The 115343-nt window shown below is 36.7% G+C and carries 112 protein-coding genes, 1 pseudogene and 2 riboswitches (2 of these 115 running past the window's edge); of the genes and pseudogenes, 33 read left to right on the top strand and 80 right to left on the bottom strand.

Going from position 1 to position 115343, the window contains the following annotated elements:
* Positions 1-48 carry the 5' portion of a helix-turn-helix domain-containing protein gene (locus ACFQ32_RS03820; protein WP_046325611.1) on the bottom strand. It extends 375 nt beyond the left edge of the window, so 48 of the gene's 423 nt are visible here — the first part of the coding sequence; the start codon lies at positions 46-48; its stop codon lies beyond the left edge, outside the window.
* 364 nt (positions 49-412) lie between these two features.
* Between ACFQ32_RS03820 and ACFQ32_RS03815 the strand changes: the two genes are divergently transcribed.
* On the top strand, positions 413-1666 hold the full coding sequence (locus ACFQ32_RS03815) for a Fic family protein (RefSeq protein WP_046325613.1): 1254 nt from the start codon (positions 413-415) through the stop codon (positions 1664-1666).
* A gap of 257 nt (positions 1667-1923) precedes the next feature.
* Positions 1924-2313: a type II toxin-antitoxin system HicB family antitoxin gene (locus ACFQ32_RS03810; protein ID WP_046325614.1), complete on the top strand. Its 390-nt coding sequence runs from the start codon at positions 1924-1926 to the stop codon at positions 2311-2313.
* An 85-nt stretch (positions 2314-2398) separates the two neighbouring features.
* Here ACFQ32_RS03810 and ACFQ32_RS03805 read toward each other — a convergent pair whose 3' ends face one another.
* From ACFQ32_RS03805 to ACFQ32_RS03775, 7 genes are all read right to left on the bottom strand, one after another.
* A complete protein-coding gene (locus ACFQ32_RS03805) occupies positions 2399-2575 on the bottom strand; it encodes a hypothetical protein (RefSeq protein ID WP_167334250.1) in 177 nt (58 codons plus the stop codon).
* Between the two features lie 322 nt (positions 2576-2897).
* Positions 2898-3380 (bottom strand): PTS sugar transporter subunit IIA, encoded by a 483-nt coding sequence (locus ACFQ32_RS03800; RefSeq protein WP_046325615.1) that lies wholly within the window; start codon positions 3378-3380, stop codon positions 2898-2900.
* 9 nt (positions 3381-3389) lie between these two features.
* Positions 3390-3881: a hypothetical protein gene (locus tag ACFQ32_RS03795; RefSeq protein WP_052724672.1), complete on the bottom strand. Its 492-nt coding sequence runs from the start codon at positions 3879-3881 to the stop codon at positions 3390-3392.
* Positions 3871-4662 carry a MurR/RpiR family transcriptional regulator gene (locus ACFQ32_RS03790; RefSeq protein ID WP_046325616.1) on the bottom strand — a complete coding sequence of 264 codons (792 nt, stop codon included), beginning with the start codon at positions 4660-4662 and terminating at the stop codon, positions 3871-3873. Before ACFQ32_RS03790 ends, ACFQ32_RS03795 begins: the two co-directional genes overlap by 11 nt.
* A gap of 73 nt (positions 4663-4735) precedes the next feature.
* The gene (locus ACFQ32_RS03785) at positions 4736-6376 is read right to left on the bottom strand and encodes an alpha-glucoside-specific PTS transporter subunit IIBC (protein ID WP_046325617.1); all 1641 of its coding nucleotides are present in this window, start codon (positions 6374-6376) and stop codon (positions 4736-4738) included.
* A gap of 19 nt (positions 6377-6395) precedes the next feature.
* Entirely contained in the window at positions 6396-7739 is a 1344-nt protein-coding gene (locus tag ACFQ32_RS03780) for a family 4 glycosyl hydrolase (protein WP_046325618.1), read from the bottom strand.
* Between the two features lie 236 nt (positions 7740-7975).
* Positions 7976-8905, bottom strand: a complete 930-nt coding sequence (locus ACFQ32_RS03775; RefSeq protein ID WP_046325619.1) for a hypothetical protein — start codon at positions 8903-8905, stop codon at positions 7976-7978.
* Positions 8906-9055: 150 nt separating this feature from the next.
* Here ACFQ32_RS03775 and ACFQ32_RS03770 point away from each other — a divergent pair, with 150 nt between their 5' ends.
* From ACFQ32_RS03770 to ACFQ32_RS03760, 3 genes are all read left to right on the top strand, one after another.
* Entirely contained in the window at positions 9056-10294 is a 1239-nt protein-coding gene (locus tag ACFQ32_RS03770) for an MFS transporter (protein ID WP_046325620.1), read from the top strand.
* A gap of 149 nt (positions 10295-10443) precedes the next feature.
* Complete coding sequence (locus ACFQ32_RS03765) at positions 10444-10695, top strand: AbrB/MazE/SpoVT family DNA-binding domain-containing protein (protein WP_052059690.1); 252 nt, start codon at positions 10444-10446, stop codon at positions 10693-10695.
* Positions 10689-11021 (top strand): type II toxin-antitoxin system PemK/MazF family toxin, encoded by a 333-nt coding sequence (locus ACFQ32_RS03760; protein WP_046325621.1) that lies wholly within the window; start codon positions 10689-10691, stop codon positions 11019-11021. Before ACFQ32_RS03765 ends, ACFQ32_RS03760 begins: the two co-directional genes overlap by 7 nt.
* Positions 11022-11591: 570 nt before the next feature.
* On the opposite strand, the gene ACFQ32_RS03755 is transcribed toward ACFQ32_RS03760, so the two are convergent.
* On the bottom strand, positions 11592-12836 hold the full coding sequence (locus ACFQ32_RS03755) for an MFS transporter (protein WP_046325622.1): 1245 nt from the start codon (positions 12834-12836) through the stop codon (positions 11592-11594).
* A 106-nt stretch (positions 12837-12942) separates the two neighbouring features.
* Between ACFQ32_RS03755 and ACFQ32_RS03750 the strand changes: the two genes are divergently transcribed.
* Together ACFQ32_RS03750 and ACFQ32_RS03745 are read left to right on the top strand one after the other, a co-directional pair.
* The gene (locus ACFQ32_RS03750) at positions 12943-13800 is read left to right on the top strand and encodes a helix-turn-helix domain-containing protein (RefSeq protein WP_046325623.1); all 858 of its coding nucleotides are present in this window, start codon (positions 12943-12945) and stop codon (positions 13798-13800) included.
* 201 nt (positions 13801-14001) lie between these two features.
* Positions 14002-14637, top strand: coding sequence for a hypothetical protein (locus tag ACFQ32_RS03745; protein WP_052724673.1), 636 nt, complete (start codon positions 14002-14004; stop codon positions 14635-14637).
* Positions 14638-14964: 327 nt separating this feature from the next.
* Here the strand turns inward: ACFQ32_RS03745 and ACFQ32_RS03740 are convergent, their stop codons facing one another.
* Both ACFQ32_RS03740 and ACFQ32_RS03735 read right to left on the bottom strand, forming a co-directional pair.
* On the bottom strand, positions 14965-15618 hold the full coding sequence (locus ACFQ32_RS03740) for a PTS sugar transporter subunit IIA (protein ID WP_379907014.1): 654 nt from the start codon (positions 15616-15618) through the stop codon (positions 14965-14967).
* A pseudogene (locus ACFQ32_RS03735) lies at positions 15592-17064 on the bottom strand (PTS transporter subunit EIIC); the annotation flags it as partial. The pseudogene ACFQ32_RS03735 and the gene ACFQ32_RS03740, both read right to left, overlap by 27 nt.
* Before the next feature lie 415 nt (positions 17065-17479).
* Here ACFQ32_RS03735 and ACFQ32_RS03730 point away from each other — a divergent pair.
* Positions 17480-19201, top strand: coding sequence for an ABC transporter ATP-binding protein (locus ACFQ32_RS03730; RefSeq protein WP_052724674.1), 1722 nt, complete (start codon positions 17480-17482; stop codon positions 19199-19201).
* A gap of 124 nt (positions 19202-19325) precedes the next feature.
* On the opposite strand, the gene ACFQ32_RS03725 is transcribed toward ACFQ32_RS03730, so the two are convergent.
* From ACFQ32_RS03725 to ACFQ32_RS03715, 3 genes are all read right to left on the bottom strand, one after another.
* Positions 19326-20774: a glycoside hydrolase family 1 protein gene (locus tag ACFQ32_RS03725; RefSeq protein WP_280513159.1), complete on the bottom strand. Its 1449-nt coding sequence runs from the start codon at positions 20772-20774 to the stop codon at positions 19326-19328.
* Positions 20775-20786: 12 nt separating this feature from the next.
* Positions 20787-22733: a beta-glucoside-specific PTS transporter subunit IIABC gene (locus ACFQ32_RS03720; protein ID WP_046325626.1), complete on the bottom strand. Its 1947-nt coding sequence runs from the start codon at positions 22731-22733 to the stop codon at positions 20787-20789.
* A 144-nt stretch (positions 22734-22877) separates the two neighbouring features.
* Positions 22878-23747: a PRD domain-containing protein gene (locus ACFQ32_RS03715; RefSeq protein ID WP_046325627.1), complete on the bottom strand. Its 870-nt coding sequence runs from the start codon at positions 23745-23747 to the stop codon at positions 22878-22880.
* Between the two features lie 254 nt (positions 23748-24001).
* Between ACFQ32_RS03715 and ACFQ32_RS03710 the strand changes: the two genes are divergently transcribed.
* From ACFQ32_RS03710 to ACFQ32_RS03695, 4 genes are all read left to right on the top strand, one after another.
* Positions 24002-24955 (top strand): class A sortase, encoded by a 954-nt coding sequence (locus ACFQ32_RS03710; RefSeq protein ID WP_046325628.1) that lies wholly within the window; start codon positions 24002-24004, stop codon positions 24953-24955.
* 319 nt (positions 24956-25274) lie between these two features.
* Positions 25275-27278 carry a BspA family leucine-rich repeat surface protein gene (locus ACFQ32_RS03705; RefSeq protein ID WP_052724675.1) on the top strand — a complete coding sequence of 668 codons (2004 nt, stop codon included), beginning with the start codon at positions 25275-25277 and terminating at the stop codon, positions 27276-27278.
* Between the two features lie 306 nt (positions 27279-27584).
* Complete coding sequence (locus tag ACFQ32_RS03700) at positions 27585-28658, top strand: P1 family peptidase (protein ID WP_046325629.1); 1074 nt, start codon at positions 27585-27587, stop codon at positions 28656-28658.
* Between the two features lie 83 nt (positions 28659-28741).
* Entirely contained in the window at positions 28742-30358 is a 1617-nt protein-coding gene (locus ACFQ32_RS03695; protein WP_046325630.1) for a glycoside hydrolase family 13 protein, read from the top strand.
* 159 nt (positions 30359-30517) lie between these two features.
* Here ACFQ32_RS03695 and ACFQ32_RS03690 read toward each other — a convergent pair whose 3' ends face one another.
* From ACFQ32_RS03690 to ACFQ32_RS03645, 10 genes are all read right to left on the bottom strand, one after another.
* The gene (locus ACFQ32_RS03690) at positions 30518-31030 is read right to left on the bottom strand and encodes an O-acetyl-ADP-ribose deacetylase (protein ID WP_046325631.1); all 513 of its coding nucleotides are present in this window, start codon (positions 31028-31030) and stop codon (positions 30518-30520) included.
* A 130-nt stretch (positions 31031-31160) separates the two neighbouring features.
* Positions 31161-32384 carry a phosphopentomutase gene (locus tag ACFQ32_RS03685; protein WP_046325632.1) on the bottom strand — a complete coding sequence of 408 codons (1224 nt, stop codon included), beginning with the start codon at positions 32382-32384 and terminating at the stop codon, positions 31161-31163.
* Positions 32384-33550 carry an alanine racemase gene (locus tag ACFQ32_RS03680; protein ID WP_046325633.1) on the bottom strand — a complete coding sequence of 389 codons (1167 nt, stop codon included), beginning with the start codon at positions 33548-33550 and terminating at the stop codon, positions 32384-32386. Before ACFQ32_RS03680 ends, ACFQ32_RS03685 begins: the two co-directional genes overlap by 1 nt.
* Positions 33550-34647 carry an aminotransferase class V-fold PLP-dependent enzyme gene (locus tag ACFQ32_RS03675; protein WP_046325634.1) on the bottom strand — a complete coding sequence of 366 codons (1098 nt, stop codon included), beginning with the start codon at positions 34645-34647 and terminating at the stop codon, positions 33550-33552. The genes ACFQ32_RS03680 and ACFQ32_RS03675 overlap by 1 nt, the downstream gene beginning before the upstream one ends.
* Positions 34640-35533 (bottom strand): phosphotriesterase family protein, encoded by an 894-nt coding sequence (locus ACFQ32_RS03670; RefSeq protein ID WP_046325635.1) that lies wholly within the window; start codon positions 35531-35533, stop codon positions 34640-34642. The genes ACFQ32_RS03675 and ACFQ32_RS03670 overlap by 8 nt, the downstream gene beginning before the upstream one ends.
* Before the next feature lie 9 nt (positions 35534-35542).
* A complete protein-coding gene (locus ACFQ32_RS03665; protein ID WP_046325636.1) occupies positions 35543-36838 on the bottom strand; it encodes a YhfT family protein in 1296 nt (431 codons plus the stop codon).
* Positions 36839-36894: 56 nt separating this feature from the next.
* Positions 36895-37257 carry a DUF2620 family protein gene (locus ACFQ32_RS03660; protein ID WP_046325637.1) on the bottom strand — a complete coding sequence of 121 codons (363 nt, stop codon included), beginning with the start codon at positions 37255-37257 and terminating at the stop codon, positions 36895-36897.
* Between the two features lies 1 nt (position 37258).
* Entirely contained in the window at positions 37259-37615 is a 357-nt protein-coding gene (locus tag ACFQ32_RS03655) for a PRD domain-containing protein (protein ID WP_158596028.1), read from the bottom strand.
* Positions 37616-37632: 17 nt separating this feature from the next.
* Positions 37633-38550 (bottom strand): GntR family transcriptional regulator YhfZ, encoded by a 918-nt coding sequence (gene yhfZ, locus ACFQ32_RS03650; protein WP_046325639.1) that lies wholly within the window; start codon positions 38548-38550, stop codon positions 37633-37635.
* Positions 38551-38717: 167 nt separating this feature from the next.
* Positions 38718-39023, bottom strand: a complete 306-nt coding sequence (locus tag ACFQ32_RS03645) for a hypothetical protein (protein ID WP_046325640.1) — start codon at positions 39021-39023, stop codon at positions 38718-38720.
* 92 nt (positions 39024-39115) lie between these two features.
* Between ACFQ32_RS03645 and ACFQ32_RS03640 the strand changes: the two genes are divergently transcribed.
* The gene (locus tag ACFQ32_RS03640) at positions 39116-39337 is read left to right on the top strand and encodes a glycerol kinase (RefSeq protein WP_122038129.1); all 222 of its coding nucleotides are present in this window, start codon (positions 39116-39118) and stop codon (positions 39335-39337) included.
* A gap of 104 nt (positions 39338-39441) precedes the next feature.
* Here ACFQ32_RS03640 and ACFQ32_RS03635 read toward each other — a convergent pair whose 3' ends face one another.
* The 8 genes from ACFQ32_RS03635 to ACFQ32_RS03600 all read right to left on the bottom strand — a co-directional run bounded on the left by ACFQ32_RS03635 (position 39442) and on the right by ACFQ32_RS03600 (position 50618).
* Positions 39442-40299 (bottom strand): sugar ABC transporter permease, encoded by an 858-nt coding sequence (locus ACFQ32_RS03635; RefSeq protein WP_046325641.1) that lies wholly within the window; start codon positions 40297-40299, stop codon positions 39442-39444.
* A 2-nt stretch (positions 40300-40301) separates the two neighbouring features.
* On the bottom strand, positions 40302-41660 hold the full coding sequence (locus ACFQ32_RS03630) for a carbohydrate ABC transporter permease (RefSeq protein WP_046325642.1): 1359 nt from the start codon (positions 41658-41660) through the stop codon (positions 40302-40304).
* A 66-nt stretch (positions 41661-41726) separates the two neighbouring features.
* Positions 41727-42950 (bottom strand): extracellular solute-binding protein, encoded by a 1224-nt coding sequence (locus ACFQ32_RS03625; protein ID WP_046325643.1) that lies wholly within the window; start codon positions 42948-42950, stop codon positions 41727-41729.
* Between the two features lie 71 nt (positions 42951-43021).
* Complete coding sequence (locus ACFQ32_RS03620) at positions 43022-44128, bottom strand: ABC transporter ATP-binding protein (RefSeq protein ID WP_046325644.1); 1107 nt, start codon at positions 44126-44128, stop codon at positions 43022-43024.
* A 4-nt stretch (positions 44129-44132) separates the two neighbouring features.
* Entirely contained in the window at positions 44133-44810 is a 678-nt protein-coding gene (gene pgmB / locus ACFQ32_RS03615; protein WP_046325645.1) for a beta-phosphoglucomutase, read from the bottom strand.
* Positions 44795-47068 (bottom strand): glycoside hydrolase family 65 protein, encoded by a 2274-nt coding sequence (locus ACFQ32_RS03610; protein ID WP_046325646.1) that lies wholly within the window; start codon positions 47066-47068, stop codon positions 44795-44797. Before ACFQ32_RS03610 ends, pgmB begins: the two co-directional genes overlap by 16 nt.
* Positions 47069-47214: 146 nt before the next feature.
* On the bottom strand, positions 47215-48939 hold the full coding sequence (locus tag ACFQ32_RS03605; protein WP_046325647.1) for a glycoside hydrolase family 13 protein: 1725 nt from the start codon (positions 48937-48939) through the stop codon (positions 47215-47217).
* Positions 48940-48950: 11 nt separating this feature from the next.
* Positions 48951-50618, bottom strand: coding sequence for an alpha-glucosidase (locus ACFQ32_RS03600; protein ID WP_046325648.1), 1668 nt, complete (start codon positions 50616-50618; stop codon positions 48951-48953).
* A gap of 215 nt (positions 50619-50833) precedes the next feature.
* Between ACFQ32_RS03600 and ACFQ32_RS03595 the strand changes: the two genes are divergently transcribed.
* The gene (locus ACFQ32_RS03595; protein WP_046325649.1) at positions 50834-51952 is read left to right on the top strand and encodes an NAD(P)-dependent alcohol dehydrogenase; all 1119 of its coding nucleotides are present in this window, start codon (positions 50834-50836) and stop codon (positions 51950-51952) included.
* Positions 51953-52534: 582 nt separating this feature from the next.
* On the opposite strand, the gene ACFQ32_RS03590 is transcribed toward ACFQ32_RS03595, so the two are convergent.
* Genes ACFQ32_RS03590 through glpK form a run of 3 tightly spaced genes read right to left on the bottom strand, consistent with a single transcriptional unit; the run spans position 52535 to position 55800 of the window.
* Positions 52535-53485, bottom strand: coding sequence for a LacI family DNA-binding transcriptional regulator (locus tag ACFQ32_RS03590; protein ID WP_046325650.1), 951 nt, complete (start codon positions 53483-53485; stop codon positions 52535-52537).
* Between the two features lie 12 nt (positions 53486-53497).
* Positions 53498-54271, bottom strand: a complete 774-nt coding sequence (locus tag ACFQ32_RS03585) for a tyrosine-protein phosphatase (RefSeq protein ID WP_046325651.1) — start codon at positions 54269-54271, stop codon at positions 53498-53500.
* A gap of 26 nt (positions 54272-54297) precedes the next feature.
* Positions 54298-55800, bottom strand: coding sequence for a glycerol kinase GlpK (gene glpK / locus ACFQ32_RS03580; protein WP_046325652.1), 1503 nt, complete (start codon positions 55798-55800; stop codon positions 54298-54300).
* Between the two features lie 142 nt (positions 55801-55942).
* Between glpK and thiD (ACFQ32_RS03575) the strand changes: the two genes are divergently transcribed.
* Together thiD (ACFQ32_RS03575) and ACFQ32_RS03570 are read left to right on the top strand one after the other, a co-directional pair.
* Positions 55943-56755, top strand: coding sequence for a bifunctional hydroxymethylpyrimidine kinase/phosphomethylpyrimidine kinase (thiD, locus tag ACFQ32_RS03575; protein WP_046325653.1), 813 nt, complete (start codon positions 55943-55945; stop codon positions 56753-56755).
* A 65-nt stretch (positions 56756-56820) separates the two neighbouring features.
* Positions 56821-57489, top strand: coding sequence for a type 1 glutamine amidotransferase (locus ACFQ32_RS03570; RefSeq protein WP_046325654.1), 669 nt, complete (start codon positions 56821-56823; stop codon positions 57487-57489).
* A gap of 168 nt (positions 57490-57657) precedes the next feature.
* On the opposite strand, the gene ACFQ32_RS03565 is transcribed toward ACFQ32_RS03570, so the two are convergent.
* The 5 genes from ACFQ32_RS03565 to tenA form a co-directional block, all read right to left on the bottom strand.
* Positions 57658-57798: a hypothetical protein gene (locus tag ACFQ32_RS03565; RefSeq protein ID WP_379906972.1), complete on the bottom strand. Its 141-nt coding sequence runs from the start codon at positions 57796-57798 to the stop codon at positions 57658-57660.
* A 266-nt stretch (positions 57799-58064) separates the two neighbouring features.
* Positions 58065-58193 carry a hypothetical protein gene (locus ACFQ32_RS03560; protein ID WP_258328331.1) on the bottom strand — a complete coding sequence of 43 codons (129 nt, stop codon included), beginning with the start codon at positions 58191-58193 and terminating at the stop codon, positions 58065-58067.
* 17 nt (positions 58194-58210) lie between these two features.
* Positions 58211-58906, bottom strand: a complete 696-nt coding sequence (locus ACFQ32_RS03555; RefSeq protein WP_071290286.1) for a Fic/DOC family protein — start codon at positions 58904-58906, stop codon at positions 58211-58213.
* Positions 58899-59321 carry a helix-turn-helix domain-containing protein gene (locus ACFQ32_RS03550; protein ID WP_052724676.1) on the bottom strand — a complete coding sequence of 141 codons (423 nt, stop codon included), beginning with the start codon at positions 59319-59321 and terminating at the stop codon, positions 58899-58901. The genes ACFQ32_RS03555 and ACFQ32_RS03550 overlap by 8 nt, the downstream gene beginning before the upstream one ends.
* A 352-nt stretch (positions 59322-59673) precedes the next feature.
* Positions 59674-60333, bottom strand: a complete 660-nt coding sequence (gene tenA / locus ACFQ32_RS03545) for a thiaminase II (RefSeq protein WP_046325655.1) — start codon at positions 60331-60333, stop codon at positions 59674-59676.
* Between the two features lie 199 nt (positions 60334-60532).
* Positions 60533-60631: riboswitch (TPP riboswitch) on the top strand.
* A gap of 76 nt (positions 60632-60707) precedes the next feature.
* Between tenA and thiM the strand changes: the two genes are divergently transcribed.
* Genes thiM through thiE form a run of 3 tightly spaced genes read left to right on the top strand, consistent with a single transcriptional unit; the run spans position 60708 to position 62987 of the window.
* Complete coding sequence (gene thiM / locus ACFQ32_RS03540) at positions 60708-61496, top strand: hydroxyethylthiazole kinase (protein ID WP_046325656.1); 789 nt, start codon at positions 60708-60710, stop codon at positions 61494-61496.
* A gap of 11 nt (positions 61497-61507) precedes the next feature.
* Complete coding sequence (gene thiD, locus ACFQ32_RS03535) at positions 61508-62311, top strand: bifunctional hydroxymethylpyrimidine kinase/phosphomethylpyrimidine kinase (RefSeq protein ID WP_046325780.1); 804 nt, start codon at positions 61508-61510, stop codon at positions 62309-62311.
* A gap of 10 nt (positions 62312-62321) precedes the next feature.
* Positions 62322-62987: a thiamine phosphate synthase gene (gene thiE, locus ACFQ32_RS03530; protein WP_379907012.1), complete on the top strand. Its 666-nt coding sequence runs from the start codon at positions 62322-62324 to the stop codon at positions 62985-62987.
* Between the two features lie 101 nt (positions 62988-63088).
* On the opposite strand, the gene gap is transcribed toward thiE, so the two are convergent.
* Positions 63089-64108 carry a type I glyceraldehyde-3-phosphate dehydrogenase gene (gene gap, locus ACFQ32_RS03525; protein ID WP_046325658.1) on the bottom strand — a complete coding sequence of 340 codons (1020 nt, stop codon included), beginning with the start codon at positions 64106-64108 and terminating at the stop codon, positions 63089-63091.
* A 105-nt stretch (positions 64109-64213) separates the two neighbouring features.
* Between gap and ACFQ32_RS03520 the strand changes: the two genes are divergently transcribed.
* On the top strand, positions 64214-64945 hold the full coding sequence (locus tag ACFQ32_RS03520) for a LysR family transcriptional regulator (protein WP_052724677.1): 732 nt from the start codon (positions 64214-64216) through the stop codon (positions 64943-64945).
* A gap of 89 nt (positions 64946-65034) precedes the next feature.
* On the opposite strand, the gene ACFQ32_RS03515 is transcribed toward ACFQ32_RS03520, so the two are convergent.
* The 3 genes from ACFQ32_RS03515 to ACFQ32_RS03505 all read right to left on the bottom strand — a co-directional run bounded on the left by ACFQ32_RS03515 (position 65035) and on the right by ACFQ32_RS03505 (position 66741).
* The gene (locus tag ACFQ32_RS03515; RefSeq protein ID WP_046325659.1) at positions 65035-65370 is read right to left on the bottom strand and encodes a hypothetical protein; all 336 of its coding nucleotides are present in this window, start codon (positions 65368-65370) and stop codon (positions 65035-65037) included.
* Positions 65371-65554: 184 nt separating this feature from the next.
* Entirely contained in the window at positions 65555-66448 is an 894-nt protein-coding gene (locus tag ACFQ32_RS03510; protein WP_244885266.1) for an MFS transporter, read from the bottom strand.
* The gene (locus ACFQ32_RS03505; RefSeq protein ID WP_244885267.1) at positions 66445-66741 is read right to left on the bottom strand and encodes a hypothetical protein; all 297 of its coding nucleotides are present in this window, start codon (positions 66739-66741) and stop codon (positions 66445-66447) included. Before ACFQ32_RS03505 ends, ACFQ32_RS03510 begins: the two co-directional genes overlap by 4 nt.
* 222 nt (positions 66742-66963) lie before the next feature.
* Between ACFQ32_RS03505 and ACFQ32_RS03500 the strand changes: the two genes are divergently transcribed.
* Positions 66964-67038, top strand: coding sequence for an IS3 family transposase (locus ACFQ32_RS03500; RefSeq protein WP_379907010.1), 75 nt, complete (start codon positions 66964-66966; stop codon positions 67036-67038).
* Between the two features lie 130 nt (positions 67039-67168).
* On the opposite strand, the gene ACFQ32_RS03495 is transcribed toward ACFQ32_RS03500, so the two are convergent.
* Together ACFQ32_RS03495 and ACFQ32_RS03490 are read right to left on the bottom strand one after the other, a co-directional pair.
* Positions 67169-67984 carry a LiaF transmembrane domain-containing protein gene (locus ACFQ32_RS03495; protein ID WP_046325660.1) on the bottom strand — a complete coding sequence of 272 codons (816 nt, stop codon included), beginning with the start codon at positions 67982-67984 and terminating at the stop codon, positions 67169-67171.
* Positions 67984-68445, bottom strand: coding sequence for a LytTR family DNA-binding domain-containing protein (locus tag ACFQ32_RS03490; RefSeq protein ID WP_046325661.1), 462 nt, complete (start codon positions 68443-68445; stop codon positions 67984-67986). The genes ACFQ32_RS03495 and ACFQ32_RS03490 overlap by 1 nt, the downstream gene beginning before the upstream one ends.
* Positions 68446-68715: 270 nt before the next feature.
* Here ACFQ32_RS03490 and ACFQ32_RS03485 point away from each other — a divergent pair, with 270 nt between their 5' ends.
* Together ACFQ32_RS03485 and ACFQ32_RS03480 are read left to right on the top strand one after the other, a co-directional pair.
* Entirely contained in the window at positions 68716-68988 is a 273-nt protein-coding gene (locus tag ACFQ32_RS03485) for a type II toxin-antitoxin system RelB/DinJ family antitoxin (protein WP_046325662.1), read from the top strand.
* 12 nt (positions 68989-69000) lie between these two features.
* Positions 69001-69318 (top strand): hypothetical protein, encoded by a 318-nt coding sequence (locus ACFQ32_RS03480; RefSeq protein WP_046325663.1) that lies wholly within the window; start codon positions 69001-69003, stop codon positions 69316-69318.
* Positions 69319-69476: 158 nt separating this feature from the next.
* On the opposite strand, the gene ACFQ32_RS03475 is transcribed toward ACFQ32_RS03480, so the two are convergent.
* The 4 genes from ACFQ32_RS03475 to ACFQ32_RS03460 all read right to left on the bottom strand — a co-directional run bounded on the left by ACFQ32_RS03475 (position 69477) and on the right by ACFQ32_RS03460 (position 74309).
* On the bottom strand, positions 69477-71288 hold the full coding sequence (locus ACFQ32_RS03475) for an FAD-binding protein (RefSeq protein WP_046325664.1): 1812 nt from the start codon (positions 71286-71288) through the stop codon (positions 69477-69479).
* A 36-nt stretch (positions 71289-71324) separates the two neighbouring features.
* Positions 71325-71552 carry an aryl-alcohol dehydrogenase gene (locus ACFQ32_RS03470; protein WP_046325665.1) on the bottom strand — a complete coding sequence of 76 codons (228 nt, stop codon included), beginning with the start codon at positions 71550-71552 and terminating at the stop codon, positions 71325-71327.
* A 168-nt stretch (positions 71553-71720) separates the two neighbouring features.
* Positions 71721-73016, bottom strand: coding sequence for an adenylosuccinate lyase (gene purB / locus ACFQ32_RS03465; RefSeq protein ID WP_046325666.1), 1296 nt, complete (start codon positions 73014-73016; stop codon positions 71721-71723).
* Between the two features lie 3 nt (positions 73017-73019).
* Positions 73020-74309 (bottom strand): adenylosuccinate synthase, encoded by a 1290-nt coding sequence (locus tag ACFQ32_RS03460; RefSeq protein ID WP_046325667.1) that lies wholly within the window; start codon positions 74307-74309, stop codon positions 73020-73022.
* 196 nt (positions 74310-74505) lie between these two features.
* Here ACFQ32_RS03460 and ACFQ32_RS03455 point away from each other — a divergent pair, with 196 nt between their 5' ends.
* Complete coding sequence (locus tag ACFQ32_RS03455) at positions 74506-75498, top strand: GMP reductase (RefSeq protein WP_046325668.1); 993 nt, start codon at positions 74506-74508, stop codon at positions 75496-75498.
* Positions 75499-75776: 278 nt separating this feature from the next.
* On the opposite strand, the gene ACFQ32_RS03450 is transcribed toward ACFQ32_RS03455, so the two are convergent.
* The 13 genes from ACFQ32_RS03450 to lysA form a co-directional block, all read right to left on the bottom strand.
* The gene (locus ACFQ32_RS03450) at positions 75777-77678 is read right to left on the bottom strand and encodes a helix-turn-helix domain-containing protein (RefSeq protein WP_046325669.1); all 1902 of its coding nucleotides are present in this window, start codon (positions 77676-77678) and stop codon (positions 75777-75779) included.
* Positions 77679-77732: 54 nt separating this feature from the next.
* Positions 77733-78791: a tyrosine-protein phosphatase gene (locus tag ACFQ32_RS03445; protein WP_046325670.1), complete on the bottom strand. Its 1059-nt coding sequence runs from the start codon at positions 78789-78791 to the stop codon at positions 77733-77735.
* Positions 78791-79282: a PTS system mannose/fructose/N-acetylgalactosamine-transporter subunit IIB gene (locus tag ACFQ32_RS03440; protein ID WP_046325671.1), complete on the bottom strand. Its 492-nt coding sequence runs from the start codon at positions 79280-79282 to the stop codon at positions 78791-78793. Before ACFQ32_RS03440 ends, ACFQ32_RS03445 begins: the two co-directional genes overlap by 1 nt.
* Positions 79257-79700: a PTS sugar transporter subunit IIA gene (locus ACFQ32_RS03435; RefSeq protein WP_046325672.1), complete on the bottom strand. Its 444-nt coding sequence runs from the start codon at positions 79698-79700 to the stop codon at positions 79257-79259. Before ACFQ32_RS03435 ends, ACFQ32_RS03440 begins: the two co-directional genes overlap by 26 nt.
* 18 nt (positions 79701-79718) lie before the next feature.
* Complete coding sequence (locus tag ACFQ32_RS03430; protein WP_046325673.1) at positions 79719-80555, bottom strand: PTS system mannose/fructose/sorbose family transporter subunit IID; 837 nt, start codon at positions 80553-80555, stop codon at positions 79719-79721.
* A complete protein-coding gene (locus tag ACFQ32_RS03425; RefSeq protein ID WP_046325674.1) occupies positions 80552-81370 on the bottom strand; it encodes a PTS mannose/fructose/sorbose/N-acetylgalactosamine transporter subunit IIC in 819 nt (272 codons plus the stop codon). Before ACFQ32_RS03425 ends, ACFQ32_RS03430 begins: the two co-directional genes overlap by 4 nt.
* 204 nt (positions 81371-81574) lie before the next feature.
* Positions 81575-82645, bottom strand: a complete 1071-nt coding sequence (locus tag ACFQ32_RS03420) for an aspartate-semialdehyde dehydrogenase (RefSeq protein WP_046325675.1) — start codon at positions 82643-82645, stop codon at positions 81575-81577.
* Positions 82642-83829, bottom strand: coding sequence for an aminotransferase class I/II-fold pyridoxal phosphate-dependent enzyme (locus ACFQ32_RS03415; RefSeq protein WP_046325676.1), 1188 nt, complete (start codon positions 83827-83829; stop codon positions 82642-82644). Before ACFQ32_RS03415 ends, ACFQ32_RS03420 begins: the two co-directional genes overlap by 4 nt.
* Positions 83830-83845: 16 nt before the next feature.
* The gene (gene dapB, locus ACFQ32_RS03410; RefSeq protein WP_046325677.1) at positions 83846-84604 is read right to left on the bottom strand and encodes a 4-hydroxy-tetrahydrodipicolinate reductase; all 759 of its coding nucleotides are present in this window, start codon (positions 84602-84604) and stop codon (positions 83846-83848) included.
* Positions 84604-85527, bottom strand: a complete 924-nt coding sequence (gene dapA, locus ACFQ32_RS03405) for a 4-hydroxy-tetrahydrodipicolinate synthase (RefSeq protein WP_046325678.1) — start codon at positions 85525-85527, stop codon at positions 84604-84606. Before dapA ends, dapB begins: the two co-directional genes overlap by 1 nt.
* An 18-nt stretch (positions 85528-85545) precedes the next feature.
* The gene (locus tag ACFQ32_RS03400; RefSeq protein WP_046325679.1) at positions 85546-86685 is read right to left on the bottom strand and encodes an N-acetyldiaminopimelate deacetylase; all 1140 of its coding nucleotides are present in this window, start codon (positions 86683-86685) and stop codon (positions 85546-85548) included.
* Positions 86686-86689: 4 nt separating this feature from the next.
* A complete protein-coding gene (gene dapD / locus ACFQ32_RS03395; protein ID WP_046325680.1) occupies positions 86690-87400 on the bottom strand; it encodes a 2,3,4,5-tetrahydropyridine-2,6-dicarboxylate N-acetyltransferase in 711 nt (236 codons plus the stop codon).
* A gap of 9 nt (positions 87401-87409) precedes the next feature.
* Entirely contained in the window at positions 87410-88723 is a 1314-nt protein-coding gene (lysA, locus tag ACFQ32_RS03390) for a diaminopimelate decarboxylase (RefSeq protein ID WP_046325681.1), read from the bottom strand.
* Between the two features lie 85 nt (positions 88724-88808).
* Positions 88809-88987, bottom strand: a riboswitch (Lysine riboswitch).
* Positions 88988-89266: 279 nt separating this feature from the next.
* Between lysA and ACFQ32_RS03385 the strand changes: the two genes are divergently transcribed.
* The 7 genes from ACFQ32_RS03385 to ACFQ32_RS03355 all read left to right on the top strand — a co-directional run bounded on the left by ACFQ32_RS03385 (position 89267) and on the right by ACFQ32_RS03355 (position 98050).
* Complete coding sequence (locus tag ACFQ32_RS03385) at positions 89267-90619, top strand: aspartate kinase (RefSeq protein ID WP_046325683.1); 1353 nt, start codon at positions 89267-89269, stop codon at positions 90617-90619.
* Positions 90620-90636: 17 nt separating this feature from the next.
* On the top strand, positions 90637-91614 hold the full coding sequence (dapF, locus tag ACFQ32_RS03380; protein WP_046325684.1) for a diaminopimelate epimerase: 978 nt from the start codon (positions 90637-90639) through the stop codon (positions 91612-91614).
* Between the two features lie 64 nt (positions 91615-91678).
* Entirely contained in the window at positions 91679-92239 is a 561-nt protein-coding gene (locus ACFQ32_RS03375) for a hypothetical protein (protein ID WP_379906944.1), read from the top strand.
* Positions 92212-94671: an AAA domain-containing protein gene (locus tag ACFQ32_RS03370; RefSeq protein WP_244885269.1), complete on the top strand. Its 2460-nt coding sequence runs from the start codon at positions 92212-92214 to the stop codon at positions 94669-94671. The genes ACFQ32_RS03375 and ACFQ32_RS03370 overlap by 28 nt, the downstream gene beginning before the upstream one ends.
* 280 nt (positions 94672-94951) lie before the next feature.
* Positions 94952-95848, top strand: coding sequence for an alpha/beta hydrolase (locus ACFQ32_RS03365; protein ID WP_046325685.1), 897 nt, complete (start codon positions 94952-94954; stop codon positions 95846-95848).
* Between the two features lie 70 nt (positions 95849-95918).
* On the top strand, positions 95919-96797 hold the full coding sequence (locus ACFQ32_RS03360; protein WP_046325686.1) for a helix-turn-helix transcriptional regulator: 879 nt from the start codon (positions 95919-95921) through the stop codon (positions 96795-96797).
* Positions 96798-96871: 74 nt separating this feature from the next.
* Positions 96872-98050, top strand: coding sequence for an MFS transporter (locus ACFQ32_RS03355; protein ID WP_046325687.1), 1179 nt, complete (start codon positions 96872-96874; stop codon positions 98048-98050).
* Positions 98051-98129: 79 nt separating this feature from the next.
* Here ACFQ32_RS03355 and ACFQ32_RS03350 read toward each other — a convergent pair whose 3' ends face one another.
* From ACFQ32_RS03350 to ACFQ32_RS03320, 7 genes are all read right to left on the bottom strand, one after another.
* Positions 98130-99533 (bottom strand): APC family permease, encoded by a 1404-nt coding sequence (locus ACFQ32_RS03350; protein WP_046325688.1) that lies wholly within the window; start codon positions 99531-99533, stop codon positions 98130-98132.
* Positions 99534-99542: 9 nt separating this feature from the next.
* The gene (locus ACFQ32_RS03345; RefSeq protein ID WP_046325689.1) at positions 99543-100271 is read right to left on the bottom strand and encodes a gamma-glutamyl-gamma-aminobutyrate hydrolase family protein; all 729 of its coding nucleotides are present in this window, start codon (positions 100269-100271) and stop codon (positions 99543-99545) included.
* A gap of 173 nt (positions 100272-100444) precedes the next feature.
* Positions 100445-101998, bottom strand: coding sequence for an ATP-binding cassette domain-containing protein (locus ACFQ32_RS03340; RefSeq protein ID WP_046325690.1), 1554 nt, complete (start codon positions 101996-101998; stop codon positions 100445-100447).
* 274 nt (positions 101999-102272) lie between these two features.
* Positions 102273-102716, bottom strand: coding sequence for an ASCH domain-containing protein (locus ACFQ32_RS03335; RefSeq protein WP_046325691.1), 444 nt, complete (start codon positions 102714-102716; stop codon positions 102273-102275).
* Positions 102716-103108, bottom strand: coding sequence for a cytidine deaminase family protein (locus tag ACFQ32_RS03330; RefSeq protein ID WP_046325692.1), 393 nt, complete (start codon positions 103106-103108; stop codon positions 102716-102718). The genes ACFQ32_RS03335 and ACFQ32_RS03330 overlap by 1 nt, the downstream gene beginning before the upstream one ends.
* Positions 103109-103152: 44 nt before the next feature.
* Positions 103153-103638: a GNAT family N-acetyltransferase gene (locus ACFQ32_RS03325; RefSeq protein WP_046325693.1), complete on the bottom strand. Its 486-nt coding sequence runs from the start codon at positions 103636-103638 to the stop codon at positions 103153-103155.
* A gap of 144 nt (positions 103639-103782) precedes the next feature.
* Positions 103783-104670 (bottom strand): SDR family oxidoreductase, encoded by an 888-nt coding sequence (locus ACFQ32_RS03320; RefSeq protein WP_046325694.1) that lies wholly within the window; start codon positions 104668-104670, stop codon positions 103783-103785.
* Between the two features lie 160 nt (positions 104671-104830).
* Between ACFQ32_RS03320 and ACFQ32_RS03315 the strand changes: the two genes are divergently transcribed.
* Both ACFQ32_RS03315 and ACFQ32_RS03310 read left to right on the top strand, forming a co-directional pair.
* Complete coding sequence (locus ACFQ32_RS03315) at positions 104831-105196, top strand: DUF805 domain-containing protein (RefSeq protein WP_046325695.1); 366 nt, start codon at positions 104831-104833, stop codon at positions 105194-105196.
* A gap of 368 nt (positions 105197-105564) precedes the next feature.
* Positions 105565-106122 carry a hypothetical protein gene (locus ACFQ32_RS03310; protein ID WP_046325696.1) on the top strand — a complete coding sequence of 186 codons (558 nt, stop codon included), beginning with the start codon at positions 105565-105567 and terminating at the stop codon, positions 106120-106122.
* Positions 106123-106382: 260 nt separating this feature from the next.
* Here ACFQ32_RS03310 and ACFQ32_RS03305 read toward each other — a convergent pair whose 3' ends face one another.
* From ACFQ32_RS03305 to ACFQ32_RS03260, 10 genes are all read right to left on the bottom strand, one after another.
* Positions 106383-107549 carry a MalY/PatB family protein gene (locus ACFQ32_RS03305; protein WP_046325697.1) on the bottom strand — a complete coding sequence of 389 codons (1167 nt, stop codon included), beginning with the start codon at positions 107547-107549 and terminating at the stop codon, positions 106383-106385.
* A 5-nt stretch (positions 107550-107554) separates the two neighbouring features.
* On the bottom strand, positions 107555-108445 hold the full coding sequence (locus ACFQ32_RS03300) for a DUF3737 family protein (protein WP_046325698.1): 891 nt from the start codon (positions 108443-108445) through the stop codon (positions 107555-107557).
* Positions 108446-108871: 426 nt separating this feature from the next.
* Entirely contained in the window at positions 108872-109987 is a 1116-nt protein-coding gene (locus ACFQ32_RS03295) for a glycoside hydrolase family 172 protein (RefSeq protein WP_046325699.1), read from the bottom strand.
* Between the two features lie 360 nt (positions 109988-110347).
* Positions 110348-111280: a Nif3-like dinuclear metal center hexameric protein gene (locus ACFQ32_RS03290; protein ID WP_244885270.1), complete on the bottom strand. Its 933-nt coding sequence runs from the start codon at positions 111278-111280 to the stop codon at positions 110348-110350.
* Between the two features lie 60 nt (positions 111281-111340).
* Positions 111341-112129, bottom strand: coding sequence for a PRD domain-containing protein (locus ACFQ32_RS03285; RefSeq protein ID WP_046325701.1), 789 nt, complete (start codon positions 112127-112129; stop codon positions 111341-111343).
* Between the two features lie 11 nt (positions 112130-112140).
* Positions 112141-112557 carry a PTS sugar transporter subunit IIA gene (locus tag ACFQ32_RS03280; RefSeq protein ID WP_046325702.1) on the bottom strand — a complete coding sequence of 139 codons (417 nt, stop codon included), beginning with the start codon at positions 112555-112557 and terminating at the stop codon, positions 112141-112143.
* A 1-nt stretch (position 112558) separates the two neighbouring features.
* Positions 112559-113380: a PTS system mannose/fructose/sorbose family transporter subunit IID gene (locus ACFQ32_RS03275; protein WP_046325703.1), complete on the bottom strand. Its 822-nt coding sequence runs from the start codon at positions 113378-113380 to the stop codon at positions 112559-112561.
* Positions 113373-114170: a PTS mannose/fructose/sorbose/N-acetylgalactosamine transporter subunit IIC gene (locus ACFQ32_RS03270; protein WP_046325704.1), complete on the bottom strand. Its 798-nt coding sequence runs from the start codon at positions 114168-114170 to the stop codon at positions 113373-113375. Before ACFQ32_RS03270 ends, ACFQ32_RS03275 begins: the two co-directional genes overlap by 8 nt.
* A gap of 2 nt (positions 114171-114172) precedes the next feature.
* Positions 114173-114667, bottom strand: a complete 495-nt coding sequence (locus ACFQ32_RS03265; RefSeq protein ID WP_046325705.1) for a PTS system mannose/fructose/N-acetylgalactosamine-transporter subunit IIB — start codon at positions 114665-114667, stop codon at positions 114173-114175.
* Between the two features lie 149 nt (positions 114668-114816).
* Positions 114817-115343, bottom strand: the end of a protein-coding gene (locus ACFQ32_RS03260) for an alpha/beta hydrolase (RefSeq protein WP_046325706.1). It continues 553 nt past the right edge of the window; 527 of the gene's 1080 nt are visible here — the last part of the coding sequence; the start codon falls outside the window, past its right edge; it ends in the stop codon at positions 114817-114819.

Raw genomic sequence — 115343 nt, 5'->3', positions numbered from 1 at the left:
TACCGAAACGTGTTTACTATTTAGTAGTTTTGTAATTGTTGCGCTCATTTTAAAATGCTCACTTCTAAAATTATTTTCCAAATATATTATACCATATTTGGAAATATCTATTCCATTTATGGAAATTTTAGGTATATTGGACTCGTAATTCTTTTAGTGGTCGAGGATTAGAGTCAGGTAAGCCGTGTAATTGCGCCTACTCTATTTCGAAAAGGGTAATCAGGGAAATTATCTAAAAAGTTCAACTACTCTATATTTTTTTGGTTCAATACAATATATTTCGTATTTTTATGTAGCTTTTAAAATATTTATTGCTAAAATCGCAATATTTTTAACAAATATAGTGTATAATCAAAAACAAATTCAAAAAGTGGCCTTTTTTGAATTTATAATTAGAAAGGTAAACTAAATTATGTCAAAATATCACTTATTGAGAATTTATTCTTACCAACATCCAGGCAAGCCAGTTACTAGTGAATTTAATAAAAGGTTTAATGGCTATGGCACAATTAAGTTTCCGTTAGCAATAAACCCCATAGATGTGCGCGAACAAATTAGAATACCTACACAATTGCCACTTTTTTTGGTACAAATTGAAGATTATAATTCACTGCTAACTATCATTAGAGAGAACTCCGCTCAAATCAAAGCACTCATTGGCAAGCTTCCAGGTGTTGCCAGAGAGCAATTTTTCATTGATTTGTTAATTAAAGAAATTAAAGGTACAAATGATATTGAAAATGTTGCTTCTACTACAAAAGAAATTAACAGAGCCGTAGAAAATATTAATAATCATAATAAAACTGTGCGTTTCCAATCTTTTGCTAAAATGTATTTTGATATTGAAAACGGTAAAACATATCAACTTAATGAGCTAAAAGACATCAGAGTATTGTATGACTCTTTATTAAAAGGTGAAATAAAAAAAAGTAACTTACCTGACGGCAAGCTATTTAGGGATGGCTTTGTCAGAATTGGCAACTCAGTTCAAACTGTTCATCTTTCCAAAAACAGCGAAGATGAGATAAATCAGCAATTAGAAAATTGGCTAAAATTTATCAATTTGGATAAATATGATCCTATTTTAAAGGCCTGTGTTGCCCACTATTATTTTGAATATATTCATCCTTTTTATGACGGCAATGGCAGGTTAGGAAGGTATCTCTTTTGCAGTTATATTGGAAAAAAAGTTGACCCTTATACTGCTGTCAGCTTTTCTTATCAGATCACTCAAAAAAAGGCAAGATATTATAAAGAATTTCAAGAAGTTGAAAATGAAAAAAATTACGGCGAAATCACACTATTCGTTATCAGTTTGCTAAAATACTTAGTTTCTGGACAAAAATATGTCCTAGGTAATTTAAAAGATGACCATAACATTTTAAATTTTGTCAAAAAGAAATTAGAAGATTTTGATTATCCTAACTTTGAATTCAATATCTTATATGTATATGCACAGTCATTTTTATTCAATAGTTTTGATGGCAGCGTTCAAGACACAAGTTTGATCAGCTTTATCAAAAGCACAGAAAAAATATCAACTAAAAAAGTAAAAACTGCTATAGAAGATTTAGAAAAAGAGGGTTTAATTAAAACCGTTAAAGGAAGGCCCAAAAAAAGAAAATTAACTACTAAATTTTTAGATAAAATTGGCTTGAATATCTAAAATTTAAACAATCCCATAGTCAAAAGCTTTTTAGATTAAAACCAAGTTATTTGTATTTTTTATATAAAATTTCCAGAAGTCAATTATTAATTATGTAATATCTATTAAGCAGTCAAAAATATACATTGCTCTTCATATTAAGTGAATTATACACAATAATGGTGTATAATGCTTGTAAGTTAAGAAGAAAGGCTATAAGTGTGCCAGGGAAGCCGGTTAAAAAATTAATGTTTCTTACTTGGCATATTTAAATTGACATGAAACAAGAAATTGCAGCTTATCCTGTTATTATAGAAAAATGTAACGATGAATCAGGACATTATTATGCGATTACGTCACCTAACATCCAAGGCTTAGTCACTGATGGTCAAACAATAGGTGAAGCTCTTTATCATGCAGAAGATGCAATGGCAACAATGATTGACCTTCAAGGCTATCCTAGAGTTCAAGATCCTAAAAAGTGGAAGTTGGAAAAAAATCAGCAAATATCTTGGGTTAAAGTTAATATGACAAAGTGGCGTAATAAATATAGTAAAACTGTTCGGCGCAATATTTCATTGCCAGAGGATCTAAATAATTGGGCTAAAAAAAATAAAATTAATGTATCAAAAGTTACAACGGAAGCTTTGCGTCAAATGCAAGCTTAGTAATATTAGTTTAATTTAGCCCATTCAAACAATAAAAATAGTTTCACTTTAAAAGCACCCTAGGCTAAGCCAGAGGTGCTTTTATTTATTCTTGCGCTAATCTTTTGAGAACATTCATGTATACTTCATTATTCCAAAAGCTCTCTTCACTTTGCTGCTCAAGCTTTTTTCTAGCTTTTTGATCAAGAGATATATGAGCTGGTAACTCAATCATACCATTGGATGTTTTTATTATTAAACTGTTAGTGTTTTTACTACTCAAAGTGAATTCACCACTATTCTTTACCTACTATTATTTTTAAAATACCAGTGATACATTTTCCCATCCAGAAAGTCGCCAATTAAAAATATTGCCGTCCACAAAATAATTCCAATAATACGCACAAACAAAGATGTTATATAGTTATTCCAGCTATTATCCAAATCAGAATAATTCTACGATTAATCTTTAGTTAACCTCATAATAAATCCAAACCTATACCTTTACAATATTAAATAAAAAACGCTCCGAGGTAGTTAAAATTGCAATTAAAGCTCAAGGCTTTAATTTATTTAACCGGTCGAAGCATCTTATTTAAAAATAATTAAGCGTTAAACTGCAGAGTCTGAACTGTGTCACCGTGGGTCGTATCACCTGCCGACACATCAGAAACAGATTTTATGACGTCCATATTAGTATAAACAACTATTACCGTATCATCGTAATTTTCAGCCGTAATCAGTTCTGTATTCATACTTGCCAAATAATCATCCTGCTTAACAGTATCACCCTGTTTGACAGCCACTTCAAAGGGCTCACCTTTTAATTCCACAGTATCAATTCCTAAATGGACCAATATTTCTAAATTATTATCAGTAGTAATGCCGATTGCATGCTTAGTGGGAAAGACTGTGGTGACAGTTCCTGCAACAGGAGAATAAATTTTGCCATCTGTAGGCTTAATGGCGTAGCCATCGCCTAGCATTTTCTGAGAAAAAACTTCATCTTTCACATCTGTAATTGGCATTAGTTTCCCATCACAAGCTGCAGCCACTGTAAAGCCACGTTTTTTAAATATATTAAACATTAATTCTACCTATTTCCTAATAAATATACTAATTGTTAAAACTAAACAAAAACCAAAGATAGTCAAAAAGATAACAGCAGGCACTTTGATAAAACTGCTTTGACATTTTAATTTGCCGGATTGTTCATTAATACGTATGATGCCAAAAAGCGCCAAAATCAAGCAAAAAATGTTACCGACCATTAACTGGCTGATCGCCTGACTGAACATCAAAAAGTGATAATTGCCCTCATGCTTAAGAATCAAATCTTTCTTGAGCCAAATATAATAACCCATGATAAAATCCGTAAGAGCTACTATCATATCTATTGCAATCAAAGGTGTATTGTTCAAAACAACATTGATGTTTTGTTTAGCAACAGATGATGTCAAAATTATAAAGCTGCCGAAGAACAAGGGAATTAAAATTAAAGCATAGATATAGGTTGTCAAAATTTTTTTGGTGTCTAAATGAGCCCTGTCTAAGAAACTAATCACAAAGTTGTTTATCTTACTTACCATTTTTATCACTTTTTTCTTTTTGCCAAATATCAAACTTGTTTATGATGAAATCCACCAAGGTGTAAGCCAGTATAAACGAAACATCATTGCTAGACGAAAATTTTACGGTCGGATAGTAGAAATTATAGTCGGAAAGCGAAGCAAGCTTATTTTGCTTTAGGTCTGTAAAGGAGACATATCGCAATTTGTTGTTAACCATCTCAAACTTACCCAGTTCATCGTTAATTTCTTTATTATCGCCCGTGTAAGAAATAATAAAGAGCATGTCGCCTTTTTCTGCTATTTTTCCTACCATTTCCAGTTCACTGACAGCAGCTGGCAAAACTATTGATGAAATGCCAAAAAGTAATAACTCGTGAGAAAGATAATCAGACAGCATCTGTTGAATCCAGCCGGTAGAGTAAATATATTTATGTTCTGCTTTACTCAGATCAGTAAAAAAGGGGTCTAAATTAAGTGACTGAAAATTTTTGACTAGATTTTCTGTTTCTTTAATTAAGTCAGAACTAAAGTTATTCGTTAGAACTTTATTTTTCTCACTTTGCTCCTGCTCCTGAACCATTTCATTTAGGATAAATTTCAATTCACCATAGCCACTTAAGCCCAAATGTTTGCACAAACGGAAAATCGCCGAACGTGAAACGTATAATTTGCGCGCAAGCTCAGTAAGACTTAATCCTTTACACGCTTTTGCATTATTTATAATAAATTGAATGACCCTTATTTCAGAATCATTCAATTTACCACTATTTTGATAGACTAAATATTCTAATTTTGACATAGACCTACGCTCCATATAAAGTAATTTTACATATGACAAATTGCTTTTACCTATACAAGCGTTCTAGCCATAATTAATCTTGCTTATTATCCTGCTTTCTTAATTCCTGCATTGCTTCAAGAACTTGGGCAACATCCAAGCCAACAATAACCTGAATTGCTTTGCCGTGATGGACAACATTAACGGCCTTGGCTGCCTTAAACTGAGCATCAGAGCCCATCTTATTAGGATCAGCCACAGTGACACGCAATCTCGTCGCACAAGAACTTAACTCTTTGATGTTGGAACTTCCACCTAATAAATCTAAGAAGGCTGTTGCTCTTTCAACGTATGGATCAGTTTCTTTCTCATTTTTAGATGGCCGTGCGGTAGTTGTGGCACTGGAAGCTGATTCTTTTTTAGCTTGATATTCCTTCTTATTTAGTAGATGTACATCTTCGTCATCTTTTTCCCTTCCTGGAGTAGCATAATCAAACTTAATAATCATAAATTTAAAAATAAAGAAGGTAAGAATTGCAAAAATAATACCAATTGTAAATTGTACTAGAAATGTTTGCCAGTGATTGGCCCAGAGTGGTATCCAGTTTTCTGCCGCCATATCAATGCTGCCAAATATAAAGTTACCAACAACACCAAAACTGAACATAATAGTGTTCATAGTAGCTGAAAGTAATGAATAAATTACCCATAAAATTGGAGCCGCAAACAAGTAGGTAAAGTCAATTGGTTCAGTAATTCCAGCAAAGAATGAAGTCAAAGCTGCTGGAATTAACAAAGCTGAAGTTTGCTTCTTTTTATTTTTTTTAGCTGTCGCATAAAACGCTAAACAAATTACCGGAGCAAGGAATACTTTTTCATTACCCCACAGTTGGAAGCCCATTTCGGGAGCCAGTTGCTTTAACGGACGTGTACTTAACGCAAATTTAGTTAAATGTTTTAGCCAATAAGGTTGTAATCCACCTGCAACTACAGCTGGACCATACTGAAACGGAATATACACCAAATGATGGAGTCCAGTTGGAATTAAAATACGATTGAGAAAATTATAAATCCACACTCCAATAACGCCACTGTTAGTAATAAAGTGTTGCATACCGGTTATACCCAGCTGAACTTTTGGCCAGCCCCAGCAGGTTATAAGAGCTAGAGGAATCATAAGGAAAAAGCCTAAAATATAAACATATGTGGACCCTTGAAAGGTTCCCAGCCAGTCCGGCAATTTCTTATCAAAATAATGATTATGTAACCAAATTACTATACCAGCAACCACTAGAGCACCAATAATACTAGTGTCTAGCGTTTTGATCCCTGCTATTTCGGTTAGTCCGTGGTTAGTGGAATTTTCCACAATCTGGATTTTATCAAAGTTAGGAATACCAAAACTGGCGCCCCAGTGAGATAACATAGCACCAACAAAATAGTTGTAAGTCATGTAGGTAATTACTGCTTCCATGGCAGCCCTACCTCTGGATTTATTTGCTAGACCAATTGGTAGACCTACAACGAAAAGCAAAGCTTCCTGCTTAAAAACTGTCCAACCACCTGCACTAATTGTATCCCAAATTGAATACCAAGTTGTCCCTGGATTTGCCAGAGAGCCGAAAACTGCTTGGTTGTTAAATAAGCTGCCTAAAGCAACTACAATACCAGCAAACGAGAACAAAAGTACTGGTACAAACATTGCTGCACCAAACTTTTGAAACTTCTGCATCATAAGACATCATCCCCAATCACTAATTAAGTTCTGGCCAGTATGGCTTGTTTTCTGGGATCATGTCATCAAGAATCTTTTTCGCTACAGAAGCATCAGGAACTGTCTTATTAAGAGCAAAGGCTTGCCACATCTTAGTGTATGAATGTTGTTCATAAGCATCAACGACCAGCTTTTCACATGCTTGTTGTTCTTCTATCAATCCCTTTTGGAATCTACCGGCCATTCCAGTTGCCATAGGTTGAACTCCGTCCGCGCCAAACCAGCAAGGTACTTCAACAATAGAATCAGAATCAATATTGGCAATAGCGCCGTTATTAGGAATGTTAGCAAAGAATTTTTCATGAGTGTTATAAGCAATCGCATGACAAATATCAACAATATAATTAGAGTGTTCGGCATTAGCCTCCCAGATATTGCCTTTAGCAGTGCCGGCTTTAACAATTCTGGCACATTCACCAAATACTATTTTTTGCCGGTATTCACGAATCTCATCAGTTCTAGTATGGTTAGGGTCTGCATTTTTCACCTCATATTGTGGGAAGTAATAATATTGCATATAAGTATTAGGTAAAGTTTCTGGCTCAAGAGCATAGCAATCCTTAGCTTTTTTAAAGGTTTCGGCCCAACTGGTCTCTGTTTCCTTATCAAATTCACCACCGACCCAATAACCATTTTCAGATATGTGCTTCTTAAGAAGTGGCATTAAATCTTTGCCCGTCTTTTTATCACGGACTTCCTTCCACCAGCCAAAGTGGTTTAAGCCATAGTAGTTGACATCAAGATCATGGTAGTCATTTAAGCCACAAATTTTAGCCATTCTAGTCATAATTTCTACCGGCATATCACAAATATTAATTACTTTAGCATTTGGCCTTAATCTACGACAAGCTTCCGCAACAATGGCTATCGTGTTGGTATAGTTAATCATCCAGGCATTTGGCGAGTACTTTTCCATCCAGTCGATTATTTCAATAATAGCTGGAATAGAACGCATCCCATATGCCATTCCTCCTGGTCCGGTTGTTTCCTGACCATTAACGCCATATCTTAACGGAATCTTTTCATCGAGTTCACGCATGTGGTATTTACCAACCCGAATTGATCCCATAACGAAGTCAACATCTGTGAATGCTTCTTTAGGATCAGTCGTATACGAAAATTCAATTTGCGGTGCGCGCTCTTTCATAATGATTGCGCATGCATCACCAATTTTCTTTTGCCTTTCGGCATCGTTATCATAAAACTTCAGCTTTCTTAGTGGAAATCTGTCTTGGTTTGCAATTAAGCTTAAAACAAATCCTGGTGTATAAGTGCTGCCTCCACCTGCAATGACTACGGAATAGCGTTTATCTTTTTGGGACATATTTTTCTCCTTTTAATTCACTCTGCCCAACTTGAGCTGTTATTTTCTAAGCTAGCTTACTTTTATATTTATAACATCTTTCTTATTTTTTGTATCCGCTTTCCAGGAAAGTGAATACGTATTTCACAACTTGAGATATTTGTTTCACTTTTAGAAATTAATTTCACATAAAAAACTGGCACCACTAAGGTGCCAGCATTAATGCTATTTAAGTTAAATGTTATGAGAAGACTATTTTAGACGAACCTGTCTTTTTTAATTACCCGATAAATAGAAATAACTAAAACTAAAATTGCGCAGAAAATTGCAACGTAAGCCATTGGTCCAACGCTAATAGCGGCTTGTGCCTGAGCACTTGCCATCCGATTTTCCACCGCATATTCTACAATCCACTTACTCAATAAGCGCGGAGTCAACACGAAACTGATGGTTGCCACAATTGAAGCTGCTAAAGCCGTATTGCGTGAATATGGTTCACGGAAAAATTGTGCTAAAACGCAAAATGCAGGTGCAATCATTAAAAGCAATATCCACATAATAATTAAGCGTCCAGCACTGCTGTTCATCATTTGGGCACTGTTAGTAGCATAGCGATATTTACCCCAAAGTTGTCCACCAGTTAAGGTATTCAGTAAGCTTAAGAAATATGATCCTTGTTGACCATAGATACCGCCACGATTGGATAAAATTCCCTGCACAATCTGTAACCCATCGGTTGAACCAGCAGTAGAAAAGTTTACTGTTACTACTTTTTTCATGTAAGTAGCCAGAAACATGATAATCGAGCCGCCAAATTGCAAAGCTCGTAACATGCTTAATTTCCGAGATGATTTCATTTTAAATTCCAGGCTAAGAACGCGATCGGGATGGTGACTGCGACCAATGACGAAGATACCGATTGCGACAATAACGACCAGTCCAGCAAGCAGCCACCACAGTTTAGCCATAACTAAGAAAATAGCCAAAACAACAATGGCCACCGCAACATATGGTCGATCAGCAAATATATCCCAAAAATTTAATTTTAAATGACGATAATCGGCACGAGTTTGAGAGGTATCATGCCCTCTGAGTGCTGTTTTAGTCATTTCTTTATTTTGAAGCTGAGATTTTTGGTTGTATTTTTCACGATATTCCTGCCTTGTTAAATGCGAATTTCTTTCCATACCAGCACCCCTTCCTTTCAGAAATAATATCCTAACATGATTAATATGAAAATATCAGCTATTTAGCAAATTCTTAGCAAATTTATTGTGCTAAAATAGAAAAGATATCGTATTTTTTAGAAAAATCTTAAAAAAGAAAGCGAGGACGTTTTGACAGTTTCCGAAAAATTTCCAGCTGGCTGGCATAAAGCTTTTGTTACTTTATGGCTAGGCTGCTTTATTACAGGCATGGGCTACTCCATGACAATGCCTTTTATTTCATTATTTATCGCTGACCTAGGAAACTACAGCAAGTTGCAGATTAGCATGTATTCCGGTCTTGCTTTTGCCATGACCTTTATTGCTCAGGCAATTGTTTCGCCATATTGGGGTAATTTGGCCGACAGAAAGGGCCGTAAGTTAATGTGCATGCGTGCTTCAGGAGTCATGGCTTTGACTATTACCGCTACCGGTTTTGCTCCTAATGCCATCTACATTATTGTAATGCGTTTTATTCAGGGCGCTTTTTCCGGCTATATTAACAACGCCACCGCTTTAATCGCAGGGGAAACTCCCCATAGAAAAAGCGGCTGGGTCATGAGCCAAATGATGACTGCCGGAACGGCAGGAAACTTGGTAGGACCACTTTTAGGTGGGGTTTTGTCAAACTTCTTCGGTAATTGGTTAGGTAGCGTTTGGGGCTACCGCATTCCGTTCTTCATCACCGGTTTCTTGATGGTGCTCGTCTTCTTAGGGTCGACATTCTTAGTTCATGAAAACTTTACCCCGATTTCTCGTGCAGAAATGAAGCCAATGAAAGAAATTATGCAGTCTTTGCCTAACGTTAAGCTGATTGTGGTTATGTTCGTGACTACTCTCTTAGTGCAGGCCGCTAACATGTCAATTGATCCAATTGTTTCTTTGTATGTTAAGTCAATGATGCCTAATAGCAAAAACATTGCATTTGTGGCGGGAATCGTAGCCGCAACCCCAGGTCTCGGAACATTGCTGGCTGCTTCCAAAATCGGACATAAAATGGATGAAATTGGACCACTAAAAATATTACGCTTAGGTTTAATAGTAGGTGCAATTCTTTTCGTACCCATGGCTTTAACACATTCGCCTTGGGTGCTGGCAGGATTGCGTTTCCTGCTGGGAATTGCCAGTGCCGCCATGTTACCGGCAGCACAGACCGTTTTGACACTGAACACTCCAGCCGAAAGCTTTGGCCGCATCTTCAGCTACAATCAGTCTTTTCAAGCAGTTGGTTCTGTGTTTGGGTCACTTATGGGCTCCACTATCTCGGGACTGTTCAACTACGCAACTGTTTTCTGGACTACAGGCTTCACTCTACTGATTAACTTTATTCTGATTATCTTTTTCAGTTTGAGAAAAAGTCCTAATAAATAAGAACTGACTTACAACCAGTAAAGTATCCTGATTTTGGTGGTCACATCATATTTCGTTCAGGATACTTTTTTGTCTGATCTTTGTAGACAAGCATTGTATAATTTTATTACATTTTAGCATATACATTGTTTATTTTTTCAGGGAAAATTATGATTCGTGCTACTATATCTAAATGGGGTAATTCTAAAGGCATCCGATTAAACCAAGCAGTTTTGCAAGCATTAAACGCTACTATAGGAGATCAGTTAAACTTTAAAATTGAGGACAACAAAGTAATAATGTCAAAGCAAGATGATACACCTGATTTAACTTTTGAAGAACTTTTTAAAGATTATTCAGGTGAAGAATTTGATACCGAAATTAAGTTACCAGATGAGAGAAAAGGAAATGAAAAATGGTAATTAAGCAAGGATCTATTCTATTAATGGATTTAAGTCCTAAACAGGGGCATGAACAATCTGGCAAACGACCTTATTTATATTTAAGCTATAAAGGGGTTGAAAAATACGCTCACATTGCTGTGTTTGCTCCTATAGCAACTACTAAAAGACGCTACCCATTATATCAAGAATTACCTGCTGCATCTCAAACAAAAGGCGTAGTCATGCTAGATCAGCTAGTTACAATCAATTATCATAACCGATCATTTCAATATTTAGAGCAACTACCTGATGACTATATGGGAAAGATACTCAAAATTGTAAAAGTAGTTTTTCAGAAAGATTAGCCAAGCAGTCTTTCTGTAAATAATTCCATGATATGTTGTGAAGCTAAGATTGGTCCTTTTTTTAACACGGTCTTAACAGTTCTCATATCTTCACCAAAGAAATATAGAGTAGCAGAAAAGTTTATTAAATTACCTTTATTTATGGAGATAGATCAAGAGGAAATCTATGCTGCAGCATGTTAGGGCGATAGATCCAACTGTCAGAATGAAAGGTAATATCAAAGTAAGATTAGACAAAGCTAATATGAAAAAATTAGCACAATTTTAGTTCAATTTTTTAAAAAAGCAAAAGCTGTACTGAACCCCAAAAATTATCCAACTTTTGGGTCTTTTTTATGTCTAAATTAGCTAAACAAGATAAAATTATAATCTATCAGCTTTGGCATAATTATCAAATTAAGACCAAACTAAAAGAACTAACTCCGATCAAATAAGGGCAATTAGTTCTCAGTTAACAACCATAAAGTGTGCTAATTTTGGGATTCACACCATTATCTTGGTGGCTTTTTATATCTGGCTTAGAAAAATGCTGGTAAAAAGCAACTGCAAGTTTACCGGCTAAATGGCTATTTATTGCGCTTTTTGTGCGGATTTTCTCATCACTAATACGGTAATTGCAAAGAGCAAAATACTGACGATTAATAATCCTAGAAGAGAATATTGCACGTTTGTTACCGCTGATAAGGTGGTAAAAGCAGTTGTCATTAAGGGACTGGCAATTAATAAAATTGTATTGATCAGACCAACAGAAGACGCCAAAATTTTATGATCAACTGCACCTACCATCCACTGCGTCAATTTTGGTGTAGCAGTTCCCGCAAAAAAGCCTAAGATACAGTAAGTTATTAAACAGAACCAGATTTCTTTGCATAAGATCGCAATTATGACACTTGCTCCAGCAATATTGGCTAACATAATAATGATATAAAGGCTAACATTTTTAAATAAATTCGTACCAAAAATACTGCCTAAGGCAGCGCCTATTCCTGCCATAGCGCCAATTAACGCAATTGTAAAGCTGTAGGTTCCGATGACCATCATCTGACGATTGCCCGCAATTATAATAGAAATCAGGGGCTCGATCGTGCTGAGAACTCCATTTAAAACAGCGATTACCAGTACGGTAGTAATTAAGCCACTAGCCTTTTTAACTTGTTTTAATGCTAAGGCCAAGGTGGACCAAAAGCCACGATCATCGACTTCTTGTGTGACAGTTGAAATTCCCTTTTTTCGTTTACTCCTAGCAATATTGCAATAGATCAATCCTGCCACAACGAAAGTCAGGCCGTTAATTACAGCCAGCGCAGAATATGACATGAATAACAAAAGTCCTGATCCAACAAACTGACTAACCAAAGTAATTACCTGTGAGACACCGCTGGTAAAGCCTTCAGCTTCAGCAATCTCATCTTTTTTAACCAGGCTAATAATTAGTGGTGTAGTAAGTCCACCAGAATAAGTTCCGGCCGTATCAGAAATAAAGTTGATAATAATTACCATAATTACCAGATTCCAACCCGCAATATTCTGGCTAAAAAGAAAACCAACCAGTAAATAAAGAGCTCCTCTGATCATGGCCATCCAGACTATTTTTTGAAATTTATTCTGCGTCCTGTCAGCTAGATAGCCACCAACACTAGAAAACAGCCGGGGAACTGACTCAGAAATTGCGATTAATGATAAGGCCAGCGAATAATTCTTGAGCCGACTGGCATATGTCATCAATGCTAGGTAGAATAAAATATCTCCAGCACTAGATAAAATACTGGCAATTGAAAACTTGCGATATTCTTTATTTTTAAAAAAGATAGTCATAATTTTTTCCCCTTTTTAGCTTTCTTTATTTTTAATTGTACTTAAGCTAAAATTGTGAATATAAAAGTGTCATATATGAAACAAAAAAAATTAATGAGGTTAAACTATGACTATCGGTGCATTACTTAGACAATACCGTTTAGAAGCTGGCAAAACTCAACGCGCATGGATTGGCGACGTTATCAGCCCCTCTTTTTATTCTAAAGTAGAAAAAGATCTGACCCGTATTTCAGCGGCAGATCTAATTGAACTATTACGGCAAAATCACGTTAAAATTGCTACTTTTTTTAAGCAACTTGATTACCAGGCTGAAAGTGAAGATAATCTCAAAAAGAAGATTAATGCCCAAATGACAGACGCTTATTATAATTTTGATATTAAACGCCTAAAAGAAATCAAACAGGCTATTGCAGGTAGTGGGCTTGCTAGTAAAAGTGAGTTAATGTTACGTGTGAACTCGATCCTGGCTATTATAGATGGTACTAAAGAGAAATTAAGCGCTGCGGAAATTAAGCAACTAAAAAATAAATTCTTTAATGAAGAGAATTTTGACTGGAAAACCATCAAAATTTTCCTGAATTGCATGGTTTTTTATGATTTTGCCAGTGATATGATCATTACTAACAAAATTTTTCAACAATTTAAAGATAGCGAAAATGACGGTCTTCAATTTATAGTGTTGGGAATATTAATCAATATGATTAGCATTTGTCTGGAAAAAAGCAAGTACCAGCAAGCAAAGCAGTTGGTGGAAAAATCCCATGAGATTCACACCCAGCCACTAACCTGCTTTAATAAGATGACTCTATTATTCTTGGAAAACATTATTAACTATCATTTTGATCCCCAACAGGTTTATCTGGATAATTGCGCAAGGCAAATAGAAGAGTTTGCCTTAATCGGCATGACTGAATATAGTAAGCAGTTGCAAAAAATTGTGCAGGAAAAAACCGGTGCATTTTAGTATAAATAGAAGCTAGTTCCAGCATTTACTTGAAACTAGCTTTTTATTACAATTTGAATAATGAACTTTTATATTCTAAGTCCTACTAAACAGCAAAAATTATTCATTACTGCTAAGAAAAACGCTTTCTAAAAAAACAAGACGTAGTATAATTAAATACAAATAAAATGGTTACTGCTAAATTGTGAGAGTGTGAATATCATGAAGTCAAACGAAGAAATGATTGCAGGACGACAACTCTATCCTGCGAATAATTCAGGATTTAGTAACTTGGATAAAAGTGTAACTGTTGGACATAAAGTAAACATTCTGCATGTAATCTTAGGACTAGTTTTAGTCATTTTGGTGTCATTATTTATGACTGGATTTGGCTATCAACCTTGGTGGGTGTTGGGACTCATAATTTTGGTGGGAATTTTTATTACTTTACCAACATGTTTTAGTGGATATTGGCAGATTAATAAAAACGGAATTACTGTGTTAAGTTATAGTTCAAATGATGTAATGAAACTTATGCAGTTATTACATATCAAAAAAATTTATACAAAATCATATTTATTTGAGAATATCACTAAGGCTGAAATTACATATCGTAAAAAAGTTAGAATTAGCCCAATTGATTTTAATCCAGACTTTTTTAAACTAAATTTGACTGTGAATAATAAAGTAATTCAATTAGAATTAGGAAATATTCAAGCAAAAGATTTAGTAGAAATTGTTGTTATCTTTAATACTCATGGAGTAGCCGTTTATGATAGACAACAGATAATTGGGCTGCTGGAAGAAAACAAAAGCTTATTTAATCATTTTCATAATGGTAAATGGGCATCATTATAGTTGTGTTAGGACTAGAAAAGCATAACTTATCCAATTTTCTATTGCAATATGAAAAAGTAGTTTTAGTGAATGATCCTGCTTAAGTAGATAATGCACAATTACATTATCCACAAAAGCAGGATTTTTTGTTGAGTCTATGACAGTAAAAATAAAATGTGAATAAATATAGCGTAAGCAAATTGACAACTAAACCCTATTTCAAATTTGCCATCAATTTAATTTTTGAGTAAAAAAAACAGGCTTTTTAAACGAAAAGCTTGGCTTTTTTACTTGCAGCAATTGGCTGAAGCAATATGTTCTAACATAGAAATCTGGCATTATAGCTGTTTATTTTTTAACCAACAACTCGGCTACTTGATCATTAACAGTAACTCTATCATTATCAGCAATTTTGACATCTAATAATCGGTCAGACAGAGTAGCTACAAAGATAACATCAGTTGCCTTTCCAGCAGATTTAATTTCTGTTATATGCATCTCTGCCAGCTTGTCACCCTGATGGACTTGTTCTTTTTCAGAGCAAAGAATCTTAAAGCCTTTGCCCTTAAGTTCAACAGTATCTAATCCCATATGCAAAAGATACTCAATGCCATTTTCATCTTTTATGCCAATTGCATGTTTAGTCGGAAAAATTGTTGTTATAGTGCCATTAACTGGAGCATAAATATTGTCATTTTCTGGTAAGATCGCAAAGCCTTTACCTACCATCTCTTTGGAAAAGACCCCATCATTTAAGGTTTGCAATGATTCCAGCTGTCCATCAGCAGGTGCAAACAATGCAATTTTTTGACTCGAACCCGTTTCAACCGACTTTTGAACTTTTTTATCCTCTGAATCTAACTTCGAACTATTTGCAGGCTTAACAGAATTTGCAACAGTTTTTGGTGCTTTGCCGCTATTAATCAGATCCATTACATTTGTTTTAATGTTGCCGATAGTAGTGCCATAAATTACTTGAACAGATGCACCGTTAACTACCATTCCCGTTGCTCCCGTTGCGGTTAATGTTTCTTTATCTACTAAATTGCCATCTTTAACTGTCACCCGCAGTCTTGTGGCGCAGTTGTCAACATTCACTAAATTATCAGTTCCACCTAGAGCTGCTACTATTTCATAAGCTACTTGTTCATCTTTAGTTAGAGCAGTAAATTTCTTATTATCAACATAATCTTTCTTGATTTTTAAAGTAGTATCATCTTTACGACCAGGCGTATTGAGATCGAACTTAGTAATTACAAATCTAAACAAGAAATAGTAAACAACGAAATAAGCAATACCTAAGAAGATGATTGGAACCCAATTAATTCTGGCATTTCCGGGTAACACACCATAAAGAATAAAGTCTATTAAGCCACCGGAAAAGGTAAAGCCTACTCCTACTTTTAGCAATGTTACAAAGACTGCAGAAAAAGCAAAAAGTACACAGTGAACGCCAAAATACAAAAATGGTGAAGCAAATAAAATAGTAAATTCAAGTGGTTCGGTAATTCCAGTTAAAATGGAAGTTACCGCAGAGGATACTAAAAGTCCTTTAATTTCACTCCTTTTATCTTTACGAGCTACAGAGTACATTGCAAGGGCAGCAGCTGGCAAGCCAAAAATCATTTCTGGGAACTAAAATGAAAAGAATCTGGCAGCTTCATACGAAATTTTCCCGCCGGCAGCTAATTGTGCAAAAACAATATTTTGGGCACCTTGCACGGTATGACCAGCAACAACAGCCGTTCCACCTACCGCTGTTTGCCAAAATGGCAAATAGAAAATGTGGTGTAAACCAAAGGGTATCAACATTCTGTAGATTAATCCGTATAGAAAGGAACCAACTACTCCTGATTTAGCAATAAAGAAGCCCAAAGCAGAAATTCCAGCAGCAAAATAAGGCCAAATATATGAAAGCAAAATTCCTAATATTACGCCAGAAACCGCGGCGGCTATTGGCGGAAAGTGAGTCCCGCCGAAAAATGAAATTACATCTGGCAGTTTAATATTGTAGTACTTATTGTGTAGCCATACGACTATCAACCCAATAATAATTCCCCCGAATACTCCCAGGTTCATTGTGTTGTTAAGACCCAACACATTTGTAATTAAGCCATTAACTTGTTTGAGCTGATTTAAATTTCTGAGATTTTTAATTGAACTGGTTAAGGAAGCGTACATTAAAAAGTAGCCTACAACCGCAGAAAGCGCAGCGACCCCTTTTTCACTTTTTGCCATTCCCAACGCTATAGAGACAGCAAATAGCAAGCCTAGATTGTCAAAGACTACAGAGCCACAGTCATTTAAAATGCTTAAAAACCTGTTTAACGGCATCCCTGGCGATAAAATACTTTCCAAATGATACAACCTTATAAAAGTCGGACCGGTAAAAGAAGCACCCAATCCTAGAAATAATCCCGCTATCGGAAGCAACGAAATTGGCAACATGAATGTCTTGCCAACCTGTTGCGCCTTAGCATAAATTTTTCCCTTCATTATTTTCCTCCTGTATCTGTTTAAATACTCCAGATCAGATGTTCTCATTAAGACAAAATATAAACAATCCTTTGTGATTCGTAGAAACTATTTTTTCTGTATTTATAATGAAATACTTTTTTCTATGCTTAATATCCTTCAAATTAATACTAACCTGACCTGCCTATTTTTAAAAAAACTTTCTATAATTTTTTACGCAGAACTATCAAAATAACTATTATTTTATAATTTTAAAAAATATAACTTTATTTTAAAATAGTTCTTTCGATTATAAAATGTTTAGCGTATAGTGAGAAGACGTAGAAGAATTTAAAATAATTAGATACTTTTACTTATGTTTTTTAGAATAGAAAGGATGTTTATATTAATGGAAAATTACAAAAAATATGATAAGTTAAACTACTATCTTGCGCTCTTTTTTTCGGGAATAGTTTATCCCCTTGTAAACTTATTGCTTGCTTTGGTGTTAAAAAGATTAATTGACTCAGGGATTGCCAGGAATGTTTATGAATTAAAAAATGCAATATTTGTTTGTTTATTAGTGTGTATATTTTTGGCAGCTGCTGTTTTTACTAGTGAACTAACCAAAAATAGGTTTGTTAATAATTTTAGTAAAAAATATCGCAGGCATATTTTTAATGAGATTATTGCAAGTGACCTAAATGAATTCAGCAACAATAGTACCGGAGATTTTTTAGCAACAATGACCAATACTGTTTCGACAATTGAGGAAAAATATATCAAATCTTTCTTTAGTATTGTTTCTAACTCGTCATTATTGCTTTTCTCGATTATAGGGATGTTTATGATTAACTGGCAGCTGTCAATAGCAGTGCTAATAGTAAGTTTAGTGCCAATTATTGTTATGAGTTTGTTGGGTGGGAAAATGCAGGCAAAGCAAAATCTGGCTTTAACGCAACAAAATGCCTATGTCTCCAAGGTAAAAGACGCATTTTCAGGCTTTTTAGTAATTAAAAGCTTTAATATTGAAAAGCAAATTAGCAAAGAATTTCAGAACGGTAACGATAAACGGGCTGATAGTGAGTTTTCTCTGTCAGAACTTAATAATATTTCGGTATCAATTTCGAATTTCTCTGGATATTTAGTTTTTCTGGTTGCATACGGACTAGGAATGTTTATGGTAATTAATGGAAACACCAGTATTGGCGGAGTTACAGCAATTGTGCAATTAGTTAATTTTATTGTAATGCCACTGAGCAAATTGGGTCTGGAAATGAATAACAAAAAGGCTGGTTTAGCCGCCAGCAAAACTCTGAATCAGTTGCTGGAGAAAGTGCATAATCCGGTAAAAGATAACAGCAACTATTTGGAATTGAACAGATTTGAAAATGAGATTAAATTGACCAACGTTAGTTTTTCCTATCCCCAGCATGGTGAAACGGGAAAGAGGGTACTTTCACACATCAATTTACAAATAGAAAAAGGCAAAAAATACGCGCTTGTAGGTATGTCGGGCAGCGGTAAGACAACATTATTAAAGTTACTAATGAGATATTACAAATTGACTAAGGATGGCAACATCAGTATAGATAACGTAAATATCAATAACATTAATTTGTCATCGCTTTATAAACTAATAAATATTGTCCAACAGGACGTCTATATTTTTGATAATTCTCTTGCGTATAATATAATGCTAGGGAAATCTTTTACAGATAAAGAACTGAATTATGCTATAAATAAGGCTGGTTTAAGAAAGCTAGTAGACGGCAATTCTAAGGGCGTTGATCTGAATGTTGGCGAAAATGGCAAAGCTTTATCTGGTGGCCAAAAGCAAAGAATTTCTATAGCGCGAGCATTAATTAGAAAAACACCTATTTTATTAATGGATGAAGCAACTTCATCTTTAGATCAAAAAAATACTACTGCAATTGAAAATGCCATTTTAGAAATAAAGGATTTAACATCAATTGTGGTAACACATAAATTGAATCCCAACTTATTACAAAAATATGATGCGATAATTTTTATGAAAGACGGCACTATTACTGAAGAAGGTTCTTATGAAGAATTAATGAAGCAAAAAGGTGATTTATATAATCTATGCAGCCTAACTATGACTAATTAGTTTATAGCAATCAATGTTTTGAAAAAATTGCAATAGAAATTGACATAGCAAAAAAGCGTGCTTTTAAGCACGCTTTTTCTTGTTTATTTTGCTCACATGAGCCGAGTCGTATCTCCGCCAAGATTTACCATAAATCAGCACCGTTAGTAGAAATAACCTTCTTGTACCAGTCAAAAGACTTTTTCTTGTAGCGCTTAAAGGTTCCGTGGCCTTCATCATCTTCATCAACATAGATAAAACCGTAACGTTTCGACATTTCACCAGTTGAGGCACTGACCAAATCAATACAACCCCAAGGAGTGTAGCCCATGACGTCAACGCCATCGTCGATTGCCTGGGAAATAGCTTCAATATGTTCACGCAAATAATCAATCCGGTAATCATCTGCGACATAATGATTTTCATCCGGCTTGTCTACCGCACCTAAACCATTTTCAACAATGAATACAGGTTTTTGATAGCGGTCTGACAGTTGATTTAAGGCAATTCTTAAGCCTGTCGGGTCAATTTGCCAGCCCCAGTCGCTGCTCTTTAAGAATGGGTTCTTAACGCCGCCCATTAAGTTGCCGTTAGCAGTTTCTTGGTTTTCATGAGTAACATCAACTACAGAAGACATATAGTAACTAAAGCCAATATAGTCAACTGGATATTGAGCTAACAATGCCAGTTCTTCATCAGTGTAATCAAGGTCTGATAATTTAACACCTTGGCGAGCCAATAAACTCTTAGTGTAAGCTGGGTAATGTCCTCTAACTTGAACATCAGCGCAGAAAAAGTTATTAGCCTGATTATCTTGCAAGGTAGCCAATTGGTTCTTAGGGTTAGAATCGTAGCTGTATGTTGTAGCATATAGAATCATGCAGCCAATTTTCATATCAGGATTGAGTTCATGACCAATTTTAACAGCCTTAGCACTAGCGACAAATTGATTGTGCCATGCTTGATAAACATTCTTTTTGTCACCAGCGCCATTACTGATGGTGAGACCTTGACCCATAATTGGGAAGTGAGCGGCACTGTTGATTTCGTTGAAAGTCATCCAGTATTTAACCTTATCTTGGTAGCGGGTTAAAACAGTGCGGGCAAAGCGCTCGTAGAAGTCGATCAGCTTCTTATTCTTCCAGCTGCTGTATTCAGTAATTAAATGCAGCGGCATTTCGTAATGTGAAATAGTAATTACAGGCTCAATGTGATGCTTTAAACACTCGTCAATTACAGCATCGTAGAACTTAAGGCCTTCTTCATTAGGAGTTTCCTCATCCCCATTAGGAAAGATTCTGGACCAGGCAATTGAAAAGCGGTAACACTTGAAGCCCATTTCAGCAAAAAGCTCAATGTCTTCTTTGTAATGATGATAGTGATCAATACCAATATGATTAGGATAAACATAGTCTGGGTTTAGCTTAAAATCAAAGTCAGGTGAAGCAATAATCTTCATTCTGTCTTTGCCACCAGGTAAAACGTCTGGCAAGGATAAGCCTTTGCCTCCTTCTTGGTAGGCACCTTCTAATTGGTTAGCAGCAGTAGCACCGCCCCATAAAAAGCCTTTAGGAAAATTATTTGTAGTCATCATTGTCTCCTTTCGTTATTTTAAATCTAGTAATGCATCCCCAATGGTTATTGTACCATTTGCAACAGCATTAACTTCATGATAATTATTAGAATTAGTAACAACCACTGGTGTTGTAGTTTCAAAACCAGCTTCTTTGACGGCTTCCAGATCAAAGCTAATTAAAGGTTCACCCTTTTTAACTTTCTGATCCTTTTTAACTAAAGTAGTGAAGCCCTTGCCATCAAGTTCAACTGTATCCATACCGATGTGAATCATGACTTCTGCACCATTATTGGATTTAAGGCCGATAGCGTGTCCAGTAGGGAAAACCATCACTACTTCACCATCAAGAGGTGAGCAAACTTTGCCTTCTTGAGGTTCAATTGCAATACCCTTACCCATTGAGCCGCTAGAGAATACTTCATCTTTGACTTTACTTAATGGTACAACCTGGCCAGTTAACGGAGCCACTAATTTTTCTTCCTTATTAGATGAAGCTTCCGGCTTAACAGCTGCTGAATCCGCAGAACCATTTGTTGCAGCAGAACCTGCAGCTTGTCCAGCTAAATTCTCATCAACGCTTTTCTTACCCAAAAGCATTTGCAATATAAAGCCTAAAATGATTGCCGCAGCCATACCAATCATCAAGCCATAGACGCCCATGTCAATGCCATTTTTACCCATAGCACACGGAATTGCGAAGATACCCATTCCGGCCATCAAATAAGTTTTTGTGCCAAAGAGTCCAATTAAGCCGCCACCAACAGCAGAAGCAATACAACTGAGAATAAATGGCTTCTTACGTGGCAATGTTAAACCATAAATAGCTGGTTCGGTAACACCGAAGATACCTGATACGAATGCTGGAATAGCCAGACTGCGAGTCTTTTCGTCTTTAGTTTGGAAAATCATAGCTAAAACCACACCAGTTTGTGCAAATGATGCAGCAAATGATAAACCAATAATCGGGTCAAAGCCCATAGCAGCAATGTTAGTCATCATAACTGCCACAAAGCCCCAATGAACGCCAAAGATGACAAATACTTGCCAGAAAGCACCCATTAAGATACCAGCGATCACTGGGCTAAAGTTATAAATTGCACTAACAATTTCCGCAACTCCGTTACCTAGCCAAGTTGCAACTGGTCCGATAACAAGAAAAGTAACTGGAACAGTAATTAATAAAACGATAAATGGTACTAAGAAAGTTTTAACAACATCTGGAATGACCTTACGAGCAACCTTTTGCACTTTAGAAGCAAACCAGACCGCAATGATAATCGGAATAACCGATGTGGTATAGTTCATCGAAATTACTGGAATGCCCAAAAAGGTCATGTGAACCGGTGCTTCTAAGAATGTGCCCTTAAAGACAGTAAACAGTGCAGTTTTACTGCTTGCCATTGACACAATTGAAGGATAACAAAGGGCAGCTCCAATAGTGGCACCTAGATATGTGTTGATTCCAAATTTTTTTGCTGAAGAAATTCCTAAAATAATAGGTAAGAAATAGAATAAACTGTCGCCAATGGCGTTTAAAATAACATATGTTCCAGAAGTTGCTGATAGCCAGCCAAACGCCAAAAACATTGCGTTAAAGCCTTTAATCATACCACCAGCACACATTGCACCTAGAAGTGGGTTAAAAATACCGGAAATCAAGTCAATAAATTTATCAGCTAAGCTCACATTGCTGCTGTCAACGTCATCATCAGAAACGCTGCCGCCACCAGAAAAGCCACCTACTTTAACCAAAGTATCATAGACATCAGCGACATTATTACCAATAACGACTTGGTATTGACCGCCAGACTTGACAACAGATATTACGCCAGCAGTGGCTTTTAATTTGTCATCATTTGCCTTGCTCATATCCTTCAACTTAAAGCGTAAACGGGTAGTGCAGTGAACTACACTGACTACGTTGTCTTTACCGCCAACGTCAGCGATAATTTCATTACTTAAATCTTCGTATGCCATTTTTCCTCCTAAATAGCAAAACCCGGGAACTTCAAGAAAACATCTCACTAATTTTTTGTGAGACTTTCACCTAAAGTTCTCGGGTTAATGCCTGTAAACAGTAACACACCGTTTAAACTAATTAATTATTAAAATATCGTAGAATTAACTCTTTTGTAATTGTGCATCATTTTGTCTATGCGTTACCCGCCAGACATGAAGAGTTAAATATACCTGATCATCAGGCTGCATTTTCCAGCCTGTTTGTTTATATAAGTACGTGCCGATTTTTTGGACAGTGTCATACGCCTTTTGATACTTGACTTTCATCAGTTCAATTAAAGAATTATCAAGTTCTTCACCCGAATCCTTCTCACATTCGCCACACATATGCCTTACCATGAAGGCACGTAAATGCGTCATGAACCTGTTAAAATTAAATGATTCAGTATCAAGTTGCATCCCATACTGGTACTGAATAATATCAACTACTCCGCGAATAAGCTTAGTAATTTTGATAGTATCCTGCAGTTTGGTTTGACCAGAGCCAGCGTTAATAAAATGGTATGTCAGATATGCTGCTTCGCTTGTAGGAAAATCAAGCTTGGTTTTTTCCTGCATCAGTTCTAACGCTTCCTGAGCCGTGCCGTATTCTTTAGGAAATAATTTTCGCATTTCCCAGCCAAGCGTATCCTGACCCAATTCAATATTTTCAGTAGCACGGGTTAACATAAAGTTGATATGATCTGCTAATACCATAAACTGATAATCCGAAAAAGTTATTTGCAATTGTTGGCTGGCCAAATTAATCACAGCAGTAGTTAATGCTAAAGTCCTCTGATCAATATCCCGCACGCTGTCAACCATTTTAAGGTTTTCCCCAACTGCTATAAAACGGCGCGAAATCTTGTCCTCATCAATGGGATCGCCAGCTTTTTTACCGAAGCCAATCCCGTTACCAATCACCACCCAGTCTACTTCAGATTCATCAGACACCAAGGCAGCATTGTTGTTAAAATTCTTTACAAATTTCATTCAACTTACTTCCTTTCCAATAAAAAAACCTACAAACAGTACCAAAATAAGTATTGTTCATAGGTTAATGCCTGATCAAATCAGTAACACGTCTACTTACAGCTGATATTATAAAGTAGTGTATAAGCGATTTCAATACTTATTTGATTATTATTTTTAAGTGTTTCCTACAAAACAAATAATTGTGCTTTACGCAAATTTATACTTAAATAATAGCAGAAAACTAATATAGAAGTTTAAAGAGAAATAGTTCAATGGCAAATAAAAAGCAAAAACGTTCTTTAAAATATCAAGTGTGGTCTACTATTCGTGTATTACTATTAGGAGCCCTTTTTTACCTGGGAGTAACTCTGATCTTTTTTGGTTCCGGGTTCGGTAACTCCTATGTCGTTCAACAAAATGCGCAAAAAGCAAATACCACTTTAACACAAAAGAAAGCAGATAGAAATAAAAAACGCACAACAAATTACGATGCCAGCAAAACTAAGTCAGTCAGTGCGGCCGAAGTTCTCAGAGCTAAACAAATTAAGGCCTATGCCATTGGCAGAATTGCTATTCCCAGTGTCAATATTCATAATCCCCTTTTTGCCGGCTACGGAGACCAGAATCAAAATCTAGAATATGGTGTGGTAACTTGCCTGCCCGACCGTGTCATGGGTGGTGCTAATAATTACGTACTCGCAGGACACTACATGGGGTCTTATGGTCCCGCCGTTTTAGATAATTTGCACTTATCACGCCCCGGCGACCTCATTTACATAACTGACTTACATCATATATATACGTATAAAATCAAAACAATTTCTTTTGCTATTAAACCCACTCAGGTTGAAGTCGAAAACAACGTGCAGGATAAAAGCATGATCACATTGATTACCTGTTCTGACTTTAATACCTCTAAGTATGGCTACGGCCAGCACCGGACGGTTGTACAAGGCGATTTAATCGCTAAAAATAAAGCGACGAAACACAACTTAATTGCTACAGAATTAACCGCTAAGCCAAAGCAAAGTAAAAAAAGACGCCAGGAGTCTTTAACAGCCAAAAAAGACCAGAAAAAGATTAAAAAGTCCGAGCAGGTTCGGCCTGCAGCCCGGCCAAAGTTTTACCAAAATATGACCTTCATCAAGACGGTAATCATTGCCTTTAATGTTATTTTTGTTTTAGCCATTGGCTGGCGACTTGTGCGCATTTGGATTTTGCGCTAAAAAACCTATTAACAGCTTACTACATGGATAAGTCATCAACAGGATAAATTATAGAGCCATAAAAAATAATTTTCATAAATAAACCCAATTAGTAGGTGTCGCTGCTAATCGGGTTTCTTTTTGCTTGGCATAATAACTCCTAGTGAGTAAGCAAGCCAGCTTGGCAATTTATTAATCAAATTAACTATTTGTTCTTTTCAAATAAAAGTGTATAAATTATGTTAATAAACTAAAAGCATTGTATAATACCTTTAATAAATTATAAGCTAAATATTAATCAAGTATACATTTATTTTATTGTTGAAGAAGGAATAGTAACATGAGTAAGAAAAAGAATTCTAAGCAAACAGAAACTTCATTAATGTACTTTAGCATTGCTGCTGCCAGCTTAAGCTTATTATCCATGACCCCTAAAACAGTCAAAGCCGATGAGACAGTGCTTTCATCCCTTACCAAGCAAACTGTTGCTGGTAAAAATTATGCTAACAATAAAGTTGCGTTCCCTAAATCTACCACAAACGATCAACCAAAAGTTAACACTCCAGAGGCGCCTCAATTTCAAGATTCAGCTCCTAATACTTTTAAATGGGGAAACCTCGACGTCACTTATAGCAACCACGTAGTTACTGTTCCCGGCGGCAGTGTTACTCAACCCGGATCTATGGCCTATATTAATGGCATTAACAAAGATGATATTCAGGAAGTGAAGTTTACTGGTCAATTAAAAGTTAATTCGGCTGCAGAAATGTTCAGAGGCTTACCTAATTTAACTAAAATTACCGGTCTAAAAAATCTTGATACATCTGATGCCATTGACATGAGGTACATGTTTGCAAATTGTAAAAATTTAACCAGCATAGACGGCATCGGTGATTTACAGACTCCCAAAGTTACTAATATGCTTTATATGTTTGCGGATTGCGGTAAATTGACTGACCTGGATTTGTCCGGCTTTGATACCACCAATACACAATATGTAGAAGGCATGTTTCAAGGTTGTGAAAATTTGCAGAGCATTAAGTTTTCACCTAAATTCACAATAGCTAATGTAAACAGTATGAAATTCATGTTTAGTGGGTGCTCCAGTTTAACTGCTCTAGACCTTAGCAAATTTAATACTAGTAATGTTACCAACATGATAAGAGTTTTTGAAGATTGTTCCAGCTTAACCAAGTTAGACTTGTCATCGTTTGACACTTCTAAAGTGAACGATATGATGGGAATGTTTAATGGTTGTAGTAATTTAAAAGAACTTGATCTCAGCAGTTTCGTCATAAATCCCGCTATTGACAAGGGTTATATGTTAGATGGACTTACTAAATTGAACACCCTTAAACTAGGTAAAAAGACCAATATTAATGAGTCATATCTTGATACTCCAGGAACATGGGTTAATGTTGGCAATGGCACTGAAGACGCACCACAAGCAAACCAGAAATTATCTTCTAATGATTTAGCGTCCCAAGGAATTGATGACACGTTTATTCGTCCGGGTGCAGCTATTAAGGCTTTTTATTTAGATATTGACGGCAAGTCTATTGCGGATGAAACAAGTTTAAACGGTAAAATCGGTAACAGCTATAAACTAACACCTAAAACAATTCCAGGATATATTATCAAGGAAATTCCCGCTAACGCCAGTGGCTTTTTCACTGATCAGCCGCAAAGTGTCAAGTTCGTTTATTCCGCTGTTCCCGTATCCGTCCCTTCTACTCCAGCCGCTTCAACCCCAGTCAAAGCCGCAAATGTGATTGTTCATTATCAAGATGAAAGCGGCAATAAACTTGCACCCGATACGGTATTACAGGGTAATGTCAGCGATGGCTATATTACCTCTCCTGTAGAAATTGCGGGCTATACGCTAAAAACCAGGCCTGATAATGCTACCGGCTTTTACAGTGATCAAAATCAAGACATTACTTACATTTACACTAAAAATGCTACTGGTTTAAGTTCTGTTACAAGAACTGTTTTCCACAATTCATATGTTTATGATGAAAATGGCGTCCGTAAAAAGGGTGAGTACTTTGCTGGCAAAACGGTCAAAACATATGGCACTAAGCTAATTCAAGGCAAAAAATACTATGATTTGGGCAATAATGACTTTGTCAAAGCAGTTAATATAACTGGAGTTAACCGTAAATTAAAGCACAATGCTTATATCTACTCTAAGAAAGCTAACAAGAAAGTTAAGCGCCTTGGACGTAAAGTTCTAAAGAAGAATAAGAAAGTTAGAACTTACGGTGGTGCAGTCAAGATGCACAACAAGTGGTACTACATCATAGGCAAGAACCAATTTGTTAAGAAAGCTAACTTTAGATAATAAAAAATACTTTTCATAAATAAAGAAACCCAATTAGTAGGTGTCGCTGCTAATCGGGTTTCTTTTTGCTTGGCATAATAACTCCTAGTGAGTAAGTAAAACTGTTTGGTTCTTTTTTCTTTGCCTTGTTTTCTGCCAATCTAATCCTGATTAGCAGATTGCATAAATTGGCGCAGCCAAAAGCTGTGCGCTTGTTGACTACCTAGCCTTGCATCAGATTGTTTTTGTAGAACCATTTTGTCTTGCATTAAAATTGGCAAACCGTTTTAATAAGAGAAGAAAATTTTTTTAAAAAAAGGAGTAAAAATGGGACTTAACAAGCCACTTTTATTTGCGCTTAGCGATACTAAGCCTGGACCAAAAAACTTAATTACAGATGTTGCCGGAGTGACAGTTGGCCACAAGACAGTTGTCACTGATAGACTCAGAACCGGTGTCACTGTAATCAACCCTTGCCCAGATAATATTTTTCGGGAAAAAATGCCGGCCGCTACACATGTGATTAACGGCTTTGGCAAAAGTACAGGTTTAATTCAAATTAATGAACTGGGTACAATCGAAACGCCTCTGGTGTTAACCAATACTCTCAGCGTGGGCACTGCCTCGATGGCTCTGGTCAAAAGAATGCTGGCCGAAAACCCAGAAATTGGCCTTTCAACTGGTAGCATTAATCCGATCATCATGGAATGTAATGACAGTTCAATTAATCATATTCGCGATTTGGGTGTCACCGAAGACGATGTTAACGATGCTTTTACCGCGGCCGCAACTGATTTCGCTGAAGGCGGTGTTGGTGGCGGTACAGGTATGCGCTGCTATGAACTCAAAGGTGGTATTGGCTCTGCATCAAGGCAAGTCGAGATTGACGGTAAAACCTTTACAATGGGCGCGCTAGTCATGTCCAATTTTGGTCTTAGCACCGATCTCAATATTTACGGCCATGCTATTGGTAAAAAGTTTGTGGATAACAAAGACAGTAAGGAAAAAGGGAGTATTATCACAATAATTGCTACCGATATTCCGTTTAACTCGAGGCAATTAAAACGCATTGCCAAGCGTTCTGGTATTGGCATTACACGCACTGGCTCCTTTAGTGGTAATGGCAGCGGTGAGGTTACCCTGGCCTTTTCTACAGCTAACCGCATAAGTCATTTTCCTGACCACGAATTAAGTACGGTTCAGGCAATTACTGATGACAAAATTGACCGCTACTTTAGGATTACAGTTGATATAGTTAACGAAGCCATTCTCAGTTCTTTGGCTCACGCACAAACTACGCCAGATCGTGACTGCAAGCCCATGTTATGCTTAAAAGATGCTTTATTGCAGCTGGGCAATGACGAAGAAGCACTGCAATTACGCTCAGATTTAGGACTTTAATCAGATACCGGTAACATTAATTCTCATTATTCTGCAGTGTTATAATTAACTGATAATGTTAGCGATTGCAAAGGAGAATTAATATGACACCTTGGTGGAAAAATGCAGTAATTTATCAAATTTATCCCAAGTCCTTCCAAGATAGCAATGGTGACGGTATCGGAGACCTACCCGGCATTATTAGTCACTTGGATTATTTGCAAAAATTGGGGATCGATGCAATTTGGCTTTCGCCAATTTACAAATCTCCCGGCATCGATAATGGTTATGATATTGCTGATTATGAAGCGATTGATCCGCAATATGGCACTATGCAAGACATGGACAGGCTGATTAGTGAGGCTAAAAAACGCAACATTCGGATCATCATGGACTTAGTTGTTAATCATACTTCTGATCAACACCAATGGTTTATCGAGGCACGCAAAAGTAAAGATAATCCTTACCGCGATTTTTATATTTGGCGTGATCCTGTTGCTGGTCATGAACCAAATGATTTAAAATCTGACTTTTCAGGTTCTGCCTGGCAATTCGATGATCAAACGGGCCAGTATTACCTACACTTTTTTGCCCCGCAACAACCAGATTTGAATTGGCAAAATCCGCAATTACGGCACAAAATATACGACATGATGAACTTCTGGCTTGATAAAGGCATTGGCGGCTTCCGAATGGACGTAATCGAACTGATTGGCAAAGAGCCTGATCGCAAAATTCGCGAAAATGGTCCACAGCTTCATCATTATCTTCAGGAAATGAACCAAGCTGTTTTAGCTAACCGTGATGTAGTCACTGTTGGTGAGACCTGGAGTGCCGACCTTGACAGCGCCCGTAAATATTCAGACCCCGCTCGACATGAACTCTCAATGATTTTTCAGTTTGAAGATCAGAATATTGATAAGCAACCGGGAAAACCAAAATGGGATCTCAAGCCGTTTAAAGCCAGTGATCTTAAGGAAGTTTTGCTTAAATGGCAGACGCAAATAGATTATAACCACGGTTGGAATAGTTTATTTTGGGAAAACCATGACATTCCCCGTGTCATTTCACGTTGGGGTGATGACGGCAAATATCGCGTACAGTCTGCCAAAATGTTTGCCATTGCCTTACATTTAATGCGTGGTACTCCGTATATTTATAATGGTGAAGAAATTGGTATGACTAACTGCCCAGTCAAGGATATTTCAGAAATTGAAGACCTCGAAAGTATCAATATGTATAATGAGCGAATCAAGCAAGGTTATACCAAAGAAGAACTGATCAGGTCAATCAATGCTAAAGGACGCGACAATGCGCGCAGACCGATGCAATGGTCAACGGCTAAGTCTGCTGGCTTTACTACTGGTAAGCCTTGGCTAGCGCTTAATCCTAATTATCAGGATATTAATGTTCAAGCCGCTTTAGCAGACCCACAATCAATTTTTTATACCTATCAAAAACTCATTAAATTACGTCATGAAAACGAAATTATCACTAATGGCAGCTTTACACCTGTTCCTGCGAGTCCTAACGCCTTGGCTTATTATCGTGAACTTGCTGGCGAGCGCTGGTTAGTCGTTGCCAATTTGACTGGTAGTGCCGAACAGTTTTCTGCACCAGATATAATTGATCAAGTTTTAATTAGTAACTATAATGCACCGCAATCACTTAACAACATTAACTTAAGGCCATATGAAGCCTTTGCCCTGATTGTAAAATAAAAGCTTTATTTATGTGAAAATACCCCCAGATTTAGAACAAATTTGGGGGTATTATTGTGGCTAAATTATTGAAATAAGATTTAGCAATTAAAGGGATAGTTCGATGTCAGGAAGATTAATTTTCGAAAAGCAATTGAAAGCAACTTTTTTAATTTTTACTCAAGCATATTTTTTAACTTCTGCTCGGTATAATTCTGTCGTTTTGGCATCAAAGGCACACATAATAACTTTCATTTGATAGTCAGAATGCTCCGTAAGCCAATTCTGCACGGCTGCACAAGCAATATGGGCAGCTGGTGCAGCAGGAAAACCGTAAGCCCCAGTAGAAATTGCCGGAAAAGCAATACTATGCAAATTATGATCTTTAGCTAAAGCTAACGAGTTTATATAACAGTCCCTTAATAACTCATTATCTTGTTTAGAACCTGAATAAATTGGCCCCACAGTATGAATGACAAACTTGGCAGGTAACTTGTACCCCTTGGTAATCTTAGCCTGGCCTGTTTCACAGCCATGAAGCTGTCTGCACTCGGCCAGCAGCTGCGGTCCAGCTGCCTGGTGTATTGCACCATCAACGCCCAAACCACCTAATAAAGACTTGTTTGCGGCATTAACAATTGCATCTGTAGTTAATTTAGTAATGTCACCTTGAATAATTTTGACATTTTCCATAAGCATAGCCCCCCTTTTCTTTCATTCTAAACCTAAAAAGATTTTTTACCCAAACAAAAAATGCGACCCATGTGAGCCGCATTTTTCTTCTATATAATTTAGTAAAAGCCTTAAATATGTTATAGCATTATCAAGAAATATCCACACCTCCTGTTATTCTATTGAGAAAGCTAGTTCCATTCTGTGGCATTTCTACTCCGAAGAATTCAGCCCCAGTTGCACCAACATCAGAAAGAGATTCTCTTTCACCAACATATTTATAATGAACATTCTCTTTATATATTAATAAAGGAACCTTTTCCCTAGTATGCTGTGCATGACCAATAGTAGGATCATCACCATGATCTGCCATGACAATTAAAATATCATCTCCGGTAAAATACTGTTCCGCTTCTGGCAATCTTCTATTTACAATTTCCAAAATACTTGCATAATGATCTGTATCTTCAGAGTGACCAGCTAAGTCAGTTTCCTGAATATTCATGAAAATTAATCCATTATTTATTTCTTTTACCTGATCCATAAATCTATCAAATAAGTAGTTACTATCTACACCAGGAAATCTTCTATCAGTGTCACCTCTTACTATATCAGAAGCTTTACCAATTAAGGCTACATCAATTCCATGGCGAATCAAAATACTAGCTAGCTGGACCTTGGGATTAATACCGTAACCTAAATGAACAACATGGTAATTTTTCTTATATACACCTGATTCCGGTGCAGAAATACCAACATACTTTTTTTTAATGTGCCGAGCATCAAGAATATTATCAATGGTCACATCACTACCACCAAAAGCAATTACTCTGGATACTTTGACTACTTTTCTAACAGATTCTCCTAATTTTGTAATTTCTGTAAATGACATTTTATCTAAAGTAGCCGTAACATTATATACTTGTCCTGGATCTGCTTCTAAATTATCAGCAACAGTTGCACAGTTATTAACAACTAAAATTTCTAATCCTGGATCTCCGTATCTTTTTACAGCAAAGCCGTCTTCTTTTACCTGCTTTTCAACCTGATCAATTACTTCATTAAAGGGTTGAAGTAAAGGCATTGGTGGATTAGTTCCCATTATTTCTTGGTGTCCTAAATAAGAATCAGCTCCGTGATGTTTAAGAAGAGCTGTACCCCAATTCGCGTCCGGTGAAAAAATATGTCTGCCACGTTCAACACCAATTGCATTAATTAAACCTAATCTTTCAAGATTGGGAATGTCAATATTCGGCTCAGCTTTAATGATATTTAAAGCTGTATTTGAACCAACATCATTAGGCCGGACTTGAGGTACATCGTCCATTGCACCAACACCAAAGCCGTCTAAAACTATTACACCAAATTTACTCATTACATTATCTCCTTAGGCATATGCTTGCCCTGACTATCATATAAACCTAATAATTTTGGCTTGCCTGATTGCAAACCATCTACAATCGCTACAACACTTCTTGTAACAAAAATTTGCGTCCTAAAATCAGTAATAACTGTTGCACCCTCCGTATAAGAATCTTCAAGCTCCAAGTAATAGTCAATATTTTCATTATCAAAAGGTAAAACTTTACTTTCATATTCCTGATTATCAGCAAATACTAATGCATTATGTACATGTCCTCTTCTGTAATATCCTCCGCCATAAAAATAGCTGTGGCCCTTAAAACTATGCGAAATCTCACTAACATAGCAGTATGCCGGAATTTCCGGTTGCCTTGAATTTGCATGAAGTGGCGTAGTACCTGATAAACCATGACCGGGCTCCCCTTCGTTTCCTCCCAATTTTTTAATTAATGGAATTGAATTGCAACATGTAGCAGAGGGTAAACTCACAACCTGTAAAGGATAATTATTTTCCCGAAATATTTTTCTGACTTTTTCTATAGTTTTAATATTAGTAGTAGGTTCAATTTTATTAGTAGTGTCATTAAATAAAAGGGCGGGAAAACAGGTTATACCAACCAACTCAACATTTGAAAAGTTTACGATTTTAGTGAAATTAGACTCAAACTCGCTGATAGTTAACCCTCCCACTTGTCCCGGATAGAGTTCATCACTATTTCCTATAACTTTAAGGATGATTTTTTGAGTTATTTTTAATTCTTTAGCTATCTGATTGATATATACTAAATTGTTCATCGAATAAACCGTTACGTATTTGGTTCCATAAGCTAAGACTTTTTTTACTAAGCTTCTCGGCATTTGCACCAAATTTCCCACATTACCGAGGTGCAGTCCATAATGCATAAAGGTTTCCGCTTCCCTAAAATCAACAATTACTGCTAGTGGTATTCCGGCTTCTTCAATCGTTTTAGCTATAACTGGATTACGACCAAATTGCTTTGTCATATAAAGCAACTCAACCTTATTTTCTTGAGCTACCTTAACCATTTTTTTGGTATTTTTCTTAATTGCTTCCAAATCAACGACATAAGTGTCTGGTAAAATCTGACCACTTTGATGAAGTTGAACTGCATAATCAATTAGACAAGGGTTATATTTTTTTAGTGAAGGTAAAAACACTATTTCACCTCCCTTATACATTTTTGTAAAATGTTAATAATAGTATCTGCACCTGCTCTATATGGATTTATTCGAATAGTATTGTCCAATAATTCAGGATCATATGCTTTAAATGTTCCTGAAACTCTGTATATCATTGGAACTATTTCATATTTAGATTCCGCACCAACTGGATTAGGTGCACCACCAAATTTAGCTATATTTTTTAAAATTTCCTTTGCTATCGGATGAGCAAATTCCACCAGTAAAACCTTTGATTGTGCATTTGCAACGTAAGCTTTTTTGATCCCTGGAACCTCGTTGTTATTAAGTCTCTCTTTTAACTCATTAATAACTCGAGCCTGATTAGCTAATGCAACAGGTGCATATACCATGCCCCTTAAAACGTCCAAAGCTTCATGCCCCTGAACTTGCGAACCACCAGAATAATTTTCTTCTCGTAGTTTATCCAAATATATTTTTTTACCGACTATACATCCTATCCCTTCAGGACCCAATAGCTTAAATGTGGAAAAACAACTTAAATCTGCACCTAGTTCAGTTCCAATTTTATGCACTTTCATAACAGCGTAATTATCATCTGTAATGATAGGAATATTGCGGTTATAGCGTGTCCTTAAGACTTTTAAAACGTGACCCATATCATAAGAATCATCAGGCTTTTGTCTAGTATATTGAACTAATATGCCCGCAATATTTTCCGGTAATTTAACAGTATCAATTTCATTGAAATCAACTTCTTTTGTTTTTACACCCATCATAGTTAGAGAAACTTGGGTAGTGGGATAAATTGGAGCTTCATGAACTAACAAAGTTTGTCCCGCATTTAAAGCAGAATGTAGTGCGTTTCTAATAGCGCCAGTACCTGAACCTCTTACCAGCATGGCGGCTTCAGTATTAAAAAACTTAGCAATTACTTCCTCTGCCTTTTTTGTAAACTTGGGTTCATTTAATCCTGGAATAACTCCCAAGTCTCCTCTGGTAATAATCTCATTACCCGCAAAAACATTAGTAATTGCATCTACTAATTGCCACTGCTTTTTTAAAGCTTCATCCGGTGTAATACTTTCTAGCGGATATGTTGTAAAATCAGTCATTCCAATCACCACCAAAAATTCTTTGAGGGTTTTCTACCAGCATTTTATTAATAAACCCCTCAGTTACACCGCCAGCTTTTAGCTCAGGAATGAAACTATCCAATAAATAAGCATAACCAATGCCACCATTTGCTTTTAAATGAGATTTTCTGGTTATGTCCATCGACATAACAATTTGATCTGTAAAGCCTGCATCTTGAGCTGCCTTAATTATGTCCACCCGTTTAGCATCAGACATATAATTATTTTTACCTATAGTATCTATTTCTACGTTGATTCCTGTCTTTAACATTTCTAAAACATAATTAGGATTACCGGTTAAATCAACATGTCCGATAATGATTTTGCTTAAATTAGCATGTTTTTTTTGAAAAAATTCAACTTGCTCATGTCCTAAAGTACCTTTTGAAGTATGTGTCATAATTGGAGTATGAGTTTCTTTACTAGCAATAACTGCTGCATTATATACTTTTTCTTCTTGTTCAGTCCACCTATTTTTAGTTGTGGCAATTTCTCCTATGACTCCAGCTTTAATATCTGTATTTTTAATTCCTATTGTAATGTCTTTGATCATCATTTCAGCTAATTGTGTGACTGATAACTGATATACTTCTATTGGTAAAAAGGCAGATTGATACCAGCCTGTAGCTTGGACAATATTAATTCCTGTTTCTGTAGCTACTTTTTGTGCATAAGCTACATTCCTTCCAATACCTCGAGAGGTTGCTTCAACAAAGTTTCTTACTCCTTTTTTATAAAGCTCTTTTAATTCCTGTATTACAAGCTGTTGAGAATCAAGTAATGCATCCTCATCTTCAATCACTTCAGAACGATCTATAGGAATATGTTCATGGGCATAAGTAATACCTGGTTTTAAAACTGTCATATAATCTCCTTAGAATAAATGCACTATTCTTAAAATATTTAATAAAAGTCCTAAAGCTATGGTGGCAATTGGTCCTACAGCCATATCAACTAAAGGCTTCTTCATTTTTTTATTTAGGAGCCAGGTACCTATAACCCAGAAGAATCCAAAAGTTGGTGCCATCTTATTACATGCAATGGCCGCCCCAATTAATAAAGAAATTGAAATAGTTTCCATCAGAGAGTTACGAATATGGTCACCCATATCGCGTAAGCCTGGAAATTTATCCATTCCCTTAGCAGTAGCACCTAAGGCTTGGACTTCAATCCACATCCAGACAGCACCAGCAATAAAGGCTACGAGTGGTTGTCCTTTTAATAACAAGCCGATTGCAAAAATTAAGGTTGTTCCAGCCATGCCATAAACACCAGTAACAATAGCAGTTGAAAATACTAATGGAGTAAATCCGATAGCTCTGGCAAAAGAAGTCAATACTGCTTCATGAACTTGTCCTTTGTTTAATAATTGTAGTGACAGAACATCTATTGTTAGGATCAACTCACTGGAGGCAGCTGTAATCAGTCCTCCCATTAATGAAAGCCAAATCCAATTTTTCTTAATTCTTCCGATACGTGCTGAAAAGATATTAACCAAATTTTCGTTTGAATTATTAGTTCCTTTTACTTTGGCTGCATAGTAAACCATACAAATCATGGCTACTAACAATGCCATACCAGTTGCATTCAAGGTGATAGTAATACCATTACCCAGATTAAAGGTACCAAACTTACTGCTTAAAACATAGGTTACAAAAGTCCAAAGAAAAGTAATACCACCCTTTTTTACGTTATGTTGTTCTGAAACGGCAATCGCTGGAAATGCACAAAATGCAAGCAATATTGGACTACCTAAAAGAGAAAGTGCTCCGAAAAAGTTAAATGGCAACATTTTGAATAATCTAACTATCCAAGATAATCCCAGTAACAATCCTGCGCCATAAACTGCACCGATAGCAAAAGCAATGGCAGCGCCCCATTTATTATTAGGTGTCCAAGTTCCAAAAATATCACAAGCAAGCAAAATACTATGTGCAAGCAAAATTGTTGAACCAATTGAAATTGGAATACCAAATCCAATAATTAACCCAAAACTAACTCCAAAAGATGTTAGCGCTAATTCACGCCTATTAATTTTATTGTCAAAATATTCAGGATAAATTGGTCTTAATCCATCATTGAAAACAGCAATTCCTTTATTCGCCACAACTGAACCAACGCCCCCAACGAGAGCTATTAGAACATAATTTATAATTGTAGTCATTGACATTTTTTCTCCTCCTTATATTCAATATTCTATAAATTGAATATTGATATTAAAAACCATTATAAAGGTAATGCTCTAACAATTTCCGGTAGCACAGTATCCTTAGCATTAAATGTAAAACCGAAAGCAATTTTGCCGTTTTCTATTCCTTGTTTAATTTCATCAGGTTTTAGAACCCTAGTTGGTGTAGCAACTGTTAGAGTTTTTTCGGAACCAAGTAAGGCTGTGGCCATTGCCAGTGCTCCGCCAGCCCCTGTCGCACAAGCACCAATGTAAAAATCAGCTTGATGATTTTGAATTGACATTGCAGCATCCAAGTCACTTTTCACGGTAATTTCTACATTCATACCGCTCGTCAACTTTTGTAAATCTTTCTTGATATCATCCTTGCCCATTTGACCACCAATTACAATTTTAGTCATATTAATGTCCCCCCTTCGACAGAACATTTACTATATGCATAATAATATACTGATCTTCATCTTTACTAAGGATAATGGGTGATTTTGCTTTCTTTTCTAGCCAATATTGCTTTGCTCGTTGAAATACAGGTTTATTTTCTATTTGTTGCCAAAGATCTGCCGGCATGACATCAATCATCTCGTTATTTCTTTGTCTTGAGATGGTCATTGCCACATGAATTAACAACATCTCTTCTTTATTTCCATCATCATATTTACTCAAATCATTATCAATTTCATTAAGAAATTCAACGTCTAAATCATTGATTTTACCTGCCTGCAATAGCATATTCAGCTTATTTTTTGTCTGTTTTTGCATTAAAAATGACCACATCCTTAATATTCCGGAAGAAGTTCCCCAGAAATCACTTTTTTCTGTGTGTTTAGCAATTTATCTACATCTATCGTTTTCTCTAAAATACTTTTTGTAAAAATATCCGTTTTTTTACCAACAAATACAGCTTGAGAAGAGCGAACAGTCAAGTTATTATCTATTTCACTATAAGCCAGTGGATAGTTATGTTCGACAACTTCATCTTCGTTCCAAATAGCAAAGTCGATTAGTCCTTCTTCTATACTCTTGCTCACTTGGTTATATGGCATTTGAATTAACTGTACATCTTGGCCCTTAGTCACATATTTAGTCAGTAAAGTATAATCAATGGACTGTGTATCTACCCCAATTTTGGCACCACTTTTTATTTGTGCATCTTCACCTTTTCTGAAAACTAAAACGTGCTTTGTAACATAAGTTTGTTCAGGCAGTACTAAAAATTCCGCTAAGTTGTCATTTTTTTTAATTAAATAATCAGCAGTTAATCCTGAAGTTATAATGAAATTGCTACGATCTTCCTGTAATCCCGAAAGTCTCTTTTCACTACCATTCATATACGAAAGACTAACCTGAATCTCATTGTTGAAAAATGCCTTGTAAATTCCAGTTGCGAGTCCTTCATATTTTTTAGTATACGGCAACGGCAATGAACCAACTAGCGTACGATTTCCTAAATAAGAAAGTAGCTTTTGGTGATTAACGTTTTCAACAAATGTACCTAAATGACCTCTTGATCTCGTACTAATTGCACCATCCTCCTTTAAGATACTAATTGCTGCCTGCATTGTACCCTGAGATATATTTGATTCTTTACAAAATTCCTCTACTGTTGGTACACGATTGTCAGGTTCCAAAAGTAAATACTTTTTTGCTAAAAATGTTAGCGCTAATCCTCTCATTTTATACTGTGCAGTTTGCAATTTAAAATCCCCTTTTTATAGAATATTCAAAATACCGTATATTGAATACGGTTTCAGTATTACTCAAATTATGATTTTTGTCAATAAAATATTTATAAAAAAATACATTGGGCAATAAACTCAATGTATTTTTGTTAGCTAGGATAATTAATTTTATAAACTAATTTTCAAATACTATCATGGCTTGCTGATGACTTCAATTCATAAAATAGTATTATTACCGCCATGAGTACAAATGAAATTGAACAAATTATAAAGGATTTAGTTGCACTTGTATTTCCAATCAGTTTCCCCAAAGCTGCCATCACATATGGTGCTATAAAGCAGCCTAAGTTGCATCCTACCATGGCTACTGATACGCTCATATTTTCTGATCCTGTTGGTGCTTTAGCCATTGCTTGCCCGAAACTATAGGGTAAAAACAGAGACCATGCTAATCCTACAACTACCATTAATATTGACAATTCTGTCATATTAGTCACTTTAGAAATTAAAAAATAACAAATAGCCAGAATCGAAAAAACTATTTCCTCAAGTTAACCATGAAATTCATACTGATGGGGGAATGATTCACAATCAATATCTAATGCAGTATTTAAGTAACATTGCTCAAAGAAACGTTAAAACTGCCGCAATTTCAGAACTCAGTGCTTTCGGCAGTGCCAATAATGCAGTTCATTATTCTAAAGAAATAAATTATTCAACTGTCTATATTTCAAAAATGGATCCGCGTGACTCTAATTTTTATATTCAAGAATGGCATAATTGGATTAACAAACTTTCATAATCTTTTATTACAAATTGAATGTTAACGACCACTTAATGATTTCAAAAAATATTGCCAAAGCAAAAAAATGCGACTCCTAAGAGCCGCATTTTTCTTACTAAGTCCTATCCCTTTTCTGCACCAGCAGTAATACCGTTAACGTAAAACTTCTGCATGAAGACGAATAAGATCGTGATTGGAATAGCGATAATCACACAACCAGCAACAAACTCCGCAAAGTACGCGGTAGCATTGCCTTTAGTGTTGTGCACCATGTTATAAAGTCCGTACGCAATTGTGTATGTTTTAGGATTGCCTGAGGTTGACAAAATGATTCCCGAGAAAATAAAGTCAGTCCACGGACCAATAAAGGCTGTTAAAGCAGTGTAAACTATCATAGGCTTAGCTAATGGCAAATCAACGTGCATGAAGATTTGCCATTTAGTGGCCCCGTCAATTTCAGCTGCTTCATCAATTGAAAATGGTACTGTGTCAAAGAAGCCTTTGGCAACGTAGAATCCCAGTCCGGCACCACCGACATATACCAGTAGCAGGCCGCCCAGGTTTAACATGTTTAAGCCCTTTAAAATGTAATAAAGAGCGATCATTGACATAAATCCAGGAAACATGCCCAAGACCAGTGCAATCTGCATGAACGGCTTTCTAAACGAAAAGCGTAACCGTGACAAAACATAAGCAACCGAAATCGTTAAAAAAGTAGAAATGATCATTGATAGTATAGAAACAATCAATGTGTTAATAATCCAGCTGACTAGTGGGTACTGTGAATTAGTAAAAATACCAATGTAGTTGTCAAAAGTAAATTTTTCAGGCCAAAAAGTTGAAACAAATCCCGTATCATTATAGGAAAAACTGGCTAATATTATCCAGATAATTGGTAAAATCCAAACTACAGCCAGGATAATCAATAATAGGTAACGAAAAATGAGTGAAAGGCGTTTTTGATTTTGATATGATTTCATTTTTAGCCCTCCTTAAAAGCATTGGTATGGCGGTATGCAATTAATGAAAATACCGCACTGATAATAAAGATGAGGATACCCAAGACCGCTGACGCATTGTAGCGCTGCTCCTGACCAAAGGTTAAGTTGTACAGCCACGTTACCAACAGGTCGGTAGAACCTGCACCATTATACTTGTTATTCATTGGTGCTCCGCCAGTTAACAGGAAGATCACGTTAAAGTTATTAATATTACCAATAAACTGTTGAATAAGAGAAGGTGCCATCACAAATAATATTTGTGGAAAAGTAATTGATTTGAATACTTGTAAGGCATTAGCACCATCAATTTTTGCGGCTTCAATTTGATCCGTTGGCAAATTTTGAATAATCGCAGTCGAAACCAGCATTGAAACCGGGATACCGATCCACATATTAACAATAATAACCGTTATTCGTGCTACCAAAGGTGAGGCTTGACTGTCAATAAAATGTAACGGATGAGAAATCCAGCCGATATTCATTAAGATATTGTTGAGTGCGCCCTGATAATCTAAGAACTGAGCCATCATTAACAAAGAAACAAACTGAGGTACAGCCCAGACAATCACAAAGATTGTCCGCCAGAAGCCTTTATGTTTTATTCCTTTAGATTCAATCAGTAAGGCAAGCAAAACTCCAAAAAAGAATGTTGTTGCTGTAGCAGCTACCGCCCAGACGAGTGTCCAACCCAAAACCGGGAAGAACGTGCCTGAGAGGTCACCACTAAGGACATTGCCAAAAGCTTGAAACCCTGTCCAAGAAAAGGCAATTGGGTGTTGTCGGTTATAGTTGGTAAACGCCATTGAAATCATAAAGATTGTCGGCAAAATGGTAAAGCAGAGAATACCAATGATTGGAAAAGTCATCAGAGTATCATGCAAACGAGAATCAAACAAGTTTGCCAGTTCTTCTTTATTGGTTAAAATGTGTTTGCCATCCCGCTGGAGTACATAATTTTTTCTGGTAGAGCGCAGGTTGACAATGTATAAGTAAACCATTGCAATACAAACAATAATTGCCAGTAAGCCAAACAAAAGAATCAAAACGGAGTTTGAAGGTTGCTTAGTAATATAAACGCCTTGGGCGCTATCATAAACAACCTTTTTACTTTTAATTGGTCCCAAACTTGACAACATACTAATTGCGGATATGCCACTAAAAACAAACCAAACAATAAAGGCTATTTCTGCCAGCAATAATGCTAGGCCCTTTACCCATTGCTTATTTGCCAAAGCATTGGAACCCATAAAAAAGAATGATAATTTGGTAGCAATATTGCCTTTAGACCATACTTCCTTAAAGGTTGCCTCAGGTGCCGCATGTTTTTTCTTTCTAAACATAATTCTTCCTCTTCTTGAACAAAAAGGTTGGGCACTACTTGTCCAACCTTTAAGTATTTTAATTAACTATTTCTTTGATGAGTGCTTAGCTAATTTATCAAGTTGTGCTTTATATTGATCAGGTTTAACTTTACCATCATATGCACCATTGATTAGAGGAGGAACATCGTTCCAGAAGACAGACATTTGTGGTAATTTCGGCATTAAGACTGAATTGCCAGGTTTAGACATTTCAATAACCGCATCAGCAACTGGATCGTTCTTAATTACTGGGTCATTAACTGCTTCCTTAAGAACAGGGATTTGACCAGCTTCTTTGTGCGCAATTAATTGTGACTTTTTATCTGTAATAAATGCTGCTAATTGTGATGCAGCCTTAGGGTTCTTAGTATGAGCATTAACAGCGAACCCTTCGATTCCCAAAAAGGCCTGCATTTGCACATTCTTGCCACCAACATTAATCATTGGGTACTTAGCAACAGCAAAGTTCTTACCTAAAATTTTCTTAATATTAGCTGCGTTCCAAGGACCATCCAAGATGGCTTGAGCGTTGCCCTTCTTTAATTGGTTCAAAGCATTAGAGGTCTGCATTACGCCCTTATTATTCTTTTGCTCTGCAAACCACTTCAATGCGTTAACACCTTTAGCAGAATTAAAGGTTGAGCCCTTCAAATCTTCACCACTGTCACCATAAAGCTTTGTACCAGCAGAGAAGAATACCGGCCACATAACATATGCGTTAGTAAAGTCTGTTGCCACAACTCCCTTTGAAGTTAAAGTCTTCCAGTCTTTTACATCGCTTGCTGATAATTTAGACTTGTTGTAATAAATTGTTTGTGCCTGTTGTGCATATGGATAAGCATAGATCTTGCCTTTCCAAGTTACACCTTTAGCTGCAACGTCAATGTAATTAGACTTGATATTGTTACTATCTTTTGGTGACAGCGGGTTAATATAACCAGAATCTGCCAGTTGGCCTAATTGATCATTTGGTGCTTCAAAAACATCGGCTGCTTTTGAAGGGTCCTTACCCACATCAGTTTTAGCATTAGCTGATCCGGTTGGACTTTGCGTAACGCGCACTGAAATATTCTTATGTGATTTAGTAAAATCACTGGCAATTTTCTTGTAGTATGATACCTGGTTAGTATCAACCCATAAATTCAGCTTGGTATTTTGATTACTGCTGCTGCTTGATGAGGAATCTGACTTACCATTAGAACATGCTGCAAGTGACATTGCAGCTAAAACTGCTGTACTTCCTAAAGCTACTTTCTTCCAAATACTCATGTTATTTACCTCCTAATATAAAACAACATGTTTTTATATCAATGACAATTGAAGTCACTGATTTTATTCCCTTAATTAACTACCGCCAAGGTTGTATCCTTGTCGAAAAAGTGTGCTTTGTTCAAATCAAAGCCCATCTTGACTTTTTGCCCTGGTTGATAAATATCCCGGGCATTGATGTTAGCTACAAACTCTGTTTCATCCACTCTTTGGTAAAGCTGAATAGTAGCGCCTAAGAGTTCAGAAACAACGACTTCAGATTCGACCACTGCGTCAGGCCAAGTTTCTAAAAAGGCCTCTTCTGCGTGGATATCTTCCGGCCGAATACCCAGTATCAAGTCGCGGTCATTATAACCCTGCTCATTAAGCAATTTTGACTTGCCTTCAGGTATTCCCAGATTAAGGCCCTTGCCATCAGTGACTTGACCGTCGTGATAGTGGACATTAAAGAAATTCATTTGCGGTGAACCGATAAAGCCGGCGACAAATTGATTAACTGGGTGGTTATATACCTCCTGCGGTGTCCCAATCTGTTCAATTTTACCAACTGACATTACGACTACCCGGTCAGCCAAGGTCATAGCTTCAGTCTGATCATGAGTAACGTAAATTGTAGTTGTACCTAAGTTCTGATGCAGCTTGGCAATCTCTGCCCGCATGGAAACACGCAGTTTCGCATCCAAGTTTGACAGCGGCTCATCCATCAAGAAGATGGGAGCATCCCGCACTATTGCCCGTCCTAGTGCAACTCTTTGCCTTTGACCACCAGAAAGCTCTGCCGGCTTTTTATCTAAATATTCACGCAAATTAAGAATCTTAGCAGCATTTTGTACCCTTTTATCAATCTCATCTTTATGATAATGGCGTAGTTTCAAGCCGAACGCCATATTATCGTAAATTGACATGTGCGGATAAAGCGCGTAGTTCTGGAAAACCATGGCAATGTGACGGTCTTTGGGTGCCACATCATTCATTACCTTATGATCAATTTCAAGAGTACCTTTGCTAATGTCCTCTAATCCCGCAATCATTCTTAAAGTAGTTGATTTACCGCAACCTGAGGGGCCGACAAAAACAATGAATTCTTTATCTTTAATGTGTAAATCAAAGTCTTTCACTGAATAGTGATCATTGCCTTCATATTTTTTACACATATGGTTTAAGTCAACTTCAACCATATCTTTAACCTACTTTCTTATTATTTTTCTTAAATACAGCCACAATTTTATCCAGCTTTAATTCTTCTGTAGATTTAACGATATAATCAGCTCCTTTAAGTATTTGTTTATCTCCAATTCCTACTGCAAACTGGTGTGCGGCCTTAATTGCTGCAACACCGGCAGCTGCATCTTCAAAGCTAATTACTTCATCATTATGCAGCTGCAATAATTGCTGTGCTTTTTGATAAATTTCCGGATCCGGCTTGCCGCGTTTCAGCAAAGCGGGATTAACAATTTGATCAAATTGAGCGGCAATACCCAGCTTACTCAAGATTTTGGGGGCATTTTTAGAAGCAGAAGCAATACACATTGTCAGACCTGCATTTTTGGCGTCTGCTAATAATTCTGTAATTCCGGGCAAAATATCAGCTGGCGTCATGGTTTCAACCTGCTCTAAAAACTTTTCATTTTTTTCTGCCGCAAATTCTTCTTTTTGGGTCTCAGTGTACTTACTTTCCTGCTTGCCATACTTCAGAATTAAATTAAGAGAATCCATCCGTGATATTCCCCGCAGAGAATCTAACTGCGCGCTGGTTAATTTAATTCCCAGTTCTTGAGCTAAATTATTCCACGCTGCCAGGTGAAATTTGGCTGAATCTGTCAGCACACCATCTAAATCAAAAATCAGGCCTTTAAGCAATTTTGTTCACCCTCTTTTAAAGTAACCTTTTGCTCTTTAACTAAAATTGTCAACTCTTGTCCGCTAATTAACGTAATACATGTCTCCTGCTGCGTCACTTCTACCTGAATTAAGCGGCCGCGATAATTAATTTTAAAACTATACCCGGTCCAATTATCTGGCACAAAAGGATTAAATCTCAATTGATTGTGACCATAACGCATGCCAGCAAATCCCTGGACTATTGCCAGCCAAGAACCGCTCATCGAAGTAATGTGTAGGCCGTCATTCGTATCATTATTGTAGTTATCGAGGTCTAGGCGTGCCGTGCGTTCATAAAATTCTACTGACTGCTTTTTACGCCCTAATTCCGCTGCCAAAATTGAATGGATACAAGCGGAAAGGGAGCTTTCATGCACCGTCAACGGCTCATAAAATGCAAAGTTACGCTCTTTTTGTTCCTTAGTAAACCTGTCATCCAAGTAATAAATACCTTGCAATACATCGGCCTGCTTGATGAAAGGTGACCGTAAAATTTTATCCCAAGACCAATGCTGATTTATTGGTCTTTGGTCAAGTGGAATTTCTGTAGCCGGTCTAATATCTTTATCCAAAAAATCATCTTGCTGCAAGAAAATGCCGCGTTCTTTATCTTCAGGCAAATAAATATTTTCAATAATGTCCTGCCATTTTGACTTTTCTTCTTTAGTTACGTTTAAACGCTCTTGAGCAGCCTTATCCGCAAGTGGCAGTCGCTCTAAAGTATATTGCAGTACCCATTGCGCCATAATGTTGGTAAACCAATTATTATTAACATTATTGTCGTATTCATCAGGTCCTGTTACTCCGTGGATAACATATTTATGCCGCCATTTAGAATAATGGACTCGATCAGCCCAAAATCTGGCAGTGCCTACCAGGACATCCATGCCTTCGTTCTTAACGTATGATTCGTCTCCCGTATAACTAGTATACTGTTTGATTGCAAAGGGAATATCTTCATTACGGTGTATTTCTTCAAAAGTAATTTCCCACTCGTTATGACATTCAATCCCGTTAAAGGTTACCATCGGGAAAAGCGCTCCGGCTAAGCCTTGTTGCTGGGCGTTATAATAAGCACCGTCAAGTTGATCATGCCTGTATTGTAATAGCGCCCGCGTGACATTCGGCTTAGTAATACATAGATACATCGGAAAGATAAAAGCCTCTGTGTCCCAATATGTGGCTCCACCATATTTTTCACCAGTAAAACCTTTAGGACCGATATTAAGTCTCTTGTCTTCACCGTAATATGTCATGAATAACTGTAAAATGTTAAAACGAATACCCTGTTGCGCTTCATCATTGCCGGTAATAACCACATCACTTTTAGTCCAACGCTTTTGCCAAACCGCAGTATGATCAGCCAAATTTTCTGCAAAGCTTTTTGATTGCAATTGTTGCATCAACTCATCCGCACGATCACTTTGCTTTTCGGGTGCTACATCACGACTGGTAATTACGATCACATCTTTTTCTAAAGTGTAACTTTCTCCAGCATTTAAAGTAACTGCCAACTTCTCACTTAACTTTGCAGTTGCAGTTTTAACAGTACCCTTAACAACATGATTATTATTTCTCAGGCCTGCTTTTAATAAAACCGTAAATTGAGGCACATCGTAAGGATTAGGCTTGGTTATAACTTGAATAGAACGCTTTGCAGCATTCTCATTGCAGCTAAGCCAAAAATGTTCATTATAGTTACTATCTTCATTAGTAACTGTACCGTCAAGCGTTGAATTAAACTCAATTTCTGCCTGACCTGCAAGTACAGTAGCTTTAACAGTGATTAAAGCCGCTTCTTTTAACCTGATGTGTAAAAAACGCTGAAATTCAAACTTAACTTTAGTATCTGCACCTTCATAAATAAAACTGCGGCTAAGCAAGCCTTGATGCATATCTAATTCAAAATAAAAATCTGTAAATTTAATTTTGGCTAAGTCAATTTTTTCATTATTAACCGTGATGCCAATTCCAATAAAGCTGGGGGCATTAATGGTTTTGCCAAAATATTTCGGATAGCCGTTTTTCCACCAGCCTACTCGCGTTTTATCTGGGAACCAGACACCTGCTAAGTATGTACCCTGCAGTTGATCGCCAGAATATCCTTCCTCAAAATTACCGCGCATCCCCATATAGTCATTGCCAATCGCAGTAATGCTTTCCTGCAGCCTTTTATCCACCGGGGAAAACTTGTGTGTGGCAACTTTCCATGGGTCAACCTCAAAAATTCGTTTCATTTACTTTCGCTCCCTCTTTGGTGAGGTTTTTGTTTACGCTTTCATTATTCGCAAAAAAGGGGTATTTGACAATAGCAAAATCGCTGTTAACGGTATCAGAATCATGTTTTAAAAAAACAACCAGCACCAACTAGTTGTTTTTAAAATTAATTTGCAAGTTCAATGACAAATCCGTGCTCGGCAAGTTGTCCAGCTGCAAAATTCTGACTTAATACTACCTGGCCGTTTGTGGCAACAGCAATCTTATCAGGACTTGTATTAAAAAGAGCAGTGATCTTTTCTGCACCAATTCGCTTAACTTTGATTAAGCCGTTAGACGTAACGCTTAGACTGATTGTGCCGTTACCTAAAGTAGCAGCATGGTTATTTCTAAAAGCAATCAGCTTTTGCACTTTATACCAAAAAGGCGTGCCCTCTTTTTGCCAGTCCATTGGCTTGCGGCAATCGGGATCTTCTCCTCCCGTCATTCCCATTTCAGTACCGTAATAAATGCACGGGCTGCCAGTCTGCACGAACATAAAAGTCAGGGTTTGCAAAGCCAGCGCTTTATTTTCACCTGCAAGCGTCAGTAAACGGGCGGTATCATGAGAATCAAGCATATTCATCATGGCCTGATTCGTGCAGTCGCGGTACATCATTAGTTGATCAGTAAGAGCCGCAACTAGTTCCTGGGCTGTTTTTGTTTTGTGCAGAAAATGTTCCTCAATCTGTAAAGTATACGGATAATTCATCACTGCAGAAAACTCGTCACCGTTGAGCCAAGGCCGTGCACTATGCCAAATTTCACCTACAATATAGAAGTCCGGTTTAATTGCAGTAAGCGCATCATGAAATTTTCGCCAAAAATGATGGTCTACTTCGTTAGCAACATCCAGCCGCCAGGCATCAATATCAAAATATTTTACCCAATAAGTTGCGATTTCCAGCAGAAAATCTTGGACTGCAGGATTGGCAGTATTTAATTTCGGCATTTGTCCTTCAAAAGCAAAGGTATCATAATTTGGTCCGCCTGCCTCAGGTCCTTGATATGGTTTAACTGGAAAATGATTAATATGAAACCAGGATGCAAACCGCGACTTAGTGCCATTTTTGATTACATCCTGCCACTGCATTGACTGACCGCCTAAATGATTAAAGACAGCGTCCAGCATTACCTTCATTCCCCTTTTATGAGCTTCACTCACAAACTTGGCAAACAAATCCTTGTCACCAAAATCAGGGTCAATTTGCAGATAGTCTATCGTATCATACTTATGATTGGAACTGGCCTTAAAGACCGGACACAGGTATAACCCATTAACGCCCAGTTCCTTTAAATAGTCCAGATGGTCAATAATCCCCTGTAAGTCGCCTCCGTAAAAATCTTCTCGTCCGGGATGATCTTGCGGATTCCAGGGTTTCGTGCCTTGAGGGTCATTATTTTTATCACCATTGGCAAAGCGTTCAGGAAAGATCTGATACCAAACAGTATTTTTAACCCAGTCAGGGGTTTTGGTTTGATCAATTTCATGCAAGTAAGGCAATTTGAAGTAGCTGCTGTCAGCTGCTAAATTTGCTGCGGTAAAGTCTTTAATCCCGCGGTCTCCAACAATTTTATGGCTGTCATCCTGGCCAATGACTTCGAAAGTATATTTAAGGCGGCGATAAGGAGCTTTCAAAGTTGCTATCCAATAATCAGTTACCTGCCCTTGTCCCGCCTTAGTCATGGCCACGGTTTTATCAGTCTTGGTATCAAGATAATTATCAGTATAATGAACTATTACTTTTTTAACATCATTTTTGGCACTATGGAACCGAATCCGCACATGGTGCTGACTAATGACAAAACAGTCTTCGCTTTCTGTTCTATGTTTCAGGGCTGCTAATTGCATTTTTTCCTCCATTATTTACTTAAAACCACACCAGAATACGGCATCAAAATTAATTCATCATTATTTAAATAATGCTGTCCGGCAGTTAGCATGACTTTCCTATATTCACCAGGTATTTTAATTTTTAATTTTTGACTGCTTAGTGAAACAGCCACGATTGCACTATCATTTGCTAAATCCCGCTGGTAAACGTAGCTGTCATTAGCGGTTGCTAACAAGTAAAAACTACCTGATTGAAACAAAGCCGTTTTTTTCAAACTAATCAGATGTCTGTAGAAGTTAAACATACTGTCAGGGTCATCCAGTTCGGCCTGAACATTAGCGTTATTTTGGCTTTGACCTTCAAGCCATGGTCTCACTTTTGAAAAACCATAATTTGGCTCTTTAGTTGTCCACGGCATCGGCCCTCGTGCCGGCATTTTGTGGGCTTGGCTGACCATTTTTAGTGCTGCTGCTTTTGTTAGACCCCAATCTGCAGCTTTCGTGATAAAGCCTTCCACCTCTTGATCATTAAACTCTTCTTCAGCAGTAAAAAGCAGGTTTTTTAAGCCCAATTCTTCGCCATAGTAGATAATAGGGATTCCTCGTTGCAAATACATCAACATTGCCAAGCTGCGTGTCTGTGTTTCAGTTCTTGCTATTCTGCTAGCCAGTCGCGGCATGTCGTGATTGCTCCAATATAATGTAGGCTGAGAAACCTGCGCCAGAGTTTGCTGCCAAATAACCTGTGTCTTTTTAAAAGCATCCCAGTCAAGTCCTTTAGGCTGAAAATCTGCAGGCAAGTTAGGATCAATGTGCCCTTGATCATCCTTAAAATAACGAAAAGTAACAACACTATCTAAAAGATGGTGGTCTTTTGCCGTATAATCCGCTGCTAAGTTAACATTAGCGCTGGCAGCTTCCCCCAAAAGCAAAGCTTCCGGATAATCCTTTTTTATCTGCTCACAAAATGGTCGCAGCCATTTCTGAACTTGGGGCAAATTAGCAAAAAAGGGTTCGGCAACTACCGTTTGGTCATCTTCGTTTGCAACTTCCTTTACCGGAAAACTTTGCCGTAAATCTGTCTTGGCAATATGAATAAAAGCGTCAAGGCGCAAGCCATCTATTCCTTGAGCCAGCCAAAATTCCGCAATTTTGAGCATTTCTTGTCTTACTTTAGGATTACGCCAGTTTAAATCAGGCATGTGCTTGTCAAACAAATGGAAATAAAATTGGCCCGTACCTGCCGGATCCGGTTCCCAAACGCTGCCGCCAAAAAAGCTGCCCCAGTTATTGGGACGCTGATTATTTGCACCTGCAAAAATATAGTAGTCGCGGTATTGACTATGCGGGTCACTTTTGGCCTTTTGAAACCATTCATTTTGATCAGAAGTATGGTTTAAAACAAAATCTAAAAGCACATGAATCCCTACTTGATGACAAGCAGCAATTAGAGCTTTCATGTCTTTCATTGTTCCCATTCGGGGATCGATTTTAAAATAATCTGCCACATCATAGCCGTTATCAACCTGCGGTGAAACAAAAACAGGATTTAGCCAAATAGTATTAATACCGAGCTGTTGTAAATAAGGTAATCTCTGCCTGATTCCATTTAAATCACCAATACCATCATCATTACTGTCTTGAAAAGACTTGGGATAAATTTGGTAAATTATTGCATGCTCATACCAGTGCGTCATAAATTTATACCTCCACTTAAAGTTTAGCTGAGAAAGCTGGTGAGAGGCAATGGTAATGGCAATGTTACCGCTATCAGAAAATATTGCCGCTAGTTCAATTAAATTAGCGTAGTGCGGTATATTCAGGTATATTTTTTCCTAAAAAACTATTGCATTTTTATGTGTACAGGTTCACAATAATCTTGAAATCGCTAACAGGTAAGGAGGATTTTTTTATGAAAATAAAAGCTGCTGTTGTTAAAAAAATGGGCGATCCGTTTGAGATCGAAGACAATATTGATTTACACGAAGTAGGACCAACTGACTTGCAAATTCACATGGTAGCAAGCGGAATCTGCCACTCAGATGAAGCCTTGCGCAAAGGTGATTCAAGTGTTGGCTACCCGGTAATTCTAGGACATGAGGGTTCCGGAATTGTTGAAAAAGTTGGTGACCAAGTTAAAAACTTCAGTGTAGGCGATCACGTAATTTTATCTTTCTACGCTGATGGTATTTGTGATAATTGTTTAAAGGGGATCCCAACCCAATGCCGTCATTATAGCGACTATAATCTTTCCGGTGTCCGTGCAGATGGTGATGATCATTTCCAAAAAGACGGTCACAGAATTTGTGATATGTTTAACCAATCATCATTCACTACCACTACTGTAGTTGATCAGAGAAATGCAGTAAAAATTGCTGATAGTATCGACTTGCGCAAGGTTGGCCCTCTCGGCTGCGGCTACGTTACCGGTTCTGGTACTGTTTTCAATACTCTGAAAGCTAGACCAGGCGATACTATTGCTGTCTTTGGTACAGGTGCGGTAGGATTAGCCGCAATGATGGCCGGTGTAATCAGCGGCTGCACTAAAGTAATAGCAGTTGATGTTGTTCCAGAGCGGCTTGAATTGGCTAAAGAATTGGGTGCCACACACACAATCAACAGTAAAGAAGAAGACCCAGTTGCCAAGATCAAGGAATTAACTGGTGGATATGGCGTTGACTGGACAGTTGATACTACTGGTGTTTCTGGCGTTATTAAAAATGCTGTTGAGGCGTTGGCACAGGGCGGCACTTGCGCAGCAATTGCCGTAACAGCTCAGAACCTGACTATTTCTACTTGGAACGATCTTTGTGTAGATGATAGAAAAGTGGTTGGCGTTAACATGGGTGATGCCATTCCACAAGTTGACATACCAAGACTGCTTGAATTTTATCAATTAGGGAAGTTTCCGTTTGATAAGACTGAAAAGTTTTATCAATTTGAAGATATTAATCAGGCTAATGCTGATTCAATTTCTGGTAAAACAATCAAACCTGTTTTAATTATTGATCCTGATTACAAACCTGAATAATAAAGAAAGTAATCTTACATTAAAACCATTTATTAGAGTCTGAGAGAATTAATTTTTCTCAAAAAAATATGACCCCCAAATTTAGGACAAATTTGGGGGTTATATCATTCTTACTTGCCTTTTGCTTAATTCCATAATAAAATTTTGGTATTGGACAATTTAATTATTGTTCAAAATCCCAGAAATGTGTGAAATTTGGGAAAAGCAAGATATATTTATTTTTAAATAATTAATGCCAAAACTTTTTTTGAAAAATTGTTTTGGCATTTTTTGTGAGTTCATTTATATCAGTACAATTCTCTTGCGCGGATTTCATACCGTAAAAATATACATATTAAAATCAATATTTTAAGCTAATCTGTGCTAAAATAAATGGGTGCAAAGTAAATCTGTTATTCATATTTTTTACCGTAGTTTGTGATTAATTAAGTAGAAGTATAATCTACTTTAGTGTTAGTGAACGGTCAGACATATTGTCTGGCCATTCACTTTTTTTGCCTCAAAAAAACTAGACGTTAAAAAACACATGGTAATCAAGCCCGCTATCTGATTATTATGTGTATTTCTGCTTGTACTTATATTTTACCTGGTTGATTCTCTTTTAACTAAGGAAGGCTTAATTAGTGCCTCTCCTTGAGGAGACCCTTTTTGATCAATTTTGCGTAAGAGCATGTTGGCCAAGAGTTCACCCATTTTAAAAATTGGCTGTTTAACGGTAGTTAACTTCAAGTTGGAAACCTGATCCAGAAAAACGCCATCGTAGCCAATCACACCAAAGTCAGCCGGAACTTTAGCCTTTTCATCCTGCAATTGCCTGACCACTCCTGTAGCAATACGATCGCTGGCACAGATAAAACAAGTATCTTTAGGAAACTTGTGGAAATTATTTTTGATTACTTCTTGCGCAGCGTGACTGTGATTAGCAATGCGGTAGATTTGCGGGACCTTTTTGTGCTTCTGTAAAGTATTGACATAACCCGTTTCACGCGAATACTCAAATGGCTCTCTGACATCAATGCCAATGAAAATAACGTTTTGGTATAACCGCGAAAGTGCATATTTTGTCGCCAGTTCTCCACCATACTGATTATTATTATCCACATAATCATAGCCATGATGATTTTCTCCAAATAAAATAAAGGGTTTTTTAAGGCTGTCAAATAAAGCATAATCACTGGAGCGGGCACCAGTAATCAGGTAGCCGTCAAAGTTGCCATCTTCTATTTGATTTCTGTCTGTAACCAGTTGGATGGCATATTGCTTTTTAGATAACCCGCGAGCAATGCCAAATAGCAGGTTCATATAATACGGCTCTGTCGTATCCACATCTTCCAGGGTGACAAATTTAATCACATTTGTCCGCTTATTTACCAAAGCCTGAGCAACATAATTAGGGTGATAATCCAGTTCATCCATCGCCTGTTCAACTAATTTGCGCAATTCATCGGTTACTTGTTCAGGATGATTAATCACCCGCGAAACTGTCATCTTTGAAACATTAGCCTTTTTAGCAACATCAAGCAAGGTTACCATCACGATTCGCCTCTAATCTAAGTACATTCGTTTTAGTTGAGCCAAGTCATCATCATTAAAGCCCAATACTTTTTTAAAAAAGGTGGGAAAATCGCCCCAGCCGCCACGAACAGTTTCCGTAATGCCGCGAATTGCTATGCCCTCACCTTTAGTGACGTTCATTTTGGAGACCATTTGCGTAATTTCATCATTACTCGGCAATTGCCGAGAAACTGCAAAATCATAAAGTTCATTGGTTAACAAATAATCACGGGCAATAGTGTCATCGTCTACGCCTAATGCCATTAAGATCAAGGCAGATACCATTCCCGTTCTGTCCTTACCAGCACTACAGTGGTAAACCAGTGCTTCATCTTCTGGCAATTCCAACAGTTCCGCAAAAACGCGGGCAAACATTTCCTGGCTGTGGGAACTTAGCAGAGTTTGTTGATAAATCCGACCAATAAAATTATGATGCATATCAGGAATATGATGCAAAAAGCGGTAGATTGACCGGTTATTTTGCACATCATTGATATTGTCAGAATATACGGGCAAATCAACATATTTCACATCGGGCCATGACATATCAGGTGAAGAGGACTTTTCATATTCAGAGCGCAGGTCACAGTCGACAGTGACGCGTAACTTAGCTAATTTAACCTGGTCTCTTGCTGTTAAAGAGCTGAGTGAATCTGAACGATAAATTTTATTCCATTTAACTGTCTGACCAGTTACACTTTGATAACCTCCAACATCGCGAAAGTTCATCGGACTATCTAATGCAATTATTCGATCATGTGCCACTTTCTTATCCTCCTTTTATTATAAAACTACTCACCGTGGGCAAAGACTTGGGTGGCCTTCACGGCTTTTTTCCAACCCTGATACAAATGTTCCTTTTCGCTTTCAGGCATCTTTGGTTCAAAAGTTTTACCTACTACGAAAATATCCTTTAATTCATTGACATTTTGCCAATAACCCACAGCTAAGCCAGCTAAGAAAGCTGCACCCATTGAAGTTGTTTCTAATATTTTGGCACGCTCAATTTTAATACCTAAGATGTCAGACTGAAATTGCAGCAAATAGTCATTATTGGAAGCACCGCCATCAACGCGCAAAGTCGGAATTTTAATACCTGAATCAACTTGCATCGTATCCACTACATCTCGCGTTTGATAAGCCAGCGACTGCAATGTGGCCTTGATAAAATCTTTGTCATTTGTTCCACGTGTAATACCGAAGACGGAACCGCGAGCTTCGGAGTCCCAGTACGGTGCCCCTAAGCCGGTAAATGCCGGTACCACGTAAACCTCATTTTCAGACTTTGATTGCCTGGCTGCCTTCTCCGAATCCGCCGCGGTTTTAATCATTTTGAGCGAATCACGCAACCACTGAATAGCGCTGCCGGAAACAAAAATAGAACCCTCTAAAGCATAAGAAATTTTGCCATTTAAGCCATAAGCAATAGTAGTCAATAAATTATTGTCCGACTCTGTAGGTTGTTCTCCCGTATTCATCACTATAAAAGAGCCGGTGCCATAAGTATTTTTAACCATGCCCTTCTTCAAGGCTAACTGACCAAACAAAGCCGCCTGTTGATCGCCAGCAATGCCGGCAATCGGTACTCGTCCACCAAAAAAAGTATAAGACTTGGTGTAGCCATAAATTTCAGAATTAGACTTTACCTCCGGCAACATTACTTTAGGTATGTTAAGCAGCTTTAAAATGTCTTCATCCCAGGTTAAATCATGAATATTGAAAAGCATCGTTCTTGAAGCATTAGTATAATCAGTCACATGAACTTCACCAGCAGTTAAATTCCATAAAAGCCAGCTGTCAATTGTTCCAAATAGCAGCTCGCCATTTTCGGCCTTTTTTTGTGCCCCAGCGACATGATCCAAAATCCAGCGAATTTTAGTGGCACTAAAATAAGGGTCAATTATCAGTCCCGTCTTTTTGTGGATCAGATTGCTATAGCCATCTTTTTTTAGCTTTTCTGCTAAGTCGGTGGTCTGCCGCGATTGCCATACAATTGCATTATAAATGGGCTTGCCGGTTTTTTTATCCCAAATTACTGTGGTCTCACGCTGGTTGGTAATGCCTATTCCTACTATTTGCCCTGGCCGCACTCCAGAATTGATGATGGCATTGGCAATTGTTGTTTGCACTGCGTGCCAAATTTCTTCTGCCTTATGTTCCACCCAGCCTGGTTGGGGAAAATATTGGGGGAATTCTTTTTGTGAAGAGGCAATTTTTCTGCCCTGATGGTCAATTATCATTGCCCTGGTTGAAGTTGTGCCTTCATCAATTGCCATAATATATTCTTTTAACATCTTTGATCCTCTCCGACAGAAAGCGGTTTTATCTTCATTTTACTACTAGGCCTTGCTTTTACAAGAAATTATTATAACATTATGCTTGTTTTAAGTTATACTGGTTACATAGAGCTTTTATTAAAATGGGGATATATCAAAAATGAAAAAAGAAATTATTGCTTTAACAATTGCTGGCAATGACAGCGATGGTAGTGCGGGAATGACCGCTGACCTGCATTCTTTTTATGCTAGGCAAGTTTATGGTATGGGGCTTTTGACAGCCGCAGTGGCCGGTAACACTACTGGAATTTACGCCCAGGAAGTCATGCCAATTCCTTTTATTCAAAAGCAGTTTGATGTCCTAAACGATGATTTTAAAATTGATGCACTTAAAACCGGTATGCTTGCTAACAAGGACGTAATTGCTTGTGTTGCCGCCAATTTGCATAAATATGACATGGGTAAAATTGTGCTTGATCCGGTCATTATGACTAAGCACGGTGATACCCTACTTGATGATGATGCTTACCAAGCGTTTCTTGAGCAATTAATGCCACTGGCTGACATTATTACGCCTAACTTTTATGAACAGAAAAAGTTAACGGGCTTAAGTTTAGATACTAAAGAAGAAATTCGCCAAGGTGCTAAAAAGCTGCAGGAAATGGGCGCTAAAAATGTTTTAATGAAGGGGCGCCATGATAACTCCCAGCAGTCCCAAGTGACTGACATCTTATTAACTGCAGATGGCGAATTCCACGAATTTACCAAGCCTTTCATTAATACAGATAGAATTAATGGTACAGGCGACACTCTATCTGCTGTAATTGCTGCCGAATTAGCCAAAGGCCATTCGATTATCGCTAGCGTTCAAACAGCCAAGGACTTCACGTACGAAGCGATTGCCCATCCTATTGCAGTTGGTTCTAAATACGGTCCAATCAATCATTTTGCAGCGCAGCAAAATCTTAAATAACTATTCTTTGCCCGCTTCTAACTATTAAGATATACTTTAAACAAGATAATAGGGGTTGGTAAACAATGGCAAACAAAACAATTAAGATTGCATATTTATACGAAGACCTGATGAATACTTACGGTGATTCTGGCGACGTTAAAATTATCAGGTTTTTGCTAAAAAAACAGGGCTATGATACACAAGTTGATAATATTTCTCTTGGTGATCAATTTAACGCTTTTGATTATGACTTTGTCTTTTTTGGTGGCGGACAGGACTTTGAGCAAACCGTTGTTGCTAAAGATTTACCACGTCATAAAGAAACTTTGACAAAGTATATTAACGCAGGCAAACCTATGGTAGGCGTCTGCGGTGGCTATCAGCTAGTGGGCACATATTATAAAACTAATGCTGGAGTGACAATCAAAGGGTTAGATATTCTACCTTTCCATACCGTTTTTAAGGCAGATAAGCGCATGATTGGCGACACCCGCTACATGAGCGAATGGGGCGAAGTCAAAGCCTTTGAAAATCATTCCGGGCAAACTTATTTTGAAGATCAGGATAAGTTGCATCCCTTAGGAGAAATGATTGAAGGCTACGGCAACAATCCCCAAGATCACGTCGAAGGCCTGCGTTACCGCAATTTTATCGGTACCTATTCCCACGGACCGTTGTTAAAAAACTTGAATGTCGCTAACGCCATAGTCAAGATGATTCTAGAATGGCATGATGAGCGTATCAAATCATAGACTATCGGAATAATTTTAATAACAAAAAAGCTACTAGGCGTAGTAAATGATATGACCCTGAATTAAGACAATTTTGCAGGTCATATTTTTATGTCTAAATTATCTAAGCAAGACAAAATTGAAATTTTTCATCTTTGGCAGAACTATCAGGTTGGAGCAGTTCGCTTGTTACCGTCGTAGAACCATTTGCTGGCGCATATTGTGATACATCAGGGTCAGTGCCTTATCGGTGGCGGTACGATCACTGACTAACAGCTGCTTTAAATATTCCTGTTCCTTGTTCTCTTCAATCATAGGTGGTTCAAACAAATTTGGGGGTATTATTGTGGCTAAATTAGTTCCTTGTTCTCTTCAATCATAGGTGGTTCAAACTCGCCCCGGTAAGTTGGAACCATTATGCAAATACCCTGGAAAGGCCGCCGTATCGCGGGCAACAATCGCATTAAGCCTCTTTTCGAAGTTTAAGTCCAGGGGCTTTTTTCATTGATAGCAAACTGCCAGCCTCGCTTCAATTGAACAATAATATTAATATCATCGATTGGAACGCCGTCAACGCCTAGACCATCAATGATTGTCTAGGTTTGCGGCATAGTGGTAGTCAGGCCTTCAAAGCGTGAGTTAGTGAAGACTAATTTGGTTAGATTGGTTTTGGCAAAGCGTCTATTTTTTTCAGGCGTTAGCCTGAATTTGTCTTCATACTTCAATTGATTTATCCTGCTTTCTACTCTAATTCAAGGCCTTCATCTTGATCAAACTCCTGCTGCTCTTTGTTCTGTTGTTCAGCGTATTTTTGGGCAAGTTCGGCTTGGCTAAGTGTCTTTCCAGCACTTTGCTGCGAGGCTAGTACTTGGAACGCCCGATTGCGGCTGGGGGTGTTCTCAACTTTAATCAGTTTAGCAATTTTGTCAACGTTAGCTTCATTTTGCGCTTCAATCATCTCTTTGTTTCTTCGCGGATAGTCAATTACTTGGCCATGATTAGCCGCGTATGCAGAAAGAAAAACTTTGCAGCTACGGCCGTTGCCCTCTCTAAACGGGTGCATGAAATTAATTGCGTCTAGCAGCTCAGCATAGTCTTTGTTAGCCAAAGGCTTGCCCGCGGGGTGCTTGTGCAGCATGTTATTAATATCTTTTTCGGCAAAATCGAATCTGGTATGATCAAAAAATTCATACCCGTTTTTATTGAAATTGCCGGGGCGATATTTACCGGCCCAATCGTATAGTTCACCAAATAAGAATTGGTGTACCTTCTTAAGGTCTCCGATATCGTTTATTTGGGGCTTTTTTTGCAACAAGAACAAAGCATTCCGAGCGGATAGCTCATATTCCTTTTTCTCTAACTCCTTTGAGTCATGGATATGGAGCTTATTTTTTAGGACGCCATTTGAATACAAGGTTTCACTAATCCAATCACTCATTATCCTTGCCCCAAATTTCTTCAAAGCGCTCAGCCACTACTGGATCAGGCTGGATAGCTTCATCAAATAATTCCTGGATATCTGATTCTGTAGGATTCCACCCTTCCAGGTGGTTGACTTCCACGACAGTTCTAATTTGTTGGTAAATTTCTTTATTAGCAATGAAAACGCCTTGGATAGTCTGCGTTTCATCGTTTATATCTAAAATATATGGTTGTGTTTCTAGCATATTGAGTAAATCTCCTGGCTTCTCTTTAAGTGCGATTGCAAAGGCATTAAGGACCCTAATTGACCAGGTCTCAATTGGTTTAACAATTGAGTTTCTTAAAGTACTAAGTGGGACGTTGCTGGCCTCAGCGACTTTAGCGACGCTTATATTTTTGCTTTTGAGTAGTTTAACGATTGTTGCACTCATTTTAAAACCTCCAATATCTGTACTTATATTATACCATATTTAATCACTTTTATAGTGATATATGGTAAAAAGAGATATTAGATTTTAAAGTAGTGCTATTCAAGTTCTATACCTGTGGATTGCATTACCTGCTTATTGGAAATCACAACACTATCTGTTTTGTCTTTATTTAATTGTATCTCCGCTTAGTAGAATTTTCTTGTTTTTTACTATTAACTAGCACATCGTTCCAATCTTTACCAATAGTTTTGGCAGGCTGTAAATTGCATTTATCAAATCAAGTAGGGTATTCAACTTAAAATTACAATTTCCGATTTGCATTATTACAAAATAAAAGTACTTTTTGCAAAAGTTACTTCCAATCTTGTTTTTCATAAGCCATCTGCCAAAACTGCAATTCATAATAGCTGCTGCGTACAAATGCAGTTTGCATTTGCTCAAGTTCTTCATTAGTGGCACTTTCAGCCAAAGAATTGGTTAAATGCAGCATTTTGGCTACATTGGCGCCATACCAATCGCCATCATAAGTATCAATCCACTCCTGATAATAAGAAACCGGTGAACCTTTTTCTGCCATTTTTTGGCCAATTTCCTGATAGAGCCAGTAACATGGTAAAAGTGCTGCGACCGCTGCTTTAACACCAGATCGCTTTAATGTCATATGCATATGGTTAACATAGTTATAAGCTGTTGGCGCCACTGGAGTTGCAGCAATTTCAGTCGCAGTTATGTTTAATTCTTCAAAAAAATGGCCGCGCACTGATATTTCAACGTCTTTCAAGTCTTGTGCCCCTGCCAGTAAAAATTCCTTTACTTCCTGATTATCCGTTTTTGCTGCAATTAATTCATGCAACTTGCTAAATTCTCTTAAATAATAGCGATCCTGCAACAAGTAAAATTTAAAAGTGGCAATCGGGAGTTCGCCACTTTGTAGTTCCTTAATAAAGGGATGCACCATACTTTTATGCCACAATGCCGTTCCTGCTTCGTGCAGCTCATCCGTAAATTTCATATTTGCTTTCCTCCAAATTAAATAACTGTTAATTATTACTAACTACACTTTATTCAAAATTAACTATAATCACTATGCTTTTTTTGCTTTTTAGCATATTTTTAATAATAGCTAAAATACTAGTACTTATGGCGTATACAGATAGCATCTTTATTAACCCAGCATTGTAATCAATAGTATAATACGCTATAATTGAAAGCGATAACACGAGGGGTGCCTTTTTGGCTGAGATGAAAGTATTTCAGACCCTTTGAACCTGTAAGCTAATACTTGCGTAGGAACGTGTCAAAAACGCTTAAGCTTTGGCATTTCCACGTGCCAAGGCTTTTTTATTAATCAAAATTTTTCAAAAACATTTAGTCGGGAGTAATAAAATGCAGTTAGACTTATTAGATAAATTACGAGCGCAAAATCCGGTTATTTTTAACATCGCCAATTTTGTGACAGTTCAAGACGTGGCCAATGCTGTCAATGCTATTGGTGCTTCGCCAATTATGAGCAATGAAGTCGCTGAAGCTGAAGAAATAGTGCGAATGGCTTCCGCGGTGGCAGTTAATATTGGCTGTTTAACTAAAGAGCAAATCAATCATATTAAAAAAGTGGAAGATTTAGCACGCCAATACAATAAGCCGATAGTGTTTGATCCTGTTGCGGTTGGTGCAGTCGAATATCGCTACAAAATCGCAGATAAGCTTTTATGGGATTTTCATACCAGTATTATTCGCGGCAACATTGGTGAAATCGCTGCACTAGGTGACTTCAACTGGAATTCAAAGGGCATCGATGCAGGTTCCGGCTCTGGTAATATTGATGATATTGCTATGAAAACTGCTCAGAAATATCATTGTACGGTCATTGCCAGCGGTCCTACAGATACAATTAGTGATGGTAAAAGACTGGCTCATGTTCACAACGGCTCACCACTTTTTAAAACTCATGTGGGCTCAGGTGATATGTTGTCCAGTATTGTCACAGCTTTTACCGCAGTCACTGATGATCCGTTTGAAGCGGCTCAAATAGGTGCTTTAGTTTTCAGTTGTGCAGGGCAAATGGTTGTCCAAGATCATCCCGGTGTTGGACCAGGTACTTTTGGCATGTATCTCATGGATTATTTGTACAAAGTAACAGTCGCTGATATTAAGCAAATTGCTGATTTTGATTAAGGACCTTCATGATGACAGAAAAAATTAATTCTTTTCCCCAGGTTTTAACTATTGCCGGAACAGATTCAGGTGGTGGTGCCGGGATCATGGCTGACCTAAAAACTTTTCAAATGCAAAAGGTATTTGGAACAGCTGTTGTAGTAGCAGTGACAGCACAAAACACTTTGGGCGTCCAAAAATCTTTTTTACTGCCACTGGAAATGGTTGACGCCCAATTCGCATCTCTAGCAGAAGATTTTCATATTCGTGCTTGTAAAACGGGAATGTTGGGCGATGCAGCTCATGTTCACCAAGTTGCACTTAACCTGCAAAAGTATGACTTTGGCCCTGTTACCATAGATCCCGTGATGATTGCTAAGGGTGGGGCTCCATTATTAAGTCAAGATGCTGTTGCCACCGTTAAAAATGAACTACTGCCTTTAGCCGATCTAATCACACCTAACTTACCAGAAGCAGAAACTTTAACTGGCATCAAGGTACAAAATCAAAGTCAATTTCCTGAATTAGCCCATAAACTACAAAACATGGGTGTTAAAAATGTACTAATTAAAGGTGGGCACACTAATAGCGCAGAAGTAAAAGATTATGCTTTATTTGCCGATGGTACTGATCTTTGGGTCAGCAGTTCCAGAGTACATACTAAACGCACTCACGGCACCGGTGATACTTTAGCTGCAGCAATTACGGCGCAGCTAGCTTTAGGACAAAGTTTACCTGCAGCAATTACAATCGCTAAGAAATACGTTACCAAGACTATTAAAGAAACTATTCAAGTTGGTCATGGTCACGGTCCTTTAAATCATTGGGCAAAGTAATTTAGGAGAAATAATGCAAAACTTTAACACTGATTTTTTACATGCTTACTTTATTTGTGGCAGTCAAGACGTGCCCAAAGGTAAAACACTACCTGGTATAGTCGCAGAAGCACTTGCTGCTGGCATCACGGCTTTTCAGTTTCGGGACAAGGGTCCTAATTCAACTTTAAGTGAAGCTGAGAGACTACCTATGGCGCAAAAGCTGCATCAATTGTGTTATGCGTATCACGTGCCCTTCTTTATTGACGATGATGTTCAGCTCGCCCAACAAGTTCATGCCGAAGGCGTCCATGTTGGTCAAAGTGATGAAGAAATAAAACAGGTTATTAAAGAAGTTGGCGAGCAAATGATTATCGGCTATTCCTGTTCGAATTCAACGCAAGTTGAACAAGCCAATAAAATTAGCGGAATTGATTATTATGGCAGTGGCCCAATTTATGCCACCCAGTCTAAAAGTGATGCCGACCCCGAAATTGGTATTGCCGGCTTAAGCCAACTGGTCAAAAATGCTACTCGGCCAATTGTTGCTATTGGCGGGATAACTGTTAACGATTTAGAGGCAATCGCTAAAACTAAGGCAGCTGGTGCTGCAGTAATCTCAATGATTGCTCAAAGCAATAATATTAAGCAAACTGTTAGTCAAATGCTCACAGCGCCATGGATAAAAAGCGACTAGCATATTTTAAAGACACAAAAAATGATTCTGCACTTGGCAGAACCATTTTTTTATTGATGATAAACAGTTTTTAATTGTAAAAATATAAGTTATATTGATAATTAACCTAATTGGGCAACTTTTTGCAGTGTTCTAATCATTTGAGCTACAAAGCCGGATTCATTATCATACCAGGCGTAACCCTTAACTAATTGTGCACCGTCATCACCAGTTTCAACCTGAGTCAGAGTCGGATCAAAGACCGAGCCGTACTCAGTACCAATAATATCTGATGATACAATCTGATCATCATTATAACCAAAAGAAGGATTACCTTCAGTGTGCTTTTTAATTTTGGCATTAAACTCTTCAGCTGTAACTTTTTGCTTTAAAATAGCGGCTAGTTCAGTAATTGAACCGGAAATAACAGGGACTCGTTGAGCAATACCTGTAAGTTTGCCGTCTAATTCAGGTATAACTAGTCCTATCGCTTTAGCTGTTCCTGTAGAATGGGGAATAACATTAGCAACTGCGGCACGGGCATTACGGACATTGCCGCCACGGTCAGGTCCATCCTGCAACATTTGCGAAGCAGTATAAGCATGAGTGGTAGACATGATTCCTACCTGAATGCCAAATTCATCGTTCATTGCTTGTGCTAATGGTGCCAAGCAATTAGTGGTACATGAGCCAGCAGAAATAATTTGATCAGAGTCATTTAGTTGATCATCATTTACACTGTAGACAATTGTCTTCATGTTACCTGCAGGAGCAGAAATTAATACTCTTTTAACACCGGCATCAAGATGAGCCTGTGATTTTGCAGTTGAAGTGTAAAAGCCGGTACATTCAAGCACTATTTTGACACCATCATTTTTGACCCACGGAATTTGACTAGCATTTTTTTTCGCATAAACCGGAATATTTTTACCGTCAATTACAATACTATTAGTGGTAGCAGTCACTTCATGATGAAATTGGCCATGCGCGGTATCATACTTCAATAAATGTGCTAACATAGCTGGTGAAGTCAAATCATTGATTGCGACAATTTCGATATCATCACTGGCCACTTCATATATTCGCCGTAAAGTAAGTCGGCCAATGCGGCCAAAGCCGTTAATACCAATTTTTGTAGTCATAATAAGTTCCTCCTTTTAGATTACAAAATTAGTATATTAAGATAAAATAGCCTTGCATAATCCAAGTTTATAATAGAGTTATCACTTTTAATGATATGGAGCAACATGAATTTCAACGACTTACATATTTACCAAACAATTTATGAAACTAGATCGCTTAACAAAGCAGCACTGAAATTAGGCTACACCCAATCCAATATTACAGCCAGGCTCAAAGCACTGGAGCAAGAATTGAATACGCCCCTTTTTGTGCGTTCTAATTTAGGAGTCAAACCAACCAAAAACGGACAAAAAATGCATGATTTCGCCACTAAAGTTTTACAAAACTACCAAAACCTGAAAGAGGATTTGTCTATTAACAAGCCCAAAGTCCTCATTTCTGAGTTGCTTTTTGGCTATATTATTACCAAAAAAGCACCATTTTCATTTGAGCACTATGACATTATCATTAAAAATACCAATGAAATTCAAGAATTAATAACTAAGCATGCATATGACATGGTCTGGACTTTTACCCCTATTACTCTACCCAAATATTCGCTAATCAAAAAAAGTCATTTAGAAGCCTGCTTTTTAAAAGGCAATAAAAAAACAGCCGGCAAAGTACCAGTTGCCATAAACGCAGACATAAATTGTCCGTTTCGTAACTTGACTCTCAAATTAACGCAGAATAAAAACAGCGTCACTGAAATCGACTCACTGGAAATGATTTTAGAGCTGGTCAAAAAAGGCCAGGCAACTGCATTACTGCCCAAATATTTAATTAATGATGATTTAGTTGCAGCTGATTCACAAGGTTGGAATATCCCCTATTATTTTTACCGCTACCAGCTGTAAATAAAACATCCAATTTTTACAATTTAAAGTCTAATTGAAATAAAAAGTACCAGGCACTTCTAGCCTGGTACTTTGAATTTTTAGAAAAGTTATTTTTTCGACTGTAAAATTTTGGCCTTGGCATCATTGTAGCCGTCAATATAGCGTTCTATTTCAATTGCTTTATTCTGGGTAACACGATTAACTAAGTTAACACCTTTTTTAGGAAAAGCCTTAAAAGAATGACTCTCTGCATAGTCCTTTTTGGCTTGTTCACAACCCATTTGATAATCACTGGGAGAACTCTTTTTCATAGCAGTTTTTGCTGTATGATAGCTATAGTCATTGGTACCATGCCATTTTTTATATGCTTTTTCAGCTTCTTTATAGTTTCCGGCTTCATAATTTTCTTTGACATAATCATGTAATTGTTTTAAAGTAACCATTTTTTCCTCCTAAATTAAAGATAATAAGTTCCAACTTCATTCAAAAAATAATTAATTGTTATACTGCGTAAATTATGTGAATGACGTAGCACGAAACTGATGATAAATGCTATTTTACTATTATATTTTTCCTAAATTTATTGAAATGCTTAGTACAGAAGACATCATTAGCGGAGATTTAATATTATGCATCTTTTATGAGTAAGATATTAATCCCACCAATTAATATCAGAAGTGAACTGATCAATATAATTACATCATCGCCTGTATGATCAAGTAATAAACCCGCTAAAACAGAAGAAATTGGCCCACCAATATATGCAGTTGTTCTTATGGTCGTGAAAACTCTGGCCAAGTAATCATCTGGAGTAGTAGTTTGAATAATTGATTCTGCCAGAACGTTATGAATACTCGTTACTGGTCCAAACAAGAAGAGCAAAATACAAAAAGCAATTAGATTTGATTTAAAAAGCAACATTAGCCCTATTGGAATAGAGCTTAAAAGCCAGACTAAACCAATAGTTTTTATTCTTGCTTTCATTTTGCCAGCAATCATCGCACCCAAAATTATCCCCAGTAAGATCATAATATAAAACGTACCGTATAATGAAGCATTACCGGCTTCTTGGGCAACACGAGGCAGCACTAACATTAGCGCTGGCTGAGCAAATGAGTATAAAACTCCAGCCCATAAGTAGCGCCTTAAGAACTTGTTTTTTCTGATATATTGATATCCACTAGTTATGCTATATACATATGAAGCTACAACAGATCCTTTTTGACTCTTCTTGTTTGATAAATGATTGGCACTATCAGGAATTTTTCTTAAAGCAATATTTAAAAAAATTAATCCTATTAAACTAAGGAAAGAACAGACCAGCATTATTTGTCCACTTAACAAGAATACGAGCAGCGCTCCAGAAAGTGCTGTTCCTCCAATATTAACCAATTGATCAACAATATTAACTTTAGAGATTATTTTTGTCATTTCATCTTCATTTAAAATTGCTTCACTTAAAATTGCACGATCAGCAGGACTAAAAAATTCATCACAAATTGAAAGTACGCTTGCTTTCATTTTGCCAGTAAATAATTATATGGAGAAAAAAGAATAACGTATGTTAACCCAAATAACAAAATTACTTGGATGAGCATAGAATAAATACTAACTTTTTTATAGGACTGCCTATCAATTATAGGTCCATAAAAGATAGACAATGCAGCTGTAACCGAGAATATTGCAATACAAATACCAACTATCGATGAACTCTTTGTCTGATTTTGAAGCCACCAAATAAATACCATGCCATACAGTGAATTGCCCAGCCCACATGCCAGCCGTGAAGCTAGATAAGCTTTTTTATTTAACATATTTTTACCCCTTAATTTATATTTAAGCTAATTTTTGCTAAAATGACCTCATTTCATAGAAACAATAAGACTTCTTTTTGTTCTAAAAAATTTTTATTACGATTTAGTTTTAATCTAATCATAATTTTGCTTTAAAATATATGTTTATATACTAAGAGGTAGTTTCAAAAGACCAAGTGGTCATTTTTAGATACTGAAAATTTCACTGAGCTGGAATAAACAATCAAAGACTGCATTGAGTATCACAACCCGCAAAGAATCAAGTCCAAACTAAAAGGACTAACTCCGATTGAATAGCGGCAGTTAGTCCACATTTATTAACTAATAAAGTGTCCTAATTTTAGGGTTCACATTGAATTACCGAGAGAACTTTTTTATAACACAATAGGTATAGTCAAGTAGCTACTTTAAAGTAACTATTTTATTTCTATACATAATTAACTTCCACATCACCCATGCTGAAATGGCCTGTTAACATTAACGTAGGACCGCCACCGGTAGATTCGTCATTAATATCTAATTCTCCCAGAGCTAGGTTTAAGTTATCACTGTTGACTTTCCATGAAGTTGGAACGTAAATTTCAATCTCACCCATGGTACCGTTAATATCTACTGTCACTACATCGCCAGCAGCCTTAGCCTGATCAAGGTAGACTTCAACTTCACCTAATGAAGAATTAATTATGACACTACGTAAATTTTGTGAATGAACATAGCGTGAAACTGATGACAGCTTCTGATTTATTACTATATCTTCACCATCAGTATGGTCTTTACTGTCATTAATGGTATCGCCATCAGTTGTATAATCTTTACTGTCATTAATGGTATTATTATCAGTCGTTTTATAACTTTTATCAAAGTCTGACAAATCATCATAGTAATCCCTAGGATTAAATTTATGTTTAAAGTAGTTTCCTCCTAAAAACCAGCTTTTTCTAAAAATTAATGTCAAACCTATATAAATCAGCAATGCAGCAATCAATACTGTCCATGGAACAATTTTGGTAATATGCAATGGTTCAGCGTAAACAATTAAGAGAAAAGCAATAGAAAAAGTCGTACCAAACAAGCTTCTATCTGCTAGACTTTCAATTAAAGCCGCTCCAAACACAATAGTCCAAATAATCATACTTACTTTCAAGTGAAAAGAAAATAAGTGTAGCTGGTTCATTACCAAGAAAATAGCAGCAGCCACTAATGCTATCCCCCAAAATATTTCTCTAATTTTATTTTTTCTCATTATGATGACCTTCTCTCGTTTAACCTATCATTTAAGTTATGGTAGTAATGACGTGAAACATAGACAGTTTTATAAGAATCGCGAAAATTAATTTTACAGTTAGAAATCGAGCGTGTTAACGCATAAATTTGATTTAAATTTAAAATTGTTGACTTAGAGACCCGCATGAATTGATTGTTTAATAAATTTTCTAATTCATAGAGTTTGTAATCTACTGTAAAAGCATCCCTCGCAGTATGTGCAATCACTTGTTTATCTTCTGTTTCAAAAAATAAAATTTCGTTCATACTCAAGTAATAGGACACGTTGTCTTTTTTACATTCAATTTGATCAGGATGGCTGCTAATACCTTGAAGTTGACGGTAAATTTGTTCAACTTCTGGTGTCACAGCTTTAGCACGGATAGTTACACTAGTTTCATCATTATCCAGATCCGGATCCAGCTCTATTTTTATTTTCACGCTTCTCACCTGCCCTTCATCACTTGATGATTTAATTAAACGCTAATTTTAATATAAAATCTAGCCTTTTTAACTAAGTGGTAATCTTAAGAAACCAAGTGGTATATTTTTTTGGTTCAGAAGAAAAGAAAAAATTCAAAGTCAGTTTTAGTATAGTATTTTATTTAAGACAATTTTTAGGCTAAAATTTGCAAAAAGTACCTAAAATATGCTATTTTAGGTACTTTTATGATATTATTTATGTAACAAAGTAATTTCGGGAGGCAAATTATGGCAACTAAGATTGTTACTAAAAGATATTCTGTTAATATAGACAAACAAATAGCGGATACTGCAGAACTAGTTATTAGAAAAATTGGTCTTAAACCTAATGATGTAATTTCAATGATGCTTACACAGATTGCGGACAAAGGTAAACTACCCGTAGCATTTTCAGTTGACGATTATGACCATCTAAAAGATGAAATTATTGCAGCTAGTCGTAAAATTCCTGCACAAAAGGTTGAAACCTCCAAAGAAATAGCTGACTTTTTCGCAGATTAAGGAGACCAGTTAATGAATTTGGGCGATATTTTTATAACATACCTTGAATACGAAGATGTACCAAACGGAAAAAGTCGGCCAGTTTTATACATTGAGCAGGATGATGAATTTTATTATGTATTTAAAATTACTAGTAAATATCAAAGTAAGTCAAAAAGTATTCGCGCAAAGTATGCTAAAATTACCGATTGGCAAAAGTCGGGCCTTTACAAGGAATCGTGGATAGACTGTAATAAACGGTATCAGCTGAGAATTGATAAAACGAGACTAAAAGGTATAGGTAATTTAACGATAACCGATTTGAATAATCTTAAGAAATTTATGTGGTAGAGAACAACAAGGACAAGTATGAAAAAGGCACTGAGTTTTGATATGACCCCCAAATTTAGGACAAATTTGGGGGTCATATCATTTTATTATTCAATGCCTTTTAATTGTTCTAAGAGAAGCCGGGGTTTTTCAAACCCTTCTAAATTCCAAACAACTATTTATTTAATTTTACTTAATGCATCCCTGACAGCGTCTTTTAATCCTCTAGTGGTATTAGAGGCACCAGAAATTGCATCGACATCAACTGTATTTGCATTAACCATTTTTGCTGGTAATTCATTAATTGCCTTTTGACCATAGTCATCGGATTCAGCTTGTTTCAGAACTTCGATGTTTTTGAGATTCTTTTGCTTATCAGCTGTTACCCTGACAACAATTTCATCTCCCATCCCTTTAGTAGATTTACCAATATATTCTTCAGGACCAGTTGGATATTCTTCTTTCTTAATATCAGAAGCAAGTGGCCGTGGCTTTAATAGTTTTTCATGCTTAGGAGAAGGTACATTGACTTCTGCTACATCATCTTTAGGATGAGCTGCATTTTGGCCCGCAATCTTACCGAAAATCAAGCAGTCCGCAAGATCGGACCCACCTTGATATAAGTTAGACATATTACTGCCCAGCTCCCCGGCACCATATAAATGAGGAATTGGTTTGTGCTCTGGATCAAGAATTTCAGCACGAGCATTTCTTCTAGGACCAGCTTCAGACCAGCCAATAGTCTGTACCAATGGAATTGCATAATACGGACCCTCTTCAGAAAATGCACTTAAAGTAGCAGGAGCACGATGATAAGCATAATCATGCTTCTTTTCGGCAAAGAAGTTAAATTCGTCAATTGTACTTTGCAGTTTATCCGCAGCAACTCCCATCTTTTCTGCTAATTCAGAAACAGAATCAGCTTTAAGAACGGAATTAAGTGCTTTATTATCAGGGAAAGTATCAATTTCACTGATTTTGTCATATTGCTTTTGATCAAAGACAAAGTAAGGGTGAATTGGATTCAATGGTTTATACCATGAACCATGATTTTCTACATAGCCTTCACGTGCTCCTTGATCTTCCTTAAAGTAGCGTGTGCCGTCATCGCCAACCGTAAAAATACTGCCTGTATAGAAGACCGGGTTACCCATATAAAATGGTGCACGCTTCATCCCAGGTTCATAAAAAGCAAAAGCTTGTTGCATTCCACCGGCCGCATACATTGACATATGCCACATATCCGCACCTGCTTCGTGGGCCAGGTCAATACCCTTACCTTTATTATAAAGTGAACCCAGTGGCACTAACTTGTGTGAACCAATGTAATCCTGAATCATTTGCGGATTATTTTCGATACCACCAGTGGTTAACACTACACCATTTTTAGCGTAAACGTTTAATAAAACATGATCCCGCTCAATTTGAGCTCCGACAACTTTTTTACCAGGAGTTTGCAAGATATGCTTAACAGGTGCAGAATACCAAACATCAATTTTATCACTGCGATCGAGTACTTTTTGCCGTAAAATATTCCACAATGAAGCGTTAAAAATACCCTTTTCCATTGTGATCATGTCATAGCTTTTAGCACCAGGTAAATCAGGGTGATCGGCAATTACTGCATCATCCGGCAATCCTAAAATAGTTTTGTAGCTAACAGGTTCATTAACATCCAGATATTTTCTAAAATATTCTTTCATGTGTGTAATGCCATGAACAACTGTGTCTTCTATTTCAGGGTCAATATTAAAGTGCTGAGCCAAATGCTCATAATAAGCGCGATAATCTTCTTCACTGCTGCTATAACCTACAAGTTCAGCAGCATACCTTGTATTACCACCTTCGTGACCTTCTGGAGCAGAGTCAACTATTAGCACTTTAGCACCACTATCAGCCGCAAAGCGAGCCGCAGTTGCTCCGGCTCCACCAAAACCTAAAACTACTACATCATAGCTTGCATCATAATATGTATGATCATTAACTATCATATGTTTACCTTTCTTTCACAATAATAATTTTTAAAACTATTTATATTTTTCATCAAAAACAATAATTGGTTTTATCGTACTGCCATTTACAGAATCCTTGATGGCTTCATTAATTTCCTCTGGTTGATAAAACTTAACCATTTTAGCAAGTGGAAACTTGCCTGAACGATAAAGATCAACCATTTCAGGAATAAATTTCTGCGGTACAGAGTCGCCTTCAATAACACCGGTAAGACATTTTGAAGCTGATAAAAGATCAATCATCAAACCGAGCTCCTTAATTGTCTTGATTCCTATAGTTTTACTTCAATTTCATTTTATTGTTAACAAGCTCAGCTTATCACATAACCGCTTACATTAAACTGGACTTATCCAAAATTTAATTTTTGAGTATAAAAAAAGCTCACATTCAAGTGAACTTTTATTTATTAATTATTCCAAACCGACTTTTTTAAAGATTTCATCAATATGTCGCAAATGGTAATGATAGTCAAAGGCATCGGCTACATCATCTTCAGAAAGGTAATTCATAATTCGACTATCTTCAACTAATCTTCTAAAGGAAATTCCCTCATTCCAAGACTTGTTAGTTAGCTTTTGGACCATATCATAAGCATCTTCACGAGAAAGACCAGCCTCATCAATAAGCTTTAACAGCAAGCGTTGTGAGTAAATCAGGCCATAAGTTTTATCCATGTTCTTAAGCATTGTTTCTGGAAAAACATCTAGATTTGTCAAAATACGGTTAAAGCGATCAAGCATATAATCAATACCAATTGTTGTGTCTGGCAGAATCACTCTTTCGGCACTGGAATGGGAAATATCGCGCTCATGCCACAGTGATACATCTTCATAAGCAGTAATAATATGACCCCGTAGAACCCGCGCCATTCCGCAAAGATTTTCTGAGCCAATAGGGTTGCGTTTATGAGGCATTGCCGACGAGCCCTTTTGTCCCGCACGGAAGTGCTCCTCCACTTCGTGAATTTCAGAGCGTTGCAAACTTCTAATTTCGGTGGCCCAGTTCTCAATACTGGTAGCTATTAAAGCCAAAGTTGCAATATATTCAGCGTGTAAATCGCGTGGCAAGACCTGGCTGGTAATTGGCTGCTGAGTTAAGCCTAATTGCTTTAAAACACTGGTTTCAACAGCCGGTGGCACATTGGCAAAAGTCCCAACGGCACCAGAAATTTTCCCTGATTCTACCCCCTTAGCAGCATGCTCGAAGCGTTCAATATCACGCTTAATTTCCGCATACCAGCGGGCGAGCTTCAGGCCAAAAGTAGTGGGCTCAGCTTGCACACCATGCGTGCGCCCCATTTCCACCGTATTTTTATATTTACGTGCTTTTTCAGCAATCGTCTTTTTTAAATCTTGCAAATCTTGCCGAATAATTGCATCAGCCTGTTTTAAAATATAACCCTGCGCCGTATCAACCACATCAGTCGAAGTTAAACCAAAGTGCACCCACTTTTTCTCTGGACCCAGACTTTCGGAAACAGTACGGGTAAAAGCCACCACATCATGGTGCGTTATCTGCTCTAATTCAGCCACCCGTTCAGGCGTAAAACTGGCATTTTGGGCAATTTTAGCAGCATCTGCTTTTGGTACTTCACCTAATTCACTCCAGGCATTAGTGGCTGCTATTTCTACCTTTAACCATGCTTCATATTTATTTTCATCCGACCATATTTTGCCCATTTCAGGGCGAGTATAACGTTCTAACATAAATTACATTTCCCATGGATTCTGTAACACGATTGTTTGTTCACGATCAGGTCCTACTGAAACAGTAACAAGGGGAATACCAACAAGCTCTGAAACACGGTTTAAAAACTTCTGTGCATTTTCCGGCAAGTCAGACCAACTTTTAGCACCCGTGATATCTTCTTTCCAGGCAGGTAATTCCTCATAAACAGGCTTACACCGGTCTAGTTCTTTCAGGCTGGCAGGATAATAGTCAATCTTTTGACCATCGAGTTCATAAGCAGTTGCAATTTTAATAGTGTCAAAGCCGCTGAAAATATCAAGTAAGTTTAGACTTAAGCCGTTAATACCAGCTACGCGTTTGGCATGACGTAAAGCGACTGAATCAAACCAACCTACGCGACGAGGACGGCCGGTAACCGTACCATATTCATGAGCAGTTTCACGAATACGGTCACCAGTTTCATCTAATAATTCAGTTGGAAAAGGACCAGCACCAACACGAGTAGTATAAGCTTTGCAGACGCCAATAACAGTTTTTAATCGGTTCGCACCAACGCCAATACCACTGGCAATACCGCCGGAAATGGTGTTCGATGAGGTAACAAAAGGATAAGTCCCTTCATCTATATCAAGCATAATTCCCTGTGCCCCTTCAAACAGGACTTTTTCATCATTATCTAGGGCATCGTTAACTAACACTGAAGTATCTGTAACATATTTTTTCATTTTTTGGCCGTATTCATAATATTTGGCAAAAATATCTTCAAATTTCAGTGCCGGCTTGCCGTAAATTTTGGTAAATACTTCGTTTTTTTGCTCTAAATTAGCGCGTAATTTTGCTTCAAAAGTGTCTTTTTCAAGTAAATCACAAACGCGAATACCAATTCTGGAAGCTTTGTCCATGTATGCTGGACCAATACCGTTTTTAGTAGTACCGATTTTTTGATCGCCCTTTGCTTCTTCTTGGTATTCATCTTGCTTGATATGGTAAGGCATAATGATGTGAGCACGATTAGAAATCTTTAATTTACTGGTGTCTATGCCTTTTTCTTCAAGATTTTTTAATTCACTAAATAAAACTTCAGGGTTAATGACCACGCCATTACCGATTACGGCACCTTCTTTTGACGCAAAAATGCCTGACGGAATCAAGCGCATCTTAAAATCTTGACCATTAATTTCAATAGTATGACCAGCATTATTACCACCGTTTGAGCGTACAGTATACGCTGCTTCATTACTCAAAAAGTCAGTGATTTTGCCCTTTCCTTCGTCGCCCCATTGACTACCAACAACTGCAACTGCTGTCATTTTTATTCACCTCATTAAATTTCTACAAATATCACGTAAATAGTCTAGCAATTTGCCTACATTTAGTCAAATTTAAATGCGAATTATTATAGGAGCCAGATTTTTAATAGTTCGATTTTTCTGTTGACAAAAAAAGTATTTTTGATTATAGTTACTTCGTTTGCAAAGATTATTTATTCTAGGAGCCGATTTATTTATGAGTAATTATTTCAGTATGGAAGCCTTTGATTATGACGACATCCAGCTTGTGCCCAACAAGGGAATTATCAAAAGCCGTCATGATGCTGATACGAGTGTAAAGTTTGGAAACCGAACATTTAAAATACCTGTAGTACCCGCAAACATGGAAAGTGTCATTAACGATGACTTGGCAGTCTGGCTGGCTCAAAATGGCTACTACTACGTCATGCACCGCTTTCAGCCTGAGAAGCGTCTTAATTTTATCAAAATGATGCATGAAAAAGGGTTATTTGCTTCAATATCTGTCGGTATCAAAAAAGGCGAATATGATTTTATCGACCAATTAGTTAATGAAAATATCAAACCTGAATATATCACAATTGATGTTGCCCACGGTCATTCTATCTATGTCATTGATATGATCAAATACATTAAAGAAAAATTACCTGATACTTTCTTAACAGCAGGTAATATCGCAACCCCAGAAGCTGTACGTGAATTAGAAGGTGCAGGAGCCGATGCCACTAAGGTGGGTGTTGGACCTGGCCGTGCATGTATCACCAAACTTAAAACTGGTTTTGGTACTGGTGGCTGGCAACTAGCTGCTTTAAGAATGTGTAGTAAAGTAGCCAGCAAGCCATTGATTGCAGATGGCGGTATCCGCTATAACGGCGATATAGCAAAGTCAATTCGTTTTGGCGCTACCATGGTCATGATTGGTTCCATGCTTGCGGGACATGAGGAGTCTCCAGGCAATGTGATCAAAATTAATGGCAAAACTTACAAACAATATTGGGGTTCAGCTTCTGAAGTGCAAAAAGGGGCCTATCGCAACGTTGAAGGTAAACAAATGCTCGTTCCCTACCGTGGTCACATTGCCGACACGTTAAGAGAAATGCAGGAAGATTTGCAATCTTCGATTTCTTACGCTGGTGGCAAAGACCTTAGTTCAATTAAGTTGGTTGATTATGTAATTGTTAAAAATACGATTATGGATGGCGATAAATAGCTAATTTCATGATTTTATTGCCAAATTATTAATAAATATGGTAATAATTTCTTTTTTCCGTTAAAATAAGATTTATCTCAGCTCTGGTAGGTAGTCGGTGCTGGGATTTTTTATTTTCTTCAATAGTAAATATTAGTTGATGCAGTTTAATATATGAGTACTAGCACAATTAATGCCCACAGAAAAACTCTCAAACCGGATAAATTCAGTTTGAGAGAACTGATTATATATTTAAAGCAAATTATTTTAAGAGCAAAAATTATCTTCCCACAAGATATTCATCTCATAATCTGGTCATTACTAACTATATTAAAGTATAGTTGCAGTTCAGAATCACCGTTTTTAATTTCCAATAATCCTTTACTGGGGTCCAGAATTATAATCTGTAAATTAAAGACCTTATGATAATTTATATATACAGGCTGCTTAAATTTAAAAACAAAATAACGTTTCTTAATTTCATGAGGACCCAGAAGAGTGAGGTACATATTATAAGGGTAGGCATGGTAGCCTTCATTTGTTATTAAAGCTGCAACATAACTAACAAAATTGTTTTTATGTGCTTGAGGGATGCCTAGTTGGTTAATCAAATGATTAGCTACTATGTCCTGAATTTTTCCTTTTAAAGCATCTATTTTAATTATCACTGGCCGTTTAAAATAATTGACAATTGAACCAATTGTTCGTTTAGTGGACAGTATTCTTTGCCACAGAGCCATTTTTAGCCCATCATCTGAAAAAAAGGAAAAAGTTATTTTGGGAATATTTATATTTTTATAACCTTGTTTAGTCTTTGAGGAAACTAATAAATAATCGTATTTTGAATAATCAATATTTTCCAATTCATAAGAATAAACAAAAGTATAATTTGCATTATATTTATTTAAATCAAGTTTATCTATTAAGTGTTCACTGGCTAATTTACCATAGTCGTTTACAACCAAGAAGTTAGTGGGAAAGTAACTGTTTTGTTTTTGATGAATCTTACTGTATAAGCCCAGAACTATATCGTTAAACAGGCTGTCATTTAACTCTTTTTTATTATAATCAGCGCAAGAATTATATAAAGCAACGGTTAAAGAACTTGTTGCAAAAATTTTGCGAGCAACCTTTTCAGTTGCCAGTTCTAGGTTGAAGCAAACAAAGTCATATTTTTTCTTAAGGTATCTGATAAAGAAACTGCGATAAATGTATGCAGCAATATCAGAATCTTTATTAATGCATAGTGACATTTGCTCTTTTAAAGCAGCACAAACTTGTTCAACTTGTACCTGTACTTGCTGTGACCAGGTTCTTAATTTATTCAAATCAGGAATTTGATCAATTTCAGAATTAATTAATAAAAAAACGGCTAAGTATAGTTCTTCCTGGATATTATTTTTAATTAATTTTGCTGCAATTATAAACGCCTTAGCATGCATCAATTCAGCTTTAAGATTATGACTAATCTTTAAACTAATATCTGGCCGTAATTTATAAATCAGCAGATATTTTGTTACTTGCTTGAAGCCATTATCCGTTAAAGGAAAATCATATTCATGAATTAATTGGAGTAAAGTCTGACTTTTATTTAATAATTCAGTTTTAGTAACGCCATATTCAGTAAAAGCATATTCTGGTAGCAAAGCATCTTTTTGTTCAAAACTATAGACATCAAATAAATCTATCAAGCATGAACGAACTGCACCCGTTTTACCTACTACTTTCATGCCATAGTATGGAACAGACTTCACTTTTAAATTATAAATACTTAAAAATTTTTTCACATCACGCATATCCTTATTAATAGTCGCGGTACTAAAATTTAATTTGCTCGCCAGCTGGTCGATTTTGATGTAGTTTGGACTCGCACACAGAAATCTGCAAATTTTGGCAATACGTAACTTATTACGAAACAAGTAATTAAACTTGAGATTTAAATATTCAGAACAATTTTCCTTTAATAATTTCAACCAGTCACTTTCTGCTAAAGAATAATCAAGCAAATATCCTTTAGCTCTTTGATTGATAATTTTGACATCATGACCGTTATTACGTAAAGCCTTATTAATCTGCTCAAATTCTGTATTTAACGTTCGCGCAGAAATCCCGCTTTTCTTTTTTAATTCAGAAATAGTAAGTAAATCATTGTTTAAAAAAAGATTTAACAATTCAATTTCACGGTAAGTTAAATTCAACATTGTTTTGCCGTCTTCCTTTTTAAGACAATATTAATACTTACTTTAACTTAAAACTTATGCTTTTTCTAATAATGACTTGCGTAAACTCAAATATTCTGCTTCAGTCAGATCCAACTTGTCAGTTGCATACTGATAAATTGTGCCGTATTCGCGTGTTATTTTGGTAATTGAAGCAGTAATAAATTCTTCTCTGGTGTCAAAAAGGGCATACATATAATCTGCAACTTCTTTATTACCAGTTTGTTGCAAAAATTTTTGATAATAACGAGCATTCTTCTTAACACGTGCTCGTTTAGTTAGCATATAATCATAAACCAGTAATTCTGCTGGTACGCCCAGAATTCCTTCCAGGACCATGAAGCCAAAACCGGTTCTGTCTTTACCGCCACGGCAATGTTGCAAGCTGGGTAAATACTTACTTTGAGCTGTAACTTTAATGGTGTTACTAAAAGCCTCTATGCTTGCAGGACTATCGACAAAGGATTCTTGTTGTCTGATCATTTGATCATTACCAGTTTCTCCTTTAGCCAACGCTTCTTTAGCCCTTTCTTTCATATCTTTACCGGTATCTAAGTTTTGGGCTCTGCCAGCGATAGCAGCTGTTTCTGCATTAGGATCAAAATTAAAAGTATGAATTGCAGGATCAATAACAGGATTAGGCGTATCTTTAACTTCAATTGCACCCCGAAAATCAATTATTGAGCGTAACCCCAAATTTTTAACAAAAGTATAGCCCGAAGGTTCTAGATTGTGCAAATAATCAGAGCGATAAACTTGCCCCCATTTGATTCTCATGCCGTCACTTGTGCGGTAGCCACCAATATCACGCAGATTATACATCCCCGGAACGGGCAGTATGCGATAGCCAAATAATAAGGGCTCGTGCTTCTTAAAATTCAGAATGAAATAAGTTGGCCTAACAGTTGAGTAAGAAAATTGAAAACAGACCTGAGTTTTATTACTGGTTAACAAATACTTTTTTTCTTTAGTATATTTATCATTATCCAGAGTCCAATATAATTCATAATCAGGTAAATTTTGTTCATCTGTCTTAATATCTACTTCTGTTTGACCATCATCTAAAACATATGCTTCTGCGTAGTCTATTTTCATTAGTTCTTTCCTTGCACTTGTTCAATATATTCTTTGATTGGTGTAGGCGCATCATAAGCTGCCATTTGAAAGTTTATTTCGAGTCCTGAGTCAACCAATTTATCTAGTGCATCCTTTTCTTCTGGAGTAAAGCACAGGTCATTGTTGTAGCGAATTGTACGTTCTTTACGCTCTCTCATACCACCAAAATTAACTGACTTAATGTCAACCCCGCCTTCGATTAAGTGCAATAAATCAAGGGTACTGGTCAATATTAAAAAGGTGGTCTTTTTTATAGGATTTTTCTTGTAAACTCGAATAAATTTATCAACTCCAAAAACATGCACGATATAACCAGGAGCAGCCATTTTCAACACTTGCTCTTGCACTGGGTTACTAGCTGCCCTATCACTGATGCATATAATTTGCTCAGCACCAACATGACGCAGCCAGGAACTGGCAACCTGACCGTGAATTAATCTGTCATCAATACGAGTCCACTTGATTGGCATTTTGCTTCTCTCCTTCTTTTGCTTTTTCAGTAATATTCACTAACGCTTGCGGATATGTTCTTTCAATAATCTTCTTGGCTTCTGCTAAATTTTCAGGATTGCTTAAGCATAGTTCCAGTAAAACTGGCATATTTAGCCCCGAATAAACTAAGACATTTTCATTTGTCAAAGTTAAATACGTAGATACATTAGCAGGGGTACCACCAAAAATATCAACTAAGATAAGAGTTTCCGTATTTTTTTCGTTGAGCGCCTTTAATTTAGTTTGAATTTCCTCAAGACTTTCTTCATAAGTTTTACCTTTAGTAACAGATAAAACTGCAACATTTTTTTGCGGCAGTCCAATAATCATTTCAGCCGACTTTAATGCTTCCTGAGCAAACAAGCCGTGACTGGCCAAGATAATATTTATAGCCATCAGTAACCTCCTTACAAATTATTTGATAATTCCCATTACTGCTAAAACTGTTCCTAAAATCAAAATAGCAAATATTAACCAAGTTAAGTATTTACGTGGTAAATATGAGTGTAATTTATAAAGACCTAAGGTAAACAGCAAAGGTAACAGCTTTGGCATCACGCCGTCTAATAATTTTTGGATGACAATTTTTGTACCCTTGGTATAAATGACTGTACCAACATTTATTTTGACGTATTGGGCAATAAGTGCGCCTATAACCATGACACCGATCGCTGTTGAAATATTAATTATCTTTTGCATAACCTTCTTTTGGTTACCGCTTTTAATAAATTCTGTACCCTTTTCGTAACCAAAAATAATTCCATAATATTTAACAACAATATTGATTCCGTTATAAATGACAAACATCAAAATTGGCCCTAATACATTTCCTTGTAATGCATAGGCTGCACCAATACTGCCGGCAATAGCCTGAATGGTTATTTTAAAGACACTGTCACCAATACCAGCTAATGGTCCCATCATACCGGCTTTGATAGCAACAACTGCTTCTTTTTCATCTTCGCTGGTTGTCTCTTCAACAGCCGCGGTAATTCCCAGAATCATACCTGTTGCCGTAATTTGTGATAAAAAGTAAGTCAGATGGCGCTTCATGGCTTCTATTCTAAGTTCCTTATTATCACCATAGAGACGGCGAATAATTGGTACCATCGCATTTAAAAAGCCAATAGCCTGAGTCAAGACCAGCGTCGAAGTAACGTTTAGTCCCCAAATTTGCAATCGCCAAAAGACTTTATTTAAATCCTTACGGGTAATTTTTTTACTGTTTTTAGTTTCCACTTCATTACTCATAGGTCGTACCCCGTATCTTCATCAACTTGCTGATTATTAGAACTACTATTTTCTGAACCCATTTCATTTTGCTTATCTATAATTTCCATAATATAGGAATAGATCACGGCAAAAATTAAAGAAATTAAGGTAACTGGTAAAATGCCTAAGTTTAAATAGGCTGATAAAACAAAGCCAAAAATTAAGAATGGCCACAATGTGCCCTTCATCATCATTGTCATTAAGATGGATAATCCCACAGCAGGCAATAAGGATGACGCTGTTCCCAAACCATTTAAGATGTTGCTTGGTACAACAGCCAGTATTTTATCAATTATGCCCTTTTGGAAATAAACAAACAGAAATGTTGGTATTGCTCGAATTGAAAACTGTATAAGAAAAGCAACAATATTTATTTGCATTATTCCACTTAAATCACCGTTATCAGCCAATCTTTGAGCCCATGGTTCGAAAAACTGTTTTAATACCCGCGTAACTACTATTAACTGTTGAATTAAAACAGCTACAGTAGTGGCGGCAGCGACTCCAGCAGCAATTCCTTTTGGTGTAGCACCTGTTCCTGAAGTAATTGAAACAGTAACTCCGATAATTGTCCCGACAATCATATCTGGTGTTTGATAACCCGCCATGTTGCCCAGGCCCATCCACATTAATTCCAATGTAGCGGAAATCACAAGTGCCGTTGGCAAATCTCCCAGGATAAGTCCTACAACCGGTCCAACCAGCAAAGGCCTCCGAAACATTTGCGGTCCTTGATCGTCAAATGAACAATATCCTGCCCAAATTGCGATCAACAAAGCATTTACAAGACTCATTAACGTACTCCTTTCATCTAAATAACTTTTTAGTTATTCAATTAATACAATGTCAGTATAAAATAGCGCTTTCATAACCTCCATGGATTTTTTATCGTTTAAAATTGCAAAAAAATAGTAGGAAGTCAGCTTAAAAGTAATCAAATAAACCAAGCTTATATTATTTATACAAACTTGGTTTATTTCATTTAATTAAATATAGAACTAACTATTTTTTGGCACACGCACTAAATTATCTCTCACTAAACATTCAGCAATTTCTACTGTATTGCTGGCAGCACCCCTTAATAAGTTATCAGCCACTACCCACATATTAAATGCACCAGAATTTTCTTGATCTGGGCGAATACGCCCCACGAAAGTCTCTTTTTTACCAGCTGCTAAAAGTGGTTGGGGATAAATCTGATTTTCAGGGTCATCCTGTAACACAAGTCCAGGAGTTTTCACAATTTCCTGCTTTATTTCTGCAGTTGTTGCAGTTTCGTCTTGCAACACAAAATAAACCGTTTCGCCATGACCAATTTCAACCGGTACCCGGACACAAGTAGCAGTGACTTTAATCTTCTTTGAATCCTGATCATTAAACAAAATCTTTTTGGTTTCATGAATCATTTTCCATTCTTCGTGCGTGTAGCCATCATCTTCAAAAACATCAATTTGCGGTAACAAGTTAAACGCCAGAGGATAATGCTTTTTAGCAGATGCGGTTGGCAGAATTTTAGCTGCTGTCTTTTGCTTATTTAACCTGTCCTGAGCTTGCTGCAGCAGCTCCGCCCAAGCTGCTTTACCAGCACCCGAGACGGCTTGATAAGTTGAAACAATAATTTGCTTAATTCCCCATTTAACGTGCAGCGGATAAAGCGCAGCTACCATCTGAATGGTCGAGCAATTAGGATTAGCAATGATGCCATGATGATTAACTAATTGTTCATCATTAACTCCCGGAACAATTAAGGGCACATCATCAGCCATACGAAAAGCACTAGTATTGTCCACACATACCGCCCCTCTTTTGACAGCTTCAGGCAATAATTTTTGTGACACCGCACCACCTGCAGATGATAAAACTAAGTCCACTCCCTTAAATGAATCAGGTTGTGCTTCTTCTACTGTGATTGCTTGATTTTTAAATTTTAGTTTTTTACCTACTGACCGTTTAGAAGCTAGTAGCTTGATTTGTTTGACAGGAATTTTAGACTTTTCTAGTTCACTAATTAACCGCTGACCTACTGCACCTGTGGCACCCAGAATGGCAACTGCGTATTTTCTCATCAATTTTCACCTTTTTCTGCTAAAAACTGTTGGATGCGGTTCATTGCTGTATGCAAGTTTTCATCGCTGGCAGCGTATGAAAAACGAATATAGCCTTCACCGCCAGGACCAAAAGCATTTCCGGGCGTGCCCCCGACTTTAGCCTTGTGAGCTAAGTCCAGTGCAAAGGCCTCATCGTCTTGACCATAACTTGCTGGTATTTTGGCAAAAACATAGAATGCCCCTTCACTGGCATGGGTTTCAAGACCCATATTGTTTAGCGCACTAACAATATAGTCCCGCCTTTTTTGATAAATTGGCCGGGCCTTTGCTGGATCCTGATCACCATTTTCCAAGGCCTCAGTGGCTGCCGCTTGTGCAGGATTAGATGGAACTGTTACCAAAAATGCGTGCATCTTTGCAATTAAACTAATTAAAGCAGCTGGTCCTGTTACATAACCCAGACGGTAACCAGTCATCGCGTGCGACTTGGACAAGCCATTAATTAACAAAGTACGTTCGGGTAAATAACGCGCAATTGAAACATGCTTAAAGTTATAAGTCAATTCACTATAAATTTCATCAGAAATAACATAAAGATGATGCTTTTTAATAATCGGTGCGATTTGCTTTAAAACAGAGCTGGGACATTCCCTGCCAGTAGGATTAGTAGGATAGTTAAATAAAATCGCTTTAGCATGAGGATGCTCATTTAAAGTTTTTTTCAGTGCCTGCGGGGTCAACACGAAATTCGTATCTGCCGTATTGATGGCAACTAATTCAGCTTTAGTGTATTGAATTAGCGGAAAATAAAGAGCATAGGATGGCGTAGGCACAATAATTTCATCACCTGGTTGAAATAATGCCAACATGGTTGCAGCTATGGCCTCCGTCGCACCAACTGTGACGATAATTTCACTTTCAGGATCATAAGTTAAGTCTTGCTTGCGTTTTAGATAATTGCTGATAGCCTGACGCAATCTGGGTGTTCCTTTTTGAGCCGAGTAATGCGAATCATTATCTAATATACTTTGGGCTGCAGCTTTTTTGACATGTTCAGGTGTATTTAAATCAGGTTCTCCTAAAGTTAACTTGATTAAATCAGGAATATCGTCAACTTTTTGGGCAAAAGCGCGAATGCCAGAAGGAGGAATTTCTTCCAAGGGCGTATGAATAATTGAAGTTAAATCAGTAGCTAATTGGGGCATTTTATTCTCCTTGTAATTACAAAATCTGGTCTAAACCGACCACTAAATCTGTTAAATCCATTACTCGGCTCAAGGCTACTTTAACGCCCTGCATAAATGAAGAACGGGAAAATGAATCTTGTCTAATAGTTAAAGCTTCGCCAGGGCCGCCAAAAAGCACCTGCTCATGAGCTATATAGCCGGGTAATCGCACAGAGTGAACAGGAACTCCATCATAATCAGCGCCGCGAGCTTGAGAATCATTCTCAGTTTGTGAACAATTTGCTGAATTGCGGTTTTCTGCAATTAATTTAGCAGTCGCAATAGCCGTAGCACTAGGGGCATCCCTTTTATCAGCATGATGCATCTCAATAACTTCTGCATCAGAAAAATAACGGGCAGCTTCTTGCGCAAACTTCATTAATAAGACAGCCGATAAGCCAAAGTTAGGAACAATAATGCCGCCTACCTTTTCTTTTTGTGCAATTGCTTGCAACTTTTTAGTTTGTTCTGGCGTTAAACCGCTTGTCCCCACAATTGGATGCATATGGTGCTTTAAAGCAAATTTAGTATTTTCATAAACTGCTTGTGGAGTAGTAAAATCAATCCAGATATCAGCAGCAATATCGACCATTGCTAAATTATCAAATCGCTTAACGTCAGGCTTGAAATCTGAACTCTCAGATGCAGTAGGTGCTAAAACTGCTACCAATTGACAATCCGGTAATTTTTCAACTAATTGGACAGTTTGCCTGCCCATGGATCCTGTGGCACCAGCTATTAAAATTTTTTTCATTACTCTACTCCTAGTTCTAGTGGCAATTCATGCAATAATGCTGCTTCACTTAAACCTAAATGAAGAGCTAATTGCCGCTTTCCTGTCTCATTTAAAGCCACAAGCGGTAACCGGCAGCCGCCAGCTGGCAACCCTTGGGCGTTAAGGACGGCTTTAACAGGTGCCGGTGAAGGATACATAAACAAAGCTTGCATTTTTGGCATTAATTGTCTTTGCAATTTACCCGCTGCAGCGATTTTCCCCTGATCTAAGTCATCATACATTTCCCGCATAGCCTTGCCATAAATATGAGAGGCTACCGAAATCACGCCTCTTGCACCTAAGACCTTAGCCGTTAAAGACTGCAGGTCTTCACCTGTATACACCAAAAAATCATTGGCTGCATGTTCAACAATATATTCCAAATCTTCTAAATTTGAACATTGCTTAACACCAGCAATTTTTGGATTATGCGATAACTCAACTAAAGTTTCTTTAGTGATCTTAATTCCTGTTCGACCCGGAATGTTATAAATAATGATTGGTACCGGCGAATTTTCAGCCACCTTTTCAAAATGGGCTGTAATTCCCCTTTGATCCGGCTTGTTATAGTAAGGTGCTACTACCAGTGCCATATCAATACCGGGAATTTGTCCTACTTCTTGTGTAAATGCAACGGTCTGTGCAGTATTATTGCTGCCCGTACCTGCAACCACTGGCACACGCCCAGCAATTATTTGAGCGAATTTAGTGTATAATTCAATCTTTTCGTCATGGGTCATTGTTGCTGTTTCACCGGTCGTACCGCCAATGACGAAACCATTGCTGCCTGTATTGAGTAAATGCTCGGTTAAGCGCTTCAGACCAGGATAGTCAACTTTATCTTCCTTATTAAAGGGCGTAATTAGCGCGGTCATTAAATCTGCCTTGTCAAAATTAGTCATGTTTTTTCTCCTTTTGAGCTACATGTGACTCTTTAAAAAACCTACCACTGCTTTAATTCCTACTTCTATGGCTTCTTCGTGCGGGTTAAAGGTTGCAGAATGAAGTTGCGCATCATCATCCACTCCCAGCCAGAACATGGTGCCGGGAATTTGTGCTAGTAAATAGCCAAAGTCTTCACCTGTCATAGCCGGTTGCATCTCTTGGTAATTAATTTGAGAATTTTCCTTCATATAATTAATAAACTCGTTTGTGATTTGCGGATCATTTTCTACTGGCCAATAGCCACCCTGATTAAGTTGCAAATCAACTTTAGCATTATAGCTGTGTGCTATTCCTTGAGTTATCTCCCGCAGACGCTGATCAATTTTTTTAATCATTTTTTGGGTTAATCCGCGAATGGTTCCTTCTAAATGAGCATGACCGGCAATCGCATTTCTAACTGTTCCAGCCCTAACTTTTCCTATCGTAATAACACCGCATGCAATGGGATCAATACTGCGCGAAATAATTGTTTGAATTTGCTCTATTAACGCAGCTGCAGCCACTACCATATCGTTAGCTTGCTGCGGATACGCCGCATGTCCATCCTTACCATATAAATCAATATTGATTTCAGTTGTCCCCGCAAATAATGTTCCTAAACGGCAGCCAATTGTACCGGTAGGTAAATCTGGAGTATCGTGCAAAGCAAAGAATTCATCTGGGCGCCATTTACCAGTAAAAATTCCTGCCTCATAAGCTTTTTTGGCACCACTTTCACTTTCTTCAGCAGGTTGAAAAAAGAACAACAAATTGTCCTGTGGTTGGTGCTCGCAAAAATAAGCCAAAATTCCAAGCGCTACTGTCATGTGGATATCGTGACCACAAGCATGCATTTGACCTTGATTGTGGGAAGCAAACGGCAGGCCGGTCTGTTCTGCAATTGGTAGACCATCTATATCTGCGCGATAACCAATCGTTTTTTGCGGTTTTTTCCCACTAACTCTAACTAAAATAGCTGTAGGCAGTTCAGAACATGTGCGAGTTTCAATGTATTTTTGATTAAAATTACCGATAACTTGCAAGAGATATTTTTGTGTGTGGTATTCGTGCAGAGCTAATTCTGGAATCTGATGCAAGTCACGCCGAATTTTAATTAGTTGCTCGGAAGTTAACATTAATTCACAGCTTTCTTAATCCCGGCTCAATTCCTGTCTTAGAAGCCGTTTTTTGATCACGCATTTTAATAATTTTTGCCGGTACTCCGGCAACGACACTGTTTACAGGTATATCCTTAGTTACTACTGCTCCAGCAGCTACTACCGCATGGTCACCAACTTGGACTCCTTCTAAAACTACTGCATTGGCGCCAATTAAAACATCCTTGCCAATTTTCACAGGTTGTGCTGAGGCTGGTTCCACGACTCCGGCAATTACCGCTCCTGCTCCTATGTGGCTGTTCGCACCAACGATTGCTCGGCCGCCCAAAACAGCATTCATATCAATCATGGCATTTTCGCCAATTTCTGCTCCAATATTAATGACAGCCCCCATCATGATCACCGCATTTTTGCCTATTTCAACGTTTTCACGAATTAGGGCACCCGGTTCAATTCTGGCAGAAATATTTTTCAAATCTAGCAACGGAATGGCAGAATTACGACTAACATTTTCCACTTGGTAATCAGCAAATTTGTCAGAGTTTTTTGCTATAAAAGGTTCCAAGACTTGCCAGTCTCCCAAAACGACCCCAGTATGATTTTCAATAAAAGTTTTGCAGTCTGCTGGCCAGTTTAATTGAGACAAATTTCCTTTGACATAAACTTTAACTGGTGTTTTTTTGGTTGAATTAGCAATAAAGTCAATGATTTCGGTTGCCGTCATTTTTTTCATATTTATAATTTATCCTTCCATTTGATAAAAGCGATCATGACTAACTATATCCGCATAAGTTTCACGTGTAACCACTACTTGTGCTTGCCCATTTTCTGCAAATACAACTGCTGGCCTGGGAACACGATTATAATTAGCTGCCATACTATAGCCGTAAGCACCAGTCGCTAAAACCGCAATTACATCTCCGGGTTTGCTTTTAGGCAGTGCCAATTTGTTAATAATAATGTCGCCAGATTCACAATAACGTCCCGCAAGTCTAACCGTTTCTACAGGTTCTGCATGTGGCTTTTCTGCTAATACTGCCTCATATTGTGCTTGATAAAGTGCTGGTCTGATATTATCTCCCATACCACCATCGACTGCCACGTAAGGCAGCAGTCCCGGCACTTCTTTGCGTGCCCCGATAGTATATAGATTATAGCCGGCTTCACCGACAATTGAACGTCCTGGTTCAATCCAGATAGCCGGCATTTTTAAGTGGCTTGCTTGCGCACACTTTTTAACTGTCTGCATTATTTGACTGATGAAGGTTTGAGCAGTCAAAGTATCATCCTGCGCGGTATATCTAATACCAAATCCGCCTCCTAAGTTTAAAACGCGCGGCTGGTAATCATATTTTTGTTTCCAATCGTTCACTAACTTCAGCAACTTCTCTACTTCAAGTTTAAAGCCCTCAGCTGCCAAAATTTGCGAACCGATATGTGCGTGCAGTCCAATTAATTCCATTTGTGGGTTAGCTTTAACTTGCAAAAACGCCTGCTCAGCCTGACCCGAGCGAATGTCAAAGCCAAATTTGCTGTCCTCTTGACCGGTTTGGTCATATTCATGTGTATGAGCAGAGACCCCTGGAGTTACTCTCAACATTACCTGCACGCAAGTATTAGTTTGTTTTAAAATCCTTTTTAACAGTTTAATCTCAGTAAAATTATCTAAAATAATCACGCCCACATGGTTTTGGACAGCCATTAACAATTCATCTGGGGTTTTATTATTACCGTGAAAACTGATTTTTGCTGCGGGAAAACCGGCTTTAAGTGCAGTAAATAATTCTCCGCCGGAAACAACGTCAATGTGCCCTCCCAGTTTATTAATTACCTGGTAAATTGCCATCGTAGCGAATGCTTTACTGGCATAGCTAATGGCATAATCTACCTGCTCTTTTTCAAAAGCATTTTGGAAAGCCTGAAATTGCCGTTTGATTTTCTGGACGTCATAAACAACTAAGGGGGTACCAAACTTCTTTGCCAGTTCCAAAGCGTCTACTCCCCCAATTATCAAATGACCCTGGGTATTAGTTTGATAATAATCATTAGCAGTCATTTAAGTCTCTCCCTTTTTGTTAAATAAAAAAGGCTCTTTTGTTGTACCTAACAAAAGAGTCCTTCAAGTTATTATCTGGTATCAATTTTGTCGATAGCGCTCCGCGAACATAAAATTGCGACAGTCCGTAACCTGTTTGATTACGTCCCAGCTTATTAATTACCGCAATAATTAATGCTTCGGCAACCGCCCCTTTGACTAGTTTCTTAGTTTTTGCAGAAACTCCACCAGCTACTCTTGTTGGTTGCAACCTCTTCGATTTATTAAAATATTATTATTAATTAATATGATTGTCAACCATTTTCACTGACAATTGCTTTTTAATTTTTTAAATAAAAATCTTGTTTTTAAAATTTAGTTATTTTTCCCCTTATCAAACACTATCATCATCAACACTTTTAGCGCAAATTTTAATGCAATAATGTGACGCAAAACAGCTTCTTTAGTGAATAGCAGCTTTCTTTTGCAGTTGAAGATTAAAATTTTAATGTTAAAATCCAATACTAATTACTTAAATTAAATTTAATTGTGAAAGGTATTAACATGAAAGTTGTTAAATTTGGTGGTAGTTCTCTAGCTGACGGAGAACAATTTCAAAAAGTTTTAAAAATTATTAATGCTGATCCAGCTCGTAAAGTGATCGTGACTTCTGCTCCTGGCAAAAGGTCTAAAAACGACACTAAAGTAACAGATTTATTAATTACGTATGCAGAAAATGTTCTTAATAACCAAGATTATAGTGCAACGGTAAAAGCAATTTGGTCCAGGTATCAGGATATCGCGACCTACTTTCAAATATCTGGGCAATTAGTAAAGCCTCTGTTACAGGAATTACTCAATCTGCCTCAAATTTCTTATCCAAACGAGGACTTTTTAATGGCGGGTTTTAAAGCACATGGTGAAAAACTTAGTGCACAGCTTTTAACTTTAATTCTGCAAAAGCGCCATATAGCCGCTCGCTTTTTGGATCCCGCAGAAGCTGGCTTTATGGTTACTAGTAATGCTAACAATACTCAAGTTCTACCAGAAACTTACGAAAATTTACAAAAATGGGCACAAACTGCAGATTTATTAGTCGTCCCCGGCTTTTATGGCATTACACAAGATGGCTTAATAGCAACCTTTTCTCGGGGTGGATCAGATATTACCGGAGCAATTTGGGCCCGTGGAATTAAAGCAGATTTATATGAAAACTTTACGGATGTAGATGCAATCTATGCAGCTGACCCCAGAATTATTGCGCATCCCCGTGCCATTAAGTTTATGACATACCGTGAGTTGCGGGAGCTATCATATGCTGGATTTTCTGTTTTCCATGATGAAGCCATTATTCCCGCAATTGAAGGCCGGATTCCCGTAAACGTCAAAAACACTAATCATCCGGAACTGCCAGGAACAATGATTGTCCCGCAAAATAGTTTTACCCCGCAAAGTACAATTACAGGTGTGGCAAGTTCTGGACATTTTGCCGCATTATATTTACATAAATATTTACTAAATAAAGAAGTGGGATTTACACTTAAATTACTGCAAATATTCTATAAATTTAATATATCATATGAACATATGCCATCAGGAATTGATGATTTGACCGTTATTTTTGATAAAAGGCAATTTGATAAACAAATTCGTCAGCAAATGTGTCTTGCAATTCAAAAAGCACTTCAACCTGATCAACTAGAATGGATTGATGATTATGCCATCATTATGGTGGTTGGAGAAGGGATGCGCAACAAGATTGGTGTAATGAAAAATATCACTCTGCCTTTAGCAGAAAAGCATATTGCCATTCATATGATTAACCAGGGTGCTTCACGCATTTCAATCATGCTAGGCACCAAAAAGGCAGACGCAGCTGCCGCTGTTAAAGAAATTTATCACCAGTTTTTTAATTAATTTAAGGAGAAATTTTCATGATACAACTACAAAAAGTTCACGGCTCACAGAATAAGTTTTTTCTACTTGATCAAACTCAATTTCAAACACCATTATCTAGGGGAGAATTAGTCAACTTGGCGCAGCAGATAACTAAGCCGGAAAGTGGCTTACTTAATGGTGCTGATGGTTTACTAGTAGTCAGCAATTCAGACCATGCGCAAACTCTAGGAAAAATGGAAGTTGTCAATGCTGACGGTTCTTTTGCTTCCATGTGTGGTAACGGGTTAAGGACAGTCGGCCGCTATTTAGCACAAAAATACCATAAAGAAGCATTCAAAGTTGAAACTATCCAAAGCGATTTGCGTGTCAGCTGTCAGCCAGATTGGGCGCCAAAGGTTAAGGCAGTCAGTGTTGAAATCAGTCCTGTCAGTTTTGCAGCTGCTGCTCTCCCCTTTACTAATCTAGGTTATTCTGAATTAATTAATCAAGAGGTGCCGGAACTGGCACCAAAACTGAAATTTTCAGCAGTTGCTGTCCCTAACCCCCACTTGATCAGCTTTGTTTCAGATGATATTTTCAAAAGCGACTTATTAGCAAAATTAGGCGCAAAACTAAATCAGAAAAATCCATTTTTCCCGGATGGAGTAAATGTTAGTTTTGCTCAAGTTTTGAGTGCGCATCATCTATTTGTACGCACTTTTGAGCGAGGTGTAGGTTTTACCAATGCTTGCGGCACTGGCATGTCAGCCGCAAGTCTGGTTTACGCATTAACTTATCCGCAGGAACACCTTTTTGGGCAGTTACTAACTATCTCCAATCCCGGAGGATTTGTTCAAACTAAAGTACATCGGACTGCACATAGCTATTGGATAGAATTAATAGGTAATGCGACAATTACGCACTGTATTGATGTTGCAGAAAGTGAATTACATAAAAAACAGCTAGACTTTAGTAACTTTAAGATTACATCAACTACAGAAAATGAAGCTTATCAAAACAAATATAAAAGTTAATTACTAAAACTTTTTTATTTTTATAAAGTATATAATATATACAAATAAAGGAGGTTGACCATATTTGATTAATATAAATAACATTTTAAATGCATGGATATTAATTGAGCAATTATCAGAAGGTGATATTAAAAAAAATAACAAAACCATAAAGTCTTTAAAAGAGCGCTTATATTTTCCTGCAAATTCAGCATCTACAAAAATTGATTTTTATCAAGTTTTGCATGAAGAACTTAAAAATAATAAATATAAAAAAGCAGGGATCATTCTTTATTTAAGTACATTTAGATTTCAAACAGTTATAAAAAAGATTGCTGACCATTATAAATTAGATTCATTACAAGATGATATAGCTGATACATGTAAATTTAGTATTGCTGTTGTTTTTGACAAAGACCTAAACCTGATTGCAGATAAAATTTTTGTAACAATGAGTTACTACATTCTTAAGGAGGGAGAAGGGCTAAGTAGTGATACAACATCTTTTAAAAATTATGAAAAAAATATTAAAGAAGAAATAAAAAATTATTTTCATTTCAAACTGAATCACTCACATCTAAAAAATATACAAATAGATTTAATGAAGCTTTTTTATCTATGTATAAATTACTTGATATTGATATAAAAGAATCTTATTATAGCAGAGTCAATAATATAGAAACTGATATTTCAAATTTACATTCTTTTTATATAGATGATTTAAATTCTGCAAAAATATCGCAAAGTGAAAATTTAAAAAAATATTTTTATGGTATTCCGGATGATATACGTTTGAATTTAGATCCAACTCAAAATACTGAAATTTTTAAAAAAATTTTGCAACCTAAGAACTATCCTTTAGGTCACTTTTTTTCTAAATTTCCTGCATCACTAATGCAACAAGTAGCAATTAATCTCGCTATTAATGATAAAAATGACATCCATACAGTAAATGGACCTCCAGGAACAGGGAAAACTACTTTACTTAAAGATATTTTTGCAGAACTAGTAGTTAGGCAAGCAAAAGAAATATGTGATCTTGATAAAAAAAATCTTTATTCCGTTGAGGATAGTAAATTTGGACAAACAAAATTACCTGATAAAATAGCCAGTAAAAATATCGTAGTTGCTTCTTCCAATAACGGAGCTGTTCAAAACATTGTTAATGAACTTCCTCTTTTTCCTGATAAAAATGAAACTTTTAAAAATATAATTTCCGAATTAGAAAAGGCAAACTACTTTAAAGATATTGCCAATTCGGACTCAAAATCTTCGAAATTCTGGGGACTATTTTCTAAAGAAGGTGGTCGTCAAGATAACATGAATAAAATAATAAAAACCATTAAAAAAGTTGTTGATGAATTAAAAAGTGATGATTTTCAAACTGATCCTGATGCATATAATAATTTTATTAGGCAATATAAAAAAGTTAAATTAAAACAAAATTTTTTACAAGAATATTCTGAATATCTATCTAAAAAGGAAAACTGGGCAAAAAAAGTTAATAAATATAAATTAATTGTTGATAAATTAGGAAAAATCACATCCTCTACTTTTGATACAGATATCTCTCACCTTAAAAAAAATATTGGTATTCATCAAAGAGACTACGATCTCAAGCTTACTGAAATCAATAATTATGGTATCATTATTAATATTATTAATTGGATTATTGATCATTTATTTAATGGACATAAAAAAGAAGAACAGAACAAAAAAATACAAGAATTAAGAAATTTATCTAAAACTATTAAAAAAGAAACTAATTCAAAACAAAATCTAGAAAATAAATTGGGACAATTGCAAATTGAAGCAAGTAATATAACTCAAGAAGAAAAAAGATATGCTCATATTAATGTTCATATACCAAATTATGAAAGAAATTTTAATTGTCGCAAAAATTATGAAGACTTTGAAGAAGAAACATATTGGTACACAAGCAAAGATTTGGAAGAAGAGGTTTTATTATTTATATTTGCTTTAAGAGTCAAAAAACAATTCCTTTATGAAAACCGCAATTCTTTGTCTGCAGCATACTATAACTGGATTTACAAAGATAAAAAAAGTAAACCTAATCAATCCGAAGTAGTATTACGTGCTTGGGAATGGATAAATTTCACAATACCTGTTATTAGTACTACATTTGCCAGCTTTCATCGTATGTTTAAAGATTTTCCGAAAAACTCAACCCCTGTTGGTAATTTGTTTATTGACGAAGCTGGCCAAGCTGTACCACAGGCTGTAGTTGGGGCACTTCTTAAAAGTAAGCGAGTTTTGGCTGTTGGCGATCCAGCACAAATTAAGCCCGTTAATACATTAGATTCTAAGATTATTTCTCTAATAGGTAGTCAAATTTTCAAAGTTAGTGAAAAATATGTTTCAGGTAATACTTCAGTTCAAACAATTATGGATCAATCTAGTCAATTTGGATATTATAAAGATAAAGAACAAGAAAATTGGATTGGTGTTCCTCTTTGGGTTCATAGACGTTGTTTAAATCCAATGTTTAGTATTTCTAACGCAATTTCATATAATAATAGAATGGTTTTACCTAAAAAAGTCAAAGAAGCTGAAGATGCAGGAAAAGCAGGATGTGGACGTTGGTGTAATATTAAAGGTCCTTCTTGTGATAAATTTGTCAAAAGACAAGCTGATTTTCTAAAAAAAGTAATTAAAATAATAACTATTAGTAAGAAGAATTCATTCACACAAAAAGATATTTTTGTTATTACTCCCTTTAGACATGTTGCCAATGAACTTATTAAAGAGTTAGATAAAATTGGTTTTACTATGTATAAAGATAACAAACCAACTAATGTTGGTACTGTTCACACCTTTCAAGGTAAAGAAAATAAAATTGTCTTTTTGGTTCTCGGTGCATCTTATAAAGAACAATGTGCAGCACGTTGGGCAGTTAAAGAACCTAACATTATTAACGTAGCTGCAACAAGAGCCAAAAATGGATTTTTTATTATTGGTGATAAAGCTTTATATAAAGAACTCAATTACACAACTATTAACCTAACTATTAAAACCATTAATGAATTTAATAAAAAACTTAAAAAATTAAGTAATTAAAATATTGAATTGTAAATTGTGAAATTAAATTAATGTAACAACTTCATTTAGGGATTAGTCTTGAATATTTTATTGAAATCTATTTTTTGATTTTTTACAGCAATTTTATAACAATATTTATAGCTTTGACTTTTATCAAAACTATAAATAAAAGTTAGTTTTGATGAAACTTTTGTTTTTCCAATCGCCATTTTGAAGTGACTTTATAGCCTTTCTTTTTCATAATAGTGAAGTAAAATATACTTGATAAAGCGATTTCACAAAAAGGAGTACTGTAAAAATGGCAGAACCAGATTATCAAAAATTAGTTCAAGAAATGCGGAGCGAATTTAAAAAAGGTGATGACCAACGTGACGAAGGGTTGCCAACACAAATTCCCGAAGTAGAAAGATGCGATAATATACCGTATGGTGACGATCCTAAGTATCAGATACTTGATGTGTACTTACCACAGAAAAGAACTAATGACAAACTACCGGTTATCGTCAATATCCACGGTGGCGGCTGGGTATATGGCACTAAGGAAACATACCAGTTCTATTGTTTAGCCCTTGCCAAAGCAGGCTTTGCAGTAGTTAACGCCAATTACCGGTTAGCACCTGATGTTGTATATCCGGGCGAGTTAGATGATATTAATCGGGTATTTCATTGGGTAGCCGAAAAAGAAAATGCCGCTAAATATCAGTTTGACCTAGACAATGTGTTTATAGTTGGAGACAGTGCTGGTGGTCAAATGGGTGAACAAATTTTAGCAATCTACACCAACAATGAATACCGTAAATATTTCGGCTATTCTCTCCCTAACCTAACTATTAAAGCAGCCGCTTTAAACTGTGGAGCTTACTTCTTAACAGAGATTAATTCAATTGCCGGTGCACCCGAAGCTTATTTCAGACCTGAAATTCAAATGGATAAACATGATGAACTAAATGTAGAGCAATTCCTAACACCGGCTTTGCCACCCCTGTTTATCATGACTTCTACTGATGATTTTCTGCGTGATAATGCCTACATGCTTTCAGGTTATCTCCATGCTAAAAATATTTACCATGAACTCCATTTTTATGGTGATAATGACCATCGTCGGGGACACGTTTTCCACGTTAACCAAAAAGACGATTTAGCCAAGCAGTGTAATGAAGATGAGTTAAACTTCTTCCGCAAATATCTCAATTAAATAATATCTACCAAAACTGGTTGAACTAGTATAATTTAGTTCGACCATTTTTAGTAAAGGAGAAAATATCATGGCACGTGATAAGCATGAGTTAGTGCAATTAGATGAACTTCCTGTTTTTATCAAGGTTCATCAATACCCGGGCTCTTCAGAAGTACCTCCTCACTGGCATCAAAGTATTGAGCTGAGTTTTACACTAAGAGGGAAAATTGACCATTTTATTATTGGTGGGGTAGATCATGAAACGCATCCTGGCGAAGTTCTAATAATTAATACCCAAGTTGTTCATAGCGTGCGCAATCTTAACAGCTCTAAAAATGATCTGGCTTTATCCCTGCTTTTTCCTTATCCCTTAGTATTACAAATGTTTCCTGAAATGGACCATTATCAATTTGAATTGCAGCCCCTTGCAAAATTAAGTTTAGAGCAAGTAGAGCAATATCATTATTTACAAACTTTATTGAGTAAAATTATTGCCATAAAATCTGCACCAGCTAAAGCTTTTAAAAATCTGGACTTAACTATTCTTAGCTATCAAGTTTTAAATATTCTACTCAAATACTTTTTAAAACAACGAGACAATAAGGGCCAAATATCACGTAACTTAATTATTACCGAACATTTGCGCCATGCTCTAGATTATATTCAAAATCATTACCAAGAGCCAATTACACCCCAAAACATTGCGGACAGCTGCCACTTATCACGGCAATATCTGCAACGAATTTTTCATCAAAATATGGGAACTACTATCGGTAAATATCTTAGGAATTTCCGGGCACAAAAAGCATATCAAGATTTATGTCATACTGCTATGACTCTCACAGCAATAGCAATGAATAACGGCTTTAGTGGTATCCGCTCTTTAAATAGAGCAATGGTTGATTATTATGGCCAAACTAGTATGCAAATTAAAAAAAGTTCCTCAGCGCCAAATCAAAGCTACTGAAAGCGTTATTTTAACTGTAAAAAGAGAGTAATATATTATTAAAACTAGTATTAAATAAAAAAGAGGCAATTAATATGAAAAAATTTAATCCAAAATCTGGATTATTCAAATGTGCTTTATTATCAATATCATTAATGCTAATGATAGCACCACAAATTTCTTCAGTACTGCCGTTGATGTACTCATCATTTCCGCAAGTTTCAAGGGCTGCCGTAGAAACATTAAGCACAATTCCTAATATTGGAATTGTTGTAGGTCTGATTATAAGTCCCTTTTTAATAAAACTGATCGGAACCAAGCCAACGGTTATTACTGGTTTAGCAATTGCTTTACTGGCAGGCACATACCCAATGTACGCAGCAAGTTATACACCAATTTTAATTTCCCGTTTTCTTTTAGGAGCTGGGATTGGTCTCTTTAATTCATTAGCTGTTAGTCTGCTGTCCAAATTCTATCAGGGCAACGAACTATCAACCATGCTTGGTTTTCAAAACTCAATGGGTAGTGTAGGTGCTGCTGTATTTTCATTTTGTGTTGGTCTCTTAGCCGTTATGGGTTGGCATGCAACTTTTGCAATCTACTTAGTAGCACTGCCAGTCATGCTATTATTCGGCTTAGTAGTGTCATTACCAAATGAAAAAAGTAAGGGAACTGATACTGAAAATTCACCAGTTAAAGAGGAAAATAAGATCAACGGCAGCGTCGTGGAAATCTCTCTTATTATGTTCTTCATGTACGTCTTCTTTATGCCAATGACTTTTAAACTACCACAATTAGCCACTACGCAAAAAATCGCCAACGTTAGTCAAATTGCTTTTGTTTCTAGTGTAGCAACTCTGGTTGGGATACCTGTCGGAATGTGTTATGGCTATTTGAAAAAGAAACTCCAAGATTTAATTTTACCTATAGGTTTGTTGCTGCAAGTCGTTGGACTATTGGCTCTTGCCTATGCTGCTAATTTACCAGTATTGGTTATTGCTGTTATTGTCTTAGGCACTGGGTTTGGTCTGTCAGTTCCTTATATTTTTAACTGGCTAGATGAAGCAGCTCCGCGAAATTCGGTCAACTTTGCTACGACGATTACTTTAGTGCTCGTAAATGTTGGTTGTGCCGCTTCACCGACGATTATAGACTGGTTAGGCAGCAATTTAGGCAATGGTTCACCTCGTGCCGATATGACAATGGCTGGAGCTGGTATGATTATTTTGTTCTGCTACAGCTTGATCCACTATTTTAAAGTAAGAAAGCACTAGAAATAACTAAATATAAAAAGAGTTGACGTGATTTTTTCACGGCCAACTCTTTTTTTATATGTTAATTTATCCTGGCAAACTATTGCCGCTGGTTTCTTTCTTTTCTAGAGAACCAAAACATAAATAAAGGTAAAATGATGAAGCCAAAGATCATCATGAAAATTGCATACCAGTTAACACCGACGACTTGACCATTCACAATAATGCCAAATTGCGCTTGCCAGTTATATTTAACCAGCAAAAAGATTACTAAAATTATTGACAATATTGGTACAAATATATCAGTTAAAACATTCTTAGGAGCTGGTAAAATTGGTTGTTTATTCTTACCATAGTAAAAGCAAATTACTGCCAGTGGAACAATGATAAAGCCTAAAAATCTGACCATGGCGCTTAATGTGATCAAATTGGTCATGTTGTATTGAAAAGCTAAAGGTACTAAAATTGCTAATGCTTCAGAAATAAAAAATGTTTTAATAGGAAAATTATTTTTAGTTCTTTTGGTTAAAGTAGCTGGCAATTGATGTTCGCGTGCCATTGCCTCCAAAATACGTGGCGCATTAAAGCTAGAGGCAACGTTAATTCCCAGCATAGAAATAAGCGCACCAACTAAAATTACATCCCGCAATACTTCATTTTTAAAAATTGCACTGACTGCTACCACTTGTTTAGTCGTCATCAGCGCCTTAGGATCTAGCACCATCGCTACGGCCACTACCCCAATATAAATAGCGGCGATAACTAAAATTGCTAGTGGAATAGCCTTTGGTAAGTTTTTTTCTGGCTCTTGCATGTCTTCTGAACCAGAGGCAACTGATTCAAAACCTGTAAAAGCATAGAACGCTGAAACAACGGCCATCACGAGTCCTGTAGTAGTTAAAGTTGGTACTATTCTTTGTCCGTTTTGCGTTATTTGGTCAACAGATGACAAACTATGTGTGGCTCCAGTGGTAATAAGTAAAACAACACCCGCCACAATAATTAAAATTAATGCAGCTAATTTACCTGCTGTAGCCATGTTCATAACAAGTTTCACAAACTTTTGTCCAAATAAGTTAATTACAGTAACTACTACCATTAAGATAATAAAACCAATAGTAACATTTAAAAATTTATCTGGATTGCCACCAAAAATAGAAATAGTCGATTTGATTACACCAACAGCCATTACTCCCCAGGCAACACTAGCAGAAAAGTAACGCAAAATGCCAACGTAAAAACCAACGTTATCACCAAAAGCAGCTTTAGAATAGGCATAAGAAGCACCAGATTTAGTTACATACTTAGCAGCTGCTGAAAATGAAATAGCTAAGACTGAGGCAAAAATTGCAGCAATGAAGTAGACAATTAAAGCTTTACTCCCTGCCTGACTAACTACACTACCAGGTGTTAAAAAGATACCGGAACCAATAATTGAGTTAATAGCTAAAAGAACAATCGACCAAAAGCCAAGTTTGTCTCCTGCGTTTTTGTTTTGAGTCATATTTACTCCCTACTTAGCATTTTCAACCACAAATTTAAATAAATTATTCATATACTTAGTATTAGGATTGTTGTGTAGCATTTCTGGGTGCCATTGAATCGCCAAAACAGTACCCTGTTTATTTTCAAGCCCTTCCGGGACGCCATCGCTTGCATCTGCAACTTCAAGTAAATCTGGCGCTATGTCTTTAATTAATTGGTGGTGAAAAGAATTAACCATGCATTCAGTCTTACCCAATGTTTTAGCTAATAAGCTGTTTTCCTTAATTATTACTTTGTGAGTAGGCAAATCAGGTGTATGACCTTGTTCGTGTTTTAGAGTTTGCTCTGAGCGATAACTAATATCCTGGTAGAGACTGCCACCATGTGCTACATTAATAATCTGTGCCCCGCGGCAAACTCCCAGAACGGGTTTATCAGTTTCTTCAGCAATTTTTAATAAAAGCATGTCAAAGTGATCTCTCTGAGGCCAAATGGGACCAATTTTAGGCATTAATTCTTCACCATATAAGTGAGGATCAACATCATGTCCACCAGATAAAATCAATCCTTGCACATGAGCCATCTGGCTTTTAATAACTTCATCATCTTCAGTAAAAGGAATTATAAAGGGAATTCCGCCATTTTTAACAACAGAATCCACATAATCCTCATTAACATAACTACGTCTGTATCCTGGAAACATTCCAGCAGAATCAATCATTTCAGATCCTGCTATGCCAATAACTGGTTTAGTCATTTTTCCTCCTTAATTAAACTTATACTACTAGTTATTAACATTATAATAGTTATTAGCAATTTGCGTGTGCCATTTGTTTTTAATATTGACCCCTTAATTTGCTTTACAGTAAAATACTTAAAGTAAAACAAGCTATCCATAATTTTTGCTACTGTTGTCCCAATTAATAAAACCTAGTTCTTTTTTGAAATTCTATTTATTTCCCGGGAAATATTTTCAATGTCATTAAATGAAGCATTAGGATCGGAAATCAGTTGGTCTAATTTGAATTGTAATAAACTGATCTGATTAGCAGTCTTAGCATTTTCTTTACTCGAAAAATCACTAGGAGTTATTAACTTGTGATTTTTTATTTTCCAAGAAGTAAAGTTTAAATCTTTTAATAATTTCTGATCGTGAGAAACTACAATAACAGCAAACGGATAGTTTCTTAGAAATTCTGCTAAAGCATTAATAGATGAAATGTCTAAAAAGTTGTCCGGCTCATCAAGGATCAGTAAGTTATGTTCACCTAAAAGCACTTTTGCCAATTTAAAACAAACAAGCTGTCCTCCACTCAAAGCACTAACGCGATTATCCAAAGACCTTTGCAAATGCAAGTCACCTAAAAGCTGCATTGTAGTAGTTTTATTAAAAATGCTGTTTTTATATATTACCTCTTTTACTGTAGCTGTTTCTTCAGTTTCCTGCGCCATATTTTGTTTGAAATAGCCCATTTTTAGCTGTGGATTAAGCCAGACAGCCAGTTTTTTGTGAAATAATTTTTCTAAAAAAACTGATTTTCCAGCACCATTTATACCAGTTAACGCTATTTTTTCTTTTCCTTTAATTTTCAACTCTTTAGTTATTGCAAATAATTGCTTTTTATGTAGAGTAACACTTTGCGTCTTGAATCTGACTATGCTGCTTTTCTGAGACAGCTCCAGATTCATATTTTCAATATTACCTAAAGTGATTGGCTGATTAACTTGCGGCTTTTCCAGCGTCGTTTCTGCTTTAGCTATACGCCTTTTCAGTAAAGTACTTTCACGAAAAAGGCTTTTTTCTATACCGCTGCTATCTTTTATTTTCCAATCGGACCAAGAAATACTTTTCTTTTTCTTAGTAGATTTTTTAGCCCTAGTTTCGTACTCCCTTTGATCTTTTTTTAGTCTTTTAATTTCAATTCGTTTTTGATAATACTCAGTATTCTGCCTTTTTTCTTGTGTTCTAAGAAATTGCTGGTATTCGTCATAAGTACCTTTAAATTCATGAACTTGCTGGTCCTTGATCTGCCAAATAACATTGACAAGCTTACTTAAAAAAGCCTGATCATGACTAATTAACAGAATTGGTTGTTTTAAACTGTCTAAGGCTTTAATTAGCCATTTTTGTTGCTCAATATCTAAATTAGATGTCGGCTCATCCAAAATTAGCAGAGAATTCTGAGTTTGATTTAACTGAAGTAATGCTTGGACAATAGCTGACTTTTCCTTTTCTCCGCCACTTTGCTCACTGTTATTTAAAATTTGTGGTACTAAAATAGTATGGCAATTTCTTTTAACTTGCCCCTCTACCTCAAAAACTGTAGGCTTTTCAGCAATAATGTTGACTAACGTAGTTTTACCTACACCATTATCACCTATCAAACCGATTATTTGCTGGTCTTGAACATTTAAATGTGGAGCTTGAAATAAAACCTCACCTTGATATTCTACTTTCAGATTCGTTATTTTAATATATTCCATGTTAACACCTGCTTTTTGCTAAAGAAAAAGCACTGATAACCAAATTGCCCATAATTTGATTAGCAGTGCACAAAAAGCTAGTGAAACTAAAGAATCACCACAAAAGAGAACAAAACTAATTTCTGATTATCGGCAAAAAAGCATGACAAAAGCTTTGGTTATCAAACTTTTTGCTTACTAATAAAACCAGAAATTAATTCTCCATTTTGGTAATAACCTCTTTCTCTAAATTATTTTAACTATATCATATTTTTTTCATTTTGCAACGGTCAGATTAATCAATCTTTGCAAAAGTTTCACAAACCATTGGCGCTTGAGGATAAAATTTTTGCCCATTAGCTTTAAATTCTTCTTCAAAGAATTGATCATGAACTGTGCGCCAATATTGATAACTGCGATCTCCTTCTCCTTCATGATAAGCATGCTCTGCGGAAATTTGATTATACGGAATAATTTCTACAACTTTGTCTTGGACAACACAGACGGGTTTACCTTGACTATCGAGAATTATGTTCCAATCGCCAACTTTAGGTATATCTTCATCACCTGGTACATATTCTGAAGTTGTGGCAGTTTTTATGCCTCTCTTAACTAACTCAGCCAATTCATCTGCATCTTTTTCACTATAACCAAAAGACCAAGCGTCAACTTTAGTGCCGGCAGGCAAATTATGCTTAAGGCAAAAATCCTGCCAAAATAGTTTTACTTCTTTGTCCATTATAGCCACCATTCTGGGGTTAATTCGCCCATTGTAGCGACTTTGTCCTTTTCATAATCCAGCATAATTTCAACTTGTTGATAATCTTTTTCCATTAATTGAACAATAAATTCGCGACAAGCACCACAAGGAGCACCATTTTTACCATCTGCCATTAATGCTAAAACTCTGCTAATTTTAGTTTCACCATCTGTAATCATGTTAAAAAGCGCACTGCGTTCTGCGCAGACACCTAACCCACAAGCTGTATCAACACAAACCCCAGTATAAATTTTTCCTGATTCAGCTAGAACAGCAGCAGCGACTCCACCAGCTTCCATATGAGGACCAATTGCATTGAACCCTTGCACCTTTTTCGCTGCGTCATACATTTTTTGCCATGTTTTATCCATATTTTCCCCTGCAATTCTTTCATATAATATCTATAAAACCAAACTCAAATTTTCTTTGACATAAGATTGAATTTATAGATGCCGCCATTTGAATGCACATTTTCTGTACCTGTTTGGACATAACCTGCCGTTTGATAGACTTTAATTGCGCGCAAATTAAAGTCAGCAACGGATAAAACAATTACTTTATAGTCATAGTTATCTTTGACAAAATTTTCAATGACTGACATAAATTCGCTGCCTAGACCATGACCAGTTAGATTAGGAGCTAGTCCCAAGCCAACTTCAACTTGTTCTTTTTTCTTCTTATCTGGGTCAAGACAAAAGAAGGCGACTAAGTTGTCATCTTCATCCAAAACCTGAAAGTAATTATTTTTACGTAACTGGGGAGAAATTATTTCACCATAATCTTCTTGATCATTTTTCATATCGTAAAAAGCATATTGTCCGTCGTAATGCCACTCATCTGCAATAATCCTGGCATTTTTTTGCGACAATAGTGCTATTTTTTGAAAAATACTTCTATTCATTTCTTCACCTCTATTCTTTGGATATTAAATACTAATTAATTATTTAATATACTGAAGCCCTATCCAAAAAGCAAATTTTGCATAAAAAATCCGCTTTTACTTTTGTGTAAGCAAAAACGGAAATTAAATTTTATTTATTATTCCTTAATTAATAGCTGGTCCACCTGTGGCACCATATACTTGGCCTGTCACATAACTTGCCAAGTTTGAAGCCAAGAAAATATAAACATGAGCTATTTCATCAGGTTGTCCTGCGCGTTTCAACAGTACTTGCTGACCAAATGTAGCAAGAGCATCGGTTGGCTGACCACCACAAACTTGCAGAGGTGTCCAAACAGGACCAGGTGCAACACTATTAACTCTAATTCCTTTAGGAGCAAGACTTTGAGCCAAATTAATAGAAAAGCTGACAATTGCTGCTTTGGTAGCTGCATAATCAAGCAATATTGGTGATGGACTGAAGCCTTCTAAAGAAGTCGAGGTCAGAATTACGCTGCCCGGCTTCATATGCGGTACTGCAGCCTTAGCCATCTCAAACATTGAAATGATATTAACTTCAAAAGTATCGTGCACTTGATCCATTGACAAATTCTCTATGCCATCAACATTTTGTTGGATAGCTGCGTTCATTACCAATAATTCTAAACTGCCCAATTCTTTGACAGCTTTTTCAACAACTTTTGCTGCTTCGCCACGTTTACGGAAATCAGCTGGCAGCAAAACTGCTTTACGTCCAGCCTTTTTAATCAATTCAGCTGTATCTTTAGCATCTGACTCTTCTTCTGGCAAATACTGAATGGCTACATCTGCTCCTTCTTTGGCAAAGCCAATCGCTACAGCGCGGCCAATACCGGAGTCACCACCTGTGACAAGGGCATTGCGGCCCTTTAACAATCCATGTCCTTCATAGTCGGCCATGTCACCAGCAGGTGCAGGATCCATTTTACTTTGCAGTCCAGGATATTCCTGTGATTGCTTAGGAAAATCATCATGATGATAACGCTTTAACGGGTCTGATAAATTATTGTCCATTTGTACTTTCTCCCTTCAATAAATTCAAGTTCAAGATAACGCTTTTATAATAATAAAACAAAAATATTGCTTATTAATTCATATAAAGCCTTTATCTTTGCCCATTCTCTTGCAATGCACTATGATGAATTTATTAGGTAAAAGTAGGAGGAAATATTTAATGATTAAATCATATAAAAAGTTCTGGCAGAATATTTTTAATTTTTCCGGCACTGCTAATCGTTCAGAATATTGGTGGCCAGTGATTATTAACTGGATATTGGCTTTTATTTTGATGAATTTAGTTGAAAGCTTATTAGGTCATTCAATTAATGATATTTATAATTGGGGCGATTGGAGCATCAAGACGAGCTCTCTCATCATATCCTTTGTTGTCTGGATTGCAATGTTATCTTTGCGCTTTCGCCGTTTACATGACAGTAATCATTCTGCTTGGTGGATTCTAATTATGATAGTGCCAATCATTGGCGATATTTGGTTCATCATTCTAATGTTATTACCATCCAAAGCAAATAATTACGATTAAAAAGTATTTCCGTTTCAATAAAAATTTGGCTTTATTTAAAGTAATATAAATCAGGTGCAATAATTTACCTTTAGTGTCATTATTGCGCTTTTTCTTTGCCAGCTAATATTTCTTCCGGCAATTTTTTCGCTCATCCATGTTATGCTTTTTGGTAGCTTCATTATAAAAAGTTAGTTTGCAGTCAATTACTTTTATTAATTTATCCAGTATCATCATTTATGCAATAACCTTATTAAGTAATGAACCCCATCTCTATCATCAAGTCAATCGTAATAATGTTTCACATGAAAAAAGCAATTTTTTATTTAAGCATATCAAGTTTGTATAATATCTATCCTTGCTATAATTAGGAAAATGAAGTATATTTTATGCATATTAAAAATAAGTTAGTAAATTGGCCAAAAAGTATGTTACCAACAAAAATAACACAGAAATTATTCAGCCAATTCAATCAAAAAATTGCACAGATACCACAATTATGGGAAAGAATTAATTCAAATAATTATTCATGGAATTTATCTGGACTACAACAAATTCAAAATTTATTGCAGGTTTGCGCTAAACATAATAAGCATGTTGCAGAACAACTAAAGCAATTATCCACAGAAGTAAATGAGCAATTAGTCTCAGTCTTTAAAAACAGAACCTTTTTAAAAATTCTTGCTCAGAAAATGCAGCTATCACCACAAACAACAAAAAAGATTCAAACTTTATTAGATAAGTTCACAAGTAGTAATAGCAAAATTTCTCCGGGTAAACTTTTGATCATAGTTTTGTTTATTGCAATGGGAGCCCAACTACCGCTAATTTTTGAAGACTCGCTTAATTTCAAAGGCATCATATTAGCTGTCTCAACTATTCTTGACTACATCACTACTGCCATTCAACTTGCTCAGCATTTTCAAAAAAATAAATCTAAAAATTAATTTTTTACAACTTAAAACCGGCAAATGAAAAGTCTGTTTCAACAACTAGTATGCAAATAGGTAATTAAACTATTCGCCTTATTAGCAAATTAATAATATTGAAAATATGCTGACTCAGCTAATTAATCTGCCATATTTATTACCTTTTGTTTTTGAGTTTCACATGAAACATTAATTTCGTTTATAGCACTAGTTAGCTTATTATTATTTCTAGTCAAAAAGCGACTATGCTGATTGCCATAGTCGTCTTTTTAACATATTTAAGCGGAATATTGGGTTAGTCCTGTCTTTAATCTTTCTAAGCCATCTTTAACCATTGCTAATGGGCAGGCAAGGTTCATACGTAAAAAGTTGTGACCGTTACCGCGATAAATACTTCCCGGTGATAAAACCAGACCTGTTTTCTTCTCTAAGTAATCTGCTAGTTCTTGCGAGTCGGTACTAATCTGTTCAACATTAAGCCAAATTAAGTATGTTGCTTTGCCTGAGACCACTTTTACTTGGGGAAGATTCTTATTGATAAACTCTTGTGCATATGCAAAATTAACATTTAGCTGCTTAATCAATGCTTGCAACCAATCATGACCTTGTTCATAAGCAGCAATCGTTCCCGGAATAGCCAACAAATTAGGTTCTGCTACTTCGTCACTATTGAGACCGCGATTAACCATAGCGCGCAAGTTATTATTCGGTACGATAGCGGTTGCTGCATGCAAAGCGGCAACGTTAAAGGTTTTACTTGGCGAAACTAAGGAAATGACGTTGTCACGTGCAGGACCATTTACTGAAAAGGCAGGAGTATAATCTGGTCCTTTGCGCACCAGATCACCATGAATTTCATCAGATAAAAGTACCACATGATGTTTAAAACATAAATCAGCAATTTTTTGAACTTCTGCTTGAGTCCATACCTTTCCTACAGGATTATGCGGATTACAAAAAATCATTAGTGTCGTCAGAGGTAATGCTAATTTTTGTTCCAAGTCTTCCCAATTGATCTTATAATTTGAACCATCAAATTGCAGGTCATTACTTAAAACGTGCCGACCGTTATTTTCAATCGAATTATAGAAAACATTATAAACAGGTGCTTGCACTAAAACATTGTCACCAATGTGAGAGATCCGCCGCACAACTGCAGAAATTGCCGGTACTACACCCGTAGTAAAAATCAGCCATTCCTGCTCTGGCCGATGACCATGCTCTTTTTCATACCAGTCAGCTACAGCATTAAAATAATCATCTTCAGGCCACTCGTAGCCAAAAACACCGAGACTAATTTTTTCTTTCATTGCAGCAATAATTTCCGGTGCAGTTTTAAAGTCCATGTCGGCAATTGACATTGGTAAGTCGCCTTTTTTAACATGCCACTTGACTGAATCTGTCATACTTCTATCCGGTGCATTAACAAAATCATATTTATTCATTATATTTAATCCCCTGGTTTCTGATTTTCATCTGAATGATCAATCTTCTCATCAATTTTAGCACAGATAATTTCCGTTTTAGCGGGAGTAATTTTTTGTGGATCTAGAATCAATTTACCTATTGCAGGAGCAGCAATTCTACCGGAAATTGGATTCTTGACACTATCGATCTTACTCGAAACCGTAGCATCGATATTAGAAACATATTCAAAAGCTAAGTCTGTGTGAATTAAACTGGTATCTTTTAGTTCCAAATGGTCAATGTAATTAAGTCCTTGATCACTTTCAATCTGACAATTAATGAACTTAATATTGTGGCCATTCCAGGCCAAATATTCACCATCAATTGTTGAATCGTACACACTAACATTTTCGCAATTCCAAAAAGCATCTTTAGCAACAAAAGTAGAATTATGCACTTCAACATTTTGGGCACCATCAAAAACATAGTTGCCAACTACACTGACGTGGTCAAGATAAATATTTTGACTGTCTTTGCCAAAATAATCACCGTTAATTTGACTATTGGTAATGCGAATGTCCTTGCATGTCCACATTGTCTCCTCAGCATTTGCAAAATGAACATGGTCCAAATTTATTTTTTCTGCTCTTCTAAATAATTTTGGTGCCTGCAAAGCCGAATTTTTAATCGCAATATTTTTGGTATACCAGATACCACTACGAGCCATAGTTTCAAAAACAGTATTAGCGACAGTGATGTCATTGTCATACCACAACGGATATTTCCACTTAAAAACAGAGTCTTTAATGCTAATTTTGCTGGCTTCCTTTAGTGGGGACTCACCCTCTCCAAAAGTGATTCCTTCCAGTTGTGCATCTTTTAGTCCAAAAAGAATTCTTTCACCTGCAAAAAAATGATTTTTGATAATGCTCATTCTGATCTCTTTTCTTTGATATAATTGGTGGGCTGTAATTTTTATTTAAATAACCAAATTGCCTTATTTTATTATCCACTGAAAAGTATTCAACATAAAATACCAATTAATTAGGTCCGACTATTACAAAAAGTTATACTAAATTACTTTTCAATTATATAAATATTTTACCATTCTGCTAAAAACTTACCGTATCTTTTTTAAAAGATTGAAAGGCTTTTTAAATAACTAGGGCTAAAGTAAGACCATCTGATACGGAGATATCTAAATATAGTAAAAATTACGCACTCTTATAAAACATGACGTTCTCAAATAGATGCAGAGTACAATCAAGGAAACTGGAATTTTGACAGTTATCAGCGCCCGAAGAAACGTGGTTCTGTTACCGTAACAGAATCACGTTTTTAATTTGTCATTTATAGATACCTAGCGTGGCACCCTTTCCGGTTGGGGAGCAATAGCTGGTAAATCACTTGCTTTTTCTGCCGAGTACCAATAAGCAACGGCAGCAACATCATCTGAACGCTCAAACAATTGAATATCATTATTGCCGATTTGCTGGACAGTTACTTTTAAATCGTGTTTAAACCGAATTGGGTCCAATAAGTGAAAGCGATATAACCCATGCATTGGCAAAGCATCATTGCCAAACGCATGTAAAGGCATTAACTCACCATTATTAAATTCATCCCGAGTATGATCGACCTTTGACATAAATGGATATCCCATAAAAGGTCTTTGAAAAGTTTGGGCGTAAGTCTTACCGTTTTTGTCTTTTTGATGAAACGCCCAGGCTCCACCAAAATAGTCTTCAGTACCTGTAGAAGTAACTGTTGGATAGTTGGTATCACCATCAATGTAAAATTTGAATTCTCCTTCACCCCACCAATAACGTTGTAAGGCGCAGACTTCAAAATAGACCCCTACAAAATGTCCGGGGCCTTTTATAGAAGGTAAAATTACAAAATCATTTTGTTTTTCAGTATATTCTTGTCTATTCCAAGCAGCATGAAAGTATGCGGCATCTTCGGGCACATCTTTGATAACATAGTCAATACCATAAAAGAAACCGTCAATATCACCAGGATGTTCGTTTGTGATTGTAATTTTAGCGGATTTTCTAAAAGGCATTGGAAAGTAACTGTTAAAGCCACCTGTTGGGTTAACAGTAATTAAAGCAGAATTAATTTCACACCGTTCACCAAAACCATTGCAGAAAAAATCACCAATAGGAACTTCAACTGCCGGCTTATCTGCTCCGTCCCAATACATTCTCAAAACTACATCCCGCAATACAAAACTACCTGCTGGAGTTGCATCAGCAATTGTCATCCAAATATGCCTGATTTCTCCTGCAGAATGAATATCAGCTATGGTTACAGTTTTTCCCTGAAGTAATTTAATGGAACCATTGCCTTTGCGGCTAGGTCCCAAGTCACTGGCACTCATTGCGGCTTTACCCTTAGCGCCCGTTAAATTTTCAGGTGATATTGTCCGATTTTCTTCATTTAAGTTAATTAGAGCTAAATCCGAAATGTTCATTTTAATTCTCCTTATTAGTCATTTTTATTTGGTTATAAATTTTATCAAGATTATAAAAGTACATTACTACAATTGATAATACAATCATAGCTATCGGTAACAAAATAAAGTTAGTCTTAATGGCAAAGATTGCTTTACCAGATTGAACGTGATGCGGTACATATTGGCCCCAACTTAGTAAAAAGCTCAACTAAAGGCAAGGGTTGCAACTAAAAACAAATTAATTTAAAAGGCACCAGTATTAGTGCTGAGAACCCCAAAATTTAATATACAAAAAGTACGCGATTCTACTATCGTAACAAAAAACCGCGTACTTTTATTTGATATATCTAGCTTTCTTAATAATTCTTATATCATTGATCAACTTTCAGCAATAAAGTGGTACATATCTCCTGATTGGATAAAATTAACTGGTATCTCTGTATTTTTAATAGCTTCTGGCAACCACTTTTGCATATAGTGCATCCCTGCTTCTTCTGTATTAAAATGTCCAATTTGAACAATTGCTTTATTTAACCCCAACATATTGCTGTCTCTGATGTATTCAGCCAATGTAAAGTCAATCATTTCCATCGTCAACACGCAATCAATCTTTTCTTGGTTGATTAAGTTAATTATCTCATTGGCATCTCCCAGATTATGAAGCGGAATAATAGCTTTTCTTACTGGCGTATCAAGATCTCCTTCGATTCTACAACCATTTAAATGTAGTTTTGCAATTAAATGCTGTGCAATGTTTCTGGCAGTAGTACCTGCTGGAAAGTCAAAGTATAAGGGTATGCCACTAAAGTTTTGCATGTACTTCGTCCAGCCGAGCTCTTGGGCGTAGCCATAAAAGATACCATCTGCCCAGCCGTCAGGACTTTCACTAGCGGGGATGCCAGAATGAAGGTGGTCATGATCCCTTCTTACTACAATTTTATATTGATCTAACAGCCTTTTCTTTTCTGCAAAAGTTTCGTTATGATTTTCTTTGAGCCAAGTAGTGTGATCTCCGTGATTCCAAAACATTGCCTCATGACAAATTATTAAATTTGCACCATACTGATGAGTTTTCCTTATTACCTCTACACTAGGCCAGCAAGTCGTCACTATTCCTGTACATTGATCATCCAGGTGGCTTTGACCATAAAGAATTTTATCTCTATCAGTATCATGGCCCAACTTAATTAGCTTTCCTGCCTCTTTTTGGCTACCAAATTTTTTGACTTCAATTTCTCCGCGTTCATATTGAATTAGATGGTCTATTACTTGTGCTATTTTCATCAAAATTATTCTGCCTCTCTTATTCATCTTGCGAGCTGCTTTCAACTTGCTTTAAGTGAATGACTAAATAAAGACGCTCACTACTATTTAATTTATAATCCATTTCTTGAAAAAAATAATCCTGCAATTTTTTAGAGTACCCTTTAATTCAGGAAATTGTTTTAAAAAAGAATCCAATATCTGCTTATTATCTTGAGACTTATCATTTAGATAAGTTTTATTGCTCTGAATCTGGGAAATTAAAAACCTTAAATGTACTGTAAGCCTCTCCAACGCCGTTGGTTTAGCTGGATAGCCTAAATCTGTAATAATAATTTGCAACACTTTACTTAGATGTAGGGTAACATAGTTTTCATTTGATTGCTTGTTTTCATCAATAGGACTAATTTCATTTTCAACAAAATGAATTGCAATTAAACTAATTTCACCAGCTGGCAATTTGACATTAAAAGTGGCATTGATTCTTTTGACCCCTACTTTAGCTTCTTCATATTCAAGGGGATAAACATTTTTAACACTAGTTAAAGATGAAATATTATCATTACTAGTTCTCTTAACGGCAAAATAAATATGGTCTGCTAAACTGATAATCAAAAATTGATTAAACTTAGTTCCAAGCTTTTTCTCTGCATGATCAACAATATTCTTTGCCACCGCCAAATATTCAAGCGGTACATTTTCAAGTAAATTTGATAATGAATTAAGCCATTCCGGATCTTTGATATTTTTGATAAAAGTCTGTACGCCATTGCCTTTAGTAATTTGGTCACCAGGCTGTTTTTTAAAGCCAATACCATTACCAAAAAGAATAGCTTGTTGATGATTTTTGATATTAACCAAAACGACATTATTATTAAAGACTTTTACTACTTTCATAACTTTATTTCCTATTCGTCATCTGATTCATTTCCACTCTCATAATCATTCATATATACAATCTGATTTTTTGCTTGAGCTATCAGCTCCTGTATCTTTTGTTTCTTTAACTGATTACTTGGATCAAGCGTAATTGATAATACTAAAGCCAAATTAACACCAGTTATTACATTTATATTTTTTCTTTTAATCAATTGTGAACAGTTCTGATTAACACTTCCCCCTAACAAATCCGTTAACAAAAATACTTGATCTTGTTCATTAAAACTATTTATTAATTTTGTTAGTTCTCGAATTGGAAATTCATTTTTACCATCTTCATAGGCACAAAGATAATGGATATTTTCGATATTACCTGCAAAAAATTTAACTGTTTCAGCCATACCTCTTGCAAGTGTTTTATGTGAGATGATTACTATCTGTTTCATTTTAAGCCTTTAAAATACCTAACGCTGCACCAACCATGGCGATAACAATTACCATCAAAATCAAGGTAGTCATTTTACGCCCTTTCTTTAACATCCAATAAAGTAAAGCCGTCAATAATACAGGTAAAAGTCCGGGCATTAATTGATCTAAAATTTGTTGACCCGTCAGTGTTACTCCCGCTTGGCTAAATTTTAAAGCCAGCTGAAAATTGATTGTCGATGGCACGATTGCTCCGATTACTGCAATTCCCAGCACTGACACAGCATCTGTTAAGGCAGAAAGTTTGTCACTCATATTAGTCATTAATGCAGTTCCAGAATCGTAGCCTACATTATATAGAAATGACCGTAAGAAAAAGAACAAGACATACACCGCTAAATAGATCCACATGCCAATACTATTGCCATGTTTACCCATTGAGGCGGCAATGGCACCTAGTACCGTTGGGAATAGTATCCAAATTAAAGTATCTCCGATTCCTGAAAATGGTCCCATTAAGGCGGTCTTTAAGTCCTGTACGGCTTGCAAAGACTTAGTTTTACCTTTTTCTTCAATTGCCAAAGTAGCTCCAGTAATAATCGGGGACATCCAGGGATTGCAATTATAGAATTTGAATTGGTTATCAATAGAAGCCTGCAGCCCGTCCGGATCATCGTGATAGATTTTACTAAGTGCGGGAAATAGTTCCCATACCAAGGTAGCCGCAAAGCCACTGTCATAGTTATAAGTGCTGATAGCCAGATAGTGCCGTCTCATGGCACGCCAAATATCTTTTTTAGTTAGAACCCTGCCATCATTTTTCACTTCAACTTCTTTATTCATCTTCCATATCCTCCTGTGTCAACCCATTTGCGTTGGTAACTGAACTATTATTGTTATTAGTTTTTGCATAATTCATAAAAGTTGGAATCGCACCTGCAGCACCAATTAATGCTACCCCCAAAATTGGCATCTTTAGATATGCAGTTAGTGCAAAACCAACTAATAGCCAGTAGCCATATTTTTTAAGTGGCATATAAGTTAAAAGCATAGCCATACCAACTGCTGGTAACATACCTCCAGCAACATTGAGACCGACCGTAAACCAAGCAGGCATGAAGTTTAAAATACTAGTAACTACGGTTTTGCCAAACAGAATTGCTATAAATACGGGAACAGCTGATTCCAAAGGCATTAATGCCGTCATTACAGGAATAAGCAGCCGCATTTTTTTATACTGTCTTTTATCGGCCAATTCGTGTGCTTTATTAGTAATAAACGAATTCAAAATCTTAAGCAGGACATCCAATTGGATGCAAATCATCCCTACGGGAACCCCCAGTGCTAGCCCAGCAGCCATACCTTTTCCTGAACTAATAGCTACTGCAGTAGAAATTATTGCAGCCACAGAATAATCAGGAGTCGAGCTGCCACCTAGTGCAGCTACACCTAATGACATTAACTGAATGGTTGCACCAATGACTAAGCCCATTTGAAAATCTCCTAGTATTGCACCAACCATGCAAGACCAAAACATGTAGTTCATAGGAATAATTTGAGTAGTCATACCATCTAATCTTTGAACATAAGCTATTACAGTAATTAAAATTATCTGCCAAACAGTAAATCCCATAATTATGCCCCTGCTTTCTTACTATTTAAAATTTTTGCCACATCAACACTATCGTCTTGGGGAACATATTGAGAGACAATCTTGCAGCCCCTGTCAAGAATTGCCCGATAAATATCAACTTGTTCGGGTTTGATGTATGCTCTCTTGGTTACTTTAATTGCATTATCAAAAGTTAATGTGCCACCTAAAACTAGTTTGTCAATTTTTTCTCCTTGTTCTAGCAAGTTAAGAAAAACATCGGGCGTTTGTGAAATGATGAAAACCTTTTGACGATCATATTTATGATTACTAAAGTTTGTTAATGCCGTTTCTTTAGTAATAATTGACACTGCCATGCCCGACGGCCTTCCTAGTTTCATCGCCTGTTTTTTTTGCGGATCGTTAGCCACGTCATCATCTATTACCATCACTCTTGTTGCGCCAGAATCAGGCGCCCAACTGGTTGCCACAATGCCATGAAGTAATCTATTATCAATTCTTGCTCCTATAATTGCCATAATTTTCCTCCGAAAAACAAAAAACCAAAATAAAGATTCGTGACGTACTGTAAAAGAACATCATCATCAATATTTTGGTTTCGCCAGTTTCTAAACTGTTACGATCCTTTATTCACTTTTTTATTATTATACTATCAGTTTATTTTTACTTATGCAAGCGCTTTTTTAATTACTTTAGCTATTTCCAGACACATGTCCTCGGCTTGTGGTTCCGTGCCAAAAAAGTTCAAACTACCATGGTCACATCCCAGATATTTGATAACATTCAATTTTACATTATGCTGTAAAGCTTTTTTGATAAACTCTTCAGCTACTAAAGTAATTAAATCATATTGATTTAGAATAAAAGTAAGCGGTGGAATTTTACTCCAGTTTCTAATATTAAAAAGGTCTACGACTTCATCTCTGGGATCTATTTTGTAATGCAAATAGTTACTTTCAAAGCCAGCTAAAGAGTTTAACATCCTGCAAACTCTGTTTTTAGCATATTGCTCATCTTCTGGACAAACATCAAATTTATGCCAATCATAGTATGGTTCCACATTATTATCTAAAGCCGGGTATAGTTCTATGACCCGGGAAATAATTGAAGTGTCCTTCATTAAAACAATACAAGAATTTATCAACCCACTGCCTGCACTGTCACCTGCCAAGACCAACTTTTCACTATGTGATC

It is taken from the genome of Lactobacillus melliventris (assembly GCF_042679465.1).
Taxonomy (GTDB): domain Bacteria; phylum Bacillota; class Bacilli; order Lactobacillales; family Lactobacillaceae; genus Lactobacillus; species Lactobacillus melliventris.
The sequence above is the reverse complement of the archived record's forward strand: the minus strand, read 5'-3'. Positions and strand labels throughout refer to the sequence as shown.

Excerpts from the sequence above, each read along its gene's own strand:
- ACFQ32_RS03355 (WP_046325687.1), top strand. The coding sequence starts at position 96,872 with ATGAAAAAATTTAATCCAAAATCTGGATTATTCAAATGTGCTTTATTA.
- ACFQ32_RS03335 (WP_046325691.1), bottom strand. The coding sequence starts at position 102,716 with ATGGACAAAGAAGTAAAACTATTTTGGCAGGATTTTTGCCTTAAGCAT.
- ACFQ32_RS03605 (WP_046325647.1), bottom strand. The coding sequence starts at position 48,939 with ATGCAATTAGCAGCCCTGAAACATAGAACAGAAAGCGAAGACTGTTTT.
- ACFQ32_RS03660 (WP_046325637.1), bottom strand. The coding sequence starts at position 37,257 with ATGACTAAAATTGTAATTGGTGGTCAAATGGGCAAGGATGATATCAAG.
- ACFQ32_RS03360 (WP_046325686.1), top strand. The coding sequence starts at position 95,919 with ATGGCACGTGATAAGCATGAGTTAGTGCAATTAGATGAACTTCCTGTT.
- ACFQ32_RS03740 (WP_379907014.1), bottom strand. The coding sequence starts at position 15,618 with ATGGTAGTTAACGGTGCATCTGTTCAAGTAATTTATGGCACTACTATC.
- ACFQ32_RS03755 (WP_046325622.1), bottom strand. The coding sequence starts at position 12,836 with ATGACTATCTTTTTTAAAAATAAAGAATATCGCAAGTTTTCAATTGCC.
- purB (WP_046325666.1), bottom strand. The coding sequence starts at position 73,016 with ATGTTAGAACGTTATACTCGCCCTGAAATGGGCAAAATATGGTCGGAT.
- ACFQ32_RS03675 (WP_046325634.1), bottom strand. The coding sequence starts at position 34,647 with ATGACTGATTTTACAACATATCCGCTAGAAAGTATTACACCGGATGAA.
- ACFQ32_RS03305 (WP_046325697.1), bottom strand. The coding sequence starts at position 107,549 with ATGAATAAATATGATTTTGTTAATGCACCGGATAGAAGTATGACAGAT.
- ACFQ32_RS03300 (WP_046325698.1), bottom strand. The coding sequence starts at position 108,445 with ATGAGCATTATCAAAAATCATTTTTTTGCAGGTGAAAGAATTCTTTTT.
- ACFQ32_RS03665 (WP_046325636.1), bottom strand. The coding sequence starts at position 36,838 with ATGTCAATGACTACAATTATAAATTATGTTCTAATAGCTCTCGTTGGG.
- ACFQ32_RS03265 (WP_046325705.1), bottom strand. The coding sequence starts at position 114,667 with ATGGCAATTATAGGAGCAAGAATTGATAATAGATTACTTCATGGCATT.
- ACFQ32_RS03775 (WP_046325619.1), bottom strand. The coding sequence starts at position 8,905 with ATGGAAAGAAATTCGCATTTAACAAGGCAGGAATATCGTGAAAAATAC.
- ACFQ32_RS03620 (WP_046325644.1), bottom strand. The coding sequence starts at position 44,128 with ATGGTTGAAGTTGACTTAAACCATATGTGTAAAAAATATGAAGGCAAT.
- ACFQ32_RS03690 (WP_046325631.1), bottom strand. The coding sequence starts at position 31,030 with ATGGAAAATGTCAAAATTATTCAAGGTGACATTACTAAATTAACTACA.
- dapD (WP_046325680.1), bottom strand. The coding sequence starts at position 87,400 with ATGAAAAAAATGACGGCAACCGAAATCATTGACTTTATTGCTAATTCA.
- ACFQ32_RS03790 (WP_046325616.1), bottom strand. The coding sequence starts at position 4,662 with ATGTCAAAATTAGAATATTTAGTCTATCAAAATAGTGGTAAATTGAAT.
- ACFQ32_RS03555 (WP_071290286.1), bottom strand. The coding sequence starts at position 58,906 with ATGAGTGATTGGATTAGTGAAACCTTGTATTCAAATGGCGTCCTAAAA.
- thiD (WP_046325653.1), top strand. The coding sequence starts at position 55,943 with ATGAAAAAAGAAATTATTGCTTTAACAATTGCTGGCAATGACAGCGAT.
- ACFQ32_RS03705 (WP_052724675.1), top strand. The coding sequence starts at position 25,275 with ATGAGTAAGAAAAAGAATTCTAAGCAAACAGAAACTTCATTAATGTAC.
- ACFQ32_RS03365 (WP_046325685.1), top strand. The coding sequence starts at position 94,952 with ATGGCAGAACCAGATTATCAAAAATTAGTTCAAGAAATGCGGAGCGAA.
- ACFQ32_RS03385 (WP_046325683.1), top strand. The coding sequence starts at position 89,267 with ATGAAAGTTGTTAAATTTGGTGGTAGTTCTCTAGCTGACGGAGAACAA.
- ACFQ32_RS03715 (WP_046325627.1), bottom strand. The coding sequence starts at position 23,747 with ATGAAATTTGTAAAGAATTTTAACAACAATGCTGCCTTGGTGTCTGAT.
- ACFQ32_RS03345 (WP_046325689.1), bottom strand. The coding sequence starts at position 100,271 with ATGACTAAACCAGTTATTGGCATAGCAGGATCTGAAATGATTGATTCT.
- ACFQ32_RS03505 (WP_244885267.1), bottom strand. The coding sequence starts at position 66,741 with ATGTTAAATAAAAAAGCTTATCTAGCTTCACGGCTGGCATGTGGGCTG.
- lysA (WP_046325681.1), bottom strand. The coding sequence starts at position 88,723 with ATGACTGCTAATGATTATTATCAAACTAATACCCAGGGTCATTTGATA.
- ACFQ32_RS03400 (WP_046325679.1), bottom strand. The coding sequence starts at position 86,685 with ATGTTAACTTCCGAGCAACTAATTAAAATTCGGCGTGACTTGCATCAG.
- ACFQ32_RS03495 (WP_046325660.1), bottom strand. The coding sequence starts at position 67,984 with ATGAGAAAAAATAAAATTAGAGAAATATTTTGGGGGATAGCATTAGTG.
- ACFQ32_RS03450 (WP_046325669.1), bottom strand. The coding sequence starts at position 77,678 with ATGTTGAATTTAACTTACCGTGAAATTGAATTGTTAAATCTTTTTTTA.
- ACFQ32_RS03510 (WP_244885266.1), bottom strand. The coding sequence starts at position 66,448 with ATGAAAGCAAGCGTACTTTCAATTTGTGATGAATTTTTTAGTCCTGCT.
- ACFQ32_RS03760 (WP_046325621.1), top strand. The coding sequence starts at position 10,689 with ATGGTAATTAAGCAAGGATCTATTCTATTAATGGATTTAAGTCCTAAA.
- ACFQ32_RS03370 (WP_244885269.1), top strand. The coding sequence starts at position 92,212 with ATGTATAAATTACTTGATATTGATATAAAAGAATCTTATTATAGCAGA.
- ACFQ32_RS03720 (WP_046325626.1), bottom strand. The coding sequence starts at position 22,733 with ATGGCATACGAAGATTTAAGTAATGAAATTATCGCTGACGTTGGCGGT.
- ACFQ32_RS03780 (WP_046325618.1), bottom strand. The coding sequence starts at position 7,739 with ATGTCCCAAAAAGATAAACGCTATTCCGTAGTCATTGCAGGTGGAGGC.
- ACFQ32_RS03800 (WP_046325615.1), bottom strand. The coding sequence starts at position 3,380 with ATGTTTAATATATTTAAAAAACGTGGCTTTACAGTGGCTGCAGCTTGT.
- ACFQ32_RS03550 (WP_052724676.1), bottom strand. The coding sequence starts at position 59,321 with ATGAGTGCAACAATCGTTAAACTACTCAAAAGCAAAAATATAAGCGTC.
- ACFQ32_RS03440 (WP_046325671.1), bottom strand. The coding sequence starts at position 79,282 with ATGCCAATCAAGTGGACTCGTATTGATGACAGATTAATTCACGGTCAG.
- ACFQ32_RS03350 (WP_046325688.1), bottom strand. The coding sequence starts at position 99,533 with ATGACTCAAAACAAAAACGCAGGAGACAAACTTGGCTTTTGGTCGATT.
- ACFQ32_RS03330 (WP_046325692.1), bottom strand. The coding sequence starts at position 103,108 with ATGGATAAAACATGGCAAAAAATGTATGACGCAGCGAAAAAGGTGCAA.
- ACFQ32_RS03275 (WP_046325703.1), bottom strand. The coding sequence starts at position 113,380 with ATGAATAAAGAAGTTGAAGTGAAAAATGATGGCAGGGTTCTAACTAAA.
- dapA (WP_046325678.1), bottom strand. The coding sequence starts at position 85,527 with ATGACTAATTTTGACAAGGCAGATTTAATGACCGCGCTAATTACGCCC.
- ACFQ32_RS03695 (WP_046325630.1), top strand. The coding sequence starts at position 28,742 with ATGACACCTTGGTGGAAAAATGCAGTAATTTATCAAATTTATCCCAAG.
- ACFQ32_RS03270 (WP_046325704.1), bottom strand. The coding sequence starts at position 114,170 with ATGGGATTTACTGTTTGGCAGATAATTTTAATTACTGTAATAGCTTAT.
- ACFQ32_RS03340 (WP_046325690.1), bottom strand. The coding sequence starts at position 101,998 with ATGGAATATATTAAAATAACGAATCTGAAAGTAGAATATCAAGGTGAG.
- ACFQ32_RS03610 (WP_046325646.1), bottom strand. The coding sequence starts at position 47,068 with ATGAAACGAATTTTTGAGGTTGACCCATGGAAAGTTGCCACACACAAG.
- ACFQ32_RS03670 (WP_046325635.1), bottom strand. The coding sequence starts at position 35,533 with ATGACAGTTTTAAAACCAGGTATTACTTATGCCCATGAACATATTCCT.
- ACFQ32_RS03485 (WP_046325662.1), top strand. The coding sequence starts at position 68,716 with ATGGCAACTAAGATTGTTACTAAAAGATATTCTGTTAATATAGACAAA.
- ACFQ32_RS03325 (WP_046325693.1), bottom strand. The coding sequence starts at position 103,638 with ATGAATAGAAGTATTTTTCAAAAAATAGCACTATTGTCGCAAAAAAAT.
- ACFQ32_RS03590 (WP_046325650.1), bottom strand. The coding sequence starts at position 53,485 with ATGGTAACCTTGCTTGATGTTGCTAAAAAGGCTAATGTTTCAAAGATG.
- tenA (WP_046325655.1), bottom strand. The coding sequence starts at position 60,333 with ATGAAATTTACGGATGAGCTGCACGAAGCAGGAACGGCATTGTGGCAT.
- ACFQ32_RS03295 (WP_046325699.1), bottom strand. The coding sequence starts at position 109,987 with ATGAACATTTCGGATTTAGCTCTAATTAACTTAAATGAAGAAAATCGG.
- ACFQ32_RS03745 (WP_052724673.1), top strand. The coding sequence starts at position 14,002 with ATGAAGTCAAACGAAGAAATGATTGCAGGACGACAACTCTATCCTGCG.
- ACFQ32_RS03595 (WP_046325649.1), top strand. The coding sequence starts at position 50,834 with ATGAAAATAAAAGCTGCTGTTGTTAAAAAAATGGGCGATCCGTTTGAG.
- ACFQ32_RS03630 (WP_046325642.1), bottom strand. The coding sequence starts at position 41,660 with ATGTTTAGAAAGAAAAAACATGCGGCACCTGAGGCAACCTTTAAGGAA.
- ACFQ32_RS03570 (WP_046325654.1), top strand. The coding sequence starts at position 56,821 with ATGGCAAACAAAACAATTAAGATTGCATATTTATACGAAGACCTGATG.
- ACFQ32_RS03655 (WP_158596028.1), bottom strand. The coding sequence starts at position 37,615 with ATGCAAAAACAGACAAAAAATAAGCTGAATATGCTATTGCAGGCAGGT.
- ACFQ32_RS03455 (WP_046325668.1), top strand. The coding sequence starts at position 74,506 with ATGAGTAATTATTTCAGTATGGAAGCCTTTGATTATGACGACATCCAG.
- ACFQ32_RS03700 (WP_046325629.1), top strand. The coding sequence starts at position 27,585 with ATGGGACTTAACAAGCCACTTTTATTTGCGCTTAGCGATACTAAGCCT.
- ACFQ32_RS03430 (WP_046325673.1), bottom strand. The coding sequence starts at position 80,555 with ATGAGTAATGAAGTGGAAACTAAAAACAGTAAAAAAATTACCCGTAAG.
- ACFQ32_RS03785 (WP_046325617.1), bottom strand. The coding sequence starts at position 6,376 with ATGATGCAGAAGTTTCAAAAGTTTGGTGCAGCAATGTTTGTACCAGTA.
- ACFQ32_RS03795 (WP_052724672.1), bottom strand. The coding sequence starts at position 3,881 with ATGGTAAGTAAGATAAACAACTTTGTGATTAGTTTCTTAGACAGGGCT.
- ACFQ32_RS03725 (WP_280513159.1), bottom strand. The coding sequence starts at position 20,774 with ATGATGACTACAAATAATTTTCCTAAAGGCTTTTTATGGGGCGGTGCT.
- gap (WP_046325658.1), bottom strand. The coding sequence starts at position 64,108 with ATGACTACAAAAATTGGTATTAACGGCTTTGGCCGCATTGGCCGACTT.
- ACFQ32_RS03435 (WP_046325672.1), bottom strand. The coding sequence starts at position 79,700 with ATGGCTATAAATATTATCTTGGCCAGTCACGGCTTGTTTGCTCAGGAA.
- ACFQ32_RS03445 (WP_046325670.1), bottom strand. The coding sequence starts at position 78,791 with ATGAAAATAGACTACGCAGAAGCATATGTTTTAGATGATGGTCAAACA.
- dapB (WP_046325677.1), bottom strand. The coding sequence starts at position 84,604 with ATGAAAAAAATTTTAATAGCTGGTGCCACAGGATCCATGGGCAGGCAA.
- ACFQ32_RS03520 (WP_052724677.1), top strand. The coding sequence starts at position 64,214 with ATGAATTTCAACGACTTACATATTTACCAAACAATTTATGAAACTAGA.
- ACFQ32_RS03685 (WP_046325632.1), bottom strand. The coding sequence starts at position 32,384 with ATGAGTAAATTTGGTGTAATAGTTTTAGACGGCTTTGGTGTTGGTGCA.
- ACFQ32_RS03475 (WP_046325664.1), bottom strand. The coding sequence starts at position 71,288 with ATGATAGTTAATGATCATACATATTATGATGCAAGCTATGATGTAGTA.
- ACFQ32_RS03750 (WP_046325623.1), top strand. The coding sequence starts at position 12,943 with ATGACTATCGGTGCATTACTTAGACAATACCGTTTAGAAGCTGGCAAA.
- ACFQ32_RS03635 (WP_046325641.1), bottom strand. The coding sequence starts at position 40,299 with ATGAAATCATATCAAAATCAAAAACGCCTTTCACTCATTTTTCGTTAC.
- ACFQ32_RS03415 (WP_046325676.1), bottom strand. The coding sequence starts at position 83,829 with ATGCCCCAATTAGCTACTGATTTAACTTCAATTATTCATACGCCCTTG.
- ACFQ32_RS03280 (WP_046325702.1), bottom strand. The coding sequence starts at position 112,557 with ATGAAACAGATAGTAATCATCTCACATAAAACACTTGCAAGAGGTATG.
- thiD (WP_046325780.1), top strand. The coding sequence starts at position 61,508 with ATGACAGAAAAAATTAATTCTTTTCCCCAGGTTTTAACTATTGCCGGA.
- ACFQ32_RS03710 (WP_046325628.1), top strand. The coding sequence starts at position 24,002 with ATGGCAAATAAAAAGCAAAAACGTTCTTTAAAATATCAAGTGTGGTCT.
- ACFQ32_RS03480 (WP_046325663.1), top strand. The coding sequence starts at position 69,001 with ATGAATTTGGGCGATATTTTTATAACATACCTTGAATACGAAGATGTA.
- glpK (WP_046325652.1), bottom strand. The coding sequence starts at position 55,800 with ATGTTAAAAGAATATATTATGGCAATTGATGAAGGCACAACTTCAACC.
- dapF (WP_046325684.1), top strand. The coding sequence starts at position 90,637 with ATGATACAACTACAAAAAGTTCACGGCTCACAGAATAAGTTTTTTCTA.
- thiM (WP_046325656.1), top strand. The coding sequence starts at position 60,708 with ATGCAGTTAGACTTATTAGATAAATTACGAGCGCAAAATCCGGTTATT.
- ACFQ32_RS03460 (WP_046325667.1), bottom strand. The coding sequence starts at position 74,309 with ATGACAGCAGTTGCAGTTGTTGGTAGTCAATGGGGCGACGAAGGAAAG.
- ACFQ32_RS03315 (WP_046325695.1), top strand. The coding sequence starts at position 104,831 with ATGATTAAATCATATAAAAAGTTCTGGCAGAATATTTTTAATTTTTCC.
- ACFQ32_RS03625 (WP_046325643.1), bottom strand. The coding sequence starts at position 42,950 with ATGAGTATTTGGAAGAAAGTAGCTTTAGGAAGTACAGCAGTTTTAGCT.
- ACFQ32_RS03600 (WP_046325648.1), bottom strand. The coding sequence starts at position 50,618 with ATGACGCACTGGTATGAGCATGCAATAATTTACCAAATTTATCCCAAG.
- ACFQ32_RS03425 (WP_046325674.1), bottom strand. The coding sequence starts at position 81,370 with ATGAGTCTTGTAAATGCTTTGTTGATCGCAATTTGGGCAGGATATTGT.
- ACFQ32_RS03645 (WP_046325640.1), bottom strand. The coding sequence starts at position 39,023 with ATGACAGAATTGTCAATATTAATGGTAGTTGTAGGATTAGCATGGTCT.
- ACFQ32_RS03290 (WP_244885270.1), bottom strand. The coding sequence starts at position 111,280 with ATGAATAAGAGAGGCAGAATAATTTTGATGAAAATAGCACAAGTAATA.
- ACFQ32_RS03730 (WP_052724674.1), top strand. The coding sequence starts at position 17,480 with ATGGAAAATTACAAAAAATATGATAAGTTAAACTACTATCTTGCGCTC.
- ACFQ32_RS03515 (WP_046325659.1), bottom strand. The coding sequence starts at position 65,370 with ATGGTTACTTTAAAACAATTACATGATTATGTCAAAGAAAATTATGAA.
- ACFQ32_RS03765 (WP_052059690.1), top strand. The coding sequence starts at position 10,444 with ATGATTCGTGCTACTATATCTAAATGGGGTAATTCTAAAGGCATCCGA.
- ACFQ32_RS03815 (WP_046325613.1), top strand. The coding sequence starts at position 413 with ATGTCAAAATATCACTTATTGAGAATTTATTCTTACCAACATCCAGGC.
- ACFQ32_RS03810 (WP_046325614.1), top strand. The coding sequence starts at position 1,924 with ATGAAACAAGAAATTGCAGCTTATCCTGTTATTATAGAAAAATGTAAC.
- ACFQ32_RS03470 (WP_046325665.1), bottom strand. The coding sequence starts at position 71,552 with ATGATTGATCTTTTATCAGCTTCAAAATGTCTTACCGGTGTTATTGAA.
- ACFQ32_RS03640 (WP_122038129.1), top strand. The coding sequence starts at position 39,116 with ATGATTCACAATCAATATCTAATGCAGTATTTAAGTAACATTGCTCAA.
- ACFQ32_RS03320 (WP_046325694.1), bottom strand. The coding sequence starts at position 104,670 with ATGGACAATAATTTATCAGACCCGTTAAAGCGTTATCATCATGATGAT.
- ACFQ32_RS03310 (WP_046325696.1), top strand. The coding sequence starts at position 105,565 with ATGCATATTAAAAATAAGTTAGTAAATTGGCCAAAAAGTATGTTACCA.
- ACFQ32_RS03285 (WP_046325701.1), bottom strand. The coding sequence starts at position 112,129 with ATGAAAGTAGTAAAAGTCTTTAATAATAATGTCGTTTTGGTTAATATC.